This is a genomic window from Vibrio sp. Vb1980 (assembly GCF_033338615.1).
Taxonomy (GTDB): Bacteria; Pseudomonadota; Gammaproteobacteria; order Enterobacterales; family Vibrionaceae; genus Vibrio; species Vibrio alginolyticus.
This window is the reverse complement of the sequence record NZ_JAWOSZ010000001.1, coordinates 441274-556616: the sequence shown is the minus strand read 5'-3', so window position 1 is coordinate 556616 and position 115343 is coordinate 441274. Positions and strand designations below refer to the sequence as shown.

Annotated in this window: 96 protein-coding genes and 2 pseudogenes (1 of these 98 running past the window's edge); 55 read left to right on the top strand and 43 right to left on the bottom strand. The window is 43.6% G+C overall.

Features of this window, described 5'->3' with window-relative positions:
• Together R7F64_RS02460 and R7F64_RS02455 are read left to right on the top strand one after the other, a co-directional pair.
• On the top strand, nucleotides 1-992 hold the 3' portion of the coding sequence (locus R7F64_RS02460) for a FecCD family ABC transporter permease (protein ID WP_053307873.1). Its footprint begins 46 nt before the window's first position; 992 of the gene's 1038 nt are visible here — the last part of the coding sequence; its start codon lies off the left edge, out of view; the stop codon is at nucleotides 990-992.
• Complete coding sequence (locus R7F64_RS02455; protein ID WP_005385036.1) at nucleotides 992-1774, top strand: heme ABC transporter ATP-binding protein; 783 nt, start codon at nucleotides 992-994, stop codon at nucleotides 1772-1774. The genes R7F64_RS02460 and R7F64_RS02455 overlap by 1 nt, the downstream gene beginning before the upstream one ends.
• A gap of 112 nt (nucleotides 1775-1886) precedes the next feature.
• Here the strand turns inward: R7F64_RS02455 and R7F64_RS02450 are convergent, their stop codons facing one another.
• A complete protein-coding gene (locus tag R7F64_RS02450; RefSeq protein WP_005385033.1) occupies nucleotides 1887-2348 on the bottom strand; it encodes a TetR/AcrR family transcriptional regulator in 462 nt (153 codons plus the stop codon).
• 607 nt (nucleotides 2349-2955) lie between these two features.
• Between R7F64_RS02450 and R7F64_RS02445 the strand changes: the two genes are divergently transcribed.
• A complete protein-coding gene (locus tag R7F64_RS02445) occupies nucleotides 2956-3255 on the top strand; it encodes a YfcZ/YiiS family protein (protein WP_005375307.1) in 300 nt (99 codons plus the stop codon).
• 88 nt (nucleotides 3256-3343) lie between these two features.
• On the opposite strand, the gene R7F64_RS02440 is transcribed toward R7F64_RS02445, so the two are convergent.
• Nucleotides 3344-3616 carry a YnjH family protein gene (locus R7F64_RS02440; protein ID WP_005375306.1) on the bottom strand — a complete coding sequence of 91 codons (273 nt, stop codon included), beginning with the start codon at nucleotides 3614-3616 and terminating at the stop codon, nucleotides 3344-3346.
• A 319-nt stretch (nucleotides 3617-3935) separates the two neighbouring features.
• Between R7F64_RS02440 and R7F64_RS02435 the strand changes: the two genes are divergently transcribed.
• Nucleotides 3936-4535: a hypothetical protein gene (locus R7F64_RS02435; protein ID WP_047101745.1), complete on the top strand. Its 600-nt coding sequence runs from the start codon at nucleotides 3936-3938 to the stop codon at nucleotides 4533-4535.
• Nucleotides 4536-4608: 73 nt separating this feature from the next.
• Here the strand turns inward: R7F64_RS02435 and R7F64_RS02430 are convergent, their stop codons facing one another.
• Nucleotides 4609-5718, bottom strand: coding sequence for a 1-acyl-sn-glycerol-3-phosphate acyltransferase (locus R7F64_RS02430; RefSeq protein ID WP_005385027.1), 1110 nt, complete (start codon nucleotides 5716-5718; stop codon nucleotides 4609-4611).
• Nucleotides 5719-5909: 191 nt separating this feature from the next.
• Between R7F64_RS02430 and R7F64_RS02425 the strand changes: the two genes are divergently transcribed.
• Nucleotides 5910-6518 (top strand): hypothetical protein, encoded by a 609-nt coding sequence (locus R7F64_RS02425; RefSeq protein ID WP_005375302.1) that lies wholly within the window; start codon nucleotides 5910-5912, stop codon nucleotides 6516-6518.
• A gap of 127 nt (nucleotides 6519-6645) precedes the next feature.
• Here the strand turns inward: R7F64_RS02425 and R7F64_RS02420 are convergent, their stop codons facing one another.
• Together R7F64_RS02420 and R7F64_RS02415 are read right to left on the bottom strand one after the other, a co-directional pair.
• Nucleotides 6646-7128, bottom strand: coding sequence for a hypothetical protein (locus R7F64_RS02420; protein ID WP_318071420.1), 483 nt, complete (start codon nucleotides 7126-7128; stop codon nucleotides 6646-6648).
• 14 nt (nucleotides 7129-7142) lie between these two features.
• A complete protein-coding gene (locus tag R7F64_RS02415) occupies nucleotides 7143-7676 on the bottom strand; it encodes a nicotinate-nicotinamide nucleotide adenylyltransferase (protein ID WP_005375300.1) in 534 nt (177 codons plus the stop codon).
• A gap of 178 nt (nucleotides 7677-7854) precedes the next feature.
• Between R7F64_RS02415 and nadE the strand changes: the two genes are divergently transcribed.
• A complete protein-coding gene (nadE, locus tag R7F64_RS02410; RefSeq protein ID WP_005375299.1) occupies nucleotides 7855-8685 on the top strand; it encodes an ammonia-dependent NAD(+) synthetase in 831 nt (276 codons plus the stop codon).
• Between the two features lie 100 nt (nucleotides 8686-8785).
• Here the strand turns inward: nadE and R7F64_RS02405 are convergent, their stop codons facing one another.
• A complete protein-coding gene (locus R7F64_RS02405) occupies nucleotides 8786-10603 on the bottom strand; it encodes a hybrid-cluster NAD(P)-dependent oxidoreductase (RefSeq protein WP_318071419.1) in 1818 nt (605 codons plus the stop codon).
• Nucleotides 10604-10870: 267 nt separating this feature from the next.
• Between R7F64_RS02405 and R7F64_RS02400 the strand changes: the two genes are divergently transcribed.
• Both R7F64_RS02400 and pyrC read left to right on the top strand, forming a co-directional pair.
• Entirely contained in the window at nucleotides 10871-11035 is a 165-nt protein-coding gene (locus R7F64_RS02400; protein WP_005375297.1) for a YqaE/Pmp3 family membrane protein, read from the top strand.
• Nucleotides 11036-11190: 155 nt separating this feature from the next.
• Nucleotides 11191-12219 (top strand): dihydroorotase, encoded by a 1029-nt coding sequence (pyrC, locus tag R7F64_RS02395; protein ID WP_318071418.1) that lies wholly within the window; start codon nucleotides 11191-11193, stop codon nucleotides 12217-12219.
• Between the two features lie 95 nt (nucleotides 12220-12314).
• Here the strand turns inward: pyrC and R7F64_RS02390 are convergent, their stop codons facing one another.
• On the bottom strand, nucleotides 12315-13220 hold the full coding sequence (locus R7F64_RS02390; RefSeq protein WP_318071417.1) for a DUF808 domain-containing protein: 906 nt from the start codon (nucleotides 13218-13220) through the stop codon (nucleotides 12315-12317).
• Nucleotides 13221-13392: 172 nt separating this feature from the next.
• Between R7F64_RS02390 and R7F64_RS02385 the strand changes: the two genes are divergently transcribed.
• Complete coding sequence (locus tag R7F64_RS02385; RefSeq protein ID WP_047101755.1) at nucleotides 13393-14313, top strand: M14 family metallocarboxypeptidase; 921 nt, start codon at nucleotides 13393-13395, stop codon at nucleotides 14311-14313.
• 398 nt (nucleotides 14314-14711) lie between these two features.
• On the opposite strand, the gene R7F64_RS02380 is transcribed toward R7F64_RS02385, so the two are convergent.
• The 3 genes from R7F64_RS02380 to R7F64_RS02370 form a co-directional block, all read right to left on the bottom strand.
• Complete coding sequence (locus tag R7F64_RS02380) at nucleotides 14712-15422, bottom strand: 4'-phosphopantetheinyl transferase family protein (RefSeq protein ID WP_052767693.1); 711 nt, start codon at nucleotides 15420-15422, stop codon at nucleotides 14712-14714.
• A gap of 99 nt (nucleotides 15423-15521) precedes the next feature.
• Nucleotides 15522-16298 (bottom strand): 2,3-dihydro-2,3-dihydroxybenzoate dehydrogenase, encoded by a 777-nt coding sequence (locus R7F64_RS02375; RefSeq protein WP_115386762.1) that lies wholly within the window; start codon nucleotides 16296-16298, stop codon nucleotides 15522-15524.
• Between the two features lie 135 nt (nucleotides 16299-16433).
• Nucleotides 16434-18569, bottom strand: a complete 2136-nt coding sequence (locus R7F64_RS02370) for a condensation domain-containing protein (RefSeq protein WP_085569335.1) — start codon at nucleotides 18567-18569, stop codon at nucleotides 16434-16436.
• A gap of 412 nt (nucleotides 18570-18981) precedes the next feature.
• On the opposite strand from R7F64_RS02370, the gene R7F64_RS02365 reads away from it, so the two are divergent.
• The 6 genes from R7F64_RS02365 (at nucleotide 18982) to R7F64_RS02340 (ending at nucleotide 28131) form a co-directional block, all read left to right on the top strand.
• Complete coding sequence (locus tag R7F64_RS02365; RefSeq protein WP_047101759.1) at nucleotides 18982-19926, top strand: iron ABC transporter permease; 945 nt, start codon at nucleotides 18982-18984, stop codon at nucleotides 19924-19926.
• Nucleotides 19923-20876 carry an iron chelate uptake ABC transporter family permease subunit gene (locus R7F64_RS02360; RefSeq protein ID WP_047101760.1) on the top strand — a complete coding sequence of 318 codons (954 nt, stop codon included), beginning with the start codon at nucleotides 19923-19925 and terminating at the stop codon, nucleotides 20874-20876. Before R7F64_RS02365 ends, R7F64_RS02360 begins: the two co-directional genes overlap by 4 nt.
• A 53-nt stretch (nucleotides 20877-20929) precedes the next feature.
• Entirely contained in the window at nucleotides 20930-21898 is a 969-nt protein-coding gene (locus R7F64_RS02355) for a siderophore ABC transporter substrate-binding protein (RefSeq protein ID WP_031778891.1), read from the top strand.
• 94 nt (nucleotides 21899-21992) lie between these two features.
• Nucleotides 21993-24173, top strand: a complete 2181-nt coding sequence (locus R7F64_RS02350; RefSeq protein ID WP_005375288.1) for a TonB-dependent receptor — start codon at nucleotides 21993-21995, stop codon at nucleotides 24171-24173.
• Between the two features lie 74 nt (nucleotides 24174-24247).
• Nucleotides 24248-27376 carry an amino acid adenylation domain-containing protein gene (locus R7F64_RS02345; RefSeq protein ID WP_318071416.1) on the top strand — a complete coding sequence of 1043 codons (3129 nt, stop codon included), beginning with the start codon at nucleotides 24248-24250 and terminating at the stop codon, nucleotides 27374-27376.
• Nucleotides 27373-28131, top strand: a complete 759-nt coding sequence (locus tag R7F64_RS02340) for a thioesterase II family protein (protein ID WP_235429172.1) — start codon at nucleotides 27373-27375, stop codon at nucleotides 28129-28131. The genes R7F64_RS02345 and R7F64_RS02340 overlap by 4 nt, the downstream gene beginning before the upstream one ends.
• 89 nt (nucleotides 28132-28220) lie before the next feature.
• Here R7F64_RS02340 and angU read toward each other — a convergent pair whose 3' ends face one another.
• Nucleotides 28221-29546 (bottom strand): anguibactin biosynthesis histamine N-monooxygenase AngU, encoded by a 1326-nt coding sequence (gene angU / locus R7F64_RS02335; RefSeq protein ID WP_047101766.1) that lies wholly within the window; start codon nucleotides 29544-29546, stop codon nucleotides 28221-28223.
• Between the two features lie 145 nt (nucleotides 29547-29691).
• Entirely contained in the window at nucleotides 29692-32556 is a 2865-nt protein-coding gene (locus R7F64_RS02330; RefSeq protein ID WP_047101768.1) for a condensation domain-containing protein, read from the bottom strand.
• A 668-nt stretch (nucleotides 32557-33224) separates the two neighbouring features.
• Between R7F64_RS02330 and R7F64_RS02325 the strand changes: the two genes are divergently transcribed.
• From R7F64_RS02325 to R7F64_RS02300, 6 genes are all read left to right on the top strand, one after another.
• On the top strand, nucleotides 33225-34385 hold the full coding sequence (locus R7F64_RS02325; RefSeq protein WP_047101770.1) for a histidine decarboxylase: 1161 nt from the start codon (nucleotides 33225-33227) through the stop codon (nucleotides 34383-34385).
• Nucleotides 34386-34504: 119 nt separating this feature from the next.
• A complete protein-coding gene (locus tag R7F64_RS02320; protein WP_318071415.1) occupies nucleotides 34505-36115 on the top strand; it encodes an ABC transporter ATP-binding protein in 1611 nt (536 codons plus the stop codon).
• Entirely contained in the window at nucleotides 36112-37785 is a 1674-nt protein-coding gene (locus R7F64_RS02315; protein WP_262596870.1) for an ATP-binding cassette domain-containing protein, read from the top strand. The genes R7F64_RS02320 and R7F64_RS02315 overlap by 4 nt, the downstream gene beginning before the upstream one ends.
• Nucleotides 37786-37941: 156 nt before the next feature.
• Nucleotides 37942-39018 carry a 3-deoxy-7-phosphoheptulonate synthase gene (locus tag R7F64_RS02310; protein WP_318071414.1) on the top strand — a complete coding sequence of 359 codons (1077 nt, stop codon included), beginning with the start codon at nucleotides 37942-37944 and terminating at the stop codon, nucleotides 39016-39018.
• A 395-nt stretch (nucleotides 39019-39413) separates the two neighbouring features.
• Complete coding sequence (locus R7F64_RS02305; RefSeq protein ID WP_171345589.1) at nucleotides 39414-40601, top strand: isochorismate synthase; 1188 nt, start codon at nucleotides 39414-39416, stop codon at nucleotides 40599-40601.
• Between the two features lie 18 nt (nucleotides 40602-40619).
• Entirely contained in the window at nucleotides 40620-42224 is a 1605-nt protein-coding gene (locus R7F64_RS02300; RefSeq protein WP_262597012.1) for a (2,3-dihydroxybenzoyl)adenylate synthase, read from the top strand.
• A gap of 35 nt (nucleotides 42225-42259) precedes the next feature.
• On the opposite strand, the gene R7F64_RS02295 is transcribed toward R7F64_RS02300, so the two are convergent.
• The 4 genes from R7F64_RS02295 to R7F64_RS02280 all read right to left on the bottom strand — a co-directional run bounded on the left by R7F64_RS02295 (nucleotide 42260) and on the right by R7F64_RS02280 (nucleotide 46268).
• Nucleotides 42260-43147, bottom strand: a complete 888-nt coding sequence (locus R7F64_RS02295) for an isochorismatase family protein (protein ID WP_047101780.1) — start codon at nucleotides 43145-43147, stop codon at nucleotides 42260-42262.
• Between the two features lie 701 nt (nucleotides 43148-43848).
• A complete protein-coding gene (locus R7F64_RS02290; RefSeq protein WP_139831997.1) occupies nucleotides 43849-44190 on the bottom strand; it encodes an MFS transporter in 342 nt (113 codons plus the stop codon).
• A gap of 124 nt (nucleotides 44191-44314) precedes the next feature.
• Complete coding sequence (locus R7F64_RS02285) at nucleotides 44315-44521, bottom strand: MFS transporter (RefSeq protein WP_139831998.1); 207 nt, start codon at nucleotides 44519-44521, stop codon at nucleotides 44315-44317.
• 958 nt (nucleotides 44522-45479) lie between these two features.
• Nucleotides 45480-46268 carry an AraC family transcriptional regulator gene (locus tag R7F64_RS02280; RefSeq protein ID WP_005385013.1) on the bottom strand — a complete coding sequence of 263 codons (789 nt, stop codon included), beginning with the start codon at nucleotides 46266-46268 and terminating at the stop codon, nucleotides 45480-45482.
• Between the two features lie 98 nt (nucleotides 46269-46366).
• On the opposite strand from R7F64_RS02280, the gene R7F64_RS02275 reads away from it, so the two are divergent.
• The 3 genes from R7F64_RS02275 to R7F64_RS02265 all read left to right on the top strand — a co-directional run bounded on the left by R7F64_RS02275 (nucleotide 46367) and on the right by R7F64_RS02265 (nucleotide 48320).
• Complete coding sequence (locus R7F64_RS02275) at nucleotides 46367-47272, top strand: DMT family transporter (RefSeq protein ID WP_042521576.1); 906 nt, start codon at nucleotides 46367-46369, stop codon at nucleotides 47270-47272.
• 145 nt (nucleotides 47273-47417) lie between these two features.
• A complete protein-coding gene (locus R7F64_RS02270; protein WP_005375279.1) occupies nucleotides 47418-47903 on the top strand; it encodes an acyl-CoA thioesterase in 486 nt (161 codons plus the stop codon).
• A 171-nt stretch (nucleotides 47904-48074) separates the two neighbouring features.
• Nucleotides 48075-48320: a hypothetical protein gene (locus tag R7F64_RS02265; RefSeq protein ID WP_005375277.1), complete on the top strand. Its 246-nt coding sequence runs from the start codon at nucleotides 48075-48077 to the stop codon at nucleotides 48318-48320.
• A gap of 367 nt (nucleotides 48321-48687) precedes the next feature.
• Here R7F64_RS02265 and malG read toward each other — a convergent pair whose 3' ends face one another.
• The 3 genes from malG to malE all read right to left on the bottom strand — a co-directional run bounded on the left by malG (nucleotide 48688) and on the right by malE (nucleotide 52423).
• The gene (gene malG, locus R7F64_RS02260) at nucleotides 48688-49578 is read right to left on the bottom strand and encodes a maltose ABC transporter permease MalG (protein WP_005375275.1); all 891 of its coding nucleotides are present in this window, start codon (nucleotides 49576-49578) and stop codon (nucleotides 48688-48690) included.
• Nucleotides 49579-49590: 12 nt separating this feature from the next.
• Nucleotides 49591-51165, bottom strand: coding sequence for a maltose ABC transporter permease MalF (malF, locus tag R7F64_RS02255; protein ID WP_005375273.1), 1575 nt, complete (start codon nucleotides 51163-51165; stop codon nucleotides 49591-49593).
• Between the two features lie 79 nt (nucleotides 51166-51244).
• On the bottom strand, nucleotides 51245-52423 hold the full coding sequence (malE, locus tag R7F64_RS02250) for a maltose/maltodextrin ABC transporter substrate-binding protein MalE (RefSeq protein WP_005375272.1): 1179 nt from the start codon (nucleotides 52421-52423) through the stop codon (nucleotides 51245-51247).
• A 672-nt stretch (nucleotides 52424-53095) separates the two neighbouring features.
• Between malE and malK the strand changes: the two genes are divergently transcribed.
• From malK to R7F64_RS02165, 17 genes and pseudogenes are all read left to right on the top strand, one after another.
• Nucleotides 53096-54214 (top strand): maltose/maltodextrin ABC transporter ATP-binding protein MalK, encoded by a 1119-nt coding sequence (malK, locus tag R7F64_RS02245; RefSeq protein WP_005375271.1) that lies wholly within the window; start codon nucleotides 53096-53098, stop codon nucleotides 54212-54214.
• 422 nt (nucleotides 54215-54636) lie between these two features.
• The gene (locus tag R7F64_RS02240) at nucleotides 54637-56037 is read left to right on the top strand and encodes an undecaprenyl-phosphate glucose phosphotransferase (protein WP_213907579.1); all 1401 of its coding nucleotides are present in this window, start codon (nucleotides 54637-54639) and stop codon (nucleotides 56035-56037) included.
• 10 nt (nucleotides 56038-56047) lie between these two features.
• Entirely contained in the window at nucleotides 56048-57253 is a 1206-nt protein-coding gene (locus R7F64_RS02235; RefSeq protein ID WP_017635284.1) for an outer membrane beta-barrel protein, read from the top strand.
• A gap of 12 nt (nucleotides 57254-57265) precedes the next feature.
• Complete coding sequence (locus tag R7F64_RS02230) at nucleotides 57266-57799, top strand: polysaccharide biosynthesis/export family protein (protein ID WP_412034458.1); 534 nt, start codon at nucleotides 57266-57268, stop codon at nucleotides 57797-57799.
• Nucleotides 57800-57814: 15 nt separating this feature from the next.
• On the top strand, nucleotides 57815-59995 hold the full coding sequence (locus tag R7F64_RS02225) for a GumC family protein (protein ID WP_238855478.1): 2181 nt from the start codon (nucleotides 57815-57817) through the stop codon (nucleotides 59993-59995).
• Nucleotides 59973-60782, top strand: a complete 810-nt coding sequence (locus R7F64_RS02220) for a putative capsular polysaccharide synthesis family protein (protein WP_086047261.1) — start codon at nucleotides 59973-59975, stop codon at nucleotides 60780-60782. The genes R7F64_RS02225 and R7F64_RS02220 overlap by 23 nt, the downstream gene beginning before the upstream one ends.
• Before the next feature lie 2 nt (nucleotides 60783-60784).
• Nucleotides 60785-61837, top strand: a complete 1053-nt coding sequence (locus R7F64_RS02215; protein ID WP_318071413.1) for a glycosyltransferase — start codon at nucleotides 60785-60787, stop codon at nucleotides 61835-61837.
• A complete protein-coding gene (locus R7F64_RS02210) occupies nucleotides 61803-63050 on the top strand; it encodes an O-antigen ligase family protein (protein WP_318071412.1) in 1248 nt (415 codons plus the stop codon). The genes R7F64_RS02215 and R7F64_RS02210 overlap by 35 nt, the downstream gene beginning before the upstream one ends.
• Nucleotides 63051-63065: 15 nt before the next feature.
• On the top strand, nucleotides 63066-63899 hold the full coding sequence (locus R7F64_RS02205) for a putative capsular polysaccharide synthesis family protein (protein WP_086047258.1): 834 nt from the start codon (nucleotides 63066-63068) through the stop codon (nucleotides 63897-63899).
• Nucleotides 63896-64927: a glycosyltransferase family 4 protein gene (locus R7F64_RS02200; protein WP_005385852.1), complete on the top strand. Its 1032-nt coding sequence runs from the start codon at nucleotides 63896-63898 to the stop codon at nucleotides 64925-64927. The genes R7F64_RS02205 and R7F64_RS02200 overlap by 4 nt, the downstream gene beginning before the upstream one ends.
• An 8-nt stretch (nucleotides 64928-64935) precedes the next feature.
• Nucleotides 64936-66243: an oligosaccharide flippase family protein gene (locus R7F64_RS02195; protein WP_042521586.1), complete on the top strand. Its 1308-nt coding sequence runs from the start codon at nucleotides 64936-64938 to the stop codon at nucleotides 66241-66243.
• Nucleotides 66244-66245: 2 nt separating this feature from the next.
• A complete protein-coding gene (locus R7F64_RS02190) occupies nucleotides 66246-66641 on the top strand; it encodes a VanZ family protein (protein ID WP_053350073.1) in 396 nt (131 codons plus the stop codon).
• Between the two features lie 67 nt (nucleotides 66642-66708).
• Nucleotides 66709-67028 (top strand): annotated as a pseudogene (yqfB, locus tag R7F64_RS02185) (N(4)-acetylcytidine aminohydrolase).
• 50 nt (nucleotides 67029-67078) lie between these two features.
• Nucleotides 67079-67678: a TetR/AcrR family transcriptional regulator gene (locus R7F64_RS02180; RefSeq protein ID WP_005385858.1), complete on the top strand. Its 600-nt coding sequence runs from the start codon at nucleotides 67079-67081 to the stop codon at nucleotides 67676-67678.
• 151 nt (nucleotides 67679-67829) lie between these two features.
• The gene (locus R7F64_RS02175; RefSeq protein WP_005385860.1) at nucleotides 67830-68864 is read left to right on the top strand and encodes an NADP-dependent oxidoreductase; all 1035 of its coding nucleotides are present in this window, start codon (nucleotides 67830-67832) and stop codon (nucleotides 68862-68864) included.
• Between the two features lie 14 nt (nucleotides 68865-68878).
• The gene (locus R7F64_RS02170) at nucleotides 68879-69496 is read left to right on the top strand and encodes a glutathione S-transferase family protein (RefSeq protein WP_005375238.1); all 618 of its coding nucleotides are present in this window, start codon (nucleotides 68879-68881) and stop codon (nucleotides 69494-69496) included.
• 281 nt (nucleotides 69497-69777) lie between these two features.
• Entirely contained in the window at nucleotides 69778-71217 is a 1440-nt protein-coding gene (locus R7F64_RS02165) for a catalase (RefSeq protein ID WP_033906756.1), read from the top strand.
• 195 nt (nucleotides 71218-71412) lie between these two features.
• Here the strand turns inward: R7F64_RS02165 and R7F64_RS02160 are convergent, their stop codons facing one another.
• From R7F64_RS02160 to norV, 4 genes are all read right to left on the bottom strand, one after another.
• On the bottom strand, nucleotides 71413-72291 hold the full coding sequence (locus R7F64_RS02160) for an NAD(P)-dependent oxidoreductase (RefSeq protein WP_005375233.1): 879 nt from the start codon (nucleotides 72289-72291) through the stop codon (nucleotides 71413-71415).
• A gap of 184 nt (nucleotides 72292-72475) precedes the next feature.
• Entirely contained in the window at nucleotides 72476-72814 is a 339-nt protein-coding gene (locus R7F64_RS02155; protein WP_005375231.1) for a DUF1971 domain-containing protein, read from the bottom strand.
• Nucleotides 72815-72856: 42 nt separating this feature from the next.
• Entirely contained in the window at nucleotides 72857-74005 is a 1149-nt protein-coding gene (norW, locus tag R7F64_RS02150) for an NADH:flavorubredoxin reductase NorW (RefSeq protein ID WP_054577063.1), read from the bottom strand.
• Nucleotides 74006-74015: 10 nt separating this feature from the next.
• Complete coding sequence (gene norV, locus R7F64_RS02145; protein WP_005375223.1) at nucleotides 74016-75518, bottom strand: anaerobic nitric oxide reductase flavorubredoxin; 1503 nt, start codon at nucleotides 75516-75518, stop codon at nucleotides 74016-74018.
• 190 nt (nucleotides 75519-75708) lie between these two features.
• Between norV and norR the strand changes: the two genes are divergently transcribed.
• From norR to azu, 4 genes are all read left to right on the top strand, one after another.
• Nucleotides 75709-77241: a nitric oxide reductase transcriptional regulator NorR gene (gene norR, locus R7F64_RS02140; protein ID WP_318071411.1), complete on the top strand. Its 1533-nt coding sequence runs from the start codon at nucleotides 75709-75711 to the stop codon at nucleotides 77239-77241.
• 399 nt (nucleotides 77242-77640) lie between these two features.
• Complete coding sequence (locus R7F64_RS02135; protein WP_053307894.1) at nucleotides 77641-78159, top strand: hypothetical protein; 519 nt, start codon at nucleotides 77641-77643, stop codon at nucleotides 78157-78159.
• 269 nt (nucleotides 78160-78428) lie between these two features.
• The gene (locus tag R7F64_RS02130; protein ID WP_171345500.1) at nucleotides 78429-79079 is read left to right on the top strand and encodes an HAD family hydrolase; all 651 of its coding nucleotides are present in this window, start codon (nucleotides 78429-78431) and stop codon (nucleotides 79077-79079) included.
• 335 nt (nucleotides 79080-79414) lie between these two features.
• The gene (gene azu / locus R7F64_RS02125; protein WP_005375211.1) at nucleotides 79415-79867 is read left to right on the top strand and encodes an azurin; all 453 of its coding nucleotides are present in this window, start codon (nucleotides 79415-79417) and stop codon (nucleotides 79865-79867) included.
• 226 nt (nucleotides 79868-80093) lie between these two features.
• On the opposite strand, the gene R7F64_RS02120 is transcribed toward azu, so the two are convergent.
• The 6 genes and pseudogenes from R7F64_RS02120 to R7F64_RS02095 all read right to left on the bottom strand — a co-directional run bounded on the left by R7F64_RS02120 (nucleotide 80094) and on the right by R7F64_RS02095 (nucleotide 85971).
• Nucleotides 80094-80444 (bottom strand): ethanolamine utilization protein EutQ, encoded by a 351-nt coding sequence (locus R7F64_RS02120; RefSeq protein ID WP_005385875.1) that lies wholly within the window; start codon nucleotides 80442-80444, stop codon nucleotides 80094-80096.
• Complete coding sequence (locus tag R7F64_RS02115; protein WP_005385877.1) at nucleotides 80441-81757, bottom strand: NAD(P)/FAD-dependent oxidoreductase; 1317 nt, start codon at nucleotides 81755-81757, stop codon at nucleotides 80441-80443. Before R7F64_RS02115 ends, R7F64_RS02120 begins: the two co-directional genes overlap by 4 nt.
• A gap of 12 nt (nucleotides 81758-81769) precedes the next feature.
• The gene (locus R7F64_RS02110; protein ID WP_240703664.1) at nucleotides 81770-83053 is read right to left on the bottom strand and encodes an NAD(P)/FAD-dependent oxidoreductase; all 1284 of its coding nucleotides are present in this window, start codon (nucleotides 83051-83053) and stop codon (nucleotides 81770-81772) included.
• Nucleotides 83042-83203, bottom strand: a pseudogene (locus R7F64_RS02105) (rubredoxin); the annotation flags it as partial. The gene R7F64_RS02110 and the pseudogene R7F64_RS02105, both read right to left, overlap by 12 nt.
• Nucleotides 83204-83360: 157 nt before the next feature.
• Entirely contained in the window at nucleotides 83361-84782 is a 1422-nt protein-coding gene (locus R7F64_RS02100; protein ID WP_005375192.1) for an aldehyde dehydrogenase family protein, read from the bottom strand.
• Between the two features lies 1 nt (nucleotide 84783).
• Nucleotides 84784-85971, bottom strand: a complete 1188-nt coding sequence (locus R7F64_RS02095; RefSeq protein ID WP_213972879.1) for an aromatic ring-hydroxylating oxygenase subunit alpha — start codon at nucleotides 85969-85971, stop codon at nucleotides 84784-84786.
• Nucleotides 85972-86290: 319 nt separating this feature from the next.
• Here R7F64_RS02095 and R7F64_RS02090 point away from each other — a divergent pair, with 319 nt between their 5' ends.
• Entirely contained in the window at nucleotides 86291-88027 is a 1737-nt protein-coding gene (locus tag R7F64_RS02090; RefSeq protein ID WP_318071410.1) for a BCCT family transporter, read from the top strand.
• Nucleotides 88028-88122: 95 nt separating this feature from the next.
• Here the strand turns inward: R7F64_RS02090 and R7F64_RS02085 are convergent, their stop codons facing one another.
• The 6 genes from R7F64_RS02085 to R7F64_RS02060 all read right to left on the bottom strand — a co-directional run bounded on the left by R7F64_RS02085 (nucleotide 88123) and on the right by R7F64_RS02060 (nucleotide 95288).
• The gene (locus R7F64_RS02085) at nucleotides 88123-89049 is read right to left on the bottom strand and encodes a LysR substrate-binding domain-containing protein (protein WP_318071409.1); all 927 of its coding nucleotides are present in this window, start codon (nucleotides 89047-89049) and stop codon (nucleotides 88123-88125) included.
• Nucleotides 89050-89296: 247 nt separating this feature from the next.
• Nucleotides 89297-90661 (bottom strand): TrkH family potassium uptake protein, encoded by a 1365-nt coding sequence (locus tag R7F64_RS02080; RefSeq protein ID WP_170897554.1) that lies wholly within the window; start codon nucleotides 90659-90661, stop codon nucleotides 89297-89299.
• A 1-nt stretch (nucleotide 90662) separates the two neighbouring features.
• On the bottom strand, nucleotides 90663-91316 hold the full coding sequence (locus R7F64_RS02075; RefSeq protein WP_025768537.1) for a potassium channel family protein: 654 nt from the start codon (nucleotides 91314-91316) through the stop codon (nucleotides 90663-90665).
• Nucleotides 91317-91467: 151 nt separating this feature from the next.
• Nucleotides 91468-92166: a response regulator transcription factor gene (locus R7F64_RS02070; protein WP_025768538.1), complete on the bottom strand. Its 699-nt coding sequence runs from the start codon at nucleotides 92164-92166 to the stop codon at nucleotides 91468-91470.
• Nucleotides 92163-93197: a DUF4118 domain-containing protein gene (locus R7F64_RS02065; protein WP_318071459.1), complete on the bottom strand. Its 1035-nt coding sequence runs from the start codon at nucleotides 93195-93197 to the stop codon at nucleotides 92163-92165. Before R7F64_RS02065 ends, R7F64_RS02070 begins: the two co-directional genes overlap by 4 nt.
• A gap of 237 nt (nucleotides 93198-93434) precedes the next feature.
• Nucleotides 93435-95288 (bottom strand): ABC transporter ATP-binding protein, encoded by a 1854-nt coding sequence (locus tag R7F64_RS02060; protein ID WP_042521744.1) that lies wholly within the window; start codon nucleotides 95286-95288, stop codon nucleotides 93435-93437.
• Between the two features lie 145 nt (nucleotides 95289-95433).
• On the opposite strand from R7F64_RS02060, the gene R7F64_RS02055 reads away from it, so the two are divergent.
• The 4 genes from R7F64_RS02055 to fhuB are packed head-to-tail and all read left to right on the top strand — an operon-like array spanning nucleotide 95434 to nucleotide 101299.
• Nucleotides 95434-97578 (top strand): TonB-dependent siderophore receptor, encoded by a 2145-nt coding sequence (locus R7F64_RS02055; RefSeq protein ID WP_318071408.1) that lies wholly within the window; start codon nucleotides 95434-95436, stop codon nucleotides 97576-97578.
• Nucleotides 97579-97629: 51 nt separating this feature from the next.
• On the top strand, nucleotides 97630-98415 hold the full coding sequence (locus R7F64_RS02050) for an ABC transporter ATP-binding protein (RefSeq protein WP_005383893.1): 786 nt from the start codon (nucleotides 97630-97632) through the stop codon (nucleotides 98413-98415).
• On the top strand, nucleotides 98406-99335 hold the full coding sequence (locus R7F64_RS02045; protein WP_318071407.1) for an iron-siderophore ABC transporter substrate-binding protein: 930 nt from the start codon (nucleotides 98406-98408) through the stop codon (nucleotides 99333-99335). Before R7F64_RS02050 ends, R7F64_RS02045 begins: the two co-directional genes overlap by 10 nt.
• On the top strand, nucleotides 99332-101299 hold the full coding sequence (gene fhuB / locus R7F64_RS02040; RefSeq protein ID WP_047103935.1) for a Fe(3+)-hydroxamate ABC transporter permease FhuB: 1968 nt from the start codon (nucleotides 99332-99334) through the stop codon (nucleotides 101297-101299). The genes R7F64_RS02045 and fhuB overlap by 4 nt, the downstream gene beginning before the upstream one ends.
• A 95-nt stretch (nucleotides 101300-101394) precedes the next feature.
• Here the strand turns inward: fhuB and R7F64_RS02035 are convergent, their stop codons facing one another.
• The 8 genes from R7F64_RS02035 to R7F64_RS02000 all read right to left on the bottom strand — a co-directional run bounded on the left by R7F64_RS02035 (nucleotide 101395) and on the right by R7F64_RS02000 (nucleotide 110295).
• Nucleotides 101395-102243, bottom strand: a complete 849-nt coding sequence (locus R7F64_RS02035; RefSeq protein WP_005375171.1) for a mechanosensitive ion channel family protein — start codon at nucleotides 102241-102243, stop codon at nucleotides 101395-101397.
• Between the two features lie 95 nt (nucleotides 102244-102338).
• Nucleotides 102339-103679, bottom strand: coding sequence for an HlyD family type I secretion periplasmic adaptor subunit (locus R7F64_RS02030; RefSeq protein ID WP_005375170.1), 1341 nt, complete (start codon nucleotides 103677-103679; stop codon nucleotides 102339-102341).
• Complete coding sequence (locus tag R7F64_RS02025; protein ID WP_053350060.1) at nucleotides 103654-105372, bottom strand: type I secretion system permease/ATPase; 1719 nt, start codon at nucleotides 105370-105372, stop codon at nucleotides 103654-103656. Before R7F64_RS02025 ends, R7F64_RS02030 begins: the two co-directional genes overlap by 26 nt.
• A 152-nt stretch (nucleotides 105373-105524) precedes the next feature.
• Nucleotides 105525-106115 (bottom strand): calcium-binding protein, encoded by a 591-nt coding sequence (locus R7F64_RS02020; protein WP_005375168.1) that lies wholly within the window; start codon nucleotides 106113-106115, stop codon nucleotides 105525-105527.
• A gap of 206 nt (nucleotides 106116-106321) precedes the next feature.
• Nucleotides 106322-106978, bottom strand: a complete 657-nt coding sequence (locus R7F64_RS02015) for a LuxR C-terminal-related transcriptional regulator (protein ID WP_213905452.1) — start codon at nucleotides 106976-106978, stop codon at nucleotides 106322-106324.
• Between the two features lie 228 nt (nucleotides 106979-107206).
• Entirely contained in the window at nucleotides 107207-107875 is a 669-nt protein-coding gene (locus R7F64_RS02010) for a LuxR C-terminal-related transcriptional regulator (RefSeq protein ID WP_239938504.1), read from the bottom strand.
• 246 nt (nucleotides 107876-108121) lie between these two features.
• Nucleotides 108122-108322, bottom strand: a complete 201-nt coding sequence (locus tag R7F64_RS02005; RefSeq protein ID WP_005375165.1) for a restriction endonuclease subunit S — start codon at nucleotides 108320-108322, stop codon at nucleotides 108122-108124.
• A gap of 56 nt (nucleotides 108323-108378) precedes the next feature.
• A complete protein-coding gene (locus R7F64_RS02000; protein ID WP_017821859.1) occupies nucleotides 108379-110295 on the bottom strand; it encodes a methyl-accepting chemotaxis protein in 1917 nt (638 codons plus the stop codon).
• A gap of 310 nt (nucleotides 110296-110605) precedes the next feature.
• Here R7F64_RS02000 and R7F64_RS01995 point away from each other — a divergent pair, with 310 nt between their 5' ends.
• From R7F64_RS01995 to R7F64_RS01975, 5 genes are all read left to right on the top strand, one after another.
• Nucleotides 110606-111562, top strand: a complete 957-nt coding sequence (locus R7F64_RS01995) for an AAA family ATPase (RefSeq protein WP_025768547.1) — start codon at nucleotides 110606-110608, stop codon at nucleotides 111560-111562.
• A 13-nt stretch (nucleotides 111563-111575) separates the two neighbouring features.
• On the top strand, nucleotides 111576-112502 hold the full coding sequence (locus tag R7F64_RS01990; RefSeq protein ID WP_258629039.1) for a DUF58 domain-containing protein: 927 nt from the start codon (nucleotides 111576-111578) through the stop codon (nucleotides 112500-112502).
• Nucleotides 112503-112539: 37 nt separating this feature from the next.
• Complete coding sequence (locus R7F64_RS01985) at nucleotides 112540-113016, top strand: DUF4381 domain-containing protein (RefSeq protein ID WP_017821862.1); 477 nt, start codon at nucleotides 112540-112542, stop codon at nucleotides 113014-113016.
• Entirely contained in the window at nucleotides 113009-114013 is a 1005-nt protein-coding gene (locus R7F64_RS01980; protein ID WP_047103941.1) for a vWA domain-containing protein, read from the top strand. The genes R7F64_RS01985 and R7F64_RS01980 overlap by 8 nt, the downstream gene beginning before the upstream one ends.
• On the top strand, nucleotides 114006-115343 hold a 1338-nt coding region (locus R7F64_RS01975), incomplete at its 3' end, for a VWA domain-containing protein (protein ID WP_318071405.1). The genes R7F64_RS01980 and R7F64_RS01975, both read left to right, overlap by 8 nt.

The window sequence follows — 115343 nt, the reverse complement described above, 5'->3', positions numbered from 1 at the left end:
GTGGATTTTTAGCATTTATTGCTATCGCCTCTATTACCGTTGGCCCAATGAACATTAGCTTTACTGACAGTTTGCGTAGCCTAACGGGAGGCAGTTCTGATCTCGCTCCTCACATTCAGTTGGTCATTAACGAAATCCGATTGCCTCGAACCATTTTGTGTATGTTCATCGGCGCCATTTTAGCAATTTGTGGTGTGGTTATGCAGGGCTTGTTCCGTAACCCATTAGCCGAGCCTGGTATCATTGGTGTGTCTGCTGGCGCTGCTCTTGGTGGTGCATTCGCTATTGTTGTATTTGCTGAATTTAGCCAAAACTATCCGCAACTAATGAACTTAGCGGCTCTGCCTCTTTTTGCTTTCCTTGGCGGTGCACTAACGACTATTCTCGTTTATAAACTCGGCACAAGTAAGTTTGGTACCTCAGTTACAATTATGTTGTTAGCCGGCGTTGCCATCAGCGCGCTCTCGGGGGCTGCGATTGGCTACATGAACTTTATCGCAGATGATCAGATGCTGCGAGATTTGACGCTTTGGTCGATGGGCTCATTAGCTGGTGCAAATTGGTCAGGGATTGCTCTATCTGCTATAACACTCGTCATCCTATTGCTCTGGTTTCAGAAGAAGTCGATGGCGCTGAATGCTCTGTTGTTAGGGGAATCAGAAGCAAGACACTTAGGAGTTCCGGTTCAAAAACTCAAACGTCAGCTTATTTTACTTTCTGCACTGGGTGTTGGTATTACGGTGAGCATCAGTGGTGCAATTGGCTTTATTGGGCTCGTGATTCCTCACTTAGGGCGCATGCTCGCTGGGCCTGACCATCGAACGCTATTACCAATATCTGCCTTAATGGGAGCACTGCTTCTTACTGCCGCAGATATGTTTGCTCGTGTTGCCGTGGCACCAGCTGAATTACCAGTTGGAATCGTGACCGCATTGATTGGCGCGCCCTTTTTCATCTACTTATTGTTCCAGCAAAAAGGGAAGATTTTGTAATGAACCAGATCGTTTTATCGGGGAAAAACATTTCGATGACGTATGGCAACCGTGTGGTGCTCGATGACATCAACATTGATATCCGAGCTGGTGAAGTGACCGCCCTACTCGGCCCCAATGGCGCAGGTAAAAGTACTTTACTCAAGCTTCTATGCGGTGAGATCTCTTCGAATCATCACATCACCTACTTCGGTAAACAAAAGCATGATTGGGAGCCTGAAAAAAGCGCCAAACATATTGCAATGCTCCCGCAGCACAGCACCTTAACCTTCCCATTTCTAGCCAGAGAAGTAGTAGAGCTGGGGGCAATACCGCTATCACTGTCCAATAAAGAAACCACTAAACTGGCTTTACATTACATGGAACAAACCGACGTATTGCATTTAGCAGAAAGCCTGTACCCGTCTTTATCTGGTGGAGAAAAGCAACGACTGCATCTAGCACGAGTGATGACACAACTACATCAATCTGGCGAAAAACGAATCTTAATGCTTGATGAACCTACCTCAGCGTTGGATCTCGCCCATCAACACAACACGTTAAAAATTGCTCGTGAAACGGCAAAAGCACAGAACGCTGCGGTGGTTGTGGTGTTACATGACTTGAATCTAGCCTCTCAGTACGCAGACCGCCTTGTACTCTTGCATAACGGGAAACTAGTTTGTGATGACACGCCATGGAATGCACTAACGTCAGAGCGCATTGAGCAAGTTTATGGCTATCGATCTATTGTGACAAAACATCCGACGCTAGACTTCCCTCAAGTGCATGCCGCAGCATAAAGCGTATCTCCTCTAAGCCGTCTCTAAAACACTTTGATACGACAAAGGCCCGCAATATGAGAATTGCGGGCCTTTGCTTTGATAGTGGCAGAATTTGGGGCTTTAAAGGCTATTACTTGCTCATTTGGATCAATGATCGACCAATCAACCACTCAAGCTCTTTGTCACCACCCGCACCAAACTGGCTTTCAACCATTTTGTATAAGCGGTCAATACCATTAGCAGCAAATTCTTGCGCATTTTCAGCGGTGACAATGTGATGGAATAGCAGTCGTAAAATCGCGAGAAACTCAGCATCTTCCAGCGCTTTAATCCAACTTTGTGAAAATGCATTTAATCCTTTATCAAACTCTAAGTGTTCAATAAACATTTTAAAGATACGGCCATCCAGTGCGGCGGTGAAGTCCGTTTTCTTAGGGAAGTGATGGCTAATACCGGTACGCGATATACCTGTCTGCTGGCTTAGCGTCGTGTACGACATTTTGTCGTAACCTAATCTGAGTAGCTGATCAATAACGGCATCCATGATCTTTTGGATAGTGATTTCGGTATCTTCTTTACTACGCTTTGGCATATTTTAAGCTCTTCTCTTTGTAAATCCATCTAACTCACTATTAAATGAGGCCAGAATGAAATCATTCTTAGCATTATACCCGGCTCGCCGATGCGGTTCGATTAGCGAAAACCTAGAAATCAGGTTGCTAAGCGCTGCACTTGAAAGCGCTTTGGGTATATGTATTGCGACTATTTAATATCATGTCGAGTTCCAAACCATAACGTCTTTACACTGCGTAATGTGTAATTTTCAGTTATGTTTTTGTCAATACATGCTACTCAAAATAAGGCGAAAAGTTAGTCTCATCAAAACCTTGCGCCAATTATTCATCGAAACTATTCAAAGACCAAGAATGATAATTATTAAAAATAATCAATCAAGAAATAGTCTTATAAATTAACCATTAGTTCAACTGGACTGAGCAAAATCTCGTCACTATGTTCGTTAATTGATTTTAAATGTTGATATATATCACATTAACGTTCTTGATGATTTAGTAATCCAATCTTTAACCCTTACTTAACAAGTGCCTATTCTGTTCCTTTTTTACGCAAAAGTCGTCATTTTTGTAGATACAGATCAAATACCTGATAGAATACCCTTAGTATTTACAAGAGGATTCGTTATGAGTGTCGAATTAGAAAAAAACCAAGTATGTGAGGCCTGCGGCTGTGCTGGCGAGATTGGCTTTATCATCAAAGAAGGTGACGAAGTTGCCGACGTAACGGTTTTCGCACAGACAAAAACAGAGCTAGAGTCTGAACTACAAAAATACATCGAGCTCGCTAAATCAGTATGTGCTGATGTTGAATACAATGTTTCAGAAATAACCGAAGAATCGAACCAAGCGACGGCTCGATTCAAATTTGAAGTAAGTGCTGAAAAACTTATCTTTGAATTAAAAACTCGCTCACTCGCGCGTTAATGAAAAAAGCGAGCATGATGCTCGCTTTTTATTTTTCCAATCTCTTAATCTTAAACCGCTCTAAATGAAACAGACAACTTCGGCGCGTTTATTTATCTTTTTTGAACACGACCCACTTTAACGAGCCATTGGTTTCAAAATCGTTCTCAGCGGTACACATCAGTAATACGCCTTCAACATTAATCACGGCCCCTGTGGTGTAGGCTTTATCATCGTAGTAACAGATACGCTGACCTACCTTACCGTCAGCAACTATTAGCGCTTTGTTTTCTGGTGTACTGTATGATTTAGCAAAAACGGAACCCGACAGCAGTACTGCAAAAACACCAGCGGTAAAAATAGATACACTTTTTAACTTCATGAAAATCTCCCTCAAACCTCAATAATACTAACAAGGCCCCTTGTGAAGTTCTTGGAAGAATCTCATATTATTCAAATATCTACTGATATTTTTCTCACCTCTACACTTGGGTCTGCTTCACATTCAATCATTTAATTTATCTCATTTTAGTAAGCTTGAAGTTACTTAGCGCAGTAAAGAAGCGCACACTTTTAGCGTGCATCTCTAATTTGAATATTTAAGTTATGAATCAAAAACTGTAAGCAAAAAATGCATAATAGGTTTATTTAAGTATAAGATAAGTACCTGTTGATCTCGGTATTTAACTAAATCTTTGACTATGCGTTTTGTTTCCCTATGCCTTACTTCAATCCTGCTCTGCTCGTCTCCTTTGGCATATGAGCTAGATTACTATTCTAAATTTGGTCACATCGATAATTACGGCAATCTTGATCTTAGAAACAAGCCTTACACCCAACTACCCTCTGGCCTAGTGGTAAAGGGCAACTTAAACATCTCACAAACCCCTATCAAAGCCTTGCCTAAAGGGCTTGATGTTGAAGGCAGTCTGGAAGCAACTAACAGCGCACTCAAATTTATTCGCTCAGGAACAAAGATAAAAGGCTATGCAAACCTACTAGGTAGTAAGATCGAAAACTGGCCTAAAGGTATCAAACTAGGCGGTTACCTAAATCTGACGGATACACCGTTAAAATCGCTTCCAGCTAAACTTCGAGTAAAAGGTGATCTAAGTGTTATTCGCACTCCCATTTCTGATCTTCCTGAAGGATTGGTGGTTGATGGTAATCTCTATATTGGAGGATCAGCGCTGAAAGTATTTCCAGACACAATGACGGTGAAAGGGAATATCTATTTAGGTGGTAACAGGATCACAAAATGGCCCAGCAATTTAACCCTTGGTGGTGCCGTCGCACCTTAAAGAGCAGATAAACAAAAGCCCCGGCAGACCGAGGCTTTAAGGCATTCTGAATCAACGAGTTCAGTGACGAAGATTACTCTTGGTTATTCACAGGATTAGCATAGCTCGCCACCAAATAAGGTCTTGCGCCTTCAGGTAGCTGATCCAACTTATCCGCGAGATGACGCTTAACCGCTTCCGTAATGATGCTCGAATCTTCATGCCCAGCAGCTAACAAGTTGATTGGGTACAACTTGTAGTTGTTGTGAATTTGGCGGTCGATTTCACCAGCAAGAGATTCCGGCGTTTCAAACTCTTGCTCAATCACATCACCAAACGCAACATGTACACGGCCTTTATAGCCAACGATACCTTGAATGATGCTTTCGATATCTTCAAATTCGCCTTTTTCATAGCGGCCATTTTCTGCTTTTTCGTACAGCTCTTTTGCTTTGGCAATGTCACATGGATCATTTTCATAGGCAATCGAGACAGGAACGATTTTCAGAGAACGCGTGTACTCACCAAAGCTGATCTTTTGTTTACGACCTTCAACATGGAACATTTTTAAAATCGCAGGATCAGTAAAGTCGTTTCCATCTTTAGCACGACCTTCCTTTTGGGCAATCCAAATTGAATTGCCAGTATCAAGCGAATGTTTGATATAGCTTGACAGTTGTCCCAATGCTTTCATCATTTCTCTAGGCGCTTTAGCAGAGCGCTTAACGATGAAGCTCTTATTGAGTCGCATCAATTCTGTCGCACATGGCTTCTTCAGCAGGTTATCGCCAATCGCTATACGAACTGTACGGTGCCCACTTTGGTACAAGCCATAATTTACGAGCGCAGGGTCCATCGCAATATCACGGTGGTTAGAAACGAATAGGTATGACGTGTTTTTATCCAGCTTATCCAAACCAGAAAAAGTGACGCCATCCGTTGTCTTATTCAATGTATCTTTCAGATACTTCTTCACTTCAATCTGAATTGCTTCGACAGAATCAAGCTTGCTCCACTTGGCTTTCAGGTAGATGCGCAGGATCGGGCTCATTAGCGTTTTGAACCACGCTGCTTTATTAGCAAAGCGATGTTCTAGGATAGCAGTGATAAATTCATCATCTTGGATTAGACGATCCAGCGCTGCTGGAATTTCTTCGTCGTTGTAAGGACGAATTTCAATATAAGGATCGGTATTGGCTGTCATTGTTCATTACATATCAAAAAAAGCTGGCACATTTTACGCATAGTTTTGCTGACAAGCAGCATTTCAACCCATACTTTTAACATGGTCATACCAGTTAAGCCACCATTTATCATGCTAAAAAATTCTCTCAGCCGGTTGGAATCGTATGGGTTTAACGTTACCCTTAGCGCCAAAAAACACTGGTACTCATAATGAACTACGCAATTGAATTTCACGACGCTAAATACCCCTTTCTTGATGTAGCTGCGCGTAAAAAAGCACTGAAGCACAGTCTACTATCTGTCATCGAAGGGTTAGCCGTCATTAAATTGGGTAAGCAGGAGTATGCCATTGAACCAGGCCAATATTTTTGGATTCCTCAAGGATGTTTGAGCTCCCTCACCTTTTTACCTAATTCTCGTGTATATCGTTGTGATTTTTCTGTGCGTTTAAATGACGACTTCTCACAACAGGCGGGCTTTGTGAAGCCTTCACCGCTACTAAAAGCGCTCGTCGAGAAGCTAGCAACAACTGCCGAACGCTCGGATCTGCAAACCGATCTACTGACAGTAGTAAGACATGAAGTATTGACGCTGTCCCCTAAACTAGCGCACTCAACGTTAACGAGAACCATCAATCAATGGACTCCTGGCTGTGACATGAATATTTCTAAAGAGCTTTGCTTGGTACTAACACTACGTGAAGCAAGAAAAATGAAACTGTCGGGGAAGAAGGAAGAGCAAATTGTTGACTCTCTTTTTGCTGGTAACACCGAAGAATATGAACAGCTTTGCTTTTTAGTCTTTGGAGAAGCGCTATAATTTGCTCTTCAACAAGCTACGTGTTCAGCATTACGTAGAGTTACGGATACAGAAAGTAGAGATTCAAGTAAAAACAAAAAGGGCGTACATTGATAATGTACGCCCTTTTTTCATTTGCTTGAGGTGTCTAGAAAGGTACCTCTATTTGCATCATCCAGTCAGCGTCATAATATTCGTGCCAACGATAATCAAACCGCATTCTTGGCTGTCCGTCGGATTTATCACCAAAACCAACGCTGAACATCAACCCGTGGCTACGAAGCCACTCTTCTGTATCCATTTTACTCTCTTCGTCTCGAAGCTCTTCCGGCATCCAAAAACCAAGACCAAAGTAATTCTTTTCTAAGTTTTGAGTTAGAAGTGGGGTGTCTTCCGGCTTAATCGCCCACTCCTCCCAATAGTTTTCTGTTGGTCCTTCAAGCTTCGCTTCCGCTGCATACCAAATCAATGCTTCAGTACTTAACACGCCGATGGAATCTAAAATTTCTTCACAGATAGGAAGAGTGTTATCTTCAAACACCACGGAACGATCAGAAAAATAGTTACACGCGGAATGAGCTTGTGTCATCACAAGCAGCGCACATGCACTAAATAAAACGACTCTGACCATGAAAATCTGACCTCTCAGTTCCCAGACAATGTTTCTCTGTATAAGCCTTTACTAAGTAATAAATCACGTACGGAAGGTGTTGTATAGGCGCCGATCTCTTCACCCTCGGCCAATGCTTTGCGAATATCTGTGCTTCTGACTTTTACTTTTTCAGGACATGCCATAACAGTCCAACGTTCCGTAATCTCTTCAGCTCTACTAAATTTAGCAAATTTGAAGAAATTATCAGGACCAATGACAAAAGTTATATCGGCAGTTGGGTAGATTTCTTGAATTTTTTCTAACAACGCATAGGTCGTCACACTTTGTCCAGGTTGGTATAAAGCTTGCTCTGCATCAGAACGCTGAACATTAGAAAGCCCCATATCCTTGATGAACGCGTCAACCATTTTGCACCGAGTTGGGTAATCAAGCATGTTCTTGCCCCAAGCGTGTGCAATGCTTGGCTCAAGTAGCACAAGATCAAAGTGGCTCAAAGACTCAATAACACTTTTATGCCCTAAACTAGGTGGGTTAAATGCACTACCAAAAATGGCGATTTTTTTCATATCCGGTGATTACCTGGTTGAAGAGAGTTTTCTAATCTGATGATTTCGGTATGATACTACTAATCTTTACAGCTTTTGACCCTAAAGTCGCGTTTAATGAGCCTCAACTGTATGGTTTATCACCATTTGAGCAAATGTGCTTTAGAGTCTGAAATATTTGCAGGAAAAGGAACCCTAAATGGAACAATCCATCCGTGACGAAATGCGCGTACTCCCTTCAATTGATCCGCATTTTGAAATTGAACGCCGTGTCGCTTTTATTAAGCGTAAATTGCAAGAAGCGGGCTGTAAGTCTCTTGTTCTTGGCATCAGCGGTGGCGTTGACTCAACGACATGCGGTCGTTTAGCTCAATTGGCTGTAGACCAGCTGAACGAAGAAGCGGGCAACAATAGCTACCAATTTATCGCAGTTCGCCTGCCTTATGGGGAGCAAAAAGATGAAGATGAGGCTCAGCTCGCTCTGTCTTTTATCCAGCCAACCCATTCTGTATCGGTGAACATCAAAGCAGGTGTTGACGGGCTTCATTCGGCTTCTCACGTTGCATTAGAAGGCACAGACCTTCTACCAACTGATGCAGCAAAAGTCGACTTCGTAAAAGGCAATGTAAAAGCGCGTGCTCGCATGGTTGCTCAATACGAGATCGCGGGCTACGTAGGCGGCCTTGTTCTTGGTACTGATCACTCAGCAGAAAACATCACTGGTTTCTACACTAAATTTGGTGATGGCGCTTGTGACATGGCACCATTGTTCGGATTAAGTAAGCGCCAAGTTCGTGAAGTAGCTGCTACATTGGGTGCACCTGAGCAACTAGTGAAGAAAGTGCCAACAGCAGACTTAGAAGAGCTTGCTCCACAAAAAGCAGACGAAGATGCCCTAAGCCTAACTTACGAGCAAATCGACGACTTCTTAGAGGGCAAACCCGTTCCACAGCAAGTGAGTGACCGTCTGGTAGCGATTTACAAAGCAACGCAGCACAAACGCCAGCCAATCCCGACGATTTACGACTAAGCGATATTTTCAGCTCTCTTTAAAACTCAAAACGCTGCTAAAAATAGCAGCGTTTTTTTGTCTAGGAACAGTTTTTGTCGAAGGACAAAGACGTTCTCGCCTAGTTGGTTACTGTTACGTCCGTCTCTGGCACAGCACAACACGCCAATACGGTTCCCATTGCACGTTCCTCATCAGTCAACGCGGGCACGTCCGGATGATGTACTTGACCCGACGTAAGCTGAACCTTACACGCGCCGCATAAGCCAGCACGACAGCTATTGCTGATGACCTTCCCAGCATCTTCGAGCTGATCTAACAACGTTTTTTGGTTGTTGCCTACGACTTTAGTTCCATTAAAGTCAATAGCGAGACTTTTCTCTGGCTTTGACGTAAGAGAAGAAACTCCAAACGCTTCTTGATGGTAGTTTTCCTCTGGCAGCCCTTTTCTTAGTAGAAGACTTTTTGCTTTATCCATAAAGCCATCCGGGCCACACACAAACACCTGCCGCTGTTCAACATCTTTGATTTGCTTAATGTGTGACAAACTTAAACGCCCTTTCAAACCAAACCAATCAACAGCAGGTTGCGTTAAACAGACTTTTACTTCTAACCCCGGGTGCTCACGCTTTAACTGCTCCAACTCTGAGCGACAAGGAATATCATTTTCGGTCCGACATTGATGGTAGAAAACCACGTTCTCCAACTGATTATGATCCGCTAAGTAACGTACCATCGATAGCATTGGTGTTACTCCGCTACCCGCAGAGAGTAACAGCAGAGGCTGCGCTTCATGCGTTTTAAGGTGGAACTGACCGTCAGGTTGTTCTGCCTCTAAAAAATCACCGACTTGTAAGTTGTCTAAGAGTGAGTTAGAGACTCTTCCACCCGCGATACGCTTTACAGAAATAGCATAACGACCCGGGCGAGAAGGACTGGATGACAAGGTATAGCGTCGACCCACTTTCTTACCATCAATATTCACCTCTATTGGCAGGTGTTGTCCTGGCAAGTAATTAGGCAAAGAACCTTTGTTTGGCTCTAACCATAAGGTCACAAAGTCTTGGGCAATTTCTTCACGCTCAACACATGTAAGCTTCATGCGCACTGGCGAGTTATCTGCGTAAAACTCCGGCTCTTTGTACTCCAATACTTCAACTTTATCGCCTTGACGAATAATGCCTTCATTTCGCGCGACAAGATTCTGGCCAAAGAACACACCACCGACATCGTTTGCACGGAACTGTTGCAAGGTTTTGAGCGGCTCTTTGCTCTCACGGAATGTGCCTCTTTGGGTATTCACCGTAGTCAGGATACAGCGCTCGCAAGGTTTGAGCGACTCAAACTCTACCTCACCGATTCGTATGCGCTTCCATGAATCTTCTTCAAATGGCTTAGTATCAGAGACAACTAAGTTAGTACGAAACTGATCCATTGAGTGTAGCTCTGAACTTCTTCGGTTTAGCTCATCAAGTGAAGCTTGGCTGATCAATAAAACCGGATAACCATCAGCAAAACTGACGTTTTGACCTAGCTTTTCACGGACACGATTCGATTGCTCGCCACTAAACAACAACTCAACGCGTTGCCCCAACACACGACTAAACCAGTCATCTGCATCATCTGTCGTGGTATAGGCAGTAAATGTATCTTTCCAAACCGTTGCAGGTGTCTCCTGCATTTTGAAATCTTGGTAACGGATTTTAAGTGGCTCCATACCCAAACTACTAAACACCACTCCATCGGACAATAGGGCAGACTTAATGGTTACCATTTGCGGATACTTTCGCGCAGTGATCATCGAGCCATCAGCTTTCGCAATCATAAAGCGACGATCGAAGCTCAATCCTTGCTTCTCAACCCATACGGACGACAGCGACAATCCGCCAACTGACTTAACCGGAAAAACATTAATTTGGGATAAAACGGGTTGCGACATGGCCTTCTTCCTACGGGTGTTTTTTATTTGTTGCGGTATTGTATACTCAAATCACATTAAGTTGCAGAGTCTACTGCCTCTTCATCCATCGCAACTTTCTCGAAACCATATTCTTATAAATTTGGTTTTAGTGACAAGTATTTACTACACTCAATATTCGCGTTTTTTAACACCGTTCTGACCAAATACCGTTTGATAAAGTGTGATACGACACACATAATTCACCCAAGTTATCACTACTCCCATTTATCGATTTGGAGCTTAATTATGGATACAAGAAAACTGGTTCTGATTTTGTTATGTATCTTTCTTCCGCCTGTCGCGGTGTTTATGGAGAAAGGTCTAAATAAAGACTTTTTGATTAATCTAATATTGACGTGTTTCTTCTTTCTACCAGGTACGATCCACGCGCTTTGGTTAACAATGAAGTAACCACTTACACTCTCACTCTTTATAAAATTGAAAAATGGGATGAAATATGAGGGCAATTCCTCTATCATCCTGTCGCCTAAGCGCAAGCGTTTGCTCAAAAGCAAATACGGCGCTTAGGCTCCAATCAGACAACTTTTCAATGGTGGGAGCAATTAATGACAACACTGACTATCACTCGTCCTGACGACTGGCACGTTCACTTACGCGATGGGGAAGTTCTTAAAGACACCGTTCGCGACATCAGCCGCTACAATGGCCGGGCGCTGATTATGCCAAATACCGTCCCACCTGTTACTACAACTGAGCTCGCCCTAGCCTACCGTGACCGAATTCTCAAAGAGCAACATGGCGAACAGTTTGAGCCTTTAATGGCGCTTTACCTTACAGATAACACGACACCAGACGAAATACGTAAGGCTAAAGCAACCGGACACATTGTTGCTGCCAAGCTCTATCCTGCTGGCGCCACAACAAACTCAGATTCCGGTGTAACCAATGCGAAAAACATTTATCACGTTTTAGAAGCAATGGAAGAAGTAGGAATGTTACTTTTGGTTCATGGGGAGGTAACACATCACGATGTTGATATATTCGACCGAGAAAAAGAATTCCTTGATACCGTCCTCGCTCCTATCGTCAATGATTTCCCTAATCTTAAAATCGTACTAGAACATATCACCACCGCCGACGCAGCAAACTTCGTTAACAATGCCTCAGACAACGTAGCGGCTACCATCACTGCCCACCACCTTCTTTTCAACCGTAACCACATGCTTGTGGGTGGTATTAAACCTCATTTCTACTGTTTGCCAATTCTTAAGCGCGGAACCCACCAGCAAGCGCTGATCGAAGCAGCAACTAGTGGTAGCAAGAAGTTTTTCCTAGGTACAGACTCAGCGCCACATGCGAAAGGGGCAAAAGAATCGGCTTGCGGTTGTGCTGGTTCTTACACTGCACACGCTGCGCTAGAGCTTTATGCAGAAGTCTTCGAAAAAGAAGGCAAGTTGGAAAACTTGGAAGCTTTCGCAAGCTTCAACGGTCCTGATTTTTACGGCATTGCACGTAACACAGATACGGTAACGTTAGAAAAATCCGCTTGGGATGTGCCAGAAACGATGCCATTTGGCAATGATATCGTTGTGCCTATTCGAGCAAGTGAACAGATCGAGTGGAAAGTGAAGTAAGTACTTTACTGACGTTTCACCCATAAAACAGGGTCATGCTTTTTGTAAAAAGAAGTCATGACCCTTGTTATTATCGTCTCATGTTTTAGATGTGATTATTGACCACGAAGCTTTTCAACCATCGTCCATACCGCAACCACAACCAACCCCGCCACAAAGCCGATAATACCGTTCAGTAAAATAGGCAAAATGGCTGTAGCAACCAAATGACCACTAAAGTTCATAATAATCGGCTCTACAAAGTGATGAATGGCTGGCACGTTGTGCACCACAATTCCTCCACCCACCAAAAACATCGCAGCAGTTCCTACAATGGTTAACAACTTCATCAACTTTGGTGCAAAAGCGACCAAGGCCCCTCCGACTTTCGCCACCCAACCGTTACCGTTTGAGCGACTTTCAAGGTAAAGGCCTAAATCATCTAGCTTCACAATCCCAGCGACTAGTCCATAAACTCCAACCGTCATAATCACTGCAATTAAACTGACAACTAAAATTTGCGTAACAAGACTGGCTCCTGTCACGGTACCTAACGCAATCACGATGATCTCTGCTGAAAGGATAAAGTCTGTCCGAATCGCACCAGAAACTTTACGCTTTTCATACTCTTCTATCGACTCGCCAGTATTAACTAGCTCATCTTCTTCTTCGTGCGGATGCGAGTGAGGAAACACTTTCTCAAGTACTTTCTCTGCCCCTTCAAAGCAGAGAAATAAGCCGCCAATTAGCAATAATGGCATGATAAGCCATGGAATAATCGCGCTAATAAGTAAAGCTGAAGGAACTAAAATCAATTTATTTTTGAATGAGCCTTTTGCAACCGCCCAAACCACTGGAATCTCTCGCTCAGATGCAACACCAGACACTTGTTGAGCGTTTAACGCTAGATCATCTCCCAACACACCTGCGGTTTTCTTTGCCGCCATTTTTGACATTAAGGCGACATCATCAAGCACCGTGGCAATATCGTCCAACAGTGTGAGTAAACTTGCTCCAGCCATTTTTTGTCTCTTATATGAAATTGAGTAAGTAACAAAATGTAACACCAATGAATCACTCATCAAAGTGATGATTTTGCAAAGAATACCACCCCAAATGGTGTTTTATATTGCTGTAAAGATAAGACAGGTCTAGTCTTGTGATACCTTTCAGCAGTCAAAAGAAAAAGTATAGATGAAAAGTGGATACATTTACCCGATCGGTACTCCTGGCCAACCTTGGAACGAAGAAGAACGTAAAGCTTGGTTAGCAACGCAAGAAGTAAAACGTAGCTACCAAGATGAAGTCGTCAGTAAAATCGATGCCCTACGCGAGCGTTTTGATGTTGAACAATATGGTGCGCTCTCATACAACGAGGCACGCTTCCCTCTGTTTTGTATCAAAACACGCAATTGGGATTCAACTAAGCCTGTTGTGTTGGTCACAGGCGGCGTGCACGGTTACGAAACCAGCGGTGTACATGGCGCATTAAAGTTTGTAGAAACAGAAGCAGAACGCTATGCAGAGCATTTCAATATTGTCGTTGCACCCTGCGTAAGCCCTTGGGGTTACGAGGTGATCAACCGCTGGAATCCAAACGCGATTGATCCAAACCGCTCTTTCTATAAGGATAGCCCTGCCGAAGAGTCCGCTAACCTCATAAAGCTAGTTGCAACTTTAGGCGATGTGTTAATGCACATTGATCTACATGAAACGACAGATTCTGACGAAACTGAGTTCCGTCCAGCCTTAGCTGCTCGTGATGGTATTGAGTACATTGAAGGTATGATCCCAGATGGCTTTTACACGGTGGGAGATAGTGAAAACCCTCAGCCTGACTTCCAAAAAGCGGTCATTGAGTCAGTTGCAAAAGTGACTCACATTGCACCAGCAGATGAAAACGGCGAAATCATTGGTTCACCCGTCGTACAGTTTGGCGTTATAAACTACCCAATGGTAAAACTGGGCCTGTGTGGCGGCGTAACAAATTGCGTTTACGGCACGACAACGGAAGTGTACCCAGACAGCCCAACGGTGACCGACGAAGAATGTAACGATGCGCAAGTCTTCGCTATTGTGGGTGGTCTAGATTACCTAAAAAATAAGCTTGTATAACCCGAACTAACAGCGCCTTGCAATATAAGTTCGTATAACTTTTTAGCACAAAAGCTTGCAATCTTTCATATGAGATACATTTCAACATTAACAAATGACCACATTAATATGGCTACTTCTGAAGAGATTAAAACGCCATGACTTCATGTGGCATGATTGATATTACATATGAGTTGCGTTAAAACGCAAGCACTGGATAAGCTGCATGCTCAATATGCACCTCTGCTGTTAAAGCTGTACTCGCCACCTACAGTGTAAATTAATGAAGTTTTACTAGTTTAGGTCACCCTAAACTAGTAAAACCGATTAAGCAGATTAATAGCAATATATTAAGCCTGATGTTCTTTAACTCTTGTTCGTTGAGGTACTCTCGAACGTTCACTTTTCTAGTAACCTAATCAAAGACAATCGATAATTCTAGTTTCTACGTCATCAACAAATCGCCTAAAGAACACTTCGACCTTCTTTCCCTTATAAAAGGCACACGAAAGATCTTGGGTCACCTCAAATATTAATCTACCCTGCGGCCAGTCGACAAAACAAAGCTGAACAACGAAAAAGTCGACATAGATTTTTATACTTGGAAACATCGCCTTGAATAAACTCTCTTTAGCAGAGAATACCGTAGTTATAAATTCAGCGTAATTAGAAAACAGCGTAGAAAACGCATACTCCTTCGCACACAAAACATTAGGAGAAATAGAGCGCGCAATTTCATGGGGTAACCACTCCTGCCTATCAATACCAAAATACCCCTTTTCATCGGTGGCAACTATCGCCACGGCACATGTAGCACTATGACTAATGGAACCATAATAGCCTTCCGGCCATAGAGGCTCTCTATGAGCTCCAATTTGGGGCAGCTCTACGTTTGACGCCTCAAGTAAACACATTGCCATTTGTACGCATGCGCGACCAGCCATAAACTCACACTGCCTAGACTGAACGGCTCGGTGTAAGTTCGAAGGCAAACTCACACCTAGTGCCATTAAGTTACTTCTAAACTTGGTGGAATAGTCAATGTTCAAAGACACTTTTACGATGTTCTTGGCGATCCATTCCGTTTCAAACTTCAAGTTAAGTGCGTTGGCTGCCAGAGTAGATTTCATCTCAACCAAAAGTGCTCACCTCAATAATAGAACTGGTGTATAAATATCTAACATGACGAGCTTTCCAAATGCGCCAAACCATAAGAAATGCGTATTCTTTCAGTTGTCCAAGGTTGCCCCTCCATCAACTCGCAAGTCATGCATCGTGATATGGTTTGCTGCATCCGAAAGTAAAAACAAAATAGTGTTAGCAATGTCCTCTGGTCGAGCCAACTTTGCAAGTGGGATGCCCAACCTAAACTGACTTGAATCACCCGCGATCACTTCAGCCTCAGCATAATTTTCAGTCCACAACTGTCTTTGCATTGGCGTATCTGTTGAACCTGGGCTGACAATGTTGCAGCGAATACCAAACTGAGCAAGTTCGATTCCCATGCATTTCACCATCATATGAAGCGCTGCTTTTGAGGCTCCATAAGCACCAATCGCGTTCCTTGGTGTATTAGCTGCATTAGAACCAATAATCACCATGCTTCCAGAGCCTTGAGATTTCATCCCCTTGGCAAGGGTTTGCATTAATGCGAGGACACCAAAAGTATTTATCTCAAAAGTCTGCTTCACCACATCGATAGACAACTCATGGAGAGCTCCAACATGTAGCACTCCAGCGCAACAGACTAAATGGTCAAATGCAGCTTGTTGCTGCCAAGACTCCACTATCTCAACAATTCCGCTTTGATTGTTTAGATCTAACCAACGGCATTCAAACTGCGTAGGGTATCTTTGAGCCAAAACTTGCGTATTTTTATTCAAGAGGTCTATTTGCTTATCTGCCACGAGCACTCGAGCACCTGCGTTCAGTAAATGTTCTAAAGTTGACAAACCAATGCCAGTTGCCGCTCCAACAAGCAATATTCTTTGATTATCTAATGACATCATGATTTCCACTAAAAACAATGAGTCTACTTCTTAGAAAGTAAACTCTTTTAATGTTGGGGACTTAAAAAATTGACATACTAGGCAAGTGACATTCACTGGCCGTTACTATGGCAATACTGTCAATAATACGTTTTAGGTTAGTGTTGCCTGAAGTACGGCCTGGCTGATGAGGACTTCTTTCATTTTCTGTCCAATGCTAGAAACCTGTTCAGCGTTGTAACGAGCAGTCTGATAAGTAACAATTAAGCGCAAACTACGCGCTTCGTTGACCACGTTTTCCATAATTTCAAAGTGTAAACCAAAAAGTGACTCAGTTTTATTTGGGAGGATTTGCTGGTACGAAACCGATTCACCCTGAGGATTTTGTAGTGAGCCATACAATGCATTATCAGCATGAATCTGAGCATACACATCAAACAATAATCCGTTGTTGGGCTCAAAACCAAGCTCGCGTTGAACCATATCAATCGGCACTGTTGCGTGGGGCAAAGAGTCATTGATGATTTCAGTTACATGTTCAATCAGCCTCACAAAAGATTGCTCAGGGTCAAATACCACTCGGTGAGCGACCATTGTGGTGTAGTAGCCGACTGAGCCGAAGTATTTTGCATCATCGCGTCCTGATGCAGATGTACCAATCACCAAGTCCTTTAAGTCTCCTGCGTCCTGCAGAGCATGTGCAATAGCAGAATAAATAACACTGAAAATAGACGAGTTGCACTCTCTAGCTAAGGCAGAGACAGCCTGATGAGCGAGTGAACCTAAATCGACTTCTATCCAATTTGCTTCAATTGCATTAATAACAGACGCCTTTTGCTCAGGTTTATGTTCGGTCAGGCAGAGGCCTTGAGTAGCGTCTTGCAAATGCTCCACCCAGTAACGCAGATCTTCTGGACTTGCGCCACGATTCTTCTGCGCGACAGCATAATCATGGACGCTAAGCGCCGGTTTTGTCCAAACGGGTTCTAAGCCTTGAACTCTCGACATGTATGCATTTGAAAGCTCAGACATCAAACTATTTAATGACCACTCATCGATGATCATATGATGAATCAGAAAAGACAATATCTGCTTTCCTGTTTGCTTATCTCTAAAGAATCGTACGCGCAGAGGAAGCTCTTTAGATACATCAAACACATAAGCCGCTTCAGAAGCCAAGTTCGCATTACCAGCGTCTGTGCTTCCCCAAAACCAAGAGTAATTTGGCAAGTCTTTCTCATCAATTATACGCTGCCCTACGCCACTCTCGTCATCAACAAACAAACTCCTGAGGCCAGTGTGGCGAATCAATAAATCTGAAAATGCGAGCTCAAATGACTCCTCGTCCACTTCTCCATCAAATCGCATTGCGAATGGCAAATTAAAAATCGCACACTTGCCAGTAGCAACATGTGCGTCCCATAAGAATTGTTGTGCGAATGACAATGGATAGCAACTTGATACCGTTGCCTCCTGCATTTCGAGTTCTTCTGAAGGCGTTGACAGCGGCGACTGATGAGGCACCGAAGCACACTGAGCAAGAGCTTTCACGCTCGGAAATTTAAAGAAGTCATTAAAGCTAACTTCGATACCATGATTATTCATTAGGTTCCCAATAATTCTAGTTGCCAACAGTGAGTGCCCACCAATTTCAAAAAAGTCGTCATCTAATTCAACATCAGGGTCATCGAGACTATCCCTAAATTCAGCTAATATTATTTCTTCAATATTACTTTCAGAGTCATCATGGTAATAAAACTGAGCGATATCTATACCTTTCGGATTAAAACCAGCACAATAAGAGTGGTTATTCAAAGCTTCGTAGTTAACACTTAATAAATTAATGATAGTTGTATTGTTAATATGTGGTTCTAATATCGGATGAGTAACAATAAACAAATACTTCTCTTGCTCAGTTTGTAAAATAACTACTCTAAATGGCGACTGAGACTCTGGGTCCCACTCGCGCATTTTCATTGCTTTGATCAACTCTGGCAACTGCTTACTGGCTAAATCTAAAGTGTCAATGAACTGGCTTTCTTCCGATAGATGCCACTTCTCTAACTCAAAGTCTTCAGATAATCCGTATCGAAGGTTTAATCGCATATCGACTAAAACAAGCTTGTGTAACGCTCGTTCAATTAGAACGTTTTTGCTTTTTTTATCAATAATATAGCAAAAAACCCTCCATTCAATACTCTGTGAATCTTGAAGCTGTCGCATCCAAACTTGCTCTTCATATTCGCCTATTGGAAGTAGGACTTTAGGCTCTTTAGTGACGTTGTTCATATAAAATCTAACTCTTACTTGGCCGCTTGACATGTTAGCGACCTGATTTTTTAGGATTATGTGTTAATTTGCTTACACGTCGACAATAATGGTGATAGGATTGATTATCATTTAGATTTGCATTTCACGTCAAGCCAATAATTATATTGAGTTGAAAAGGGAGTTTTTTGTCAGCTAATCCGAGTTAACTGACGAATTAATCCGTTAAATTTTAAGTTGTAAAGTGGCTCTGACAACATTTTGAGAATTAAGTTGTGATCGTATTGTTTATTAAAGAAAACCTTGGTTATGATTTATTGAAATTGGACTTCATCTCAGTAAAAAGTATCCATTATGCGTATTCCTCCCCACTTTTATTCCAACTAGAAACTAATTGCAACTCTTTGCCTTTTTGTTTCGGGGCACGTTTTTCATGAATACTCGGATAATTATCACATTTACTTTATTGTGCTTAACTTCAATTTTCGTCGGCGCAAACCAACTAGATTGGTCGTTATTGCTGACCATGGATGACAAAGCTTGGCTACCGATTACTGCTAGCAGATTACCAAGGCTAATCGCACTAATTCTTACCGGATCTGGTCTCGCAATATGTGGTGTTATTCTTCAACATATTGTTAGAAATCGTTTTGTTGAGCCGGGCACCACAGGCGGTATCGATGCGGCAAAGCTCGGTATTTTGGTATCTATCGTCATGCTTCCATCCTCAGACAAGCTTGAACGTATGCTCTTCGCCGTACTATTTTGCTTCGCCGCTGGCCTTATCTACATTGCCATCGTACGAAAAATTAAATTCAGTAACTCTGCGTTAATACCTGTGATTGGGCTTATGTTTGGTAGTGTACTAAGTGCCATAGCGGAGTTTTATGCTTATCAAAACAACATCTTACAGAGTATGTCCGGTTGGTTAATGGGAGATCTCTCCAAAGTGGTCCAAGAACACTATGAAATAATTTTCTTGATTTTACCCATCACCCTACTGACTTACTTATATGCACATAAGTTTACTGTGATGGGAATGGGCGAAGATGTTGCGTCCAACTTAGGAATTAATATTGCGTTCACGGCCGCCTTGGGTCTAATGCTAGTTTCCGTGACAGTTGCTATAACAGTGGTGACCGTAGGTGCCATTCATTTTATCGGTTTAGTCATACCTAACCTAGTCGCACTAAAATATGGCGATCACCTTAAAAATACCCTACCAATCGTTGCACTAGGCGGCGCTTCGTTACTTATTTTTTGCGATGTCATAGGCAGAGTTGTTGCCTTTCCTTTTGAAGTCCCAATTGGATTAACAGCCAGTGCTATCGGGGGAGTTATGTTTCTTGTGTTTCTTTTGAAAGGAGCACGAGTATGAGATCACATTACTCAAACATGCGAGTGAGCATTATACTCGTTTGCATACTATCTATCGCCTTTATCTTTACAAGCTCTGGGTGGGATTTTGATTACGTCATCCCCAAGAGACTGATTAAACTTGGTGCCATAGTTATTGGGGGCAGCTGCGTGGCCATCTCTGCTGTTATTTTCCAAGCTTTGGCTGGTAATCGTATTCTTACGCCATCCATTATGGGATATGAGTCGGTTTATCTGGTTTGGCAAACCCTACTCTTATTACTAGCGGGCACTTCTGGCATCGCTACATTAGGCGTTGTCGGTAATTTCGCTGTCTCTGCAATACTCATTCTGTTGTATTCCTTAGCGATTCAATCTTGGGTACTCAATAGATTTAAACATGACATGCACCAAGTTCTGCTGATTGGCTTTGTTTTGACAATGGTGCTGACAACTCTTGCTCAATTTATCCAGCTCAGAATAAGCCCTGGAGAATTCTCTATCCTTCAAGGATTCAGCTATACCTCGTTTGAGCGAGCGAAACCTTCTACGTTACTTTTTTCCAGTATTGCGTTAAGCGTTTTGGCACTCTTTGCTAACAGATGGTCACGCGAGCTAGATGTGATAGGTCTAGGTCGAGACCAAGCGATGTCATTAGGACTAAATGATAAGCAATATGTACCAAAGTTCTTTGCTGTAATCGCCATTTTGGTAGCAATTTCGACGAGCTTGATTGGCCCAACGGCTTTTATGGGAATTTTTATTGCCAATATTGCTTATTCCATTACTAGCGCACCGAACTACAGACACATATTGCTCGTTGCTTGTGCTATTGCAATTGTCATGTTCTTGTCTGGTCAACTTCTGGTAGAGCACTTATTTAACTTTAAAACCACCGTCTCTATTTTGGTGAATGTCCTTTGTGGGGGATATTTCCTAGCCATCACGATAAGAGCAAGAAGCCAAATATGAAAACTGTTACTCGCCTGTTTAAAGACAACTCACTGACAAAAAGGAAATACCCCATGTTTAAGAGCCCCCTACGTTTGAGTATCGTGCTTGCTTGCTGCGCTCTAGGAACCTTATCAGGTTGCGAGCCGGAAATAACTAAAATTGAAGATACTCAGCCATTAGAAAAGCTCATCGTGATTGAACACAATCTCGGAGCAACTACTATTTCTCATCGCCCTCAACGAGTGGCAGCATTAGATATGAACGAAGTGGACTTTTTAGATCAGCTAAATGTTCCAATCTCAGGAATGGTGAAAGACTTTGTTCCTCACTTTCTAGCGAAATACAAAGACACACCTGAGATAGCGGATCTTGGTGCGATAGTTCAGCCTAATATGGAAAAGATCTATGCCCTAAAACCAGATCTCGTATTGATGACTCCGCTACATGCTAATCAGTATGAAGAACTCTCTCAACTCGCTCCGACTTTACATTTTGACATCAGCTACCGTAATAGTCGTGACCATCACGTCGATACCATTAAGAAACACCTTGTAGAGCTTGGTGAGATCTTTGAAAAGCAAGAGCTAGCCCAACAGAAAGTTGCCGAAATCGATGCAAAAGTCGCAGAAGTGCGCGCTGTTACGAAAGAGCGTTCAGAAAAAGCTTTGGTTGTCATGCATAACAATGGTGCTTTCAGCTCATTTGGCGTTGAGTCTCGTTATGGCTTCGTTTTCGATGTTCTGGGGGTAAAAGCAGCGAGTGAAAAAGTGGAGACAGGTTTGCATGGTCAGCCAATTTCTAGCGAGTTCATTAGCCAAGCTGATCCAGACATTCTTTACATCATTGATCGAACAGCAGTAATGGAAGGAAAGCCTGTCATTGATGCGGAACACTTAGCAAACCCGCTACTCCGTCAAACCAAAGCATGGAAAAACGACAACGTCGTTTTTGTTGATGCCGATGCTTGGTACATCACTTCAGCAAGCATCACATCTCTGAAAATCATAATTGATGACATCCTAAAAGGTTACCAAAGCTAAATCTAATAACAATGAGTTGGATCTTAAGTAATTCAACACTCAACCGACGTCAGAACGGATGTGAGCTAGCCCAAACAAAGAAAAGGAATCTATAATGACTCATGACTATCATCAGATAGCGATGGACTCTTCACAGAAAAACAAACCAAGCCCGTGTCATATCGCCCTCTTTATTTCACTTCAATTTAGTACTTTTGTCGTACCAATTAGTATCGCTCAAGCTGAAGAAGTCGTAGATGAATCAATGACAGTTTATGGTGAAGCAAACAGAGTTTATGCCGCTGGCAAAGTTTCTCACGCGAGTAATATGGGAATGCTTGGCGACAAAAACTTCATGGAAACGCCTTTCAATACGATTGGATACACAGAAAAACACATTCAAGACCAACAAGCACGCGATATCTCAGATGTAATCTCAGCTTCTGATCCCTCTGTTTTCACCAGCGGTGAAACCGGCTTAAACAAAGAAAGTTTCAAAGTAAGAGGTTTCAACTCAGACATTAGCGACGTTATGTTTAATGGATTGTATGGTATCGCTCCTTATTACCGAACCTCTCCTGAAATGTATCAACGTATTGATGTACTTAAAGGTCCTGCTTCTTTGCTCAACGGTATGCCACCGAATGGATCTGTTGGTGGCACCATCAACTTAGTGACAAAAAGAGCACAAGAAACACCAATCACATCTTTCACCGGCAGCTACTTATCGGACACTCAATTCGGAGGACATATCGATATTGGACGTCGCTTTGGTACAAATGAAGAATTTGGTATTCGTTTCAACGGTGCATTTAAAGATGGAGACACCGCGATAAACAACCAAAGCAAAAAAACTCAACTTGCATCATTAAGCCTTGATTGGCGTAATGACATTGCTTTCCTTGAAGCAGATTTTTACTACAGTACAGAGCGAGTTGAAGGTGCAAACCGTGGGTTAAGCATCGCTTCTGGTCTCAAAATCCCATCACCTCCTCCATCTGACACATTATTGACGCCAAGTTGGGCCTACAATGATAGCGAAGATAAAGGGATGATGATTCGCGGGGAGCTAAACGTTAGTGACTCTGTAACTGTATACAGCGCATTGGGTGGTAGCCGTACAGATTTTCATTCAAATGTACCGCAACGAATCAAAATCATCGATAACGAGGGTAACCTAGAGGTATCTCTCGGATCAGTTAAGCTTGAGAACAAACGAACTTCAGGTGAGATAGGTGTTCGTAGCAACTTTGACATTGGCCCAGTAGAACACCACCTTGTACTGAATAGTACTTACTTTAGAGAAGATAAAAATGATTCTCCAACAGGTAATAATAATCCAGCCCCTTGGAACTCGAATATTTATGATCCTGTTTGGGGACCAGAAAATTCAGTTTACGACAACTACTATGGTTTACCTGTCGATTCAACTCAGGTCAGCTATGGCATTGCCGATACGTTATCTTTTGTTGATGGGAAATATCAAATCACGCTCGGCTTGCGTTACCAGAGCATTGATTATGAATCTGGAATAATAATGAACGGAATGTCGCTTCCTACCACCAAGTTTAAGGAAAGTACTTACACTCCCGCACTTGCAGCATTATACAAAGTTTCGAGCTCAGTTTCGCTTTATGGTAACTACACCGAAGGCTTAACGAATGGGAAAACAGCAGGCTCTAGCGCCGCAAACGCAGGAGAGGCTTTTGAACCCCAAAAAACCAAACAGACTGAAGCAGGCGTGAAGCTTGACCTGGATGGCTTTGCTCATACGTTCAGTTTATTTGAGATTAAAAAGCCAAATGGGTACCAAGATCCGGATACCAACATTTTTTCTTTCGGTGGTGAACAGCGCAATCGCGGTATTGAATGGGGGTTCTACGGCACACTATCAAAGGACTATACGCTCATCGGTGGTATCGCCTATACAGATGCAGAGATTACAAAAGCAACAGATGTGACAGAGGAGGGGAAACAAGCAACTAAGCTACCCGATTTACAAGCTAAACTCGCATTAGAATGGAACCTCCCTGCGATGCGTGATCTCACGCTTATCGGCCAAGCGAACTATATGTCTGAACAGTACATTGATGCACAAAACACTCAGGCATTACCTGCACAGACTATTCTTGATCTTGGCGCACGCTACAACTCAAAAATTGCTGAAACAAGCGTGGTTTGGCGCCTTAGCGTAAACAATGTCCTGGATGAAGATTACTGGACAACCACCCACTATGCGGACCTAGCTCTAGGCGCACCACGCACAGTGATGCTGTCAGCTACTGCGGATTTCTAATCCCTCTCACCGCCCCCTTAGGCTTCCATCTTAGGGGGTTCACTCCTCCACTTGGCTATTTACGAGAATTCACAATGAACCAAAGCAAGTATTTATCTCCTAGCAATAACACAATATTGCCCTTAACTTCTTATCAAAGCTGGCAGTTATCGACCCAAAGGCAACGTAGTGAACAGCAAGCCATCACCAACTTTATCTATCAAGAATTCGAATACAATGATACATCAAAGGAAGCACTAGAACGTTGTCTCGTAACACTTATAAACCATCACCCTATGCTGCATGCCAGAATCAGTGATGATTTTTACTTACATATTGCTAAAAATAACTACACTAAAGCGTTCAATGTGAACGAGTTAAGCGAGGTATCGGAAGAAGAAATAGAAAAGCAACTGGCACTTACTCGTACCGCGCTAATCAAAAGTAATTCACAAGCGATTCTCTGCATCTCAATTAGTCTATTGCCACTAAATAGAATTCGGCTTCATGCTCGCTTCAACTCTGTCGTTGTTGATACGCAAAGTGTTTCGATATTTTTTGAACAACTGGATCAAATGTTAGCAGGAAACCTACCCTCATTTTCCTGCCAAACAGAAGCTCTCACTGCACATCACGATTTGGTCACTAGCGAGTTAACAAGCATGACTTTTAGTTCTTCCGAATGGGAAGAACATATATTAAAACTACCTAAGTCCGTAAACCTCCCAACAGTTTGTGAACCAGACAAATTGTCTGAGACAGGCATAAGCAGACGAACTGTGAGTATTCCGTCTGAAAAGTGGCAACAGCTAGCAACAAGAAGCAAAAATCATAGCGTAACACCAGAGCTAACGCTGGCGACCATTTTTGCTGCAGTTTTATCTCAATGGGGGCATCAAGAGACTTTCATGTTAAGGTTTGATACTAGCGCCAAAAATAGAACAAAGGGGATTATCGGCCAATTCACGCAGCCTCTACTTGCCAACTTATCTGGTTTCGGTCATAGTTTTCTTTCTCTTGTTCGAGAAAACCAAAAACACTTCAAACACACGTACCCTCGTCAACTGAAACCTATTTTTTCACTTGTTCATCAGCTATCTCGGCTTTCAGACGCTCATCGCGCCCCCGCCAATATCGCTTTCTCTAGCCAGCTTACAGAAACCAATCGAAGAGAGTTGTGGGGGTGCCGCCAATCAGCCAATACTTGGCTATCGTTACATGCGGAGTTAAAGAAAGACGAACTTGTTCTGTATTGGGATAGCCATGATGCACTATTCCCAAAAAATATGATCCAAGAAATGTTGGTTAGCTACACAGGTCTCCTTGACTCTCTCAGTCAAAGAGACAGTGATTGGACACACTCCCTACCAATCTTGCTACCAGAAAATCAAATTTCTACTCGTAATGCGTTCAACTCATCTGAAGCCCACAAATTGCCAGAAGGCTTACTTCATCATGGTTTTTGGAAAAACGTTGAGACCTTCCCAAACGCAATAGCGGTTATTCATGGTCATGAGTCTCTCAGCTATCAGACTTTAGCAAGCTATGCGCAAAGCTGCGCAGGGGCGCTAGCAAAGGCTGGAGTTGCACCTGGGGATAGGGTTGCTGTGAGTATGAACAAAGGAGTCGGCCAAATCGTCGCTGTATTAGGCATATTATACGCTGGTGCTGTTTATGTGCCAGTTTCACTCGATCAGCCACAAGAAAGGCGCGAGGGTATTTACCAATGCGCTGGTATAAACGTAGTTCTTACAGATAAGTCTGATGCAAAGGACTCAATGCTATCTAGCCAATTATCGTATTTAGATTGGCAAGCAACAATTAAGAGCATACCAATGACCGCTTCACCAGAAATTGAGCCGAATAAGCCTGCTTATATTATCTATACCTCAGGCTCAACTGGCACACCGAAGGGAGTTGTCATCTCTCACCAAGGCGCCCTAAATACCTGTATAGCCCTCAATCAGCGTTACCAAATCAATAGCAATGATCGAGTATTAGCTCTTTCTGCTCTCCATTTTGATCTCTCTGTATATGACATTTTTGGTCTACTCTCTGCCGGAGGTGCAATAGTACTAGTGAATGAGTCTGAAAGAAGAGACCCAAGAGCTTGGTGTCGAGTCATAGAGAAGAATAACGTCACCATGTGGAACAGCGTACCTGCACTTTTCGATATGTTATTGACTTATGCGTCTAGCTTTAGGTCCTCTGCGCCTTCTGAACTGCGCTTAACAATGCTTTCTGGAGATTGGATCGGATTAGACTTACCAGACCGCTATCGTCAGTATCGACCTGACGGGAAATTTATCGCGATGGGAGGAGCCACTGAAGCATCAATATGGTCGAATGTCTTTGATGTCCAACATGTACCACCAGAATGGCGTTCTATTCCTTATGGCTACCCTCTTCCGCGACAACAATATCGTGTAGTTGATGACTTCGGACGCGATTGCCCAGATTGGGTTGCTGGAGAACTTTGGATTGGTGGAGATGGCGTCGCTCTTGGTTATTTTGACGATAAGCTAAAAACTCAAGCGCAGTTTTTACATATTGATGGCTGTGCTTGGTATAGAACTGGGGACATGGGTTGTTATTGGCCTGATGGCACCCTTGAGTTTTTGGGACGCAGAGATAAACAGGTAAAAATAGGTGGATATCGAATTGAACTGGGTGAAATCGAAGTTGCACTCAACAACATTCCCCAAGTACAACGTGCGATCGCCATCGCTGTAGGTAAGCAAGATAAGACTCTCGCAGCATTTATCGTCCTTGATCCTGAACAAGAAAACGCCAAGCGACTAGACACAAATGAAGTACAAAACCTACTGAGCGATCAACTACCTAACTATATGATTCCTCAAAGAATAGTGTTTCTAGACGCATTGCCGTTAACGGCAAACGGCAAAGTCGACCACAAAACTCTCTCTCAAATGACAAGCCGTAAAAAGAACAAATCGTCTGCTGTAGATCAACCACTTGTCACATCCAGTGAACATAAGTTAGCCGAAATTTGGCGCAAGGTACTCGGCGTGCATGAGTTCTGCAAGTCGAGTGATTTTTTCCAAATGGGAGGAGACGCCTACGCAGCAATTGAAGTACTTAAACATTGCCACCAAGCGGGTTATCCAATCAAATTATCTGTATTGTATCGCTATCCTTCGCTTGAAACTCTCGCTCTCATTATGGATAAGTGTAAATCAACAACGCCTCAAGGAATTTCATGATGAGTCCATTAATCGCGATTGCTTCTTCTGGCACGCATCAGGATACACACTATATTGTTTGCCCCTTTGCAGGCGGTGGCAGTGGCAGCTTTAGGGCTTGGCGGAATCTGAATCTATCCAAAGAATCCGTATCAATCATGCTTTACCCTGGCAGAGAAACCAGAATTGATGACGCTACTCTTGAAAGTATCGAATCATTAGCCGAAGAAATGGTTCAAGCCCTGTTGGCAAGCCGTATCCCCATAGAAAACACAATCATTGTTGGTCACAGTATGGGAGCGCAAGTCGCTTACGAGGCAAGCAGAAAACTCTTGCTCCAAGGTCACTCCCCTAGAGGTCTTATCATCTCTGGTTGCCAAGCACCTCATATTAAAGGTCGAAGACTACTCGGCGAATGTGATGATACAACCTTCATTACTAATCTAATCGAAATGGGAGGATGCGATATAAGTCTTGCTGATAACCCGCAATGGTGGCCAATATTTCTTCCGGCTTTACGAGCAGACTTTACCGCCACAGAGCAGTATCTTTTTTCATCACCACCACATAGAGATGCGCGGCTTTTTGTCCCCACTCTTTTGGTTTCGGGAGATAAAGATCAAGAAGCCTACTATTCAGAAGTGGAGGAATGGAAGCTTTGGTGCAATAACGTGATTGAGCATCTTGTTGTCAAAGGAGGCCATTTCTATGTTACTGAGCACCCAGAAATGATGCTTGATTGTTTGAGAGCCTTATCAATTGAAGTTGCAGAGTAATAGTTTACTTAACCAACTGGTCATCTTTAAGGTGGCCCATAAAGAGGACCTGCGTTTAAAATGCATGTCCTCTTTTTTGTCAAAGATCGCTAGTTTGCCACTGGAGTACCATAAGTCTGGAAAGCAGATTTTTCTGGCAGTCGATAAACGTTCTGCCCCAAAGCTTGGTTTACGATTGAAGCATTTCTGTATGCGCCAATACCTAGATCTGGTCCACCAACACCATGTTGGAAAGTCTCCGGGTTTTGAACAAAGACACGTCCAATACCTTGGTCACAACGCTGAGCAACAAAGTTAGGCTCAACTATCAAATCACCATATTCATCAGTGGCTAGCACCAAGCCTTTTAACTCGTCCAGCCATTTAGGCCACTGATGCGCATACCCAGTTGCACAAATAACTGCATTAGTATCAAGAGAAAAAGCTCGGTCTTGCTGTGATTGATAACACCTCACTTTGATTGACTGAGAGCGTTCGGTTACTTCGACCTCATTTACTTGGCTATTAGAGTACAAGCTTAATCCAGGCTCATGACCTCCAATGGATCGCTCATACAGAAGATCAAAAATCTCTGCGATAGTGTATCCACTTATGCCTTTATAGAGCTGCCCCTGCCCTTCAACGATTTGACGACGTTTTTCGCGAGAAAGAGTTTGAAAGTAGTCCATATATGCTGGTGTAAAGCACTCTTGTCCCAACTTAGACGCTTCCATGGGATGGAAACCAGCAGAACGAGTGACCCAGTTAATCCTTACTCCGGCATCAATTTGCTCAGGACTTAAATCACGATATAAGTTGAGTACGCATTCCGCGGCACTTTGCCCAGATCCTACTACCGTAACACTATTAAACTTTGCTAATTGCTCACGCATATGAGCAAACTCCGCAGAGTGTTGAATCAAAGTATGATTTGCATTTTTGGCCCAATTGGGCAACCAAGGAACAGTTCCAACACCTATTGCTAAATCTCGACTATACCTCGTCCTAACTTGCCCGCTGTTCAATTGACTTTGAATTACAAAACACTCGTGCTCTTCTGAGTATCTTACATCCACCACATTTTCACCATATGAGCAGTTTTCTAGCTGTCCTGCGGCCCATTGGCAATAATGGTTGTATTCGCTCCGTGGAACAAGAAAAGTTTCATAATAGTAAAACTGGTACAAGCGATCGTGTTGCTTAAGATAGTTTAAGTAACTCAGAGGATGAGTGGGATCTGCCATAGTGACAAGGTCGGCCAAAAAAGGAACTTGTAAGGTCGCTCCTGGAAGCAACATACCACTATGCCAATTAAACTCTTGCCTGCGCTCAATAAACTCAACGTCGAGCTCAGAATGATGAGAGCTCAAAGCGGCAAGCCCTAGGTTAAATGGCCCTATGCCAACACCAACGATATCTTTTATTGTTATATTCACTTTTTCTCCTTGATATGAGATAAAAATATTCTAACGTTCTAAAAACCTAAGCAGCAGGCTCAACTAGGTTCTTCTTACTAGTCTCCATCTTTCTTTGGTAAACTCATTTCACGTCTATAATTGAACAAAACGATCAGAGCGCAGCCTACAATCCTTGTTGCAGAGCGAGTGCTGTTACATCGTTTGCGTCTTTGCAACGTATGAGCTGCTTCACTGGCAACTCCACCGGCAAGGCTTTTTTTAGTTCGTTACTGATCTCTTTTAGATGATTAGGCCGAAGTCCCAACTGAGCGAAAAGCATATTTTCATCGATATCGTCGTCTGCTTTCCGACCAATAACTCTGCAGTAGATATCAAAAATAATCTGCTTTGTTGAATCAACAGTACTGGCTTCCTTGGGAGGTGAGTCCAATAGTTCTATGACTCTTGATTCATCAGGTGATAATTGTTTATTCAATACGACTTCAAATTTAGAAGTTTGAATCATGTGATTAAAAATCATGTCAATACGATCCAATATCAGTTTCACTAACTCATCCACAACCGCTTCACTGGCATAATCGATACTAAACATGATTGAGCCCCCTGCCTGTGCGACAAAGCGTACGTCGATAGCTACTTGGGGAGTTTGTGTTAAACCACGTTGAAGTGTCATCGGTGCATTGTCACTTAACGCAGGCCAAGACAAACCATTGGTGATGACGATAGGAAGTGTCGGCCCTGGCCTGCATCTATCAAATAACGTACGCGCTAAATCCACACCAGAAAATGAGAGGTGCTCTAGGCCTTCTAACATATCTGCTTGCAATGCCTGTGCTCGTTGAAGAAATTCGTTTTGACTAGTATCCCACTGCAAAGCAATAAAAGTCGATTCACTTGCATAAGATGTACTTATCATCGGTAATACTGGAACGGCCACACACAGCTTGCCATCACTGACAAGAGAAGACAGTGCTTCCATCGCAGCTGACATCATCACCGTATTCTTGTATAACCCGTGTTTCCCGCCTACTCGGACTAGCTTTTCCATTGTATCTTTACCAATTTCGAGACTCTGCCTCTTATATCTAGACGAAGAGATCGACTCGAGCGATTTATGCCAAGGGAAGCGCATTATCCCTTCAACAGTAGACAGTTTATTCATCCAATATTTTTCGTCCTTGGCGCGTTGAGTTATCACGTCTTCACCGTTAGGTTCATTATCAATGCGGGGAATGGATGGTGCCTCTCCCTCAAATAGTTCCACCAACAAAGATGCGATAGAGCGAGCATCAAGAATCAATGCATCAAAACGAGCAAAAACGTGAGTTTTAGCGTCAGGGAGAGTAAAAGTCGTGATATTCCATAACGGCTGTTCTAAATCAAAGATTTCATGGCTATATCTATATCTAAAACGTCCCAGTTCCTCCTCCACCATATCTGTTTTCAACTGACTTAAATCCACATGATTTAAGTTAAGTTGTGGGCATTTACTTACACGTAACTTGAGTGACTTGCTATCAATAAACTTCCTCAGGCTTGGATAGTTGGCCACCATTTTCGACAATCGACGACGAATACACACTGCTGAAAGCACACCTCGGTACTCCAACATCTCTTGCATTGCAACGCCTCCAAGAGGCATTTGTGTCGTCCTACCTAGTAAATAGGCTCGCTGCATCGGGGTCAGCTCTGCTGTTAAACACGTTTGGCAAATCAGTTTCGTTTGTAAGTTTTCCAACGGGGCAACCAATAAGCTCGGGTCAGAAATAACACTTTTCGTCAAAGCGACAAAGTGCTCGAACATCGGCGACGTCCATTCCTTTGGCAAGGCTTCGTGCCGAACATCCCAATTGATCATGATACCGCCATCAATACTCACAACCTGGGAGTCAAGCGCGACTTGAGAGCCTTGCGAAATAGTCCAGTTCATCTTGCCAAAATGCTTGTGGACTCGACGGGAGAATAGGTCACCACTAGGTAAATCAATTGCCGATGTAAAAACGATCGGTGCAAGCTGCGCACTGCCATGATGTACCGAAAGATCTCGCATTACATTCACACCATCATAACGACTATGCCCAAGTAGCGACGACATTTTAATAGCGACTAGGTGGCAAAAATCAATGAGAGTTTTAGAACCATTCATATCTACACTGAGAACGACAAAATTAACGAAGTCCCCTACTAAATCATTTGTGCCTTCAACAATTGGGGGACGCCAAAATGTAGGGACGTTAATTCTAAACGCGGTATCTCCGGTTGCTTTACCTAATGCTCTTGCAAACAAACCCAGCATCAGATTTGCGGGTGTTATCAAGTGTTGTCGGGCAACAGATAAAAGAGCTTTTCGCTGCTCAGGTTCAAGCCGAGCTGAATAATGATGGCTTTCAAATTGACTGGGATTGTAGTCTGGTAGTGGCAATGAAGGCGCTGGAGCAATACTTGCTAACTGAGATTTCCACCACTGCCTATCAGCCTTTCGTTGTAACTTTAGGTCTGGATCGGTTTTCGCTAAATCATGCCAAGTGAAAAAGGTCAAATGATCGATGAATTTTAAAGGAACGCCCTCGTAAAGCTTTGCAAAATCTTCAATTAAAATACGACAGCTATCTGGGTCTATAGCAATCATATCGGTATCGATATGTAATCGAAATGCACCATCTGATAGTAAACTCACGGAGAACTTTGCCGCTTGACCTTGAGTCAAATCAAGCATCTGATGGGCCCACTTATCTCTCTTACGACTCAATGCTTGATTCTGCTCATCTTTAGATAGCAGGCTAAAGTCGTCGATTTCTAACAGGCTATGGTTGGGCACATCTACGATAGAACCAAGGCCGAATTCATCAACTTTAAGTCTTAGCATTTCATGTCTGTGGTACAAACTTACTAGAGCTAAATTGAGCTTCTCTAAGTTGATGTTCTCGCCATCGAATTCGGTGTAAAGGTGGGATGCAACACCGCCAAGTTTGGCATTAGCTTCTCTTCCAAACCAACATGCGGCCTGCATTGGTGTTAAATCACTCATCAGCTTTCACTTTGTTGACAATTCATCGGTTAGGTGCCATTATTTTGCAAACGATAATCATTTGCAACAAAAAGCTTATTATTATTAATTAGATAAATTAAAAACGTTACTTGAGGCTATCTCTCAAGCAAAGCTAAAACAATAAGAATTTGGTCAATGTGACATAAGATGCAACGTTTATATAAACACATTGACTTTAAATAATTGGGAAGTGTCGACGCCAGTTTGTATCCGTAACGTCAACCATCCTCTGTTCGCTAAGACTTTTTCTCATACAACGAAACCGCTGTTGGTTATCTTGAAAAACTTACTTCTAAAGACAAAACGTAGCTCAACGGAAAAATTTGAAATATCAGAAAAATACTCGAAAAATATAATAATTCTTTGAAGGCCATTTACATTTCTATCAAAGAAAATAATAACAGAAAGTAATATAAAAACCGAAAAAACGATGGTATTAGACTGAAATTTTTCAAACTAAATACTAACTTTAAATAGTTTCAAGCTTAGACACATGAAACAACTAAGCTCCAAGTATTACCCGGTAGACAGTTTTAAAAATAAAATAGAGAAGGATTCTACTCAGGGTACGAATTACTCACAAAGTGTAAGTGTACATGGTAGTGACCTGTACCTTAGCCCATTAAAAAGACTCAACAGGCAACGTAATGAAACTATCCAATGAAGATCTAGATAGGCTCAATGAATTCTGGCTATACTGCATGGAAAATCAATACTTTAATGTAGGCTATCCTGAATCTGCAAGTTTTGATTACTCGATACTAGACAAGTTCATGAAATTCTCCATTAATAACTGTGGTGATTGGAGGGAAGAGAGTAATTACAAACTCAATTCATTTGAATTTGAGAAAGATGTGATGCGTTTTTTTTCCCAACTATTTAAGATATCTCATCAAGAAAGCTGGGGGTATATCTCAAATGGAGGCACTGAAGGTAACTTATTTTCATGTTATTTAGCTCGCGAGCTATTTCCAACCGGCTATATTTATTATTCTGAAGAAACACATTACTCGGTCGATAAGATCGCTAAATTACTCAATATTAAATCTAGAAAAATCCCTTCATTGTCCAATGGGGAGATAGATTATCATCAACTTGTCAAACGAATAAAAAAAGACAAACAGAATAACCCTATTATTTTTGCCAATATAGGAACCACTATGCGTGGTGCAACAGATGATATTAAGCGCATTCAGCACGATATCGCAGCAATAGGTTTAGAGAGAGAGAACTACTATATTCACGCAGATGCCGCATTAAGTGGAATGATCATGCCATTTGTTGAAAAACCACATCCCCACTCCTTTGAAGATGGTATTGATTCAATCAGCGTCTCTGGCCATAAGATGATAGGCTCCCCGATCCCATGTGGAATCGTGCTTGCCAAGCGGCATATGGTTGATCAGATTTCAGTCGAGGTTGATTACATTTCTTCACGCGATCAAACCATCAGCGGCTCAAGAAACGGTCATAGTGCCCTATTCATGTGGACTGCAATCAAAAGTCATTCATTTTCAGACTGGCAAGACAAAGTACAGCTTTGCTTAGACATGGCTGCATATACAGTGCAGCGCTTCCAAGAAGCAGGGATAAATGCTTGGCGTAACAAAAATTCCAATACTGTTGTATTTCCTTGCCCATCAGAGCCCATCTGGCGAAAGCACTCATTAGCTAATTCTGGTGATGTCGCTCATATTATCACCATGCCACATCTAGATAGTACAGAGAAACTTGACACGTTGATTGAAGACGTCATTTTCGATCTGCTACCTGACTATGGCATTCGCAACGCCTGCGGCCAAAATTAGTTCAAAACATAATCCATCAACGTCCACTTCCATAGGCTTTATATGAAAAACGATAAGAGCTCAATATGCTCTACCACGTTCTCCTTATTTTCGCTTGATTGGCTAAGTAAGGTGACAAGATGATAAGTAAAATCAGCCAACATTACGTTACGCCTAGCTTAATGCCAGCCTTAAAGCCATCGATTAAAAAGCTTGCTTTGGGAACGTTTTGTGAAGTACTTGCCGCTGTGGCAAAAGTTGGTGCACTGCTATGTTTGATAAACCTTATCGATAGATTTGCAAACCAATGGATTTACGGTGCCATAGGACTTTGGGCGGCTAGCGCACTTGCCTCATCAGTGGGCTCGTGGTTAGTTCATGATGCCGAGTCGCAGTTTTCCACTCGATTACGTCGCCAAGTTGCTCAGCACTTGACGCGCTTGCCAAGCAAGACCATCTCTCAATATGGTGATAATCAACTGCGTCGCATAGTTTCCGAAGACATCAACACGCTTCACCACATGGTTGCGCATTTGCCTTCAGAACTCGTGACATTCATTGTCGTACCCGCAACTTCTATTTTTATCATGTTGAATCTCACAGGTCCGGTAGCGATGCTTACTCTGCTCCCTGGCCTAATTGCATCATTGTACTACCTACTCTTTTTACCTAGGTTCGCCGCTAAACATGGCACAGAGCGCATGACAATAATGGGTGATATCGTTACCGCAGTAAACGACTACACAAGAGGTATCCGAGTAAATCGAATTTACGGCACGCAAGCAGGAGCACTCGACAGCTATAATGATGCCACAAGACGCTTTACTCACGGCATAGTGAAATGGGTTGGTAGCGTTGCCCTTCCAGCTGCAATTGCTACCGCATTACTTCAAGCGGTTTCGACTTTCGCAATTGCCTATACCATTGGCTATGAATTAAGTCCCGTGACAATGGCGTCGCTATTCTTTTTTGGTTTGGCCGTCGTATCACCCGCACTGAAGCTTGGCCATGGATTGGACTACGTTAACGCAGGAAAGAATGCTGCAAAGAACATCAGCGACTTTTTACAGCAACCACAAATAGAAAGTGGCAGTTTGAGCGCGGGAGAAAAACCGCTATCACTACAAGCATCAAATATCGTAGTGGCTAATGGAACTGTTAATATTATTGATAACTTCTCCCACAACTTCCCACGGGGTTCATTTACAGCCATCATGGGGCCTAGCGGAGCAGGAAAAAGTACGTTACTACGTCTATTAGCAGGTCAAGAAACACCTCTTTCAGGCTTCGTTACCTTAGGAGGCCATCAACTGTCTAAACTCTCTGAGATATCCCGATACTCCGCCATACGCTATGTACCTCAAGATATCGGTGTACTCAAAACTACCATTAGGCAGAATTTGAAACTATCAACGCCAAGTTCAAGTGACGACGAGCTGAACCAAGCACTGCAACAAGCTCAATTAAAGATTGACCTCAATTCTGATGCAAGCGTGCTTTCAGGAGGCGAGCAACAACGTGTCGCAATAGCTAACACATTTCTAACTCAAGCCAACGTTCTATTACTGGATGAACCAACCAGTGCTCTCGATAAAAATACGGCCTTCACTGTGATCAGAAATCTCGCGAAGTTTGCTAAAGCACAAGACAAGATATTGATCATAATTACTCACGACTCAGAACTCGCGAAACTTGCAGACACTACATTGATGCTCAACAGAAAGGCTCAACGACAGGATGAAGAAGTATGACGGCTCACAATACCCTCTATTCCAATTCGACAATTCCACAAAGTGCAAAGCACCGTCTATATCGAGTCGCTATAGGTTGGGGACTAGTTGCATTATTTGAGGCAACGGCTTACACATTTCTTGCAATATCTATTGTCGAACAAGCTCCACCAATGAACGTCATAATAGCTGCTGTTCTAACTGTGATAGTTACCGTTATTGTAACTCGTTCTGGATTTCTCTCTGGTGCGAAACTGGCTGGGGATCTTTATTCATCAGTAGGTCATTCGCTCAGTAAAGCAAAGTTAGCTTGGTTTAATGATCAGCATAGAACTCAGCTCACTCAACTAGCAGAACGAGGAATACCTGGCTTTATGGCCATTCCTGCTCATCAGCTACAAACATTTTTACACTCTCCAATGTTACCCATATTTTTAGTTATCGGTATCGGGGTTGTTGGAGGAGGTGAGATCGCACTACTCAGTGCCGTATTGTTACTAGTTGCAGTGCTCGTTCAGTACAAGGCGCAAAGATACCTAAGTCGCTCAGATAGCGACCGACATGACGCAGAGCTTCAAGCGACTAAATCAACACTTGAACTCATAGATCACCTTGAGTTACTTCGCTCAACAGCGGGGCCTGAGCGCTCAATCGAGCGTATTGAACAGAGTTGGCACGCACAAGAAGAAGCTCATTCAACCATTAATGGTAACGCTTCTATCGCAACCTTAGTATCAGGATTGGCAACGATTTTACCCCTTGCAGGTATCGCCATCTATCTCGTCTTAGAGCCGATTACTCAACCCTTATTAGTCTTGGCTTTATTGATATTGATTACCCGTGCAGCTGCACCTTTGGGTGAACTCGCGTTGGCAGGCTTTGCGATTAACGACGTAAAATCCTCAGTTAAAAATTACGCTCAGTTAACGAATGTCCCTGTTCTGCCTGAGCCTAATCCTCAATTTGCAACCTCCCCCAAAAACCATAAGTTCGAACTGAACCTTGTGGGCCATTTAGATCTCTTTGAAGATGCTAGCACGGAGATCAAACAAGGTGATACCGTCGTCATCAATGGAGTCAGTGGCAGTGGCAAAAGCACTTTACTGGGCCTGTTTCTAAGGTTTGATGATCCTGACCAAGGTCTTATTTCGCTCGGAGGGATAGATCTAAAGAATATCCCTTATGATGTGCTCACCCAGCATATAGCCTATGTTGCTCAAGATCCGGTCATTTATACTGGCACATTGGCGGATAACATTCGGTTAGGTAATCCCAATGCAAGTGATTATGAAGTTGAGAGCTTTGCAAGACACGCACAATTGGACGAACTTATTGACTCATCTCCTAAAAGAATACATCAAACAGTAGGACAAAGAGGCTCAGGGTTGTCAGGAGGTGAAAGACAGAGAGTCGCAATTGCGCGAGCTCTCATTAAAAAGGCGCCAATCCTCATTTTCGACGAAGCGACGGCAGCATTAGACGAAGCAACCGAAAAAAGTATTGCTCAACATATTCAAACATTGAACTCGACCGTGATTATTGTGACGCATAGCGATCAGAATATATGGTCGCCGACATTGGAACTCACAATTGAAAACGGAAGAGTCAAGGTTAAAAAGAACTGTGCCACTTCCTTAACAAGCAAAGATACATCGGCATACCAGGGGCTAAGTATAGCCATCGACACCTAAACATCCCAAAAATCAAAATCATTATAACGCTCCCCAACACTTATAGAGTTTATCTCTCGGGATTGATGCTGCTCTCCGCTCAACTATGGAGTCAGCATCATCACGATGAAACCATTTTGACTTTAATAAGTGATTGAAAATTTACGGATAGTACCTATGAATACTCTAAGAAACGTCATTAACATAAAGTCAGCGGCAACTTTACCAAGCCTAAAAAAAATATTAAATAAAACAAACTGTAGTCTACAGCTCCAAGAGTTCATCACTACGCAAAGGCAAGAGATTACCAATATTCTTTCTGGTGGCGATACTAGGCTGCTCGTTATCATGGGACCATGCTCAATACACGATCCGGTAGCCGCAATAGAATACGCACATCGATTAGCTGAAGAACAAAAACGCTATCAAAGCAGCTTGAAGCTTGTCATGCGCACCTATTTTGAAAAACCTAGGACTCGAGGTGGATGGAAAGGTTTTATTGTCGACCCAGATCTCAATGGTGATTTTAATTTGCATAAGGGTATTAATCAAAGTCGCAAACTTATGCAGTCAATTCTTGAGCTTGGAGTGCCAACTGCGCATGAGTTTCTCGATCCGAATATCGCACACTACATAGCAGACTTAGTGTGCTGGGGAGCCATTGGAGCTCGTACAACCGAATCGCAACCTCATCGGCAATTAGCTTCGGGGCTACTGTGTCCTATTGGCTTCAAAAACGGAACCGATGGAAATATAGACATATCAATAGATGCGATACATACGGCACAAGATTGCCATTCAGTGATTGCACAAACCTCTGACAACCAAACAATAGCAATAAAAACTCGGGGCAACAACAATTGCCATGTCATACTTCGCGGAGGGACTACTCCGAACTATTCCACTCAACATATAAAGCAGACCTCTTTTCAACTTACGCGTAGCAAACTTCCACTTAAACTAGTGGTTGACTGTAGTCATGGAAACAGTGAAAAGATAGCAAAAAAACAATTGGTAGTAGTGAAGGACATCGCCAACCAGATCTCATTGGGTGAAACAAATATCGCGGGGGTCATGTGCGAAAGCTTCTTGGTGGGAGGCAATCAAACAATCGATGCTGATCTGCTCACTTACGGACAGTCCATAACAGATGAGTGCTTAAGCTGGCAGGATTCTTTACTGTTTCTAGAGCACTTAAATAACGCTGTATTACAACATAAAAGTTCTCATTTAACCAAAACTGAACACTCCTAAATTCAATTAACTATTTGCAACGTGTTAATAGTACAAATAGTTATTGATTGGCTTGTTTCATACACAAACGCTGCCCGTAAATCCCCCCATGTAACCAAATGCAAACGATATAATTATTGTTAAAATAAGGACGATAATGCTATGCAAGGACAGAATGATAACAATTATCATTTGATATTGATTATCAATATCAATTATACTTCTTCCTGTTCATTTACTTAAGTAGTTGCTCCCTAATTCTATTTGGCAAAGACACCCAATCTGCATTGTCATGACTATTGGGCAATAGCCTCACTCCTAATCAAATATTCCTCTATTAGAGGAACACTTGTTCTAATAAAGGCAATTAGAGGTACAAGTTGATGACTTCCATTACATTAGTGAATTAATAAGGACTGTTTATGAAACGAGAAGTAGTAGGCTTTTCCAAAATGGCCAACGAGATGTTGGATAAAGAACTCAAAAATTCCCCGTTCTTTTTCTCATCTCCACAAAACTCGATGCTTTGTGTCGGTATCAAAACAAGCTTGACTCGCGCCATACCTTTCTCGAAACTGGCAAGCACCGCTGAAGAATTACTAGAAAGAGCTAAAACACCAGAAAACGACAACCCGGTGTTATTTGCTACCGTTCCATTCGATGAAAATACACCTACCCAACTTTGCATTCCTAAAACGCTTTATGTTTCAAGCAGTAACCGCGGCCAGAACAATGATAAAAGTGCACCACAAATAGCAAAAGTCGTCTCACCACCAACTGGGGATGAGTATAAAAATGGCGTTTCACATTTACTTGAGCTTTTTAACACCACTGAGCTGTCAAAAGTTGTGCTTTCTCGCTCGGTGAAAATAACTACCAATAAAAACATTAACCCATGTTCGCTTATACGTAACTTACTGTCCATAAACACCGACGGCTATACGTTTTGCTCCCAAATATCGGAGAGTTCTAAACTGATGGGCGCAAGCCCTGAGTTACTTGTCTCTAAAAAAGGGCATCACGTGGTGTCCAATCCGCTAGCGGGATCGCGACCTAAATCGTCTTGCGAGATCGAAAATAAAGCAGCATATGCTTCTTTGTTAGATACACAGAAAGATCTCAATGAACACAGCTTCGTGGTTGAAGAAGTAGAAAAGGTACTTAACCAGTATTGTCACAACCTATACACCCCTATGGTTCCCTCTGTAATCGAAACAGAAACCATGCTGCACTTGTCTACTCTGCTACAAGGGCAAGCTAACGAACCTAATGTCAACTCGTTAAAAATCGCCGCGGACCTCCATCCAACTCCAGCGGTATGCGGATACCCTAGACAAACAGCTTATGCTGCTATCAAAGAAATTGAAAAGTTCGAGCGAGGCTATTTCACTGGAATGGTCGGATGGTGTGATGCAAGAGGTAACGGTGAATGGGTAGTAACTATTCGATGTGCTGAAGTCAGCCAACGAGCTATGTCGCTTTATGCTGGTGCAGGGATAGTTCATGAGTCCTCCCCGCAAAGTGAGCTTGACGAAACTGGCGCCAAGATGAACACCATTTTACGCGCTGCAGGAATACAAGTTGATGACCGACTCACAGTATAAGGGAAGAGGCAAATAATGATGAACCATGAATACACACCTTGGCCAGATGACATAAGCAGTAAATATCGAGACCTAGGATATTGGCAAGATCAAACTTTGTATGACCATCTCCATACTATCGCGTCTTCTTCACCCGACGCGCTTGCAATCTGTTGTGGAGACAACACCTATAGCTACAAAGAGTTATTGGAACGAATCCATCAACTAGCAGGAGGGTTCATCAAGTTAGGTCTTCAGCCTGGCGATAATGTCGTTTTACAAATCAATAATACGGCTGAATTTTATTTCTCGTTTTTCGCTCTAACCTTCAAAGGGATCAAGCCCGTTCTCGCTCTGCCTGCACATCGCTATTTAGAGTTGAGCTATTTTTGCGATCACGCAAGAGCAAGAGCCTATATATTTTCCGAGCATGCATCAGGAGAAACCGCGCAAAACATCGCTTCTCAACTACTTGAGAACTGCACTACTGTAGACTTCGCAATTACGACTGGGGAAACTGGGAAAGGGCATGTTCACTCACTGAAAAATTTGATTGCGGAGCCCTGTGCAAAGCAAACTACTACTGCAGATAACGTTGCCTTTTTTCAATTGTCAGGAGGGACAACAGGTACACCAAAGCTAATTCCAAGAACCCATAATGACTACGCTTATAGTATTTTGGGAAGTAACAGTATCTGTCAATTTAATCAAGACACTCGCTATTTGTGCACGCTACCAGCCGCTCATAACTTTCCATTAAGCTCTCCCGGTGCTTTAGGAACACTATTTGCTGGAGGTTGCGTAATACTCAGCCTAGATGGCTCACCTGAACTCAACTTTTCTTTGATTGAACAGCACAAAGTCAATACATGCGCCCTCGTCCCTCCCCTAGCCTTACTGTGGATGCAATACGCACAGAGTGCGACACAAGATATTTCGAGTTTAAATCTCATTCAAGTAGGTGGAGCAAAGCTTAGCGAGAGTGCTGCTCGGAAACTTCCATCTGCTCTTGGATGTAATTTGCAGCAAGTATTTGGAATGGCCGAAGGACTAGTTAACTATACCCGCCTAGACGACCCTGTCGACGTCATAACAAGAACACAAGGCCGTCCTATATCGGAACATGATGAAATACTAATCGTTGATGAAGAGGGAACTCCGGTTTCACTCGGAGAAGAAGGACTATTGATGACCCGAGGCCCTTACACAATAAGAGGTTATTACAAAGCTCCGGAGCATAACCAACACTCGTTTACCGTAGACGGTTTTTATGCCACGGGAGATCTTGTCCGCCAAACCGCCGAAGGTAATATCATTGTAACAGGAAGAGAAAAAGATCAAATTAACAGAGGTGGAGAAAAAATCGCCACTGAAGAAATTGAGAATATATTACTTAAACATGATGATATTCATGATGCCGCTTTAATAGGCGTTCCTGATAAATGTTTAGGAGAAAAAAGTTGCGCTGTAATCGTCTGCAATACGAGCGCTAACCTTAAGCCCGTTGCGATTAAGAAATTTTTATACTCACAAGGAGTTGCAGAATATAAAATCCCTGATTACATCAAGTTTTGCCAACAATTGCCGAAAACCTCTGTCGGTAAAATCAATAAAAAGGCTTTAAGAGCAGAATATAGCACTTAGGTGCATCCCCTTGCATCGCTGCAGGGGGATCTCATTTATATTACTGCACCTTGAGCTTGAACTTGAGCTGCTTCCCACCAGTCTCTAATGGTATTTTTTGCCACCATTTCAGAAAGCGCGATATCTAAACCTTGCTTTTTCCAACGACTATGCAACGTCATTACACGAATGGAGTCTAACCCGAGAAAGATAAGATTTTCGTCTACATCTACTTCATCTAAATCAACTTCAAGAATATCCGCAACCTCCTTTCTCATTATTTCAAGACTGAGAGCGCTAGAAGGCAAAGAGATGTCTGAACTGACGCTTGTGACAAAGTCATCGACAGATTTAATACAACCACTTCGACCAGAAATGTATTTAAGCGTGTACATATGATCTTCTTTCGAAAAGTCTGCAATCGCGTTACCAATAACAAATGGTTTGACATCTAGCATAAAGGCATCGAGTGCTGTTGAGAGGACTCCGATATGGCCATAAACCCCAACAATAATAAGTTGGTCTCTTTGCTCCTCTCTCATCCATTGAAGTAATGGCGTTTTCTTAAACGCGCTATAGCGCCACTTGGTGTATTGAATATCACCAGATTGCGGCGATACTTCTGGCACTATCTCCGTATCTTGAGTTAGGCCTGAGCCCCAAAAATCCGTTAGGAGTGCCCTTTCTTTTGGGTCTTGATTAGCAGGCTGAGCCGTATAAACAACAGGGATGCCTGCGGCTCTAGCATTCTCTGTAACTTTTTTAACATTTTGTATAAGTTCAGGAATAGGAGACAATCTTGTATCAAAAAAGTTGAGGAAGTAAGCCTGTAAATCATGAACTAAGACAACCGACTTCTTAGGCTCTATCACCCAATCCACTTTATTGACGGGAAATGATTCTGGTTGAAGTACTTGGTATGGGGCGATCTTGGGAATGGCCATCTCACTATCCTTATTAAGAATTATCACATTAAACCCATGAGCATTTACATATTAGCTCAAACATTTATTGAAAATGAAAATCATTAACATTTAATATAAACAAATGAGAATATGAAATCAATTGATTGTTGCTGTTCTTTGGAATAGCTATATCAATAAAAAGAGCTTTGCTAACGTTATTGCGTTGTCATTTCCACCAAAATTATGCAAAGAGGCTCCCACCTCACCTTCTAATCAAGTGTTAACTTAATGATGTTCATCGTTTAGTGAGAAAGATGAACATAGAAAAGTAATTTTGGAAATAGTGACCGACAGCCATTCTCAAAGCAGAAGATGCTAGTATTCCGTTTAAAGGGTCAGCCATAAATAATACAGTATCTTCGGCGTGATATTTTACACATGGCGAAAAATGTCCAGTGATATGGGCTAGCCAGATAATACACTCAAAGTATTGGAAGAAGATGCGCGGCTAAAAGTTGCTGATTTAAAAGGAGGGAGATACTGAAAGACCCAAAACATCAATGATAAACGTAGAATTCCGAGTATAACACAATAAGTATTTAAGGTATCTAAACTCAGATAACTTGTTGATTAATAATCATTAATTAAGAACCTCAGTAATAGGCTTCCACCTATCAAACTCATAAACGGTGAGCTAGATACCTCATACTCTAGTAATGACTGTCTATATAGGGATACTTCTAGCGACCACTTGGCGTGAAAACAACTAACAACACAGTAGTTGCCACACTGAGCACACCAGCACAGAACATCACAATTCCAAATCCAGCTGCCATCACGTTCCGATAAGCTAAGAGCCACCCTTCTTGATTTGAAGGAAGCTCATTTCTGACTATTGCACTTTGAGCAGTCCCAACAGCATTTAGCATATTGTTGGAACTGACCACCTCCGACATCTGTTGAATTGCATAGATGCTCATGATACTACCTAATACCGTAATACCCAGTGTCGTGCCTATCTGACGCAAAGCGTTCATGGTTGCCGATGCAATCCCGGCACATTCTGCGGGAGCATACCCCATGACCATCATACCCGTCGCAAGAACAGAGATCCTATCCCGAGGCCAAGAGCAGTCAGAATACTACCGACAATAAGGTAAGGCGTGTAGGCAGTAAACAGTGACATTGAGCATAGAGAAATACCAATTAAAGCGTATCCGCCAACCAATAGTTTTCTAGTGAAATACGTTGTGTCATGTGGCCGAAGATCAATGATGTTACCCCCATTACCACAAATTGAGGCATCAGATGCCACCCAGCTTCCAGTGGCGTATCGCCTTGCGCTTGTTGTAGATACAGTGACAGAAAGAAAAGACTTGCATAGGCCGAAAATCCTAACGCGAAAGAAGCCACGTTTGCTACGGCCAGAGATATGTTGCGAAAAAGAAGAATAGGAAACAGTGACCTCAATTAAGCTTTCTGGTCTTTTCAACCTCACGTTCATCCATCATATCTATTTCCGTGATGATAAATTCGTATATACTCCCCCTCCCGTAGTTGATCTTTAATCAAGTTTATGTGTTGTTTCATTGTGTATATTGCTACTTCATTTAGTTAAAGGACACAACTGTATAGCCGAAGTGGATTCTTAAACAACACATTAAGCTTCAGGCGATATCTATCTCGAGATTTTATTCAATTCCCTTATCATCGCGTAATTTTCGCTACCTTTATTTAGCCTAGACCTTTCAGACTTAGTGCCTTTAATTCAATATGGAACGGCCTCTGAAAAAAATTTTTGTAGAAGTCTCCTTTATGCCAGTACTTGTTTGAACTAAAGAATTCTTGACAATTAGCCATTAATATATACTTTCCTAAAAGACTATCCCTTCTCTTCACATCACTGAGCGTCGTAGCACACTTTAAAGACTCTGCTCTGTCATAAGTACCATAATCTAATATCTATATCCTCTTTAAGCGTACTTAAGTAATAGGTTTATGCCCTGGGCTAAGACCTCTTCGGCATAAAACTAAGTTCACCAGTGAATGTATTCGCTCCAAGCTTCACGCACTAAATTAGTCCCATCGAATGGGGTAAATAAATTTTCAAAAAATGTAGGCTGGTTATTTTGTTCTGTTACCCAAATCATGAGAGCGTCAGCCCTCCATTGTTAAACAAGTAGTGAAAGATGGAGAAATAACATCTTTGAAGTGAAAGATAGATTAAATAGCTCAAAATTCATGATATCGTTTTTCCAACTCATGAACTTGCCCTGTTGCGTTCGCGAGATGATTTCTTAGCTTAGTCGAACATTGTAAAATCACTCTAGATTTCAGTTGATGTATCGGCTTAAATTACATAATCGCTCAGCTATAACAATCGATTCTTGTATTGCTCCGGTGTCATGCCGGAGTATTTCTTGAACATCGCGATAAAAGGGCTAGCTTGGTTATAACCTAACGTCAGAGCGACTTCTTTTACGGTCTGCCCTTTACGCAGCAACTCCATAGAATGTAAATATCGCACACGTAAGCGCCACTCAGTAAAGCTCATTCCTAATTCACTCTGGCAATGTCTCGCTAACGTGCGTTCTGTGGTATGCACTTTTGCCGCCCACTCCGCCAAACTGATCTCATCCGTCGGCGATTCTTCTACTGCTTTTAAAATCGGTTCAAGATACTTATTGTCGGTAGTCGGTAAAAAGTGATGTTCGACTTCTTGCTTTGCAAGCTGGTCCAATAACACTTGTACCAAGCGCTTGTCTTCATCAGTTTGCGCCACATTAATGTCTCGCTGACGAAAGTCCTCAATAATAGATGACACGATTGGAGTCACTTTGATCAAGCTCGTTTTGGTAGGAAAATGCGCTGTCAATTCAGGGGCAATGTTCAAAGAACAATATTCGATTGGCTTACGGTTGTAGCTAGTGTGACGAATTCCGGCGGGAACCCAAATAGCAAGATGTGGAGGTGCTAGAAATCTTGTGTCTTCTGCATCCATCTCCAGAATCCCACCGCTGATCAGTTGCACTTGCCCCCAAGGGTGGCTATGAATTCGTGTTTCTGTATTAGAGAGAAACGCTTCGAAATTCATAAATACATCTGATGGCGCACGATCGATTGATAAGGAGGGGTGAAGATTTCTGGCGCTCTTTTTCAAAATTGTCTTCCTATCGCTTACGATGTCTTTTAAGAGATACTTTTTATTATAAAGACCTGCCAGACTAGCGCCATCAATAATTGTGCTATAGGGTTCTCATGATTTATTTACTTCCGTTTTTCACCGTTATGATTTGGGGTGGTAACTCAATTGTGAACAAGATGGCTGCGAGCGCCATTGAACCAAGTGCGATGAGTTTCTACCGTTGGTTTGTCGCAATGGTACTCCTAACGCCATTTTGCCTGCCTGCAATCATCAAACAACGACACATTACTCGACCTTACTTAGCTAAGTTGGCGTTTCTTGCGTTACTTGGTATGGTTCTCAACCAGTCACTTGGATACTATGCCGGTTTAACAACAACGGCCTCTAATATGGCCCTGATCACCTCTTTAGTTCCTTTGATCAGTGTGTTTTTAAGTGTCCCATTGCTCGGTAAATCTATATCAATGTTAAGTATCGTCGGTGGTGTCATTTCGCTCGGCGGCTTAGCATTTATGCTTGGTCACGGTGATATCACTTACTTTTTACATCAAGACTTAACGCAAGGTGACAGCTTAATGCTCGTTGCTGCCATGGTATACGCGGCTTATTGTGTTCTGCTAAAACGCTGGAAAATGCCATTCAGTAGTTTGACTCTGGTTTACATGCAGGGCTTCTTTTCTGTTTTGATGCTCACACCACTTTGGCTCTCTAGTGAGCAACTGTTACCAAGCCAAGACGCGCTACCATTAATCGCTTATGCTGGTATTGCTGCTTCCATTTTCGCGCCGCTGATGTGGGTCAAAGCGATTGATTCAATTGGTGCTGATTCAAGTGCTATGTTCATGAACCTAATGCCTGTGGTTTCCGTCATACTTGCTTCAACACTAATTGGTGAGAAAATTTACACTTACCACATTATTGGTGGGTTGTTAGTCATCTCTGGCGTTATCTTGTCGCAAATAAAAGTAAGACAGAGAAAACCATTGTCCAATTCTGAGATTGCCTCTACCGCCAATTAACATCTACACCCCAAGCCACAGAACTACGCTGTGGCTTGTCACTTCCAGCGTTCGAATAAAAGTTAATATTTTGTTTCATTCGCTATTCCCGAAAATTCATCTTGCTGCTAAATTGGGAAAACAATAACCCATCAAGGAAAGACAGATGAGCAGTGGTCAAAGAGACATTACCCTTCGCTTTTTAGCAGAACCCAGCGACGTAAATTTTGGCGGAAAAGTGCACGGCGGCGCCGTAATGAAATGGATCGACTTGGCAGCATACGCCTGCTCTGCAGCGTGGAGTGGTAAATATTGCATTACCGCATATGCTGGCGGCATTCGGTTTGTTGCGCCGATTCATGTCGGCAACTTAGTCGAAGTTAGCGCGAAAGTCATTTATACCGGACGAAGCTCAATGCACATTGCGATTGACGTGCAAGCTAGTGATCCAAAGCAAATGAAAAACAGACTCACCACTCACTGTATCGTTATCATGGTTGCTGTAGATGAAAACGGAAAACCAACCGATGTACCGAAATGGATTCCAGAGTCAGATGAAGACAAAGCCTTAGAGCAATCCGCTATCCGTCTTATGAACATGCGTAAAGAGATTGGGGAAGAAATGGAAGCACACGTTAAATATCTCAAGTAACTGGCATCCGTTAAGAACGCTATTAAGTACCTCAACGTTACCTAGACCCAGAGTGTGGAGCAACATCATGGTTTTGCCATTTGTTTCACGCTCGCCCTTCTCTGTCATAAATCCTTCACCTAGCTTTGCTTAAATCCATCCATTATTTTAGAGTTGGATAGAGTTTGGATCTTGAGACTAAAAGAAACGACCTTAAGTGAAGAGACGTTGACCAATTTAAAAGCGGTCGAGTACCAGTGGGTGAGAACCATGTACGTCGAGGGGTATAACGAAACAGAAATTAATCATTACATTCAAACTTGCTTTGGCGGTGACGTTACCTTTGCTAATCTATTTCGTCGCGTCGCACTGCAGCAAGAAAGTTTGTACACGCTGCTTCAATACGTTGGATGCGCACCTTCCAGCCGAGAGTTTTAATCTCTTCCTTCCCTACCTCAATTTAGCTTTTTACTAAGCTCTAGTTATTTATGTGAAGTGCTACGCAGGGCATTATTCAAGCCCTGTGTAATCCATTGCAAAGCCGCTAATCTCTATCTACTTATTGCACAATTGCCTTTAACAGGCATAAAAAAACCTGAGTCTAAACTCAGGTTATGGTTACAAAAACTGTTAGTGATTGAATCGTAAGGAACTAAGCTAACAGCCAGCTATGCGTAACGCCAATAAAAGCCAAGATATTACTGATCGGCGGCCAAACCAAAATTGTAATATCCGTGCTAAGTATAAGGGCGACCATGTGGTCGCCCTTTTCTAGTTATTCTTATCAATCTCAGACCACAAGAGATTATCCTTTCACACCACCAGCGGTTAGACCACCAACCAACCAGCGCTGCGCAAGTAAGAATACGGCAGTGATTGGCACTGCTGAAAGTACAGCAGCTGCGGCAAAGTCACCCCACAAGTAGTTTTGTGGATATAGGTATTGCTGCATACCCACTGCAAGTGTGTACGAGTCTACATCAGAAAGCAGTAGTGACGCTACAGGAACTTCACCAATTACCATGATGAACGACAAGATGAAGACTACCGCTAGGATTGGCACAGACAGTGGCAGCAATACCAAACGGAATGCTTGCCATGGTGTAGCACCATCAAGAGCCGCTGCTTCTTCTAGAGACGAGTCAATACTTTCGAAGTAGCCTTTAATGGTCCAAACGTGCAGTGCGATACCGCCTAAGTAAGCGAAGATCAGACCGCCATGCGTGTTCAGACCAAGGAAAGGAATGTACTGACCCAGTTTGTCGAACAACGCGTACAGAGCAACCAGTGCCAACACCGCAGGGAACATCTGGAAGATCATCATCGCTTTAAGAATGGTGTTCTTACCTTTGAACTTCATACGAGCAAACGCGTAAGCCGATGTGGTTGATAGCGCCACGATTAGGATTGCAGAAATACCACCCACTTTTACCGAGTTCCACAACCATGTCATTACTGGGAATGGTGGCGGTGTAACTGTACCGTCTGGATTAGTCACCGAGAAACCTAATGCCAATTTCCAGTGATCAAGTGTTGGGTTGTCTGGGATCAGGCTACCCGTTGCAAAGTTACCTTCACGGAATGAAATCGCGATGATCATCAGTAAAGGGAAAATAATCAGTGCCAAGAATGCCCACATTGCAATATGAGTAGCCCAAACACGATACTTTAATGACTTACCTTGTACCATTGCCATTGTAATTTCTCCTTAGTCCTGAGCTACTTTAGTTACACGTAGGTTGATAAGTGCCAATGCGCCAACCAATAGGAAGATAAGCGTTGCTACCGCACTTGCTAGACCGAAGTCTTGACCGCCAGCACCTTCGAATGCGATTCGGTAGGTGTAACTTACTAGTAGGTCGGTGTAACCCGCAGGCTCTGATGTACCAATCATGTTTGGACCACCGCCAGTCAACAACTGGATAAGTACAAAGTTGTTGAAGTTAAATGCAAAACTCGCGATCAACAATGGTGTTAACGGCTTCAACATCATTGGTAGTGTGATACGTGTAAAGTTCGTGACAAAGTTCGCACCATCAATTGCTGATGCTTCATATAAATCGTCTGGAATCGCTTTTAGTAAGCCCATACACAAAATCATCATGTAAGGGAAACCAAGCCAAGTGTTCACAATTAAGATCATGGTTTTCGCCATGAACGGGTCAGAGAACCAAGCCGGGCTAATGCCGAATAAGCCTTCCAACAACATGTTGATCTCACCAAAGCTTTGGTTAAACAAACCTTTAAAGATCAAGATAGAAATAAACGCCGGAACTGCATAAGGCAGGATTAGCAACAAACGGTAAACTGAGCGACCTTTAAGTGCTTCCCACTGAACCACACTGGCAAGGACAAGACCAATAACAAGCGTAAACAATACGGTTAGCGCAGAGAAAACAATGGTCCAGATAAAGATACTGATAAACGGCTCTTTGATACCATCATCTTTCCAAACACGCTCAAAGTTGTGGGTACCAATGTTCACCACGAAACCTGGTGACACTGTGCTGCCAACAAATTGACCGTTTTCATCGACAGGCTGGTAGTAACCTACTTCCATATTTGGACGTAGCGTTTCTTCAGTCCGGTTGTTGTAAAGCGTTTCACCATCTTCTTGTAATGTGTACAAAGGCACAACTGCAGCAAATTTGCGCAGCCCACTCATACGGATATCATCACCGCTTGGCAAATGTAAATCGACACTGCTCAACGCACTGCGGTTCTTAACAATCGCCTTGATTGATTCTTTTTCACCCGTCACTTCTTCAATTGGTGAAAGATCAAACTCCGATGCTGAAAGGTTATCAAGCTGAAAAGTCGGGCTTGCAAGTAGCTCACCATCTTTTTCAACCACAAGTTGATGGCCTTGCTCCGTTTTATACAAAGTGAACGGGTAGCTATCACCACTTTGGTAAGTTCGGTCCAAAAGTACGTTCTGAGCGCGATCAAAAGAGAGTTGGTTCTTCGCGCTATAGTTGGTAAACGCCAAACCTATGGTGTACGCCAAAGGAAAAAGAATGAAAAGGATCATCCCTGCTATACCAGGGTAGATGTAACGGTGTGCGTACGTCTTTTTACTACCAAAGATGAACAACGCTAAAGCGGTAAGAATGAGCGTAAGTAGTGCAAACGCAATCTCACCGCGAGAATACATAAGGATTGTTGCGTAGCCATTGATGATGCCGACTGTGCCTAAAAGTGACCATTTCATGAACACTTTTTTGCTGCTCGGAAGGCTGGCTTCTGGTGCTGTCATAGCATTTGTACCTTGAACTGACTGCATAGGGAACCTGCTAGCGAATATAGAATAAATATAGAAAAGTAAGGAGGAGTTGCCTCCTCCTTAAAAAGGTCTTACTTAATTATTTAGTCATTTGTTTTTCTGCATCTGCAAGAGCTGCATCGACAGTTTGACGACCGTCAACTACGTTGATGATTGCGTTCTTAGCCGCACCCCAGAATGCGTTCATTTGAGGGATATTTGGCATGATTTCGCCGTTCATCGCATTATCCATTGTTGCTGCGATACGAGTATCTGAATCTAGCTCACGTTGGAACGAGTTAAGTGCTACCGCACCTAGAGGCTTATCGTTGTTAACCATACGTAGGCCGTCGTTTGTTAGTAGATAGTTCTCAATGAACTCAACTGCTAGGTCTTTGTTTGGAGACGCAGTGCTGATACCAGCCGTTAGAACACCAACGAATGGCTTAGAAGATTGACCTTGGAACTTAGGTAGCGTAGTCACGCCGTAGTTAACGCCAGACTTCTCAATGTTGCCCCAAGACCATGGACCGTTGATCGTCATCGCTGTTTTGCCTTGGTTGAACGCAGACTCAGACACGGAGTAATCCATATCCGCAGAGATTACGCCTTTATCAACTAAGCCTTTTACGAAGCTCATTGCGTCTTTAACGCCTTCTTTCGCGATACCTGCGTCTTTAACATCGTAACCTTCAGAAGTGTATTTAAACGCGTAGCCGCCATCAGCCGCCATTAGTGGCCAAGTGAAGTACGGTTCTTTTAGGTTCCACATGATTGCAGACTTGCCGTCTTTTTTAAGTTTTGCATCTAATGCTGCAACCTCTTCCCAAGACTTTGGTGGGTTTGGAACTAGGTCTTTGTTGTAGATTAGAGATAGAGACTCAACCGCAACTGGATAGCCGATCAATTTGCCGTCGTAACGTACTGCATCCCAAGCGAAATCAACGATACCTTCTTGAATATTCTTAGAAGGTTTAATTTCTGCTAGCAGGCCAGCTTCTGCGTAACCACCGAAACGGTCGTGAGCCCAGAATACGATATCAGGACCGTCGCCAGTCGCTGCAGTTTGAGGGAATTTGTCTTGAAGGCCATCTGGGTGAGCCACAGTCACTTTAATGCCGGTGTCTTCTTCAAATTTCTTACCAACTTCAGCAAGGCCGTTGTAGCCTTTATCACCGTTGATCCAGATAGTAAGTTGTCCTTCTTCGATGGCAGCATTAGCACCAAAAGAACCCAAAGCAACAAGAGTACCTAGTGCTACAGCGCTTAACTTTTTCATGTTCGTATCCTTTTTATATTTTTGATGTAGGGCTAGTCCATTGAGGTTCAGCCGTATTTCGACATATATCATCTGAAATAATCCAATATGTCTCATCCTCCTAATCCCTACGCCCTTACAATTATGACGTATTTTCGTGATCTAAATCGCCAAGGGTAAGAGACTCAAATCACAAAATGGATAGTTCCTGTGATCGGTTTCAACTTTAGGTGGTGCAATAATGTGATTTCCGACCAACTGCTTTCTTCCTCCTCCTTTTTTACTCCTCCCTTTCTACTCCCCCTACAATTATTTCTATTAGGAGGATGTCGCACTACGCACAATCTTAGAAACTGCAGTCATCCAAGAGTGGATGGTAAGAACCCTTTCCCAGCAGTGCCTACGTATTAGGAAAAAGATTTGCTGGTTTTGCATTGCCAGACGAGTGGAATGTCATTATTAGTGTTGTTTGTGGTAATTATTTCACGGGGGAGACAATACGAATAATGTGGGGGAGAGAAACTCGTACTTGGCTATGATGGGTAGCACTTCTATTCAGGACATTTTATTGAAGTGCTACCCTACTTTTCTTACCAACCGCAAGAACTTACCGATTCCTACTGTTACTGCTCGCTAGATAATTCATATAATGATGAGCGGTGAATAATAAAAAATTGATCGAGGACGAGCTACATGGCGAGTGTCACGTTAAAAAATGTTTGTAAAGCGTATGGCGACGTACTGATTTCTAAGAACGTAGACCTAACAATCAACGAAGGTGAATTTGTTGTTTTTGTAGGTCCATCAGGTTGTGGTAAATCTACCCTTTTACGTTGTATTGCCGGTCTTGAAGACATTACTTCAGGTGATTTGTATATTGGTGACCAGCGCATGAATGACGTCGAACCATCCAAACGTGGTGTTGGTATGGTATTCCAGTCTTACGCTCTTTACCCGCACCTTAACTTATATGACAACATGTCATTTGGCTTGAAACTAGCAAAAGCAGACAAAGCAGAAATCGACAAGCGTGTTGAACAAGCAGCAGAAATCCTACAACTAGGCCACTTGCTTGAGCGCCAACCAAAAGCACTTTCTGGTGGACAGCGTCAACGTGTGGCGATTGGCCGAACATTGGTATCGCAGCCAAATGTATTCCTTCTAGACGAGCCACTATCAAACTTGGATGCGGCACTGCGTGTAAACATGCGTGCACAAATTACTAAGCTACAACGCCAACTTGGTTGTACCATGATCTACGTAACGCACGATCAGGTAGAAGCGATGACAATGGCAGATAAAATCGTTGTACTAGACGGCGGTTATGTATCGCAAGTTGGTAAGCCGCTTGAGCTTTACCATTACCCACAAAACCGCTTTGTAGCTGGCTTTATCGGTTCTCCGAAAATGAACTTCATGAGCGTATTCATTGATGAAGTAGAAGCAGAGCGCGTCAAAGTTCAACTATCTAACGGCGTATCTTTCTGGATTCCGGTGGATGGTACAACAGTTAACCGCGGCGACCGAATGTCTTTAGGCATTCGCCCTGAGCACCTATTATCCGCTTCTGAAGCTGATGCAAGTATTCACGGTGAAGTGATGATTGTTGAGAAGCTAGGTAACGAAACTCAAGTATACCTAAACCTAGAAGGTGCGGACGCCGACGTTATTTTCCGTCAGCCTGACACGCTTGCAGTCGACACTGGCGATAAAATCGAGATCGGTATTCCAGCTCATCGTTGTCACCTGTTCCACAGTGATGGTCGCGCATGCCGCCGCCTATACAAAGAAAACGGCGTAGAAGTCGAATAATTCATTCGTCCTTACTCAAAAAAATCCCTCTCAAGTGAGAGGGATTTTTTTATCTTAATAAATATCAGCAATTCGATACTAAATCATTAATCGTGAACGAATCAAATCACCCGTTTCTTCTACCCTCACATAAACCATTGTCTTTGTACTGATACTTCATTTTTAATACTTTTCCTCATTCCTCATAAGTAAGTACCAGCTTTTTCCTAACCCGCCAAACTTAGCCAAAGGGCTAAATATCATTCTTATTTCCACTTACCTCAACAAAGCAAATTTTTACACTTATCAACGAAATTACACGTGACAAAAAACTCAGCAGCATTCCACAGAATGCTCTGTGCACTAACTACTAATAACGTTCACGACACGGCAATTGGGGAAGACACCCAAGGGCGGTAGCGTGTCAGAAGGGAAACTGAGTCATGAAACAAAAAGGACTTATCCGCTCTCATGAGATGGAGTTCGCTTTTTTATATCGCATCTCAGATCTTGCTGTCATCGTCTCTTTTATGCTGCTTTTAGTGTTCAAAGACATGAATACTGCGATGGGGAAAGATTACGTCATATTGGCTTTCGTTGGAGGCATCTCTTTTCTATTTATGGCAGAAAGCGGCAATCTGTATCGCTCTTGGCGAACCAGTTCGTTTAAAGAGCAGATGTTTATTGTCTGTGTTTCTTGGGCGGTGACTTCTGCACTTATCTTTATTGTGCTGTATTTTTCTGAAGTCCATACCTTATTTGATAACACAATTTTAGTGCTGTGGTTTGCGATTACGCCCGCTCTGCTCTTAGCATGGCGAGTAACATTCCGTACCGGATTAGCCTATTTGAGAAAAAAAGGATTCAACACTCGCACTGCGATCATCATCGGCCAAACTCCTCACGGCATTACCCTAGCTAACGAAATTCAAAACCACACAGAACACGGCGTGCTTTTTGATGGCTTTTACGACGAACGATCTTCCGACAGATTGCCAAATTCTAATTATCCTATTAAAGGAGCTGTTGACCACGCCCTTGAGCGAGCTAAAAAAGGGGAAGTAGATTACGTCTATATCGCGATGCCAATGCACGCAAAAGAGCGCATTGCGTCACTTCTTAACCAATTCTCAGATACCACCGCAAATACGTATCTGATTCCCGACTTCTTCACTTATAACCTTTTACATTCTCGTTGGGCGCAGATCGGCCAAGTTCAAACACTAAGTGTCTTTGATACACCTTTTGCTGGAATTTCTTCTTGGGTAAAACGGTTTGAAGACATCTTGTTTTCGAGCATTATTTTGGTCTTAATCGCCCCTATTCTATTCGTCATTGCGATTGGCATTAAGGCAACGTCTAAAGGCCCTGTCATCTTTAAACAACATCGGTACGGTCTTGATGGACGCAAGATTGAAGTCTGGAAGTTCCGTTCAATGACAACCATGGATCAAGGTTCCAACGTGAAACAGGCGACAAAGAACGATCCTCGTATTACGCCTTTTGGCGGATTTCTACGTCGCACCTCTTTGGACGAACTACCTCAATTTATCAATGTACTGCAAGGGACCATGTCTATTGTCGGCCCACGCCCTCATGCCGTGGCACACAATGAAGAATACCGTCAGATCGTGGATCGCTACATGCTACGTCACAAAGTAAAACCAGGCATTACTGGCTGGGCACAGATTAATGGTTATCGCGGCGAAACCGACACCTTAGAAAAAATGGAAAAGAGAGTCGAGTTTGATTTGGATTACATCCACCATTGGTCGGTTTGGATGGACATCAAAATCATCTTTATGACCGTTTTCAAAGGCTTCACTGGTGCTAACGCTTACTAAGGTTGAGATTATGAAGAAACTGACAATGGCAATAGCATTGAGTCTGTTTTCTACTGACTTGCTCGCAGAACCGATGGCTTACCAAACCGAGTCTGGTATAGAGTTGATTCCCCTCGTAAAAACTTTCTACGAGGGAGATGACAACATCAATAAAGCGGAAAAATCCGGCAATGTAGAATCGGTCAATATTTGGGGTATAGAACCAAGCTTACTAGCACGTATAGAACGGAATCGCTATCGCGCAGATATTTTATATAAGTTAAAAGCTGGCTTTTCATCTGACGATCGCAACGACTTCGACGACCACACTTTTCAGTTTTCCAACTTTTTCGAATTTAATCATCGTCATCGTTTAGTGGTTGATTACCGTTTTCGCGCCCAGCATGAAGTTCGAGGAGAAGATATTACCGAAGGTAATGGTAGCGCAATCGACTCACCAATAGAGTTCAACCGTAACGATGTAAAAACCAATTATGTCTTTGGATCTAACGGTGCCAAAGGCAGACTCGAATTCGGTTTAGGCTATAGTGATAAAACCTATCAAAACTATCGTGACGGCTTGCCTGGGCGCCCAAACGCTAAAACTAAATACAACGATTTTCGAGCTCCCAATGCACATTTGGAGTTCTATTTAAGAGCGACGCCAAGAACCTATTGGTTAGTCGGAACAAACCAAATCGTAACCGAGTATCAGCACCGAAATTCTGCGCAGCCATCGAAAGATAACAACACCAGTTTCTATTACACCGGTGCCGAATGGGAAGTCACAGGAAAAACCAAAGGCATCGCTCGACTCGGTTATCAAATCAAAGATTTTGACAGCGCTCAACGAGAGACATTTAAAGGCTTTAGTTGGGATATCGGCTTTGAATGGTTGCCTCAAGAACAAACTCTAGTCAGCGTGAAAACCACTCAAGCGGCGGTTAACCCCGATCAAGATGGCGATTACAACCTACAAACTCGTTACCGACTGAACCTGAAGCACGATTGGAATAGTTACCTTGCAACTCGCTTAGGTGCTGTTTATCAACAAGATGATTACACGGGAATCTCCAGAAACGACGATCGGTACACTCTATCTTTTGGTATCGATTATCAGATCAAACGTTGGATACAGCTGCAAGCCGATTGGCAATACCAAGATAAAAACTCTAGCCGATCGGATTATAGCTTCGAACAAAATATTTGGACTTTAAGCGCACAGTTTTCTCTGTAAAAAGGATTATTAATGAAGGCATTCATCAAATTCATGATTGTAGCGTTGTTGCTATTTAGCACTTTGGTCAACGCTGACTCAAACGAGGAAGATTACTTACTCGATACTGGCGATACCATTTCCGTGCAGGTCTATGGTGAAGAAGATCTTACGATTAAAAATATTCTAATAACGTCAGATGGCTACTTTGATTACCCCTACCTTGGCCGAATTAAAGCAATCAAAAAAACACCAAAACAACTCAAGTACGAAATAGAAACGGGCTTAAAAGGCGATTATCTCATCAATCCAAAAGTGATGGTCACCATCAATAACTTTCGTCTGTTTTACGTTAATGGCGAAGTCAGGAAACCTGGTGGATTTGAGTACCGTCCAGGGTTAACCATAGAGAAGGCCATCGCTCTAGCAGGTGGCTTGACCGACAGAGCCTCACGCAAAGGCATTAACCTCACCAAGCATAAAACAGGTCAAACGATGGAGGGGGTCAGTATGCACCGCAACGTTGAACCTGGTGACATTGTATTTATTGACCAGAGCTTCTTTTAAGTGACAGGGAATCAAATGAACGGGACTCATCCAAATAATCTCCAGATGAACAAAGTAGAACTGATTCGTTTTGGCCATCACTTCAAAGCGATTAAAAAGAATTGGCTAAGCATCGCAGCATTCACGCTTCTGTTCTCATTAACTTGTACTTGGTATATCTACTCCAAAGCATCGATATACCAAGCTACAGCTACGCTACTCATCCAAGAGGAGCAAAAAAGCGCCCTTTCAATCGAGGAAGTATATGGCGTCGACACGACAAAAAAAGAGTACTTTCAAACGCAAATCGCCATTTTAAAATCGAATCATATTGCAGATAAGGTCATTAGGGAGCTGAACCTCACCCAATTACCTGAATTCACAAGCTCAGGGGAGTTAAATAAAAAAATCGACCAAATAAAGTCGATTCCTTTTGTTCAAGACCTACTGAATGTGGCACCAAGCCCAAAAGAAACCGCACAGTTTTCAGAGTCCTATTATCAGGCACTTCAAGCTTTCAGAAGTAAACTCGATATTGAGCCAGTACGTAACACCCAATTAGTCAGAATTCGCTTTCGTTCTACCGATCCTAAGCTTGCTACGACAATCGCCAACGCGGTCGGCCAAGCCTATATTGACGCAAATTTTGAAGCCAAATTGGTCGTTACACAAAATGCGGCTACTTGGTTGACAAATAACTCTCAAAAATTGGAGGAGCGATTACGTAACTCGGAGCAAGCGCTGCAAGAATTCTTGTTAAAAGAAGGGTTGATCGATATAAACGGTATTGATGAAATTTACGCAAATGAGCTAGAAGAACTCACTCGCAAGCTGAATATCGCTGTTAATAAGCGTATTGAAGCGCAGACGTTAATCCAACTGTTACGACGTAAATCTTCGCAAAGTTTAGACAGCTTGTTGTCAATTGATGAATTCGCTAATCAAGCGCAAATCCGCGATCTAAAATTGTCGGAAGCACAGGCAGCCAAAAATCTCTCTGAACTGGCACAGCGCTACGGACCTAAGCATGATCGAATGATTCAGGCGAAAGCACAGCTTGCTGAAATTCAATCAAGAACCCAGCAACTCATTCGTGACATTTCCTTCAGTAAGCAACAAGACCTTCTTGCTGCAAAAGCGCAAGAGGACATGCTTCGAGCAGAGCTCGATAACAAAAAGTCAGACTTCCAATCGTTAGGGTCACAAAAAGCGCGTTACGAACAGTTAAAACGCGAGGTTGAATCCAATAAGGCACTCTATGAAGCGTTCTTAAATCGTGAGAAAGAGACCAACGCCACCAGCGACTACAAGAATGTCACTGCTCGCTTTACTGATAAAGCCATCATCCCTCTATTCCCGGTGGCACCACAACGAATCAAACTGGTACTAATTGCCACCTTTTTTGGCTTTGCCATTGCTTGCGCTCTGGTCATCATCTTAGAAACGATGCGAGAAGTTATCCGAAGCACAGCCGATGTGCAGGAAAAACTTGGTGTTACGTGTTTAGGTGTGATTCCTATGGTCAAAAAACGCAATTTGCGTAAAAACGGCGTCAGTTATACCGCGTATTTAGATGATGAAGAAAAGCTATTTAGTGAAGCTTGCCGCTCCGTCAGAACCTCGCTTCTGCTCAGATTAACCAACACGAAGCAAAAGATATTGCCCTTTACCTCTGCTATTCCAGAAGAAGGAAAAACATCGACCAGTATCAATATGGCGGTGTCGTTTTCAAAAATGGAAAAGGTGTTGATCATCGACTGCGATTTACGTCGACCTTCCATCGCAAAGCGATTCGGTATTGCTGAATCAAGCCCTGGCTTAACGCATATCCTGACGATGGATACGCCAATCAAAGATTGTGTTACACATATAAAAGAAGCCAACTTAGATGTATTATCGGCCGGCCTAATTCCGCCAAACCCACAGGAATTACTGGCTTCTGATCGCTTTAAAAAGTTGCTCGAACATTTTCAAAATAAGTATGACCGGATCATTATCGATACACCGCCCCTACTGTCAGTGAGTGACGCACTTATTCTTGGTCAATATGCCAATGGTCTGATTACCGTCATTCGCTCAGAATCGACAAAATCATCACTGGTTAACCTTGCGTTATCTAAACAAATACAACACTCAGTTCCATCTCTTGGCGTCTTAATCACACAAGCCAAGGCCAAGGAAGGAGAGACGCTTTATGTCCAGAAATACGCCTACTAACGTAAACCTATCTTGGTACCAAACATTGAAAAGCCAAGAGCAGCCGGTATTGATCTATCAAATGGGCAAAGTAGGTTCGAGTGCATTAGAGCATTCCATTCCTGACTCGATTCACTTGCACGACCTTATGACCGTCGATGCGCAAAAACAAATATCCCCCGTTAGAGCGCAATTGCATAAGCCTCAGATCAATGCGTTAAAGCGACGACTAAAGCGCATAACGATGAGCCATATGTTAAAGCGTAAGAAAAAAGTTCGAATTATCTCGCTAGTGCGTGAACCGATCGGACGAAATGTCTCAATGTTCTTTCAAGCACTTCCTTTTTGGATGGCGGACAAATATCTAAAGGATGACAGCGCAATACGTACCGAACGACCGCAATTACTCCAAGAAGCATTTGATAAGCACATGAATCATCAATATGCGCTGCAGTGGTTTGACAACGAGATCAAACAACTAACAGGGATTGATGTGTTTAACGAGTCTTTTAATCACGAAGTAGGCTATCAAACATACCATAACAATAACTTCTCACTGTTGGTGATTCGAAGTGACAAGCTAACGAAGGCTAACTCCGCAGTTGAAGACTTTTTAGGTTACCCCGTGGATGTTGTTTATGAAAATCAATCAGACAACAAATGGTACTCGCCACTAATGAAAGAATTCAAAACGCAATTTCAACCTACACCCGAGTACGTTGAAGAAATGCTGAATTCTAAATTGACGAAGCACTTTTTCTCAAATACAGAAATCACCGACCTTAAACAGCAATATCTGACCAATTAATCATGAAAACCAAGATTCTACATATTATCAATGATCTTTCTCAGAACGGCGGTGCTCAGAAGTTCTTAGTCGACCTTGTTTTAGAACATAAGCCTGAATACGAAATCAAAATTTTGGTCTTGTGTGATGAAAATGATTACTTACCAATGCTATCCGCCCAAGGCATAGAGTGTTTTAACTGGCGCACATTGCCATTGAGTGAGAAATTCTCTTTGCTGCGTTGGCCGGATGTCGTTCACGGGCACCTCTACCCTTCCATTTACCTAGCGCTATTGGCGGTAGGTAAAAAACGAATCCAGACTGAGCACTGTTCTTATAACCGTCGACGTGACTATCCGCTGTTTAAGTTCATGGAATACGTCTTATATTGGGGCCACGACTTGACAGTCAGTATTAGTGAAAAAGTACAAGATGAACTGGTGAAGTTCATGCCTCGCTATCAACATAAATATCACGTGGTGCACAATGGCGTTGATTTAAAAAGGTTTTCTATGACGCCAAGATTCGCCAGCCACCTAATCGACAAACCAGTTATCAAGATTGGAATGGTGGGCCGACTTCACCAACATAAAGACCATGAAACGCTTATCCAAGCACTTATCCATTTACCAAGACGATACGAACTCCACCTTGCGGGAGATGGAGAAAAAAAATCGTCACTGCAAGAATTGGCAACAAAAATCAACGTCGCGCAACGTGTTCACTTTCATGGCGTAGTTTCTGACGTTCCAGCCTTTTTGAACGACATGGATATTTACGTGCAATCGTCGCACGTCGAAGGCTTTGGTTTGGCGGCGGTTGAGGCAATGGCAGCAGGCTTACCCGTACTATCGTCGGACGTACCTGGTTTGGATGACGTCACCGGACGTGCCGAATATTTATTTCAAGTTGGTAACGCCACTGAACTGAGCCAAAAAGTGCTCCAGCTGTGTGAAAGTGTTGAGCGGTATGACGCTGCAAGTCAATACTCAGTCAATAGGGCCTCTCTCTACACCATCGATAAATTTCGTGAAGGTTACCATGGAATCTACCAGCAGCTTTGCGCCAACAAATAGTTCCGCGCCATCGAGCCATCGCGCCTCATTGCTTGCAGCATGCCTATTAGCATTGTTCTTTATTCCTATGAAGTTTCGTGCTGGAGGAATAGCGCTAGCCCCATCTGACATCGCAAGCCTTTTGTCCATTGGTTTTACTGCATTAGTGGTATTGGAAGGAAAAGCTGAAAAACTCATGCATCCCTGTATGGGGTTCCTCGTATTGTTCACTGGGTATGTGTTCATAAATGGTCTGCTAAATCGCGTCCCTTTAATGCCGCTAGTTATAGAAACTGTACAATGGTTAGCGATTTTGTGCCTACTGAGCCTAATGTACGCCTATGGCGTGTTTGATGACGAACGGGTAATGGTTTATTTCACGTATCTGTTGTTTTTCATCTGTTCGTTCGTTGCCTTATGGCACTTTGCTCAGGGCTATCAAAGCGGGTTTAAGTTACTCGGAGTAAGTAAATACGGGTTCGGTGTACTGTGCTCACTACTGTACCTTTATCGAGATAAAATTCGCGCTTTCCACCTTTTGATGCTCGTAGCTTTAGTATTACTGGTGTTGTCACAAGAAAGAAAAGCGCTACTTGGTTTTTGTCTGCTTTTCTTCTTTGACCAACTGCTCGTAAAAAACTTAATGAGAAAATCGCTCAGAGAAACGTACACGTGGACGATTTTATTAGCCTTAAGCTTCATTGTGTTTACTGCCGTCACAACCACACTCTACGTTGGGTTTGAAACGCTAGCAGACACATTGGAAATAACCCAAGAAGACGTCTTATTTGCCAACCAAAGTGAAGCGCGCTGGGTATCGAATCTTCATAGAAAACTTTTACTTGCCAATGGGCTAGATATTTTATTTCAACACCCGGTGTTAGGTGTCGGCGCGAAAATGTTACCCAACTTTATGATCAGTTACTTTAATTATGATGAGCTGGCGATCTACACCCACAACTTTGTGTTAGATACCGCAATTGAATACGGATTGCTTGGTATTGGTCTGCTGTTTGGTGGTTATTTTCTTTTTATTCGCTTTTGCTTCCGTAGTCTTAATGAAAACAGAAAAAGCCTATTACTTGCGATATACGCCCTCATCATGGTGTTTTTCGTTGCGGTAAACACCACCATAATTTTAATACTCTTATTACCCGTCATGATCAGCATGAGCAACGACTCAAGGGCCATTGCTCATACTTTTCCGGTAAACCATCACCACGAATATGAATAATCAAGGATAGGATAGATGAAGTATTCAATCTCTCGACAATTTGAAAAGAACCGAGAACTCCAAGCTGATAATTTTGTTTTAGTTTACCAAATGGGCAAAGTTGGCTCCTCATCAATTGAGCACACGCTAGGGGAGAAAAATATCCCGAGCTATCACATCCACACCTTTGATGATCACGAAGAATTTCACATGTATCACAATAAAAAAGACGTGAGTAAATTCTTCGACTTCCGAAACCGCGCACTCTATCGCTTAGTGCTCAAGCAGCGAAAACGTATCTTACAAAAACGCGAGCAGATTAAAATCGTTACGCTGGTCCGCGATCCAATCGCAACTGTCTTTTCCCGCTTCTTTCAAGATCTCCATTTGCAATTTATCGAAGGCAAAAAGAACGATGCAATTCACCGAGATATGGAAGTCACGTATCAGCACCTCGAGCATTGCTTTGATAACTATATCAATCTCAACTATTTTGCGGACTGGTTCGACAACGAGTTAAAGCGTAATTTCAATATCGATGTGATGCGCCAAGAGCTGGACAACACTCAACCTTTCTTCACATTCCAGAACGGTCAGGCCAACGTCATGCTAATCAAATGCGAACAGCTCAGTTCTCTTGATAAAGAAATCGGTGAGTTTCTTGAGTTGCAAGACTTCGTGCTGAAAAACAGCAACGAAGCGAAAAACAAGTGGTACTCTAATATCCACCAACACTTTAAGAATCACTACGACTTCTCAAAACTGTTCTATATGTACGATCTTCCCTTGTATCGCCACGTTTATTCAGAGCAAGAGCGTGATGCTTTTAAACACAAATGGATGCAAACACCAGGGACAAAATCATCATGAAGAAAGTGCTCCATGTTACAGAAGCATTTGGAGGTGGCGTTCAAACCGCCCTCTATAGTTATGTTCACTCATCCAGAGACGAGCCTTATCAGCATTTCTTGCTAGCCAGAGCCCGAGAAAACGACTTGACCAATGAGAACAACCACCACATTTTCGTACAGACAAAGTGGGTAGAAGGCGGCTTGCTTCAATTTATTCGCGATGCAAACCACATGATTGCATCACTTGGTCCCGACGTCGTGCATTTGCACTCGAGTAAAGCAGGATTTCTCGGCCGATTTCTAAAGCTTGGCAAGGCACGCTTGGTTTACACACCGCACTGTTATGCCTTCGAACGTGAAGATATCTCAGAGCTTGCACGCCAGATCTATAAAGCACTAGAGAAAGTAAAACTGAGCAAAATTGATGTGGTTGCAGGCTGTAGCCAACGAGAGTGTGACCTAGCCATTAGCATTGGTGCGAAACGTGCCGAACTGCTCAACAACTACGTGTCTTATCAAAGTGAAGATCGTATAGAGCGAAACAAGCAAGAAGCGCTGAAGCTCGTTGTACTTGGTCGTGTCGCGCCTCAAAAAGATCCTCAGTTTCTTATCAGCACATTGCAGTTCCTTAATCGGTATGCGCTTAACCGCCCGATAGAGATCACATGGATAGGTGGCGGTGACCACGTACTCGAACAGAAATTACGTACTGAAAATGTGGATGTAACGGGTATGCTGCCTCGCGATGAGGTAGTTGAAAAGCTCAAAGGTTCAGACCTTTATCTACACACTGCAGCATGGGAAGGGATGCCGTTAACCATTCTAGAAGCATCCAAGTTACATCTTCCTATGGTTATTCGGACCATCGGCGCAACCAAAGATCTCAACTACCCGTTTTTAGCGCTCACACCTGAAGAAATGGCCAAGCAGATCGCGCATTGTGTCAATCATTATGAAGAGATCGATTTTCGCCAATATACAGCAGAATTAAACGATGCCTTCAGTGAAGAAAAGCAGCGCCTCGCACTCAATAATATTTACGGTTAAATGCCCCTATGTTTCACACTGTTCAACAAAAATTACTGTTGATGCCCAGCGGTAAAAAAAGCTTGTTATCTACTGGATTAAAAACCGCAATCACGCGTGTGTTGAGTGCGCTATTTGCTTTTTTACTGACTCTGATTGTATCGAAGACCAGTGACGCTTCGACGGCCGGTCAATTCTTCTTTTTATTCAACCTAGTCTCGCTACTCGCCATCGTTTCTCAGCTAGGTTTTGATGTCTCGTTAGTTCGTTACAATGCGATCGCTTTTAATAACAAAGAGAAGCTTGAACAAAGCCAAAACTATAAAACCGCACTTTATCGAAGTATGGCATTTTGCTTGCTCGCCATAGGCGTTTTGTTGGCAGCGTTTAATCTGTTTCCAGAACAGCTAAACCAGACTCAATCACCAATGTATGCGATTACTTTATGCTTGCTTTGCATACCTTTCTTGGTGCTTGCGCAAACCAACAGTCGGGTGCTTCAAGCATGTAGAAAAGTTGTATCATCTCTGTTTGCGTTGCAGCTTGGGGTAAGCATGTTGATGGTCATTTTTGTCTTTGCCCTAGACTATATCGGTCAGCAAAATATCAACAATCTAATGACCGCACTGCTTTTAGCGAGCATAGGTGTCGCGGTCATATCTAGTGCCAATTGGCTTGGCTCAGATCAATATCAAACATCGGCTTTCGTACCAAACAAAAAAATGGTCGCTTCTGCCAAGCAAGTCTGGGTTGGCAGTATCTTCACGAATGTTCTTCAATGGGGAAGCCTTGTTATTGCGGGCTTTTTTATCTCAACAGCGGAAATCGGTTTGTTAGCCGCAGCCCAACGCACATCACTACTGATTGGCTTTGTGCTGATTACCATTAACTTTGTGGTCGCCCCGATGTTTGCCTCTCTCTACAAAGAGCGTCAAATGCTCAAACTGCAGAACCTGAGCCGCTTGGCGTGCCGAGCCAATGTTGGTTTAGCGATTGTACCCGTAGTTATTTGCACCCTCTTCCCCGAGTTTGTAATGCAGTTTTTTGGTGAGGAGTTTCTCGCCGCGGCGCCACTATTAGTCGTCCTTTCTCTGGGGCAGTTAGTCAATGTTGCGACTGGTTCAGTAGGGTTTTTATTATTAATGAGCGGTCATGAGAGAACCATGAAATACATTACAATTTCCTCCGGTACGGTGTCTATCTGCCTACTTGTTACGCTTTGCCAAATGTTTGGGGTGATTGGTGCAGCGTGGGCAATGGCAATTGGCATGGCTATCCAGAATTTAGCTGCACTGTACTTTGTAAAACGTTACTTAGGCTTCTTTCCAATAGGTTAATTATGGCTTTAATACTGGCACGCACGAGTTTTGTTTTGGTCCTGATGCTAACCGCTTCACTCTCTTTGTGGAAAAGCTCTGACCTACACCATACTGCTTACCTGCAAATGGAAACCTACTTAGGCGGATCGAGTACGCTTCACTTTACTTTCAGTTTATTGATCGGCTTTTTATCGGTTTTCACGTTCCCTTCTCTGGTGAGCTCGAATAAAACCGACGTTTTTGGGATTCGTCTTTTGCTACTGCTGTTGGCTATCGTTTCAATGGAAGAAATAAGCCAACTTTTTATTCCAAATCGATCATTTAGTTTTGATGATCTCAGCACCAACTGGATAGGCGTTATCTCAGGTTACTTTAGTGCCAAGTTAATTCGCTTCATCCGCACTCGATCGTTCTAGTAATACAGGAATCTCTGGGGGATTTGGGTATATAATTGCGCCAAACATCCAGACTAACGAGTACATCATGCCATCTCATCCAACCAAGATTACTTTTTTGAATTCTTAACCCCGTTGATCACGTCAGGCAAAAAGACGATAACGATTCGAGATGAATCAGAAAGCCATTACGTTCCCAATACAGAAGTCGAAGTTTTTACCTTAGAAACGGATCGTAAAGTCTGCGATATCAAGATACGTTCTGTAGAACCACTTCACTTTGAAGATATTAATGAGTTTCATGCAGAACAAGAAGCCATCGAACTACCAAAACTCAAGCAGTTAATTCGAGAAATCTACCCAAATACCGACACGCTCTTTGTTATTGAGTATGAGCTGATTAAATAACCCACAACAAACACTAGACGACTGGTCTAATTCATTCTATAGTACACTCCATGAACGCAAAGACGAATGACACACGCCAACATATTCTCGACGTCGGATACGAGTTGATCGTAAACCGAGGGTTCACGAGTGTTGGTCTTTCAGAGCTGTTAAAAAAGGCCGCAGTGCCAAAAGGCTCGTTTTATCATTACTTCAAGTCCAAAGAACAATTTGGTGAAGCGATGATTCAAGACTACTTTACTAAGTATTTTGAGCGTTTAAACGCACGCTTTACCAATACTGAACTGAGTGGCTACCAACGCCTAATGAGCTATTTCGAAGAAATGGTCAAAGTAGAAGACGACGTGTGTAATGCGAACAAATGTTTATTGGTCAAGTTAAGTGCAGAAGTCTCCGATCTCTCTGAGTCAATGCGCTTGGCATTACGCCAAGGAGCAGACAAAACCATTCAAGCGATAGCGGATTGCATAGACATCGGCATTCAAGATGGCTCAATCCCCAATGGTGACAGTGCGTTATTAGCAAGGCAGATATACTACCTTTGGAATGGCGCTAGCTTGCTGAACAAACTTTATCAAGATCAGGCAGCATTGACGCAAAGTCTGACCTATACTCAACACTTACTGCAGAATACGCGCACTTGTCCATAACAGGCGGCGTGGAAGCAGAATGAACACCCTACACACGTTTCACTGTCAGAAAAAGCGTCAGTGTTAACACAGTAAACCTTCCCGCTTTACATAAGCGGGATATTTTGAAATGAATACTAGACGACCGGTCTAATCAACAAGTGAGATAGATATGACTAACGCAACAAATCGCAGAATAGTACTCGCGTCACGTCCCCATGGTGCACCGACACAAGAAAACTTTCGTTTAGAAGAGGTAACGAAACCGACTCCGAAAGAGGGTGAAATGCTATTGAGAACGGTTTATTTATCTCTAGATCCATACATGCGTGGTCGCATGAGTGATGCCGAATCATACGCTGACCCTGTTGCAATTGATGACGTAATGGTCGGTGGTACAGTTTGTCAGGTAGAAGCATCAAACCACCCAGATTACGAAGCAGGTGAATGGGTTCTTGCCTACACTGTTGGCTGGCAAGACTACGCTATCTCAACTGGTGAGATGGTCATTAAACTTGGTAAAGAACCGCAAAATCCTTCTTACGCGCTAGGCGTTGCAGGTATGCCAGGATTTACCGCGTACATGGGTTTACTCGACATTGGTCAGCCAAAACCAGGGGAAACCATCGTGGTAGCAGCTGCTACGGGGCCTGTAGGCGCAACAGTTGGTCAAATTGGTAAAATCAAAGGTTGCCGAGTTGTTGGTATAGCAGGCGGAGACGAAAAATGCCGTTACGCTAAAGAGGTGCTTGGTTTCGATGAGTGTATTGATCACAAAGCTGAAGATTTTGCAGAACAACTGAAAAATGCCTGTGACAAAGGTATTGATGTTTACTTCGAAAACGTAGGTGGCAAAGTATTCGAGGCTGTAATGCCACTTCTGAATACAAATGCGCGTATCCCACTTTGTGGTTTGGTTTCTCAGTACAACGCGACAGAGCTGCCTGAAGGTACCGACCACCTTCCATTACTAATGGGTAAGCTCCTGACCAAACGAATCAAGGTGCAAGGCTTCATCATTTTTGATGATTACGGACATCGTTACGGTGAATTTGCGCAAGATATTAATCAATGGTTGGCAGAAGGAAAGATCCAATACCGCGAACATCTAGTACAAGGACTGGATAATGCGCCAGAAGCATTCATCGGTCTGTTGGAAGGTAAGAATTTCGGCAAACTTGTAGTACAGATTAACGACCCATTATAAAAAGGGATATGTAAATGATTAAACTTCACCACCTCAATCAGTCTCGTTCAAAGCGCATCATTTGGTTACTTGAAGAGCTAGATGTAAATTACGAGATTGTACCCTATGTCCGTGATTCCGTGACCTTCATGGCACCGCCAGAACTAAAAAGTGTTCACCCATTAGGGAAGTCACCTGTTCTTGAAGATAACGGCGAGATTATCATTGAGTCAGGTGCAATGACCGAATATTTGATTGAGAAATACAGTGACGGAGCCTTTGCTCCTGAGCGTGGTACAAAAGCACACACAGAATATTTGCAATGGATGCACTTTGCAGAAAGCTCTGCAATTTTACCTATGCTGCTAAAAATCTTCGTAAGCAAAGAGCCAAATGAAACTCAGTTTTTATCAGGCTATGCCGACAAGGAAGCAATGAATGTACTAGGCTACTTCGAGCAATCTTTAGAAGGCAAAACTTACCTAGTAGAAGAGCGTCTGACTGGCGCAGACATCATGATGTCTTTCATTGTCGAATTGGTTCAAAAGTTTGGTTTAGTTAATCACTTCCCTAATATTGAACGTTATGGGAAACAGCTCGCGACACACCCAGCATTTGCAAAAGCTGAACAACTTGAAGTGAAGTACTCTTAATTACTTCGCCCCTTTGATGACGCGTAAAACTTCATTTAAGGGGCGATATTACTAACATCGTAGACACGCTAACTGGATAGCGCTCCCCCCAGTCAATCGCTTTCGAGAACGTCGATTGTTATGTCAATCAAGCTAATGTAGTAAATTTCTGATTCTAATATAGTTTCGACCATAGTCACCATCTATTGAATTGATAAGCAATATCAGTTTTCTCCCCCAGCTTTTCCGTAATAACCTCCTCTACAGTTTCTAAGGTATTGAACCCTGGAGGGGGAAGAAAAATGACAAACAAGAAATTGACTACAGCAGCAGGTTGCCCTGTCGCACATAACCAAAACGTTATGACTGCAGGTCCTCGTGGCCCTCAACTATTACAAGACGTTTGGTTCCTTGAAAAATTGGCACACTTTGACCGCGAAGTGATCCCAGAGCGTCGTATGCACGCAAAAGGTTCTGGTGCTTACGGTACGTTCACAGTAACGCACGACATCACAAAATACACTCGCGCTAAGATCTTCTCTGACATCGGCAAAAAAACAGAACTATTCGCTCGCTTCACTACCGTAGCTGGTGAGCGCGGTGCAGCAGACGCAGAACGTGACATCCGTGGTTTCGCACTAAAATTCTATACTGAAGAAGGTAACTGGGACTTGGTTGGTAACAACACACCAGTATTCTTCCTACGTGACCCACTAAAATTCCCAGACCTAAACCACGCAGTAAAACGCGACCCTCGCACTAACATGCGTAGCTCTACCAACAACTGGGATTTCTGGACATCACTACCAGAAGCATTCCACCAAGTGACTATCGTAATGAGTGACCGTGGTATCCCCGCTTCTTACCGTCATATGCATGGTTTTGGTAGCCACACATTCAGCTTCATCAACGCAGAAAACGAGCGTTACTGGGTGAAATTCCACTTCAAAACTCAGCAAGGCATCAAAAACCTAACTGACCAAGAAGCAGAAGCAATCGTAGGTAAAGACCGCGAAAGCCATCACCGTGACCTCTACGAAGCGATTGAGCGTCAAGACTTCCCTAAATGGAAGATGTACGTACAGATCATGCCTGAGCTAGAAGCGGATGAAGTCAACTTCAACCCATTCGACCTAACACGTGTATGGTCTCAAAAAGACTACCCACTGATCCCAGTTGGTGAGTTCGAACTGAACCGTAACCCAGAAAACTTCTACGCAGAAGTTGAGCAATCAGCGTTTAACCCAGCAGCAGTTGTACCTGGTATCGGCTTCTCTCCAGATAAAATGCTACAAGGTCGTCTGTTTGCTTACGGCGATGCTCAGCGTTACCGTCTAGGTGTGAACCATCATCAAATCCCAGTGAACGCACCTCGTTGCCCTGTTCACAGCTACCACCGCGATGGCGCAATGCGCGTTGATGGCAACTTTGGTTCAACACTAGGTTACGAACCAAACTACAAACAAGAATGGGCAGAGCAACCAGATTACTCTGAGCCACCTCTACGCATCAACGGCAACGCTGATCACTACGATCATCGTGTAGACGAAGACTACTTCAGCCAAGCGGGTGACCTATTCCGTCTGATGAGCGAAGAGCAACGTCAAACTCTGCTCGATAACACAGCTCGCGCAATGGACGGTGTACCAGAGTTCATCCAACAGCGCCACGTTCAACACGCATACCAAGCGGACGAGGCGTACGGCAAAGGTCTTGAAATTGCACTAGGCTTAAACAAGTAAGCGAACGCTGTAATCATTACACTGTGTGATTTAAAGACGAAAAAAAGGAGGTGCTCTACAGCACCTCCTGATTTCAAATCACTAATCCTTAATCACAAGTCATAAACCATGCTCAAGGAGGTTCATTATGATTAACTTAGATTTCTTTAAGCTCTTTAATACCAAAGAACTGTTTATCTATTACTGATTCATCAACTACTGATTTTTAGCGACCGCTTTGATCAGTACTGATGTATCCATGCGACCTAAACCATCACGTTGAAGGTCTGCGTATTGCTCATCCACTTTCTTAGTCAGTGGAAGTTCTAGACCCACTCGCTCAGCTTCTTGCAGACAGAAACCTAAGTCTTTGCGCATCCAATCAATAGCGAAGCCAAAATCGAACTTGTCTTCAGCCATTGTATTTGCGCGGTTTTCCATCTGCCAAGAACCTGCAGCGCCATGCTTAAGCGTTTCTACAACTTGAGCGATGTCCAAGCCTGATTTTTGTGCCAGCAACAAAGCTTCACTCAGACCTTGTAAAACGCCTCCAATACAGATTTGGTTTACCATCTTACAGCGTTGACCCTGACCGTTTTCACCCAGTAGCGTCATCTGCTTCGCGTACACATCCATCGCCGGAGACACACGGTCAAAAATGCTTTGTTCACCACCACACATGATGGTTAGAACACCATTTTCTGCGCCCGCTTGACCACCAGAAACTGGCGCATCAATGAAGTGATTACCATACTTAGCACACGCTTCAGCCAGCTCAACCGCTAGGTCTGCAGAAGTCGTCGTGTGATCGACTAACACTGCATCTGCTTTCAAACCGACCAGAATGCCTTCTTCACCGTAAACAACGCTACGAACGTCATCATCATTACCCACACAGGTAAAAACGATGTCACAGCCTTCTGCCGCTTCACGTGGTGTTTCACAAGCTACGCCTTGGTATTCTTCAGCCCATTTGTCGGCTTTCGCTTTTGTGCGGTTGTATACTTTGGTTTCAAAGCCCGCTTTACTTAGGTAACCAGCCATTGGGTATCCCATCACACCCAGACCAATAAATGCTACTCGTTGTTTTTCCATTGCACGCTTCCCTTAGTTCACCTGACTGAAATGTTTCGTAACATGCTACTAAAGAATTGAAATCATTACTCGTGATTTCTCTTTCCTCGGTCTCGATGATCCTGCATTGCAGTCCGTTTATTGCGCCTTCTACACCCCTTTACTTGACGATTAGCGTAACAGTCAAAGCACTTACAAAGGTTCACTACTGCTTAGCGTGGAACATCGCTTGCCCACTCTTGTCCTTGTTCGACCAGAAATTGATGTTGAACTGAGCATCATCGCTCATCTCAATGCGGTGCCAGTACTGCGGTGGACTTGTAGCAAACTGGCCTGCATTAATCACCACCACTACTTCTGCTTCTGTGGCATTTTCATCAGCAAAGCCGTAGTAAGTCACTTGCCCTTCCATGACGCACAGCTGCCCAAACACACCCTCAGCGGTATTGTGATGAGTCAGTAGCGCTGGTGGCACATTGTCTTTAGTGAAGAAAGGCGTTGAACGTTGAACAGTCCAGTCTTTAGGAATTCGTAGATGCGACATAATAATACCCTCTCTAATTACAATTCTTTTCGTTTAAATCGGTTAAGCCTGACCGGCTTGAGACAACTCTCGAAGCAATGGAAATGCTTGCGTAACTTGTTCTCCCGTCACGACGAAGCCCATGAGTCGGCTATTTTCATCTTCTGCTTTCGCGGCAATGCCTGTTTGAGAAATCTGCACGCTCCAGTTCGTCACCGAACTAAAATCGCCTGCCAATTGAATTGGGTAGCTCGGCGTTTTGACCTTTACCATCATGGGCGGTAGTTTCAACTCTGCTTCTTGCCCCAGTAGTTGTTTGCCCAAAGCATTGGCACTTAGCACGATCGGTTGGAGGTACGGCATCATTCGACCTTGGATCTCAGCACAATCGCCTAATGCGAACACATTGGCTGCTGATGTCTGTAATCGAGCATCCACCTCGATGCCTTTATTGACACTCAACCCACAAGCCTTCGCTAACCAAGTGTTAGCACGTAAACCCGCAGCTGAAATCACTACATCGGCTTCGATTTCCTTACCTTTGCTCAAGCTTGCCACCAGCGAATCATCCGAGTGATTGATCGCGACAACTCCAGTCTCTAAGGCAAGTTGAATACCTTGCTGCTTAAGTTGATTCTCCAGCGGCAATGCAACAAATTCAGGAATCAAGTTAGCGAGCAAACGGGGATTTGGCTCAACCACCGTAACGGCTTTACCACTGGTTGCGAGATCCATGGCGATCTCGACGCCGATCAAACCACCACCCATTACTAGAATTCGTTCCGCGCGGCTAATTTGCTCTTCCGCTAATTGATATTCTTGTAGCGAGTTCAGCGTTATCACCTCAGGTGCTGCACCACCAGATATTGGCGGCACAAAGGCTTTCGCGCCTGTCGCAAACACCAGTTTGGAATAAGGATAGGTTTGGCCGTTGGCGACCACTTGCTGAGCTTGCACGTCGACATGCTCAATCATGGTATGGGCGAACAGTTCGATGTTGTGTTCCTGTGCAAACGCCTCACCACTTTTAACTACCAAATCTTGGGCAGTTTGCTTGTTACTGAATACATGACTCAAATCGGGCTTGTTGTATTCCGCGCCATCATCAGCAGTAAACACTTGCAGCGGAATATGTGCGTCCATTCGACGCACTGTTTTCACCAATTGGTAAGCCGCAAAGCCGCTACCAATAATCACAATAGATGCTTGCATATTCTCCCCCTTACCCGTTGTATTCGACAAAGACGTCTTTACCCAAGTGGCATTCTGGGCACAAGAAGTAATCTGGCACTTCAGACCATGCCATGCCCGGTTCAACGCCTTGATTAGGCTCGCCTTTAGTTGGGTCGTATACCCAATTACAAACGGTGCAAACCATGCATTGACAACCTGCAGGATGCGCCTCAGTACTAGGGTTGCTAGAAGCAGCATCTACTGCCGCTTGTGTTGCTACTTGTGCAGCGGGTTGTGATTGAACTTGTGGTGCAGACGCAGCAATCGCCAGCGAAGTAACAGGACTTGTCAGGTCATGCTTTGCCCACAATTTCGCGATGTTTTGACCATGTTCGCGACATTCACGCATCGCTTTACCATCTGGTCGCCATTTGGTTTTCAAACTCACCGCGGTTTCAAAGCCTGCGTCAGTCAATCGAGCATGGATACGATCCACCGCACCACCGTTCCAACCGTAGCTACCGAACGCAGCGGCTTTCTTCGCCTTAAAGCGCAGACCGGTAATTTCTTCTAGCATGCCTGCGATCTTCGGCATCATGACGTTATTCATGGTAGAAGAACCAACCAAGATGCCTTTTGAGCGGAATACGTTGGCGAGAATTTCATTCTTATCATGCTTAGAGACATTAAAGACTTTGACCGCCACACCAGGATCGACATCGTGAATGCCTTGCGCGATTGCATCGGCCATCATTCGAGTGTTGTTTGACATTGAATCGTAGAAAATCGTAATGCGATCTTCTTGATAATTGTCTGCCCACGCCAAGTATTGCTCGATGATTTGAACCGGATTATCGCGCCATACAATACCGTGTGACGTTGCGATCATGTCGACAGGCAAATTGAAACTCAGCACTTCTTTGATTTTTGCGGTTACCAAGCTGCTGAATGGCGTTAGGATGTTTGAGTAGTAACGCAAACACTGTTCCATCAACTCATTTTGATCCACTTCATCATTGAATAAGCGTTCATCGCAGTAGTGCTGACCAAATGCGTCATTGCTGAATAATACTGCATCGCCAGTTAGGTAAGTCATCATGCTGTCTGGCCAATGCAGCATCGGCGCTTCCACGAACACCAATTGCTTACCGTTGCCAATATCAATGCTGTCGCCTGTTTTTACGGTTTTGAAGTTCCACTCAGGATGGTGGTGATGACCAACGATGGAATCAATCGCCGCTTCTGTACAGTAAATTGGCGTGTTCGGAATCTTCTCCATTAATGCCGACAATGCGCCTGAGTGATCTTCCTCTGCATGGTTTACCACGATAAAGTCGATAGACTTAAGATCGATTTCCATTTCTAAATTTTGGATGAATTGTTGACTGAATCGATGATCGACCGTATCAATCAATACGGTTTTCTCTTCACGAATTAGATAACTGTTGTAGCTGGTACCTTTTGTCATTTTGTATTCTGTACCGTGGAAATCTTGGACTTCCCAATCGCGTTGACCTACCCAGTGGATGTTGTTTTTTACGTGAATTGTCATAATTACTACCTTGAATGACGGGATAAACAAAACTAATTTCTTCTTGTATTGCACTGGGCATGCCAACTTTTAATTGCCATATATTTCAATATCTTAATTGAAATCCAACTTTAACAAGTGTCATTTAGACACAGTTGAAAATTGTCATTAAGACACTACAATAGTCATATTGACACAATCGGTATTGGCTATGACTTCTTTAATCGCGCAATGGCTACACATCACGCAAGACCTTAACTCGGCCCTCACTCAACAGGCTCGCTTCGATACGTTGTTAACCACGATTCGAGAGGTATTGAAGTGTGACTCTTCTGCCCTTCTTTTGTATGAAGACCAACACTTTAAACCTTTAGCGATCAATGGATTGGCGAAAGAAGTGCTTGGACGCCGTTTCTCCATTGAGCAGCACCCAAGATTAGAAGCCATTGCCCGAGCAGGCGATATCGTGCGCTTTCCCTCTGACAGCGACTTACCTGATCCATACGATGGCTTGATTCCAAACCACGATGACAAACTGCATGTCCATTCCTGCATTGGTTTACCTCTGCTGATCGACGATCAACTGATTGGTGCCATTACGATTGACGCCTTCGACCCCAATCAATTTGATGGGCTACGCAACCAAGAGTTACGTTTTGTCAGCGCGTTGGCAGCAGGTGGCCTACACACTGCACTCCTGTTAGAGCAATTAGAAACACAAGCGAGCCTGCCACGTGACTCTTACGCCGAGAAGCGCACCTTAAGTAATGAAATCATTGGCAACTCTCAGGGTATGAAGAATCTTCAAGAGCAGATTGATGCCGTCGCCGATACGGAATTGTCTGTGCTGGTGATGGGAGAAACGGGCGTAGGTAAAGAGTTGGTTGCCAGCGCTATTCACCATCGCTCTAGCCGCTCTAGCAATACTTTGGTTTACCTCAACTGTGCGGCGCTGCCAGAATCAGTCGCGGAAAGCGAGTTGTTCGGCCATATCAAAGGCGCATTTACAGGCGCAATCAGCAATCGCAAGGGTAAGTTCGAACAAGCCGATGGCGGCACACTGTTTTTAGATGAAGTCGGCGAACTGTCGTTAGAGCTGCAAGCCAAGTTACTTCGAGCCCTACAATACGGCGACATTCAACGTGTGGGTGATGACCGCCATATTCGAGTCAATACACGCATTGTCGCCGCCACCAACCGTATATTGCATGAAGAAGTGACTGCTGGTCGCTTCCGAGCCGACTTATATCACCGTCTAAGCGTCTTCCCGCTTCATGTTCCACCTCTTCGTGAACGTGAAGACGATGTGGTGTTACTCGCAGGCTTTTTTGCCGAACGTTTAAGAAGCAAATTGGGATTGAACAGCATTCGTTTGTCCCCCACTTTGGTGCAGGCACTCAAAGACTATTCATGGCCAGGCAACGTGCGAGAGCTTGAACATGTCATTAAACGTGCTGGTGTTTTGGCAAAAGCGCGTACCCACGCCATGGACATTGAGTTAGTTGAGCAAGATTTTGACATCCGAACGCCGAATCAGAACATCAAGAACGTTGAAGAAACGGAACAAAACTCTCGGCTTGAGTTACCAGAAGGCGGATTAAAGCCTGCCACAGATGCCTTCCAAAAAGCGATGATTGTTCGAGCTCTGGAAGAAAACCAAGGCAACTGGGCAGCAACTGCACGTCAGCTTGAATTAGATAACGGTAATTTACACCGGTTAGCAAAACGCCTAGGGATAAAATAGACACTAACGAATATCACCTAATATGGCATATTCATCGCCAAATAATGTGCCTGATGCCCAACCGCGCACTCAGCCCACCATAAGTAGTGAGCTGAGTGCTCAGATAGAATAGCCACCTAAGTTTGACGGTATTTTCTTCTAAATTTTATTGTCTTGAACCACCTCACAGATTTAATAACCCTTAACAATAAACACAATAATAGTTAAGGTATTTTTATGAGCTAGATCTAATAAAATTAAATATATAGTATTTATTTTAAGAATTTAAACTTTCAAAGTTCATCATAATAAATACAACCTCTATATATACACTTTACCTTCAAAAAACATCAAAATATAATCCCTTCGATAAAAAACACTTAAATGAATTTAACTGTATAAAAGTGAGGAGAATAAAATATGGGATATGGGGCGACAGTATATTCATTAGATACTGAAAAGGTTTTTAACGTACTAAAGAATGAGCGTAATCCAGAGCTAGAAAAAGCCATCATGGAAAGGTGTCAAGACTCCTTTAAAGTGATTAATGAAATGCTGGAAAGTAGTGGCGAAAGCATCCGAGCTGAAGAGCTTCTTATGCAGATGCTGTCTGAAGAGATAAAATACAGTCACTTGGGTTACGCCTATGCTTACTTGCTTGAAGCTATATGTAAGATCACTGGTTATTACTTATCCAATAACTCTTGGTATCCTTGCGATGTAAACGATTTCTGCGATATTCCATTCACTAATACCGATTATCCCATAAAATTCCCACTCCCTGACGATTTCCCTGTTGTTTTTATGATAAAAAATCAAGATATTCACCAAGATAACGTTGACTTCGGAGGCTTATCAGAGCAACAAATATCTGAAGTCAAGAGCTGGTACACTCATGCAGTCGTAAACAATCGTGACTTGGTATTATTTTATTATTAATTTTAACTATTAATAAATTATCCAATAGTTAAAATAACAATAGAATATTAATAAAACTCTAGCTTATATTAAGATAGAGTTTTATCTATTTAACTGAAATTTTTATAATTTTAAAAATATTATATTTCACACCTAATTTATAGACTCTGTGTATAGTGTGTTCAGAGGCAATGTGAACTCATAGGATCAAAATCAAGTTCTAATTTTTAGAAGAAAAAACGATCTGCTTGTGTCAAAATGCGCCATCCCAACCAAAAAGTCTTAATGTAATGAACTACCAAGCTGCTATTTTTGATATGGATGGTTTGCTCCTTGATACTGAGCGCGTCTGTATGCATATTTTCCAAGAAGCATGTGAAGCCCAGAACCTACCCTTCTATAAAGATGTTTACCTTTCAATCATTGGTCGCAATGCAACGGGCATTGAAGTGATTTTTCGTAAAGCTTATGGGGATGATCTTGACCGCTTACACCAAGAGTGGCGCGACCGTTACGACGCTGTGGTTAAGCACCAAGCGATACCGGTAAAAGAAGGGGTGATTGAGCTGCTTGAGTGGTTGAAAGGCCAAGGGTTGCCAATTGCAGTCGCCACTTCTACAGCAAAAGAAGTGGCACAGAAGAAGTTGGAGTTAGCGGGCCTAAGCAAGTATTTCGACAACTTAACGACAGGCTGTGAAGTGTCACACGGCAAACCTGATCCAGAGATCTACCTGCTTGCAGCAAGTCGTCTAAGCGTAGATCCAACCAAATGTCTCGCTTTTGAAGATTCAAATAATGGCGTACGTGCTGCGGTAGCAGCGAACATGATCACTTATCAAATTCCTGATTTGGTTGAGCCTTGTGACGAAATAAAGCAATTAGGCCATACTGTCGCACCTTCACTGCATGATGTGTTGCACACGTTAAAGCAAACTCGCTAGGCCTACTTGTCGTCTGTTCTCTAGAAGCTCAGCAATTTAGCTGAGCTTCTTTCTTGAAACCTCTCCAACACCGTAAAACCAAACAATTCTGCCACCCGTTTAGAGAGATTATTTTCACCTTAACTCTGGCTAATCACGACTTTTGATTTAACTCACGCAATCGCATGAAATAAGGCATTTGAGTGATCAAATAGCGGAACTGACCAGTACAAGCTTGCAACAAAACGTCAATATACCGATTGAAGCACGTTTTTGGAGTGAAAATTGGCTGATAATGAGAACTATTGGATAAGATCAATCCAAGTCAGCCTAAAATACAAAATGGAGAGTGTTATATGTCTTTACGTTTATTAGCAACAACCTTCGCATTAGTAGGAATGAGCTTTGGTGCCCAAGCCAGTGCCGAGTGTGAAGTGTCATTAGATGCTAACGATATGATGCAGTTTTCTACTAAAACATTGAGCGTACCAGCCACTTGTAAAGAGGTAAAACTAACGCTGAATCACACAGGTAAGATGCCAGCGCAATCGATGGGTCACAACGTGGTCATCTCTGACACAGCCAACCTACAAGCAGTCGGTACTGATGGCATGGCAGCTGGAGCAGAAAATAACTACGTAAAACCAAATGATGATCGCGTCTACGCTCACACAAAAGTAATTGGTGGCGGTGAAAGCACCAGCATTACGTTCAGTACTGAGAAAATGAAAGCCGGCGGTGACTATTCATTCTTCTGTTCGTTCCCGGGTCACTGGGCAATCATGCAGGGTAAATTTGAGCTAAAATAAAAGCTTTAGCCAAGCCAAAAGAAGACTCATTATAGGGAAGCCAAGGCTTCCCTTTTTGATAGATAAAATAGCAATTGAGAAAGGTCTAACACGTCTGGAAACGTGACCAAGAAACATAGCAAGTATGAAACCCTTGCTCCATTGAGATTAAGTTCTTTTGCGAAAAGTTATGGTTAAAAATCAGATTTTTATTTTGCCTTTCCGAGACACTACTAAATGATAAAAGTCATTCAATACCATGTAACTCTTTCCAGTTTCCTGGATGAACCACATAGCCGAACAGAGCATGCCCACCATAAACCAATTCAGTTCCTTCCGGTATCCAAAGCATCTGACCTGGGTGCACAAAATGTGTCTCACCATTTGCGGTCAGCTCAAAACAGCCTTCAATCACAAAAACAACTTCATCATAAAGCACTGTCCAAGCCACTTTAGCGCCTTCCCATTTAGCAAAGCCTACACCAATGTTTGGTGAAATTTCTGGGCTTAACGCCCTGGCAACATACGCCATTCCCGGCGTATCACCACGAACATTGAAATCTAGACTTTTACTATCAACAAGTTTGACTTGCTTCATAATTCACTCCGGCTTTGCCATTTTGCTAATTGGATACGCGTTTTTACTCCCAAACCTAAAAAAGGCTCTGGCGGATTCAAACAAGGCATTCCTGTCACTTGCTGTATGTCATCCAATGATTTAGATGTCGCACCAACGACATAGTCAGCTAACAGTGTTCCAGAAATGGTTCCCCACGCAGCACCAACACCATTGTCACAAGCGCTGGCATAAACACCTTCATCTAATTGACCGAAAAAGTTAGTAAAGTTACGAGAGATGGCATACACCCCACCCCATGTGTGAGTAAATGGTACGTCGGCCAGCTCGGGGTAACGCGCCAGAAAGACCTGACGATGATCGTCGCGAATTTGTTCTCTGACTTTATCGTTCATGCTTGAGCCATATTTCGGCACGTGTTTGTAAGTATTGCGGATCAAAATACGTCGATCGGCGGTCATACGTAACGTCGTTCCCGCATGATCAGCTGGAGTTAACCCCCAATTCAGCTCACCTCCGTATCGTTGCATTTCTGCGTCGGTTAATGGACGCGTCCAGCTTGCAAACGTCATCACTGGAAGTAGTCTGTTTTTAAGATAACCAAACTCCCGAGTAAAAATGCTGGTCCCAAGCAGCAGTTCAGGGGTTTCAACAGAGCCACTATCTCCATGTAATACCCAGCAACCGTTTTCTTTACTGAGCTTGCGGATTGGCGAGTTCTCTAACACCTCGACGTTCTCTGGAAGGCTTTCCCCTAGCCCACGCACCAAAGCAGCAGGTTGCATTAAATAACCACCTGGCGTGTAAATTGCGCGGCTGTAGTAGTTGGTTCCCAAGACTTTCGCCAGCTCACTGCCATTAACATGGAAGTATGGTTCGCCAAGGTCTTTCATTAGGTGCTCAAAGTGATCGAGATACGCTTCACCGCGCGCCCCTACGGCTCCTTGATATTTGCCCTTTGCTGACCACTGACAAGAAATACTGTGCTTCGACACTAAAGTGTTTAGCTGAGCAATCGCAGAACGGTTGAGCGACAATAACTTTTGTTTGTGCTCAGGGTCGGGATGCTCAAGTGAAAACTTATGAGGCAAATCGATAACAAAGCCCGAATTTCTTCCTGAAGCCCCTTGGCCGATACGTTGCGCATCAATCAGTATAATTCGTGCATTAGGCATAAGTTCAGCTAAACGTCTTGCCATAGCTAGGCCTGCGAAACCGGCACCTAACACGGCATAGTCAGCACTTTGTTTACCTTTTAACGCCGATTTTTCTGGAATACTTGGCAACGCATGGTACCAACCACACGTCACGTCATCATTGGGTAAATGAATCATCTTTTTTCTCCGCTACGCTGCTGACAGTTTCAATGACAATTGATCTAGCCAAGGGCCGCGTAATGACTGTACTTTTCTTCCTAGCAACGCAAAACCGAGCATTGCTCCTTCTGGTGAATAAAACGCAGCGGTCAATTCATCTGCTTGGTTCTCAATGTACCATTGTCCCTGTTCTTCAGCGGCTACCGGGAAAATCGTGAGTGGAAGAATCGGCGTTTTTACAATCACTGGAGTTGGTGTTAAAGAGGTAGGCGTAATATCACCTAGCAAGCTTTTCGCTACGGAAGGAATCATTTGATTAATCGGCGCAATATACGGCTGCCAACCTTGCTCCGTTTCAACACAGTCGCCTAGCGAGTAAATACTCTCATCACTCGTCTGGCCGAATTGATTCACTTTAATGCCGCGGCCCACTTCGAGCCCCGCGCGCTCAGCCAGAGAAACATTTGGTTTGAGTCCAACCGCGCTTAGCACTAGGTCTGCTTCAATCTGCTTGCCACTGTTCAGATGTAAAACCGCACTGGATTCGGACCTTGGCTCGATTCTGGCGATACTGTCTTGTAGAGCCCATTGCACGCCTCGTTCGGCGAGTGCACTTTGTAATGATTCACCCAACTGTTGCGGGATCAAACGCTCCATTGGCCATTGACCCAACCCGATAACTGTCACTTCATAACCGCTTTCGATCAGGTCATTCGCGAACTCACAGCCAATTAAGCCATCACCTAGGATCGCGATGCGCTTTTTGTCTTGCAGCTCCGATCTGAAACGGCGGTAGTCAACTAAGTCGTTCACACTCATAACCCAAGAGCGATCGCCCTCAATTGGGATTTCAATCGGTGATGCACCTGTTGCCAGTACCAAGCGGCTGTAGGCGTATTTACCGATGGAGGTATGTAGCGTTGAATTGGCACGATCGATCTGTTCAACACGCGTATGCGGGTAAACGCGGATATTGAGACGGCTTTCCCACTTCAACGCGCTTTCACTTTGCAGCGCGTCGCCGTCTTTGTTCATGACCAACGCATTAGACAAAGCTGGTTTGCTGTACAAAGCGCCATCATCAGCGGTAAAGACGGTGATAGCAACCGTCTCGGATTGTGCTCTAAGTGCCGCCGCCAACTGGTAACCACTGTGGCCACTACCGATGATAACGATAGGGTCATTTGAGAATACAGGTTGAGTAACTTCAGATGGAAGAGGCTGAGCCGTATTTCGCTGAACAGACGCTTCTACCGACACCGAAGACACAGCTGCAACCTCTTCTAGTGGCGCATCGTCGGTGATTTCGATCATTTCAAAATCGGCCTTACCCACTAAACAGTCAGGACATAACCAGTCATCCGGTACATCTTCCCATGCTGTTCCTGGTGCAATGCCATCGGATGGCCAACCTTGTGCTTCATCATAGATTAAGCCGCAAATAATACAGAGCCACTTTCTCATCACTTATACTCCAACTACCTTGTTCAGAATTTCCGTGTTTACAAACCGCTGTCAGATTTGTTGTGATTCCATCAACCTCGCCCTAGCTTGTGGTCTGAAATCCAAGCCGGTACGAGGTGATGAAAATACAGTTACACGGTAGCTATACGTTGCTGTCTTACTGCAAACGAATGGCAATATTGCGTGTCTGGACGTAGCTATAAATCGCTTCTTGTCCTTTTTCTCGCCCAAACCCGGACAAGCCCACGCCACCAAATGGTGTTTCGATGCCACCAGCAAACCATTCATTGATGAACACTTGTCCACCACGCAGTTGCTGTGCCACACGCAATGTTTGGTTTAGGCTTTCACCAAAGACACCAGCGACCAGGCCAAAATCGGTGCCATTCGCGATTTCAACGGCCTCTTGCTCGGTTTCAAACGGTGTAATTACCAGTACAGGGCCAAACACTTCTTCTTGAGCAATACGCATATCTGGTGAGGCTTCAATCACCGTCGGTGCCACAAAGTAACCTGACAAATCAGGGGCGTACCCACCCGTTAGGATGTTCGCGCCGTCGGCTTTTGCTTGTTCTATCATTTCAAGCACGCGTGCTTGTTGATCAGCCGATACCAACGGTGTGATGTCCGGCTGGCTTTCGCCTTGACCAATAGTTAGGCTTTTTGCCATTTCCACTACCGCCGCTTTTACTTCTTCATAACGCTCTTTTTGAATTAGCAAACGAGACATTGCCGAACAAACTTGACCAGCGTTAAAGAAAATACCGACTTGAACGCTTTGTAAAAGCGTTTCGAGACTCACATCTTTCAGTGCGATAGCGGCCGATTTACCACCCAGCTCCATCACAGATGGTGTGGCGCGTTGCGCTGAATCTTTCAGTATGCGTTGGCCGGTCGGCACAGAACCTGTAAAGACAATTTGATCAACGTCTTGATGCTGCACCAAATGACTGCCAACGACTGAGCCTTTGCCACATAGCAAGTTAATCGTGCCTTTTGGGAAGCCCGCTTTTTCAATCGCTTTAATCAACAACGTCATAGCGAGTGGGGAAATCTCTGGCGATTTGATCACCACTGCGTTACCAGCAGCTAATGCAGGTGCTAATGAGCGTGCACAAATAGAAACTGGGAAATTCCACGGCACAATCTGCACTGACACACCAAACGGCACATATTGGGTGAAATCGACATAATCTTTACCCAATGGAATTGACGTGCCTTCCAGCTTGTCGGCCATGCCAGCGTAGTATTCGAAGTAACGTGCCGATTCTAAAAACTCATCTTTGGCATCTTGCAAAGATTTCCCATTTTCACGGCAGGCAACTAACCCACCTTCATCAACCATTTCACGAATAGCCGCGGAGGCTTTTAACATCCACTCGGTTCTGACGGCTGGACGAACGTCCGAAAGAAGACCTTGCTTGACCACTCGACGTGCCGCTGCCATTGCGCGGTCGGCATCGGTGATAGTGGCTTCTGCAATCGTCGCATACGCTTCGGCTGTGCCAGGGTTAATGACGGTCAGCGCTTGCTCTGAATCGCACCACTCACCATCAATATAATTAAGGTAATGCATCATATTACTGCTCCAGTGCCGCTTTCACTTGCTTTGCCAACCAGGTTTGGAAGAAATGCGTCGGAACATCCATTTCTGGTGAGAACACACCACCACCAAAGCCAGGTGAGTAACGACCTTCCTGCATGCCCTCGACCGCTCCAATATCTTCGCCGAACACGACTCGCCATGACTCAACGGTAGCAGTACGGCACGCAGCGAACTCATCTTTCGTTGCTTCATCACCCACATAGAAAACACGTAGGTGCTCAACACTTTTATTCGCAGTGATTGGTTCAATCATCATTGCAAAGGCATGATCGGCTTGAATACCAAGCAACACGTTTGGAAAGAGTGCAACATATTCTGCATGACGCAGTTTATCTTCTGGCCAGCTTGGAAATTTAGGTAAGTGTGTTCCTGCAGTATCAGAGAGGTTGTATGCGAGACTACCTTGGCCAGCAAAACGCTCTGCAAACATGATGTTGTAGTGATCCTCTAGGCGAGAATAACTATTCAAACTCGGATGCACCCAAGGTAAGTGGTAAGCTTCACAGTAGTTTTCTACGGCAAGCTTCCAGTTACTTTTCACTTCTATCTCTAAGTTGCCACCCATGTTCACGCGGCGAAGAAGCCCTAATCCTTCTTCACCTAAGAATTGCTGCCAACGTTGCTCTAGCGGCGCGATATGGTCTTCAAAGCTTTCTGCATTGCCCGATAAGTTGACGAATACCATGTCCATCCAAATGGCTGAACGAAGTGGCTTAAGGCCGTGCTTTTCACACTTAAATCGATCATCTTTATGTTTTGCGATACCACCAATGTGTGGTGTGCCTTTTAGATTGCCGTCAAGATCGTACGTCCATGAATGGTAAGGACAGCGAATCATGCCTTGAACTTCGCCTGCCTCATGAACCAGCTTCATACCACGATGACTACATACGTTGTGGAAAACTTGGACTTCACCTTGACGATTTCTCATCATGAGTAGTGGAAGATTCATGAAATCAAGTGGCATTACATAACCATTTTTAAGCAGGTCTGATGCAAAACCAATACATACCCAAGTGTTACCAAACACCTGATCACGCTCAAAAGTAAAATACTCTTCGCTGGTGTAGGCCTGATTCGGCATTCCTGTTGCTTCACTGATTGGGTTCAGTACATTATCAACAAGTTCAACAGGAATAATGGTTTGGTTGACATTGCTCATATTCTTATCTCCGAGAGTCGAGTTGCATCCAGTGCGTACAACATCGTGTTGTGTTAGTGGAGATGATTTTGATTAACAACCTGGCAACAAACAAACGACTTTTTCGCCGGGTTTGGATGAGTTTTTGTCATTCATGCATTGATCTCAAACAACAAAACAACCTGTTAATTAACAAGGTTCTTCTTGTCATGATTAATACTCATTAACCGATGAGTATTAATCAGTTGAAACACAAAAGCCCTCTCTCTACTCTCTTTCAAAAATTAACAATAACGCAACAAACAATAACGCTAAAACAAAAGCACTGTGAGGGATGCCTATGAGAGCAACATCTGGGATATTGAAAGGACTCAATCCGACTGTGACTATCGCATCAAAGATCGTCGTTATCGGTTTTGTACTTTTCTGCGCCATTCTCGCCAACCAAGCGGGCCAATACTTCGAAACAATTTCCGGCATTTTGCTGCAGAATATGAAGTGGTTTTACATCGGACTTGTTTCACTCGTTGTCGGGTTTCTTCTTTACCTTATGGTTAGTCGATATGGGCATATTCGTTTGAGTAAAGATGACGAAAAACCAGAGTTTAGTTATTTGTCTTGGGTATCCATGCTTTTTTCCGGAGGCATGGGGATAGGCTTGATTTTCTGGTCGGTCGCCGAACCGATGTGGCATTACGCTGACAACCCATTTACTCAAGGCCTGACCAATGAAGCCGCAACAACATCAATGAAACTGACATTCTTTCACTGGGGTCTACATCCTTGGTCTGTCTTTATTATTGTTGCACTCGCATTAGCTTACTTTTCCTACCGTAAAGATCTGCCTTTTACCCTACGCTCTATCTTGTACCCTTTGATTGGCGATCGTATTTATGGGCCTATCGGGCACACGGTTGATATCCTAACAGTCGCGGTGACTGCTTTCGGTATCTCTCAAACCTTAGGGATGGGAGTTATTCAAATAAACTCTGGTTTGAATCAAGCCTTTGGTCTAGACATTAGTTTGGGGATTCAACTCTTTATTATCGTTTCCCTTTGTACTTGTGCGGTTGCGTCGGTGCTATCTGGTGTAGGAAAAGGTATTCGCCGTTTATCAGAATGGAACATGCTGCTTTCACTCGCACTCGTGCTAGTCGTACTTTACATTGGTCCAACTCGCTATATCTTAAATACGCTACTCGAAAGTACGGGGCTTTATGCACAAAACATTGTCGGTATGAGCTTATGGAGCGATGCACAGAATGACTCTGGCTGGCAAAACTGGTGGACGGCTTATTACTGGCCTTGGTGGATGACTTGGGCGCCTTTCGTTGGCATGTTTGTGGCTCGTATCTCTAAAGGACGCACAATACGTGAACTTATCGGCGGTGCTCTCATCGTACCCACGCTAATCACGTTTTTATGGATTTCAGTATTTGGTGGTGCAGCGTTGAAGGTAGAGCAAGACGCTCGTGTTGCTCATCAAGAGCAAGTCACTGCGGCACAAGAAGCCAAACAAACACCACCTGCGGATTTTTCTGGCGGCCCGATTCTTGAAGCGACTAAAGCCGATACGACACGTGCTTTGTTTACGCTATTCGACAATCTAGATACAGGTATGTTTGGTAAACTACTTAGCGTGCTTGCGTGTCTATTACTCGGTACTTATTTCATTACCTCCGCAGACTCGGGTACCTTGGTTCTATGTACCCTCGATGCCGCTGGGCACAGTGAGCCTCCTACCTCTATACGCGTATTGTGGGGGATCATGATCGCCGCCATTGCGGGAGTACTTCTATACGCAGGAGGGTTAAAAGCAATGCAAACGGCCTCCATTATTGCCGGTTTCCCTATCGCCATTTTTATCGCGGTGATGAGCTTAACGCTGTTCCATAGTATTCGACGCGAACCTAAGCCATGGGCAATGCTGCCTGAGCATGTTCACCCAGAGCAAGAGAAACTTGATGGTCCTGTTGAACCGCTTGCTGAAAGCAAAACTGTGGCTTCCCAGCCTATCGCTTCAAGATCCTCACTAAAAGATGATTCCACACTCAATCAGGGACCAGTACTAAGTTAGTGCGTCGTTTCATCAATCAATTAAAACAAAGCGGGAACTGGTACTCCCGCTTTTTTTAACATGACCTAACTCTGTTATTTTCTCTGCTTATTGATTTAGGCTAAACCTCGATCACCCACCTCATCTGGCAACTGTTGCAAAAGCCACTCTCTAAAACGCTTGACGCTTGCTGGGATTAAACCTCTATTTTTAGGTTCAAGCATAGAGAAATTGGAAGGTGTTGAAAGCACGTGTTCGACTGGCCTAACCAAAGCGCCGCTTTGTAAATAGTCGTCCACTAATGACCCCCAGGCTAACGCGATTCCCTGACCATTAATTGCCGCTTGTAACAGCATTGGATAGTTATTGATGTTCATGCGATTACGAGGCGAAATATTTGGCAATCCTACACTCGCAAACCACTGCTCCCAATTCACCCAATCTCTTTGAGACTCTTCCAGATAGAGTAACGTTTTATTGAAGATTTCTTCTGACTTACTAGGCTGGCCGATTTTCTCTAGATAAAGCGGGCTACACACAGGGAATACTTCTTCCGAAAATAGCGTTGTCACGTCCATTTCCGCAGGTGGAGTGCGACAATAAAACAAGGCGATATCGCAATCTAATCGGCGTAAGTCCAACACATTATCTGAGGCCAATATCCTTATATCGATGTCATCATGTTCATTTTGAAATTGAGCAACCTTAGGCAACAACCACAAGGCTGCCATTGCATTTGTCGTCGCAACCGTGATCTTTTGTTCGCCCTGCCACTTCTTCACTTCACCCGTGATTTGAGCAATATCGAGCAAAGATTGGCTGACAGCTTGATAATATTGAAGACCTGTAGGCGTTAAATTAATGCTTCGATTGGCTCGCGTGAACATAGCCTTGCCTAAGTATTCTTCTAATTGTCTAATTTGGCGACTGATAGCACCTTGGGTCACGTTTAGCTCGTCAGCGGCTAACGTAAAACTCAAGTGCCGCGCCGACGCTTCAAACGCAACGAGGCTATTTAAAGGAGGGAGGGGTTTGATTTTCATGTATCTTCCAGTAAGGCAGTATTGTAATTATTTTTATTCCCGGCAATCTTATGTTGCACGTGGATAATGCCATTCTGGACAACACCTCAAAAACGACAATTTATAAATGATAAAAAATAGAGATGAATCATAAATTGTTGTGAGAGAGACTGCCGTATACAGTTTCGTGGCTACAACGAGCACAAAAAGAGGAGCAGTTACTCCTCTTTTGCCTAGCCTTTTGCTCACTTTCTTCGAGTTAGCCCATCTACCCTATTGCCAGTTTAGTACTCGCGTAACGCGCTTTTTTCTTTCTTGGACTGGCTAAGAAGTACGCTAATGTAAGAGGCCCTAATCGTCCCATAAACATCATGAAGATGATCACTAACTCACCTGGTTCGGACAAACTGCCCGTTAAGCCTCGCGATAACCCAACCGTACCCAGTGCCGAGACCGCTTCGAACATAATATCTAACATAGACGCTTTCTCTGTCAGTAACAGCGTGAATATGGCAAACCAAGTCACCCCCACCGAGATCAGAGTCAGCGCCAATGCCTTGCTGATGGTCTCTTTGGGAATCTCGCGTTGAAAGGCATAGGTTGCTTCATCACGACGCAAATAGCTGTAAGTTGCCAAGACCAATACCATAAATGTCACAACTTTAATGCCACTTGCCGTACTCAATGATCCACCGCCGATAAACATCAACACCAGAATGATCGCCGTTGTGGCATCTTCCAACTGATCGATAGCTAAAGTGTTGAACCCTGCCGTTCTTGGCGTCACCGCTTGAAACCACGATGCCCACCATTTCCCTGCTTCGCTCAAAGGGCCAAGCGTATTGGGGTTCTCATATTCAATCAGGTAAATGGCGATAAGTGCCACCACGTTAATGATCACCGTGCCTAAGATCATCATTCGACTGTAAACGGTGAGTCGGTGCCAACGGCGATTGCGTTTTAAGTCAATCCAAACCGAGAAGCCTAAACCACCAATAATGAACAAACTGGTAATGGTGAAGTTAACGACCGGGTCGTCCACATAAGGCATTAAGCTATCGGCACTCAACGCAAAACCTGCATTGTTAAACGCACTGATGGTGTAGAAGAAACCATGGAACAAACTGGTTTTCCAACCCAGCTCTTCACTCCAATAAACGCTCAAAATAGTGAAACCAATAAGTTCAACGAGCAGAGCGAACATCAATACAGATTTAGCGGTGGCAATGAGTGTCGATGAGTCAGTTTGGTTGAACGCCTCTCTCGCGACGGCTCGCTCCAAAAAGCCAATTTTTCCGCCCAGAGCCAGCAAGGTCACGATGGCAAACGTCATTAAACCTAGGCCACCACATTGAATCAGGAAAGCAATAACCACTTGCCCAAAAGGCGTAAACGCCGTGCCCGTGTCTACCACAACTAATCCCGTCACCGTAATGGCCGATGTCGCAGTAAACAGGCTTTGAATCCAAGTGATGGGCTCTGTGGTGGCAATCGGCAGTTTGAGTAAGACCGTGCCGAGCATGATCAAGCACGCAAAGCTGAGGCTAAGTATTAATGGCGGTGCGCCCAACAATTTTTTGCCCGCTTTGGGTTTTCGCTCGATTGGGATAATAGAGGGATGCCACAAAACCATGTTACACCAACCTTGGAGCGACGTATTTCAGCTCAGCGCGACTACCACAAAGCAACAGCGTGTCGAACTCATTAAGCACAAACTCATCATTGATATTGGTGTAGATGGCTTCTTCGCGCTTCACCAAGATCGGCTGAATGTTGTAACTGCCTCGGCTGATCAACTTAGAAAGCGGTGTATCGTGCAGATTGGATTTAACGTGGATTTCCACCACATACAAGCCATGCCCCATTTCCAAATAGTTGTTCACCATCGGATAGTTGAGTGCCTGTGCGACTCTTACGCCCATCTCCTCTTCCGGATGAATAATGCGTTGTACACCAAGCTTAGACACTATGGTGTGGTGTGCTTTGGTGCTCGCTTTGACCCAAATGGATTTCACACCCAGATTTTTCAGCGCCAGAGTACACAACAAACTGGCTTGCATGTCTTCGCCAATCGCCACCAACACCACATCACTGTTTGCTAACGCTAACTCTCTGAGTGCACCTTCGTCTGTTGCGTCACATATGACCGCTTGCGTTAACTCCTCGACGTATTTTTCGACGATTTTCGGGGCGCTATCCACCCCCGTTACGGTGTGTCCAAGATGAATAAGTTCTAAGCTGGCGGCAACGCCAAATCGCCCTAGACCAATTACTGTAAAGTGAGCCATATCAATACCTAACTGTGTTTTATGTATAGAAAATGCTAATGCGTTAAGGGCTAGACTGATTTTCCGTCACGGAAAATAGGCAACACGAATCCTGTTCGAGTGCCGATAACCAGCACTAAACCTTGGCATTAACGTTGATTAAATTTGGAATTTAGTGGTGCTTGGACGCCTCTAGCACTAAACGATAACCCAGCCCCGGCTCGGTTTTTAAAAGTCGCTGTTCGTCAGCACTATCGTTCAGTTTTTTGCGTAGTTGACTCACTAACACGCGTAAGTAGTGAGTATCTTCGACATGACTTTTTCCCCAAATCACCGCTAGCAAATGAGTTTGCTCAATGAGTTTTCCCGGCTTGAGAATCAACTGTTCAATGAAAGAAAATTCTTTCTTGGTGAGTGGAATTTCCCTCTGATCCAACCAAAATTGGTGGGTGCTTTTGATGATTTTGACTCGGCCAGCCACCAGCTCATCAGCGATGGATTTCTCATCCACCAAATCTCGAACCAGCACTTTGATGCGCGCGATGAGCTCTTTTACGCCAAAAGGCTTGCTCAAGTAATCATTCGCGCCCGCTTCTAAAAGGCGGATTTTTTCCTCTTCTTGATCGCGAGCCGTCAGCACTAGCACTGGCGTTTTATACGTCTGACGAAGCGTAGTGAGAAACTCCTTCCCATCGCCGTCGGGCAAGCCTAAATCTAGCAGAATGACGTGCGGCGAATGCGCTTCGAAACACGCTTTGGCTTCTGCAATGGTACTCGCGCCAATGTAATCAAACCCTTCAGCAGACAGCGAAATTCGAATAAAGGTATGAATGCGAGGCTCATCGTCCACGACTAAAACTTTGTAACTCACGCCTGCTCTGCTCCTGGATTGAGTGGAAGTCGAATGCGGATCAGCGTCCCTTCTGATACTGGCATAGATTGAATCTCTCCTTGGTGTGCGATGATGATGCCTTTGGCAACCGCGAGTCCCATTCCGGTGCCTGAATCGGCCGATTTGTTGTTCGCGTCGGAATAGAAAAGGCTGAATATTTGTTCCGCATCTTCAGCTTTGATGCCAATCCCCATGTCCCGAACATCAATCACGCACGACGAACCCTGCTTAGAAAGTGAAACCTCGACAGATTCATTCTCTGGTGAAAATCGCATGGCATTATCCAACACATTAAAAATCGCTTGCTCGATGAGCGAACGACTTACTGACAAATAATCAACGGAATCATCCATATTCATGGACACTTTCTCGGTGTAATTTGGCAAACGAGAAACCGCATCCCGAACAATATCTGCAATCAACTCATCTTTTTTGGTAATTTTTAATGTGCCGTGCTGGAGCTTAGTCGCCTGTAAGAGGTTCTCGATATATTGATGCAAGCGATGGCTTTCTGAAGTCGCACTGTCGAGCAATTCTTTACGCTCTAAGTCATTGAGCTTGGGCATGTACTCGTTGAGTGTGGTCAATGTTCCAATAATGGTTGCCAGCGGCGTGCGTAAGTCATGGGACACCGATAGCAGGATGCTGTTTTGCAGCTTGGTTTGTTTTAACTCGCCCTGCTGGCGACGATAAAGATCCGCAAAGGTGCTGGTGATAAATGCCACCACCATAAACACGACTAAATTAAAAATGTCTTCCGGACGAAACATCTGCAAAGAGTAACGAGGTGTCGTAAAAAAGAAGTTGAAGCTCAGCGCTTCGATCACCGCCGCCGCATAAGCGAATCGCGAGTTGCATTGAAACGCCACTACCACGACCGCTAACTGTAAAATCAGCAGGACGGCAGCCGTAGAGCCAAACAGTTGGTCTAACAACCATGAGACGACAACCGCGCCAACAATCACGGTAGTAGAAAAGAGAAAGGTGTTATCTCGCCATTGAACAAACATAAAATACATCAACCAAAATTCGATGTAGAAAACTTTAGCAAAAGCCCATTCGGAGTTCGCGTAAAAAAAGCGTAAAAAATTCAATAACGACAGTGAGTTATAAACATAATCATCATTAAGTTGGCCTAACTCAATGAATAATCACAAGTTAACGTTGCCCATTAACACCTACTTACTCGGTATAAACGACAGACACAAAAAAGAGGAGCATTTGCTCCTCTTTCGTGTAGCGTCATATTAGATGACTTGCAGTTGAGCATCACCTTGCTCAGACAAAAATCCGCCGGTTTGATGCTTCCACAACTGAGCGTAAACACCACCCAATTGCAGCAGCTCGTAATGCGAGCCTTGCTCAATGATTTTGCCGTCATCCATTACAATCAAGCGATCCATCGCGGCAATCGTTGATAAACGGTGAGCAATCGCAATCACTGTTTTTCCTTCCATCAGAACTTCAAGGTTTTCTTGAATTGCCGATTCTACTTCTGAATCAAGTGCAGACGTTGCTTCATCCATGATCAAAATTGGCGCGTTTTTCAGCAGAACGCGAGCAATCGCCACACGTTGACGCTGACCACCAGACAGCTTCACACCGCGTTCACCCACTTCAACGTCATAGCCAACGTTACCTTGCTCGTCTCGTAGAGATTGAATGAAATCATGAGCATGTGCTTTCTCAGCAGCTGCGATAACGGCATCCATTGAAGCATCTGGATCACCGTAAAGAATGTTCTCTTTAATTGAACGATGCAGCAAAGAGGTGTCTTGAGTGATCATACCGATGTGTTGGCGAAGCGACTCTTGTTCAACTTGAGAAATGTCCTGTCCATCAATGCAAATCTTACCGCTATTTACGTCGTAAAAGCGCAGCAACAAGTTGACCAACGTGGATTTACCTGCCCCAGAGCGACCGACAATGCCGACTTTTTCGCCCGGTTTGATAGTCAGGTTCAAGTTCTCAAATACTGCCTTCTCATCACTGTAGTTAAAACCTACGTGATCAAAGCAGATCTCACCTTGAGAGATTTGCAAAGGCTTAGCATTTGGTACGTCTTTCACTTCAACATCGTTTGAAATCGTATTAATACCGTCTACTACTGTACCGATGTTTTCAAACAGTGCGCTAACTTCCCACATGATCCACTTCGACATACCTTGTACGCGCAATGCAATACTGATGGCAATCGCAATAGCACCAATTGTTACAGCGTGATCTAGCCATAGATAAACCGAAATGGCACTAATAGACATCAGCAGCAAATAGTTGATGGCATCCACACTAAACAGTAAACAAGTCACCATGCGCATTTGGCGGTAAACCGTCACCAAAAATTGCTTCATGCTGCTTTCTGCGTATTCCAACTCTCGTTGCGAGTGCGCGAATAGCTTTACGGTAGATATGTTGGTGTAAGAATCGACAATGCGCCCAGTCATTACAGAACGAGCATCCGCTTGCTCCGTCGCTACTTGTTTCATTTTAGGGATAAAGTAGAACTGGATAACCGCGTACATTCCTATCCAAATCACAATAGGCAACATTAGCAAACCATCGGCTTCGCCCATCATCCAGAGCATCGAAAGAAAATAAACGCTGATATAAACCAGTACATCCACCAGCTTCATGACCGTTTCTCGTACCGCTAACGCACTTTGCATCACTTTGGTCGCAACTCGGCCTGCAAAGTCACGCTGGAAAAATCCAACCGCTTGTTTTAGCAAGTAACGGTGAATCAACCAACGGATAGACATCGGGTAGTTACCCAATAACGTTTGGTGCATCACCATTGAGTGGACAAAACCGAGAGCTGGCATCACAACCGCCACTAAGAACAGCATCATTAGCATGCGATCACCCTGGTCTTGCCAGAATGTTGCGCGATCTTGATTAGAGAGAATATCGACGAGCTCGCCCATATAACGCAACAGCGTCACCTCTGTAATGGCAATAAGCGCACTGAACACAGCCATAACGAGTAAAGGGGCTTCAAAGCCACGAGTGTAAAAACGACAAAAGCCAAATAGCGTCTTCGGTGGCTTTTCGGTTTCCATCTGGGGAAAGGGTTGGGTCAGTTTTTCAAACCAATTGAACATAACAATGACTTTAGGTACCGCGAATGAATTTACGAACGTTTTACTATCTTTTGATACAAAAGTCAGTAAAATACCGAAACAAAAGCTCAAATGATAATAATTACAATTAAGCTTAGCGTTAATCATAATTATCGGGAATAGATTTATGCCAAAGAATAACTCACTAACCATCGCGATCCGCAATGCGTTGGTTTGTGCTTTAGCACCTACAGCAGTGGTTGCATTCACAGCACAAGCTCAAGAAGACGTCGTACAAGATGACGTGATTGCCATGGAGACCATAACGGTCACCGCGCAAGCACTTAAAGTAGAAACCCCTGCGGCAGAAACGCCGCGCAGCGTATCTATCATTTCTGAAGATGAACTTCGTGTTCGTGCACCGAAAAAATTAGATGAAGCATTACGCTACACGTCTGGTGTAACCACTCAGCCTTATGGCGCAGACAACGACACTGATTGGTTCTTTATTCGCGGCTTTGAAGGAGCCACCTATTTAGATGGTACAAGACTATATCGCGATGGCTACTACACATGGTTGCTAGAACCCTACGGCCTAGAATCAGTAGAAGTGGTTAAAGGACCAAACGCTATCCTATTCGGTGATGCAGCCCCTGGGGGGGTGGTCAATGCTGTTCAGAAAAAGCCAACCTTTACACCACAAGGTGAAGTCAAGGTGGAAGTCGGAAATAATAGCCACCAATCCATCGGTTTTGACATTTCCGACGCAGCAAACGACGACGGCACAATGCGCTACCGATTGGTAGGTTTAATGAGTAGCCAAGATGGAGAGCTAGATGAAACAGAAAATGAACGTTTCTATATTGCGCCTAGTTTAGAGGTCGATATTTCTGATCGAACCATATTAACGCTAATGGCGACTTATCTTCATGATGACGGTATTCCAACTAACCCATTTTTGCCTGTGGCAGGGACGGCAGCAAATTCTCCTCTAGGAGATATAGGTCCTGGGACTAATCTAGGAGAGCCGGATTACGACAACTATGAACGAGAGCAAATGTCGATTGGATACCGTCTTGCCCACGACATGAATGATAATTGGTCTCTAAATCAAACATTTAATTATGGATACAACAAGTTAAACTTAATTAGCTCATATATTTTTTCTTACCCGAGTTATGATGCAAACTTCCAGCCTATTGAAAACAATTACCCAAGGGGTATCGTCTACCGTGATGGAAAAACTCAAAGTTTCTCATTAGATAACAACGTAGTGGGTAACTGGATGTCAAATACAAGTGAGCATACCGTTCTTGCTGGTATAGATATACAGCATCACAAAACTGAAGGTTATGAAGAGCAAAATTTTGGGCAAGCTAATATCGACCCAATCAACCCATGGGCTCCTGAGTACGGTAACTACACTCCTATCCCAAAAGGCGATTTAATCGACCGAGAAATAAGCAAAACACTAGCAAGTATCTATACGCAATATCAAATCAAATATGACTATAAATGGGTAGCACAAGTAGGTGGTCGTTACGACTGGTACGATGTGGAGAATGAGAGTGTTAAAGGTAACGAAAAAGATTCTTCTTCTGGTGGTAGTTTTACACTTAATGCAGGCCTGATGTATGTATCAGACTTCGGTATTACTCCATACGTTAGTTATGCAGAAGGCTTTGAAGTATTAAGCACCCTTGATGCGACATACGGAACTGCGCCTACTGATAAACAACTATATGACCCACGTGAAAGTGAACAGTGGGAAATTGGTATGAAGTATACTCCAGATAATTTTGACGGATATATCAATATTTCTTGGTTTGATATCACAAACAAAAACGCCCTGACTCAATCAAGAAATTCAGGAACACAAACACAAACGGGTGAATCAACCTCTACAGGCTTAGAAGTTGAAGCTGTAGGTCAAATGACGGAAGAAGTTAAGGTTTCTGCTAGTTATACTTACACTAACGCCCAAGTTGATGCAAATAGTTCTGGTAATTTTGTACAAACCCCACTTATTCCCGAGCATCAAGCTACTATTTGGGTTAATTACAATACTAATAATTTGATCCCAGGTTTATTTGTGGGCACAGGCGTGCGATACGTTGGTGAAACAGTAAGTGATGCTGGAGCATACGTTCCAGTTACCGTTGACGCGAGTACGGTATGGGATGCGTCGGTCACTTACGACATTACTTCACAGTGGCAAGCACAGCTAAACATAAACAACATTCTGGATAAAGAATACGTGTCCGGCTGTGACTACTACTGTTACTACGGCCAGTCTCGCTCTGTTATGCTAAACGCAAACTACCGCTGGTAATTGTACTTCTACTCCCCTCTATTGAGGGGAGTTTTCTCCTAAGAGCCATCCATGTTTCAACTGTCTAATATTGAGATCGTGCGAGGTGGACGTCAGATCCTCGGCATCGAACAACTTAACATCCCAACAAATGAGCTAACGGTCGTTTTAGGCCATAACGGTTCAGGTAAGTCGACACTGGTGAACCTGCTTTCTGGTCAAATGCCACCAGATAAAGGTACGGTAACACTAAACGATACTTCCCTTTCATCGCTCAAAACCAAAGAGTTGGCAAAACAGATCGCCTATTTGCCACAAAAGCTGCCCTCTTCGGCTGGTTTAACGGTAGAAGAGCTAGTGCGCTTAGGTCGCTTTCCGTGGCGTGGGGCACTTGGTCGTTGGAAAACTGAAGACAAACAAATCATCACGCAGGCTATGGAACGAACAGGAGTTACACCTTTTGCTCAAGCTTTGGCGGATGACTTATCGGGCGGCGAGCGCCAACGCGCTTGGGTGTCTATGCTACTGGCTCAACAATCGCCAATTTTAATTCTCGATGAGCCAACCTCGGCGCTCGATGTTCACCATCAGTTTCAACTAATGGCGCTGCTGGCAGAACTGAATCGAACCGAGAATGTAGGCATTATCGTAATCCTGCACGATCTGAACTTAGCCCTGCGCTACGCCACCCACATTGTTGCGCTCAAAAAAGGTAAAATTGCCTTTGAAGGCAACGCCGACATGTTGTTAGACGAGGCACGCCTTTCTAAACTATATGAGTCACCAATTAAGCTGATTGAGCACCCAAGCCCGGCTAACACATTAGCGAGCCAAAAGGTGGCTGTTGTATGCGCATAATAGCTCGTTTACTTACTGTGGTTACACAATCTGCTTTTCTCCTCGTATTTTTTATGACCAATGCACATGCAGTCATCACCGTTACCGATGAATATGGTGAGCATAGTTTTGAGCAAGCGCCTCAACGCGTTGTTGCCTTAAACTGGGACATCTTAGAACAAGTTTTGGCGCTAAACGTAGAACCAATCGCAGCCCCAAATTTACCAGGCTACCGCCAATGGGTCGTCAATCCAACCGCACCAAAGTCAATTGAAGATATTGGAACCCGAGCAGAGCCCAACTTAGAAAAAATAGCCAGTTTAAAACCAGATGTCATTCTTGCTGCGTCTCCACAGCAAGACTTGATTCCGTTACTCAAACAAATTGCTCCGGTAATCTATTTACCTAATTTTTCTGAAAATGAGGCCGCAGCTGAAACGGCCATTCGTCACTTTCGTACGCTCGGCAAGCTATTCAATAAAGAGGCACTTGCTGAACAGAAATTGGCAGAATTAGATGCTTCATTTGCGCAGATGCGCCAGCGAATTCGCCACTATTACTCTGCTCCACTCAGCGTTCTTGTGATGCGATTTTCAACCCCGAATACTGTATTACTTGCAACCGAAAACTCCACCACTGACTGCGTGGTTGGAAAACTGGGATTACAGGCTCCAATTAAAGAGGACCCACGTGCGTGGGGAGTAAAGCAAGATCGAATCAATCGGCTTCAGAGCCTTCAAAACAGCTACGTTCTCTACGTACAACCTTTCCCTGAAGAACGAAAACTGAAAGAGTCGCCACTTTGGCAAGCGATGCCGTTTGTGAAAAAGCAGCGGGTAAATTCAGTCAGAGCAGTGTGGGCGTATGGCGGTGCCATGTCTTTGCAATACACCGCTGAAGCGATTACCGACAGTCTAATAGAGTTGGCACCAGAACAATGAGAACGAAACATTATATTGGTTATCTGGCGCTGATTACGTTACTTAGCGTCTTTAGCCTACAAATTGATACTAATTTATCACTTTTCGAACAATGGCAATTATTAACAAAACCAGAGGTAGCAACCGAGTTTCGTGACGTATTCTTTACGCAAGCGCAGCTTCCTAGGTTAAGTATGACCCTGCTTGTTGGTGCCATGCTTGGTCTCACCGGCAGCTTAATGCAGCAATTAACGCAGAATAACCTCACCTCGCCGTTGACTCTTGGCACCTCTTCTGGTGCTTGGCTTGCATTAGTCGTGGTAAACATTTGGTTCGTCGATTGGGTCGCCGATTACTCTGCATTAGCCGCAATGGTTGGGGCTTTAGTGGCGTTTGGCCTGATCGTATCAATTGCCGGTGTGCGTAATATGACAGGTTTGCCGTTGGTCGTTTCGGGGATGGTGATCAATATCTTGCTCGGTTCTATCGCCACAGCCATTATTATTTTAAACGCCCAGTTCGCACAGAATATTTTTATGTGGGGAGCAGGAGACCTTTCTCAATACAGCTGGGATTGGTTTGAGTGGTTATTGCCTCGCTGCGCTATCGCAATCGTAATTTTGATCGTCGCACCACGTATTCTGACCTTAATGAAACTGGGACAAGAAGGCGCAGCAGCCCGAGGCTTAGCGGTATTACCCGCGTTTGGTGCATTAATGGTGATGGGTATCTGGCTGGTATCAGCCTCCATCACCGCAGTTGGCATTATCAGCTTCATCGGATTACTGACACCCAATATTGCCAGAGCGATGGGGGCAAGAACACCGCGCGACGAATTGATCAGCAGCATGCTTTTGGGCGCAATGCTACTAATCATAACAGACTCTGCCGCTATCTCGCTGAGCTTATGGTTAGAGGAAACCATTCCTAGCGGCGTAGCGGCTGCAGCTATTGGCGCTCCCGCTTTAATTTGGTTTACTCGTAAAAAGCTGACGGCAACCGATCAACTTAACCTTTCAATGAGCCAAGGAAAAACGGCGCTTTCTAAACGCGCGGTATGCAGCATTGCGCTATTCAGTCTGGTTGGGATTCTAGCTTACTCATTCGTTACCCATGGTATAAACGGAATTCAATGGTCTGTGCCAGGTGAGTTCCAATGGCAATTGCGTTGGCCGCGAATGTTAACCGCACTTTCTGTCGGTATTGCGCTATCCGTTGCCGGAATCATTTTGCAACGCATTGTTTATAACCCTCTGGCAAGTCCCGATATTCTCGGTGTGTCTTCCGGAGCCACGTTTGCCATTATTACGACAGGAGTCATCGCTGGGTCGCTTCTCTCCGCATTTAGCTGGGGTATCGCTTTTTTCGGAAGTATGTCCGTATTGATGTTATTGCTGATTATCGGTAAACGAAGCCATTTTAATCCATCTAACTTCGTGTTGTCCGGCATCGCACTAACGGCACTATTAGAAGCCCTCGTTCAATTTTCGCTAGCTCAAGGCTCAGGTGACAGTTACAAAATTTTATTGTGGCTAACTGGTTCTATTTATCGAGTCACAGCCGACACCGCACTGATGCTATGTTTGGCCATAATAGTTCTGCTTGCCGCTGTATTCTCGATTTCTCGTTGGCTAACACTAATTTCCATCGGGCGACAATTCTCAAATGCACGAGGGCTTAACCCTACCGTAGCCAATACGCTTATGCTCACCATCGTTGCTTTGTTATGCGCCTTTTCTACCGCTACAGTTGGTCCAATATCTTTTGTTGGCTTGGTCGCTCCCCATATGGCGATGATGTTAGGAGCAAGAAAAGTGAAAGAGCAACTGTGTGTCGGTGCCTTAATTGGCGCAACCCTAATGTTGTGGGCAGATTGGCTAGGACAAATCGCTATTTATCCAAGTCAGGTCGCAGCTGGCACGTTGGTCGCTATTATAGGCAGCACTTACTTCCTATTTTTAATGCTGAAGAGTAAATTCAGCTAAGTTGGGAATATTGTTACAGCCTAAAAATACGCTAAGAAAAACAAACCCCGCTATTTTGATAGCGGGGTTTGAAATTAAAGGCGAAGTACGATGCTCTATTCTTCTCGCACTACAGGAAAACGTTGCTCATAAAGTTCCATAAAGTCCTTACGAATTAAGTGCTCTAAGTGGTTCGCTTTATCGGTTGGGCAGAAAATCATCACGTGCAGAATTTGTTCACCATTAATGTTACTAGAAATATGCATATGTGGCTCAGAACCAGGAAGGTCAACACCGGCATGTTTTTCAATCATCGCATTGTAACGATGTGCAACATCAGCAAAGTAACTGCAATGTTCTTCAATTTTATCAGTTAAAATCGGTAGCAGTGGATACAAATTGACGAAGTCTTTCACCACTACAGAAAAGTTGTGGTAAACGTACCGCTTCATGAAGTTGAGGTTCTTTACTGGATAGGTAAAGAACATACTATTAGGCAATGTCGCTGTTTTGCCGGTGTAATGATATTGCCCATGATGCAGGTCGATCTCTTGAATCACCGTCGCCATCATATTGTGCTCAATCACTTCACCGCATAACTTCCCGACCTCAATCCAGTCCCCAACGCGAAAAGAACGTGAACTTGCTCTTTGAATCGAACCCGTAAAACACAAAATGATTTCTTTGGATGCCACTACAATGGCAACGGCAATCGCCGTTACACTCAGAGCAAACTCGTTAATTTCTGATTGCCATAAAATAAATAAAATCAGTAATGTAACAGCAAAGGTGCCATTTTTAGTTCTGGACATCCAACTACGCTGATCTTCTGAGAGAAAAGCGTGATCACCACGAATCATCGATAAAATTGCACGACGAATTAACCACATAATCGCAAAGATCAGTGCGGTAAAAATCAATTTATGAGTGAGAAGAAAATCGACAACTAACTGCACTTTCTCCATTCCACGGCTCCCTCGAATAAAAATACGGCCCAGTAACAGCTAACGATAACAAATTATTTTGTCTGTTGTCCGTGCTCACTCAAGTCTTTTTGAAATTACTCCTCTCTGAAGGCGCGATTCATGCTTTCTGTAATTGGCTTTATTAGGTAGCTCAATGGCGTTCGTGGCTCAGATAAAATAAGCACTTCGGCATTCATGCCTGAGGTTAAACGATGTTTTGTCACATCTTCCGGTGAAATTGCAATTCTAGCGAGATAAAAATCTTCTTGGTTTTCTTGCGAGAGCTTATCGGCAGAAATCGTCAGCACTGTACCGTCTAAAGGTGCCAACGTCCGTGCATTCAGAGCGGTCAGACGAACATGCGCTTGCTGGCCTGGATTCACTAAATCAATATCCTGAGGATTAACACGAGCCTCGACTAACAACTTATCGTCTTGCGGGACCAGTTCTAGTAACGTTTCACCCGAGCCAATCACACCTTTTTCGGTAAACACTTGCATGTTGACTACGCGACCAGAAATAGGTGCGTTGATCGTTGTTCTTGCGACAATATCTTGAGCGGAGCGATATTCTTCCCGAATTGCGACAATTTCCGTTTTGGTATTTCGTAGTTCCTCGACAATCTCATTCAGCCTTTCAAGCTTCAACTCTTCAATTTGCGCTAGGTTCTCATCTAACCTTTTTCTAACGGTGAGCGACTGCCTATCTAACTGGCTTAAGGTACTTCTCACCTCCGCTGCTAAGCGCTTGAGTTGAAGTAAAGTAGATTTTCCCGAGAAACCTTTTTGCACCAAGGCTTGGTTGCTGTCTATTTCTTCAGCAATAAAGTTGAGCCGTTCCGTCTCAATCACTTTGGTTTGCTGAAGGTTTTCAAGCTCTAAGTTTGCTCCAGAAATACTCTGCTCAATGATACTCAGTTTACTATCAAAGAATCGCTTTCTCGCTTCAAAGATCTTGTTTTGAACCAGTTGTGCTTCTTGTACGATATCGACACGGGGAATGCTTTCAAGATCATCAGACCATACAATCGTTGGAAGCTCATCAAGCTCCGCACTTAAACGGTTTTCCTTTGCTAGAGTATGGATAAAACGACCACTTAACGAATCCAACTTAGCCATAGCTTGACGCTTAGAAAGTTGAATTAATAACTGACCTTTTTCGACTAAATCCCCTTCCTGTACATATAGCTTTTCAATAATACCGCCTTCTAAATGCTGAATTTCTTGTCGCTTAGTGAGAACTGACAAATCACCATAAGCAATCGCTGCACTTTCTAATTTGGCTGTTGCAGCCCAGTAGCCAAGGCCTCCAAGAAAAACACTTAAGGTCACCACACCGAGTAAAATTGGTTTTCGAAAGTTTAGTCTCGCTTTGGGGCTAAAACGATATACGATCTCGGTAGAACTCTGATTAACGGTTGGCAGTTGATTGCTCATTTCTTACCCTTGGGATATCTGTTCTTTCTTCGCCCATCAAACGTTTTAATACTTCATCTTTAGCGCCGTATAACTTGACTCGGCCGTCAGCCAAATACAAGAGCCTATCCATTTGTCGTAACGTGCTCGGATTGTGAGCAATGACGATAATCGTTGTACTCTGTGCTTTTAAATGGGCAATCAAACGTTGATACGCAGCCTCTCCCTCACCATCGAGGTTGGCATTCGCTTCATCGAAAATCACAATAGAAGGGTCGCCATAAACGGCTCTTGCAAGAGCGATTCTCTGCCTTTCCCCCCCAGATAAACCACGGCCATTTTCACCAATAATGCAATCATAGCCTTTGTTTTTCTTGAGTATTAATTCATGACATCCTGCTAGTTGAGCCGCCTTGATGACTTTAGCGGGGTCTTCTTCTTTAAAGCGCGCGATGTTCTCTCGAATTGTGCCAGGAAATAACTCCACCTCTTGAGCGAGATACCCAAAATGCACGCCGCGATCTTCAGATGCCCATACGGAGACTTCCATTCCATCAAGAGTCACTTTACCCGCTAATGGCTTAACCGTACCTAATAACAGCCGAGCAAACGTCGATTTACCCGTACCAGAAGGGCCAATCACCCCAACAGCAACACCCGGAGGAATCGATAAGCTGATCGATGAGAGCACTGGTTCGGTTGCTCCAGGATGGCGATAGGCCAGTCCGGTAAGCTCATAGTGTCCTTTTGGTTTAGGCAGTGGCATATCTGATTCATCTTGGCGCACGATCGCATCGATTTCTTTCAACCTTTTATAGGCGCCTTTAGCAGACATCGCACTTCGCCACGTGCCTATCGCCTGCTCCATCGGCGATAATGCCCGACTCATTAATATGGAGCTCGCGATCATCGCCCCTGCCGTTATCTCATGTTGGATTACTAACCATGCACCACCTCCCAGTAAAAATATCTGTAGTGATCCACGCACAAACTTAGAAAAGTTAGCCATGTAGATAGACTTACCTGCAACTCGCTCTTCAAGCACATTCACTTCACTCACGCGCGACTGCCACTTCTCTAAAAATGCATTCATCATCCCCATTGCGAGAATTGAATTGGAGTTTTGCGTGGCTAATTCTGCGTTGTTGATATGAGAAATCGCTCTGACTTCGCTCTCTTGCATTGTTTTACGCGTCATTAGCTCATTAAGTAGACCTAGGCTAAACAATACGATAGATCCAAGTAACGCGATGTGACCTAGTATCGGGTGCAATAAATACACAAATAAAATAAACAGCGGTGTCCAGGGCGCATCCAACAGTGGATAAGGTGCTTGACTGCTCAAAAAGCTTTTGATGTTCTGAATGTCTCTCAGAGTTTGCGAGGTATAACTCTTCCCGGTATGTGATTGATATTGAATCGTGCGCTTGAGCATGAAAGCGGAGAGTTTTGTGTCCATCCAATAACCAAAAGATTTACTCATTTGTGCTCGTGCAATGTCGATGATGGACATGGTTAACAGCGCGACAATTACGATGACAGTGAGCAAGAATAAAGTATCGGTTGAGTAGGAGGATATCACCCGGTTGTACACTTGAAGCATGTACAGCGGAATCGAGAGAACCAATAAGTTGATAAAAAGGCTAAAAACGATCAGCAAGCCCGCAAGCGTGCATAGTTTTTGTTTCACTTCTTTGAAAACCGTTTTTTGCACGACTACTTCCGTTTAACGTGAAAATTGTAGGCGCCAGAAATACTAGCGCCTAGCTTAAGGTAACCTCAAATCGCTCTAGAGTGTCCGATTAGTGCACCTCAGCATGGCAGAGCCACGCAAACTAATTCCCATCCAGAGTTATTTTCAGTCGTTTAGATTACGAACAGATCTGCACCATAGGTGTTGATGTCAGTTTCAGTCACGCCAATAAGTTTCACTGTTAGATCAGCCCCATCGGTAAACACTGCATTCCCAACTGCATCGTAGCTAAAGCTTAAATCACCAAAGTCAGTGACAGAGTCGCTAATGATGTGCAAAGAGTCTTCACCAATGGTGAAATCAACAACTTTGGCTTCGCCATGGCCACCAAACTTATCCGTGAACACAAACTTATCGCCATTGCTGCCGCCAACTAAAACGTTGTCACCAGAACCAGCAACAAGAATATCTTCACCGACACCACCATTTAATTTATTGTCACCCAACAAACCCAACAGCAAGTCATTACCGGTACCACCGCCGAGGTAGTCGTTTCCTGTACCAGCCCTAAGGATGTCATCTCCAGCACCACCAGTTAGGCGATCGTCGCCGTCGCCGCCGATCACATAATCATTACCGCCACCGCCAACAAACGAGTCATTACCACCAAAACCGATAAACAAATCATCGCCGCCATCGAAATCAGCAAATTGGTTATTTACACCTGCATCGCCTAAATACGTGTCATTGTCACTTGCGCTCATTTTTATTCCCTCTTAGCTTATTAATTGAATAGACCTTCTGGTCCACGTCTGACTAGATTCGTCACGACATGAGAAGTCTAATAGTCAACTGAATAGGAATAAGTTTGAATATGGGATGATATTTCAGACTGACATTTTAATAATAAATATAAAATTTAGTACTTTATAGAGTATTTTCTTTTTATTACAGCAAGTTAATACTAGTACTACAGGTTTCTCTTAGCCCAACTTGTAGCTTGCGTACGGTTCTTTACTTCTAACTTTCTAAAAATATTGTATAGATGTGATTTAATAGTATGCTCGCTGATAAATAAAGAATCAGCGATTTCCATGTTTGAACCACCTTCTTTCAACATTTTTAAAACCTGAACTTCACGCCGAGTAAGCTCAACCTCAATAGCAGGTTCGATAATGCTATTTACTTCTCTGCCTCGATAATAATTTACTAGCTGATCAAGTAATCTTCGAGACAGCCAATTATCCCCTTTTATTATTGCTTTTAATCCCTGACAAACCTTGTCCATTGAATCTCCTGGACCAAATATACCTTTTACATGAGGCCAAGAAGCGAGTTCTTCTGTGTCTAAGTCATAACCTAGATTAAGCATTATGGTTCCTAGCACTTTATTACTATCTTTTAAATAAACTAAAGTTTCGGAAGGAATCTCAACTGAAAAATCAACAAGCAAAAAGTAGCGTTCCGGAATGAGTTCATGATAACTAGGGTTTTTAGTATCAATGATCGTTATTTTAGTTTCTGTATTTTTAGAAAGCATTTCCTTAAAGTTTTCACTCTGTAAACTTTGTTGAGTGAGCATTAGGATTTCAGGCTTTTCCATATACTGTCCCATAATGTTTCTCATACTTTCAGTGACTTAACATTCTTAAATTAGTAGTTAATCGTCAGCACTTAGTTTGATATGTAAGTGCTAGTTCACAGAGTAAAGTTATTTGCTACTTTTTTAAATTCTAAAGTTATTAAAAAGAGAACCAAAAAAAGTGTTTCTCATAAAAGAAACACTTTTAACACATTCAGGTCACAGAAATTATTAAGAGTTTACTAAATTAGGCAACCTAATATTGCAATAGCATTACACCGTTAACGAGTTGTCTGAAATATTTTCCTTTGCCCAAATAAGTGCTTGAACTCTATTTTTCACATCAATCTTCTTGAAAATATTATGTAAATGCGTTTTTACCGTATTCTCGCTGACAAATAATTGTTCGGCGATTTGTTGATTGGACGCCCCCATGGAAAGAAAGGTAATTATTTGTTGCTCTCGTTTGGTCAGAATAGCGGAAACATTCTTATTTATAGGTTTGCAATGTCGACGAAGGTAAGTAATGTACTGCTGAGAAAACTTACGGCTGAACCACATATCTCCTTGAAGCACCTTACCAATACCAACTTGCAACGTTTTTATATCATCAGAGGTATAGAAAATACCGGCCAAAGTACGCCAAGCAAAGAGATCTTCTGTCGATATGGATTGCTCACAATTAATTAAGATTTCAAGCGTGTCTTTCTGCTTGGCCGCTTTAAACTCCGCATAACGGCGAAAAACTTCATCCGTGATCACGCTGCAATCAACAATAATGGCTGATGCAAGAGACTCATGTAACACTCCGTGAATCAGATTATCTGGCGTGATTAGAGCAACACTAATACCGAGTTTGGTCTCCAATACATCTTTCAACAGAGATGACTGTAGACTTCCCTCCGTGATTAAAATAACGTTTCTTTTTTTTTGCTGCTCCATCCTGATCGCATTCCCTTGGTCGTTTTTATTGAAATACGCAATAGATTTAGATAGAGCGGTAGTATTGTCAAGTATGAAAATCACTAGTACTAATTAATAACTCATTGAAGTGTCAATAATTTTTAAGTGGCAAGTATGTGAGAGGTATTAGCATTTTTCAGACATTAAAAAAGGGAGTATAAACTCCCTTTTTGTGTTTGAGCAGGTGATTTAATCACGCACGTTAGAGGCAAAACACCACCTAACTTAGTGGATTGGAACTGCGTTTTTTTGGTTAAACTTACCAAAGTGTTGTTCTAACACTTCTGGCGTCAGCTTACCTTCCGCTTCCAGCTTTTTCAGCTCAGCGACGATCGCTTTTTGCTCTTCTAGCGACGGCAGTTTTACTTCTGGCTCCTGAGCGGTTTCTTGAGAAATTTGCTCTAGTTCTTTTTCGAAGTCATTCATAGTACTTACCTAAAATTAATGATTGAACTTTTAAACTTCGCCTATTCTATCCAACTCTATAACTTGAAGCTACCAACCATCTTGTCTAAACGAGAAGAGAGCGCTTGAAGATCGCGACTTGCATCCGCCAACTCTTCTGCTGTCGCGGTTGTCATTTCATTTATCGCGTTGATTTCTTCGATATTTTGATTAATGGTATGCACCACCGTGGATTGCTCTTCCGTCGCCGTTGCAACTTGTGTATTACGATCAGAGATGTCGGTGATTCGTTCAGAAATACTGATTAATACCTCGACTGCTTCATCGGTAGAAGTAACCCCTTCTATGGTAACCGCTTTGCCCGCTTCCATAGCACTTACCGCGTCTTGTGCGTCACTTTGAAGCTGATTGATCATGCGCTGAATCTCTTCTGTAGAATCAGCCGTGCGTGAAGCTAGGTTTCTTACCTCATCAGCAACAACCGCAAAACCACGTCCCTGCTCACCAGCACGAGCAGCTTCAATTGCAGCGTTTAGCGCAAGTAAATTCGTTTGTTCAGAGATGTCACGAATTACACCCAGAATCGAGCCAATATCTTTGGTTGTCGATGCCAACTGCGTAACAACAATATTGGTTGTTTCAACATCATCGGCTAGGCGGCTGATCACCTCTTTTGCTTTCATCACAACTTCTCGACCAGTTTGAGTGTTATCTGAAGCCTGATTTGCCGTATCAGCAGCGGTAGCAGCGTTCGATGCAATTTCACTGATGGTCGCACCCATTTGGTTGATAGCTGCAACTACTTGAATGGTTTGATCACGCTGCTCTTGGCTGTTGTCGTGTGTGGATGTTGCTTTCGTTGACACACTTTCTGCCGCTTGACTTAATGAGCCACTGGTTAGAGCAACCTCTTTCATCGTGGCATGAATCTTCTCAATAAATCCATTAAAGCCTTTTGAAAGCTGAGCAATTTCATCATTACCCTTAATTTCAATACGCTGCGCCAAATCGCCTTCACCTTGCCCAAGGTCGGTAAAACGATCGGCAATCAGTCGGATTGGTTTCGTAATGCTGTTTGCTAACCATACGCCCATGAGGATGAATACAACGGCAACAATGATGGTCGTAAACAGCATTTTTTTAGCTGTCGCATTCAGGTCTGCGAATACTTCATCAACGGGAACCACGCCAATAACAAACCAGTTCATTGAAGGAACATACAAACTAGAAACAAAAGTATCCTGCCCTTCAAACTCCACATTAATTAGGTTGAAGCTATTTTTGTTCAACAGCGCACTTGCGTCACTACCAAATAGTTTAGTGATAGAAGTTTGGTTCTTACCTTGTTGGCGGTGTATTTGAATCTGGCCTTGTTCATTAGTGAGGAACACGTAACCCGTATCTTCAATTTTAAACCCATTGAGCAAAGCAACCATGTCTCCCATAGATTTAGAGAGACCTGACATTGATGTACCATTAAGATCTTGGAAATTGGCAAACATTTTCACTTCGCCATTTGCCTCTTGGAACACACTCACGGACGTTTCTTGACCAGACGACGTAAATCCAAAGAACCAAGCATCTTGCGTTCGGTTAAGTTGACGTAAGAATCCGTTTTGATTCCAGTAATATGCCGTTTGACGATTCGCTACCGACGCATCATTAAGACCATACTGTGATTTAACGTTATTGAGCTGCTGAACCAACTGAACTTCTACTGACGGATCACGGTCTGTATTAGATAGGGCTTCAACAATAAATTCGTTTGTAGCCAGCTGTTTTGCCGCTTGTTGCATTTCGACAACTTCGCGGTCAATTTCGGTATTGATTTGCTGCAACATCGCAGGTAGCTCGATGTCAATAAGACGATGGCTCAATACATCTCTCGCATGACGCTGAGCCATAACACCAACAATGATTGTTGATGCTAGAACAGCAAACGTAATGCCAAGTACAACCTTCTGTTTGATGCTCAAGGAATGAAGTTTCAACATATTCGGACCTTTTAAAAGAATCACTTGTTATTGGCCCCACAAGGGGAATCAGGTGCATATCTCATGACACGCACACCACGGAATCTTTATCGGCTCATATGTACAAAACTAGAGGCATTTCTCATTATATTATGAAAAATAAATGTAACACACTGTCAAATAAGCACTTTCAGAGATAGCACGTACTTGCAATTCTCTGTAGCGTCCCAATATTGAAAAGATAAATTGCAATAGAGCGTTGGAACTTTTTTCACATGGAAAATGACCAATACTCAACACGAAAATCACATGGATACCGAGAGTCCAAAGCATGCATAAATCTAACTTCGAAACTCTTCAGCAATACTTAGAGTCGCAGATCATCGGACAGCAAGATCTGGTAAAGCAACTGCTTGTTGCGCTTCTTGCGGATGGGCATATTTTAGTTGAAGGCCCTCCTGGGTTAGCAAAAACCCGTGCAGTAAAATCACTCTCAGACTGTGTTGAAGGCGACTTCCACCGCATTCAGTTCACCCCTGATTTGCTGCCAGCCGATTTAACCGGCACCGATATCTTCCGTCCCGAAACCGGAGAATTCACTTTCCAATCAGGTCCTATCTTCAACTCGCTTATTCTTGCGGATGAGATAAACCGTGCGCCAGCCAAAGTACAAGCGGCAATGCTTGAAGCAATGGCAGAGAAACAAGTCACAGCAGGTCGTCATACCTACCCGCTGCCAGAGTTGTTTTTGGTTATGGCAACTCAAAACCCGATAGAGCAAGAAGGGACCTACCCCCTTCCTGAAGCGCAGCTAGACCGCTTTTTATTGCATTTAGAAGTGGAATACCCAGATGCGGAGCATGAGCTATCTATCTTGCGTATTAACCGTGGAGAAGCAAAAGGCGAAGCAAAGGTTGAACGCCCAATGTTAAGCCAACAAGATATATTCACCGCACGTAAAGAAGTGTTGGATATTCATATGGCGGAAACGATAGAGCAGTACATCGTCCGTTTAGTTATGGCGACACGTCAAGCCAACGAATATGACACTGAGTTGGACAAGTGGTTGTCAATGGGTGTGAGTCCGCGTGCCACCATCGCTCTTGATCGCTGTGCACGTGCGCACGCTTGGCTTGCTGGTCGTGATTTTGTCTCTCCGGAAGATGTTCAAACCATGGCTTATCCGGTACTGCGCCACCGTTTATTGTTGAGTTACCACGCTCAAGCGGAAGGCATTACGGCAAACCAGGTCATCGATAAACTGCTAAACCTTGTTGGCAGTGCATAAACAGGTGAGTGATATGTCCGCTACACATTCATTACCACCTCATGCGAATGGGGTGACATTAACCCTTGAAGAGCTGCTCCAATATCGCACTCAATCTGTACGTTGGTTACCACCAGCACAGAGTCTCTGGTCGCAGATGAGTGGTAACCATACCAGTCGCCAAAAAGGGCGAGGTATGGATTTTATGGAGGTGCGCCAATATCAACCTGGCGACGATATTCGCAGCATTGATTGGCGAGTCACCGCTAGGACCGGTAAAGCACATACAAAATTGTTTGCAGAAGATAAAGAGCAAGCGGTCATTCTTTATCTTGATCTAAGTTCTAGTCTACATTTTGGATCTAAGTATGTACTCAAATCCGTTCAATTGGCCCACTTTGCCAGTGTTCTAATTTGGCTAACTCTAGCTAAAAAAGATCGCATCGGCGCAGTGATTGATGACGGACATCAATGTCTTGAATTTCGCCCCTCTTCTTTACAAAGACAAGGGCTGCGGATTCTTAACGCCATAGTCGACATACATAATGCGCAAGTAACTCGTACTGCAAGCAACGACACTCGTACACTGCCTTATACACAAGTATTGGAGACACTTCATACGCTCACCCCAAAAGGCAGCGAATTGATTATGCTCAGTGACTTTGCCCACGTAACACCAACGGAACTGGCACAACTACGTCGACTCAAACAACACAATAGCGTAAGGGCTGTTCAATTTTATGATCCGTTAGAAAGAGGCGAAACAGACTTTAGAGGTCAAGTGAAAGCTTCGGATGGGCTGCATAGTCAATGGTTTAACTTTGGCTCTAAAGGACAACGAAGAGAACTCGAAAACCACTTTACCCAACATCAAGAAACCATTAAGCAGCAGTGCCATTCGATAGCAATTCCATTTAACACGCTATCAAGTGGCTGGCCCTTAATTTCACAATTAAGCTAACAAACTGACAAGCAGTATTTATTAAGCAGTAATAATAATGACAACAAACAACCAAAGCCTAGACCTTGAACCTTTGATTTTGCCAAACGCACCGGATTGGTTTCCGCTCGCTTGGGGATGGTGGGTGGTGCTTGCAGCCACCTTGCTCTTCGTTTTCGGCATTTGTCTTTATGTGAGATGGCGTAAAAAACACTTACGCGCAAAAAAGACAGCATTAACACTTTTAACTCAACCTACCGCGCCTCATACCCCCTCTTCTGCTCTGGAAATATTGCGCCAGGCAGCATTGAGTTACTTTCCGCGTGAAGAGATCGCACCATTAACCGGAATCGCTTGGTATGAATTTCTCGATAGCCATACCAAAGAAAGTCGATTCGTAGACAAACAACATCAGTGGCAAGAAGCGTTGTATCAGAATTCTTCCCAAGGGCAGCATCAAAGCTTGGTAGACGATTGTGTCTTTTGGATAACCTACGCTTTACCACCAAAGAAAAAGGCAAATAACCGTGACTGAGCAAACACTCATAACCGATCTTGCCCAATGGCTAAACATTGAATTTGTCTGGTGGTGGGCACTGTTTTTGTTGCCCATCCCCTGGCTGGTATACAAGTTCCTGCCACAAGAATCTCAACAAGCCGAGATCAAATTGGCGTACTTACCAACCAATGAGAATCGCAGCAAGCCTAAGCAAGCGCTGCAAAAAGCACTTTCAATCGCGATCTGGGGCCTTCTTGTCGTCGCTTGTGCGCGTCCAGTTTGGTTTGGTGATCCCGTTGAATTCCAACCCAAATATCGGGACTTGATGTTAGTCGTCGATCTGTCCGGTTCGATGCAGCAGGAAGACATGGAACTCAACGGCGAATATATCGATCGCCTCACAGCAGTCAAAAAAGTTCTGTCTGATTTCGTAGCAAAGAGAAAAGGTGACCGTCTCGGAGTTGTTTTGTTTGGCGACCATGCTTATTTGCAAACACCACTCACTGCAGACCGAAAAAGCGTCATGCAACAGATTAATCAAACCGTCATCGGTTTGGTTGGTCAACGAACCGCCATTGGTGATGGTATTGGGTTAGGCACAAAAACCTTTGTAGACAGTGATGCTCCGCAACGAGTCATGATTTTGCTCAGTGACGGCAGCAATACTGCAGGGGTGCTCGAGCCGCTAGAAGCAGCGGAAATTGCGAAAAAATACAACGCCACTGTTTACACCGTGGGCGTGGGCGCTGGTGAAATGATGGTAAAAGAGTTTTTCATGACTCGCAAAGTAAACACCGCAGCCGACTTAGATGAACAAACACTGACTAAAGTGGCAGAGGTGACAGGTGGACAATATTTTCGAGCGCGAGATACGGAAGAGCTCGAAAAGATTTATGACACCATCAACCAGCTAGAACCCGTATCTAGCGACACACAAACTTGGCGCCCTCAGTCTGAATGGTTTCCATATCCATTAAGCGCTGCATTTGTATTGTCGGTATTGTTATTCCTATTAAGGAGAAAACATGGCTGAGTTTACTTTCCTCAATCCTTATTGGCTTTTGGGGCTCATCGTGATCCCTATTGCACTCTTGCTTAATCACAAATTTAGAGCCCAAAAGTCCACACTGATTGCCCCTCATCTAGCGCGGATGCTCGGACAAAACACGCAGTCTAAGCATTACTTCACTCTATGGGGTTTAGCTTGGGCAATAACTTGCATTTCATTAGCGGGGCCAAGCTGGCAGTCCAATGCTCGACCAAGCTTTGAGTTAAACCAAAACCGTATCTTGGTGCTTGATATGTCTCGCTCTATGTTTGCTACAGACATCAAACCCAATCGGCTAGCACAAACACGTTATAAGGCGCTCGATTTGCTGCCTAAATGGAAAGAGGGAGCCACTGGACTTATTGCTTACGCTGGCGATGCCTATAACTTAAGTCCACTGACAACTGATTCCAGCACGCTTGCTGGCATTATCGAAAATTTGTCACCAGAGCTGATGCCTTTTCAAGGAGCAAACCTGCCTGCCGCGATTGAACTTGCGATCAACCAGTTTTCTCAAGCCGGCACGCAACAAGGCGATATCATCGTGTTAGCGGATGATCTTGATACGTCAGAGCTGTCTCGCGCGTTAGATTTAGTCCAAGGTACAAAGTTTCGCATTTCTGTTCTTGCCGTCGGGACTCCTAACGGTGCGCCTATCGCGCTGCCCGATGGCTCTCTGCTAAAAACGGCACAAGGCACAACCGTCGTAGCGAAAACAAATCTGAAAAATCTACAAATGCTAGCGAATAAGACTGGTGGCCTATTTGTTCCTATTCAACACACCAACCGTGATGTTGAAAACATCGCGGCCTTTACCAATAACATTGGTAGCCAGCTTTCTGCGACCCAAAGCGAAGAAGTTAAAACTGATTCTCGTCTCAACAGTGGCTTTTGGTTACTGCCGTTGTTACTTATTCCTGCGGCTTTACTGTTTCGACGCGGCCTGATTTGGATGGTAGTTGCGACTGCAGTCCCAGTAACGTGGACACCGCATGCAGAAGCTAATCCGTTCTTAAATGCCGACCAACAAGGAGCGGAACTCTACAAGCAAGGTGAGTATGAACAGGCGCAAAACCTATTTACAAACCCAAGCTGGAAAGGAGCCGCCAGTTATCAAAAAGGTGACTACGAAGCCGCTATCGAAGCATTTTCTCATGATGCCTCCCTTAACGGCCGCTATAACCTCGCCAACTCGCTCGCTCAAAATGGTCAATTAGAAGATGCGGCTGATTTGTATAAAAAACTGCTAGAGGATAAGCCTAACTTTGAAGCCGCGAAGAAAAACCTATCGGTTGTAGAAGAAAAGCTAAAACAG

Bases quoted from the DNA above. Each gene is read 5' to 3' on its own strand.
- R7F64_RS02455 (WP_005385036.1), top strand. From the start codon at position 992: ATGAACCAGATCGTTTTATCGGGGAAAAACATTTCGATGACGTATGGC.
- R7F64_RS02450 (WP_005385033.1), bottom strand. From the start codon at position 2,348: ATGCCAAAGCGTAGTAAAGAAGATACCGAAATCACTATCCAAAAGATC.
- R7F64_RS02445 (WP_005375307.1), top strand. From the start codon at position 2,956: ATGAGTGTCGAATTAGAAAAAAACCAAGTATGTGAGGCCTGCGGCTGT.
- R7F64_RS02440 (WP_005375306.1), bottom strand. From the start codon at position 3,616: ATGAAGTTAAAAAGTGTATCTATTTTTACCGCTGGTGTTTTTGCAGTA.
- R7F64_RS02435 (WP_047101745.1), top strand. From the start codon at position 3,936: ATGCGTTTTGTTTCCCTATGCCTTACTTCAATCCTGCTCTGCTCGTCT.
- R7F64_RS02430 (WP_005385027.1), bottom strand. From the start codon at position 5,718: ATGACAGCCAATACCGATCCTTATATTGAAATTCGTCCTTACAACGAC.
- R7F64_RS02425 (WP_005375302.1), top strand. From the start codon at position 5,910: ATGAACTACGCAATTGAATTTCACGACGCTAAATACCCCTTTCTTGAT.
- R7F64_RS02420 (WP_318071420.1), bottom strand. From the start codon at position 7,128: ATGGTCAGAGTCGTTTTATTTAGTGCATGTGCGCTGCTTGTGATGACA.
- R7F64_RS02415 (WP_005375300.1), bottom strand. From the start codon at position 7,676: ATGAAAAAAATCGCCATTTTTGGTAGTGCATTTAACCCACCTAGTTTA.
- nadE (WP_005375299.1), top strand. From the start codon at position 7,855: ATGGAACAATCCATCCGTGACGAAATGCGCGTACTCCCTTCAATTGAT.
- R7F64_RS02405 (WP_318071419.1), bottom strand. From the start codon at position 10,603: ATGTCGCAACCCGTTTTATCCCAAATTAATGTTTTTCCGGTTAAGTCA.
- R7F64_RS02400 (WP_005375297.1), top strand. From the start codon at position 10,871: ATGGATACAAGAAAACTGGTTCTGATTTTGTTATGTATCTTTCTTCCG.
- pyrC (WP_318071418.1), top strand. From the start codon at position 11,191: ATGACAACACTGACTATCACTCGTCCTGACGACTGGCACGTTCACTTA.
- R7F64_RS02390 (WP_318071417.1), bottom strand. From the start codon at position 13,220: ATGGCTGGAGCAAGTTTACTCACACTGTTGGACGATATTGCCACGGTG.
- R7F64_RS02385 (WP_047101755.1), top strand. From the start codon at position 13,393: ATGAAAAGTGGATACATTTACCCGATCGGTACTCCTGGCCAACCTTGG.
- R7F64_RS02380 (WP_052767693.1), bottom strand. From the start codon at position 15,422: ATGAAATCTACTCTGGCAGCCAACGCACTTAACTTGAAGTTTGAAACG.
- R7F64_RS02375 (WP_115386762.1), bottom strand. From the start codon at position 16,298: ATGTCATTAGATAATCAAAGAATATTGCTTGTTGGAGCGGCAACTGGC.
- R7F64_RS02370 (WP_085569335.1), bottom strand. From the start codon at position 18,569: ATGAACAACGTCACTAAAGAGCCTAAAGTCCTACTTCCAATAGGCGAA.
- R7F64_RS02365 (WP_047101759.1), top strand. From the start codon at position 18,982: ATGAATACTCGGATAATTATCACATTTACTTTATTGTGCTTAACTTCA.
- R7F64_RS02360 (WP_047101760.1), top strand. From the start codon at position 19,923: ATGAGATCACATTACTCAAACATGCGAGTGAGCATTATACTCGTTTGC.
- R7F64_RS02355 (WP_031778891.1), top strand. From the start codon at position 20,930: ATGTTTAAGAGCCCCCTACGTTTGAGTATCGTGCTTGCTTGCTGCGCT.
- R7F64_RS02350 (WP_005375288.1), top strand. From the start codon at position 21,993: ATGACTCATGACTATCATCAGATAGCGATGGACTCTTCACAGAAAAAC.
- R7F64_RS02345 (WP_318071416.1), top strand. From the start codon at position 24,248: ATGAACCAAAGCAAGTATTTATCTCCTAGCAATAACACAATATTGCCC.
- R7F64_RS02340 (WP_235429172.1), top strand. From the start codon at position 27,373: ATGATGAGTCCATTAATCGCGATTGCTTCTTCTGGCACGCATCAGGAT.
- R7F64_RS02330 (WP_047101768.1), bottom strand. From the start codon at position 32,556: ATGAGTGATTTAACACCAATGCAGGCCGCATGTTGGTTTGGAAGAGAA.
- R7F64_RS02325 (WP_047101770.1), top strand. From the start codon at position 33,225: ATGAAACTATCCAATGAAGATCTAGATAGGCTCAATGAATTCTGGCTA.
- R7F64_RS02320 (WP_318071415.1), top strand. From the start codon at position 34,505: ATGATAAGTAAAATCAGCCAACATTACGTTACGCCTAGCTTAATGCCA.
- R7F64_RS02315 (WP_262596870.1), top strand. From the start codon at position 36,112: ATGACGGCTCACAATACCCTCTATTCCAATTCGACAATTCCACAAAGT.
- R7F64_RS02310 (WP_318071414.1), top strand. From the start codon at position 37,942: ATGAATACTCTAAGAAACGTCATTAACATAAAGTCAGCGGCAACTTTA.
- R7F64_RS02300 (WP_262597012.1), top strand. From the start codon at position 40,620: ATGAACCATGAATACACACCTTGGCCAGATGACATAAGCAGTAAATAT.
- R7F64_RS02295 (WP_047101780.1), bottom strand. From the start codon at position 43,147: ATGGCCATTCCCAAGATCGCCCCATACCAAGTACTTCAACCAGAATCA.
- R7F64_RS02290 (WP_139831997.1), bottom strand. From the start codon at position 44,190: ATGGGGTATGCTCCCGCAGAATGTGCCGGGATTGCATCGGCAACCATG.
- R7F64_RS02275 (WP_042521576.1), top strand. From the start codon at position 46,367: ATGATTTATTTACTTCCGTTTTTCACCGTTATGATTTGGGGTGGTAAC.
- R7F64_RS02270 (WP_005375279.1), top strand. From the start codon at position 47,418: ATGAGCAGTGGTCAAAGAGACATTACCCTTCGCTTTTTAGCAGAACCC.
- malG (WP_005375275.1), bottom strand. From the start codon at position 49,578: ATGGCAATGGTACAAGGTAAGTCATTAAAGTATCGTGTTTGGGCTACT.
- malF (WP_005375273.1), bottom strand. From the start codon at position 51,165: ATGCAGTCAGTTCAAGGTACAAATGCTATGACAGCACCAGAAGCCAGC.
- malE (WP_005375272.1), bottom strand. From the start codon at position 52,423: ATGAAAAAGTTAAGCGCTGTAGCACTAGGTACTCTTGTTGCTTTGGGT.
- malK (WP_005375271.1), top strand. From the start codon at position 53,096: ATGGCGAGTGTCACGTTAAAAAATGTTTGTAAAGCGTATGGCGACGTA.
- R7F64_RS02240 (WP_213907579.1), top strand. From the start codon at position 54,637: ATGAAACAAAAAGGACTTATCCGCTCTCATGAGATGGAGTTCGCTTTT.
- R7F64_RS02235 (WP_017635284.1), top strand. From the start codon at position 56,048: ATGAAGAAACTGACAATGGCAATAGCATTGAGTCTGTTTTCTACTGAC.
- R7F64_RS02230 (WP_412034458.1), top strand. From the start codon at position 57,266: ATGAAGGCATTCATCAAATTCATGATTGTAGCGTTGTTGCTATTTAGC.
- R7F64_RS02225 (WP_238855478.1), top strand. From the start codon at position 57,815: ATGAACGGGACTCATCCAAATAATCTCCAGATGAACAAAGTAGAACTG.
- R7F64_RS02220 (WP_086047261.1), top strand. From the start codon at position 59,973: ATGTCCAGAAATACGCCTACTAACGTAAACCTATCTTGGTACCAAACA.
- R7F64_RS02215 (WP_318071413.1), top strand. From the start codon at position 60,785: ATGAAAACCAAGATTCTACATATTATCAATGATCTTTCTCAGAACGGC.
- R7F64_RS02210 (WP_318071412.1), top strand. From the start codon at position 61,803: ATGGAATCTACCAGCAGCTTTGCGCCAACAAATAGTTCCGCGCCATCG.
- R7F64_RS02205 (WP_086047258.1), top strand. From the start codon at position 63,066: ATGAAGTATTCAATCTCTCGACAATTTGAAAAGAACCGAGAACTCCAA.
- R7F64_RS02200 (WP_005385852.1), top strand. From the start codon at position 63,896: ATGAAGAAAGTGCTCCATGTTACAGAAGCATTTGGAGGTGGCGTTCAA.
- R7F64_RS02195 (WP_042521586.1), top strand. From the start codon at position 64,936: ATGTTTCACACTGTTCAACAAAAATTACTGTTGATGCCCAGCGGTAAA.
- R7F64_RS02190 (WP_053350073.1), top strand. From the start codon at position 66,246: ATGGCTTTAATACTGGCACGCACGAGTTTTGTTTTGGTCCTGATGCTA.
- R7F64_RS02180 (WP_005385858.1), top strand. From the start codon at position 67,079: ATGAACGCAAAGACGAATGACACACGCCAACATATTCTCGACGTCGGA.
- R7F64_RS02175 (WP_005385860.1), top strand. From the start codon at position 67,830: ATGACTAACGCAACAAATCGCAGAATAGTACTCGCGTCACGTCCCCAT.
- R7F64_RS02170 (WP_005375238.1), top strand. From the start codon at position 68,879: ATGATTAAACTTCACCACCTCAATCAGTCTCGTTCAAAGCGCATCATT.
- R7F64_RS02165 (WP_033906756.1), top strand. From the start codon at position 69,778: ATGACAAACAAGAAATTGACTACAGCAGCAGGTTGCCCTGTCGCACAT.
- R7F64_RS02160 (WP_005375233.1), bottom strand. From the start codon at position 72,291: ATGGAAAAACAACGAGTAGCATTTATTGGTCTGGGTGTGATGGGATAC.
- R7F64_RS02155 (WP_005375231.1), bottom strand. From the start codon at position 72,814: ATGTCGCATCTACGAATTCCTAAAGACTGGACTGTTCAACGTTCAACG.
- norW (WP_054577063.1), bottom strand. From the start codon at position 74,005: ATGCAAGCATCTATTGTGATTATTGGTAGCGGCTTTGCGGCTTACCAA.
- norV (WP_005375223.1), bottom strand. From the start codon at position 75,518: ATGACAATTCACGTAAAAAACAACATCCACTGGGTAGGTCAACGCGAT.
- norR (WP_318071411.1), top strand. From the start codon at position 75,709: ATGACTTCTTTAATCGCGCAATGGCTACACATCACGCAAGACCTTAAC.
- R7F64_RS02135 (WP_053307894.1), top strand. From the start codon at position 77,641: ATGGGATATGGGGCGACAGTATATTCATTAGATACTGAAAAGGTTTTT.
- R7F64_RS02130 (WP_171345500.1), top strand. From the start codon at position 78,429: ATGAACTACCAAGCTGCTATTTTTGATATGGATGGTTTGCTCCTTGAT.
- azu (WP_005375211.1), top strand. From the start codon at position 79,415: ATGTCTTTACGTTTATTAGCAACAACCTTCGCATTAGTAGGAATGAGC.
- R7F64_RS02120 (WP_005385875.1), bottom strand. From the start codon at position 80,444: ATGAAGCAAGTCAAACTTGTTGATAGTAAAAGTCTAGATTTCAATGTT.
- R7F64_RS02115 (WP_005385877.1), bottom strand. From the start codon at position 81,757: ATGATTCATTTACCCAATGATGACGTGACGTGTGGTTGGTACCATGCG.
- R7F64_RS02110 (WP_240703664.1), bottom strand. From the start codon at position 83,053: ATGATCGAAATCACCGACGATGCGCCACTAGAAGAGGTTGCAGCTGTG.
- R7F64_RS02100 (WP_005375192.1), bottom strand. From the start codon at position 84,782: ATGATGCATTACCTTAATTATATTGATGGTGAGTGGTGCGATTCAGAG.
- R7F64_RS02095 (WP_213972879.1), bottom strand. From the start codon at position 85,971: ATGAGCAATGTCAACCAAACCATTATTCCTGTTGAACTTGTTGATAAT.
- R7F64_RS02090 (WP_318071410.1), top strand. From the start codon at position 86,291: ATGAGAGCAACATCTGGGATATTGAAAGGACTCAATCCGACTGTGACT.
- R7F64_RS02085 (WP_318071409.1), bottom strand. From the start codon at position 89,049: ATGAAAATCAAACCCCTCCCTCCTTTAAATAGCCTCGTTGCGTTTGAA.
- R7F64_RS02080 (WP_170897554.1), bottom strand. From the start codon at position 90,661: ATGGTTTTGTGGCATCCCTCTATTATCCCAATCGAGCGAAAACCCAAA.
- R7F64_RS02075 (WP_025768537.1), bottom strand. From the start codon at position 91,316: ATGGCTCACTTTACAGTAATTGGTCTAGGGCGATTTGGCGTTGCCGCC.
- R7F64_RS02065 (WP_318071459.1), bottom strand. From the start codon at position 93,197: ATGTTTGTTCAATGGCGAGATAACACCTTTCTCTTTTCTACTACCGTG.
- R7F64_RS02060 (WP_042521744.1), bottom strand. From the start codon at position 95,288: ATGTTCAATTGGTTTGAAAAACTGACCCAACCCTTTCCCCAGATGGAA.
- R7F64_RS02055 (WP_318071408.1), top strand. From the start codon at position 95,434: ATGCCAAAGAATAACTCACTAACCATCGCGATCCGCAATGCGTTGGTT.
- R7F64_RS02050 (WP_005383893.1), top strand. From the start codon at position 97,630: ATGTTTCAACTGTCTAATATTGAGATCGTGCGAGGTGGACGTCAGATC.
- R7F64_RS02045 (WP_318071407.1), top strand. From the start codon at position 98,406: ATGCGCATAATAGCTCGTTTACTTACTGTGGTTACACAATCTGCTTTT.
- fhuB (WP_047103935.1), top strand. From the start codon at position 99,332: ATGAGAACGAAACATTATATTGGTTATCTGGCGCTGATTACGTTACTT.
- R7F64_RS02035 (WP_005375171.1), bottom strand. From the start codon at position 102,243: ATGGAGAAAGTGCAGTTAGTTGTCGATTTTCTTCTCACTCATAAATTG.
- R7F64_RS02030 (WP_005375170.1), bottom strand. From the start codon at position 103,679: ATGAGCAATCAACTGCCAACCGTTAATCAGAGTTCTACCGAGATCGTA.
- R7F64_RS02020 (WP_005375168.1), bottom strand. From the start codon at position 106,115: ATGAGCGCAAGTGACAATGACACGTATTTAGGCGATGCAGGTGTAAAT.
- R7F64_RS02015 (WP_213905452.1), bottom strand. From the start codon at position 106,978: ATGAGAAACATTATGGGACAGTATATGGAAAAGCCTGAAATCCTAATG.
- R7F64_RS02010 (WP_239938504.1), bottom strand. From the start codon at position 107,875: ATGGAGCAGCAAAAAAAAAGAAACGTTATTTTAATCACGGAGGGAAGT.
- R7F64_RS02005 (WP_005375165.1), bottom strand. From the start codon at position 108,322: ATGAATGACTTCGAAAAAGAACTAGAGCAAATTTCTCAAGAAACCGCT.
- R7F64_RS02000 (WP_017821859.1), bottom strand. From the start codon at position 110,295: ATGTTGAAACTTCATTCCTTGAGCATCAAACAGAAGGTTGTACTTGGC.
- R7F64_RS01995 (WP_025768547.1), top strand. From the start codon at position 110,606: ATGCATAAATCTAACTTCGAAACTCTTCAGCAATACTTAGAGTCGCAG.
- R7F64_RS01990 (WP_258629039.1), top strand. From the start codon at position 111,576: ATGTCCGCTACACATTCATTACCACCTCATGCGAATGGGGTGACATTA.
- R7F64_RS01985 (WP_017821862.1), top strand. From the start codon at position 112,540: ATGACAACAAACAACCAAAGCCTAGACCTTGAACCTTTGATTTTGCCA.